Source organism: Rhodococcus sp. OK302 (assembly GCF_002245895.1).
In the GTDB taxonomy this organism is placed as follows: domain Bacteria; phylum Actinomycetota; class Actinomycetes; order Mycobacteriales; family Mycobacteriaceae; genus Rhodococcus_F.
The window spans coordinates 3,767,183-3,882,525 of the sequence record NZ_NPJZ01000001.1 but is presented as its reverse complement, the minus strand read 5'-3'; the positions used below and the strand labels follow the sequence as shown (position 1 = coordinate 3,882,525).

The 115,343-nt window shown below is 61.8% G+C and carries 114 protein-coding genes and 2 pseudogenes (2 of these 116 running past the window's edge); 33 read left to right on the top strand and 83 right to left on the bottom strand.

From position 1 onward, the window contains the following. The 4 genes from BDB13_RS17835 to BDB13_RS17820 form a co-directional block, all read right to left on the bottom strand. Positions 1 to 93, bottom strand: the 5' end (the start) of a protein-coding gene (locus BDB13_RS17835) for a hypothetical protein (protein WP_094272808.1). It extends 618 nt beyond the left edge of the window; 93 of the gene's 711 nt are visible here — the first part of the coding sequence; the start codon lies at positions 91 to 93; its stop codon lies beyond the left edge, outside the window. Beyond that, positions 90 to 1,142, bottom strand: a complete 1,053-nt coding sequence (locus tag BDB13_RS17830; RefSeq protein WP_094272807.1) for a hypothetical protein — start codon at positions 1,140 to 1,142, stop codon at positions 90 to 92. Before BDB13_RS17830 ends, BDB13_RS17835 begins: the two co-directional genes overlap by 4 nt. 105 nt (positions 1,143 to 1,247) lie before the next feature. Beyond that, complete coding sequence (locus BDB13_RS17825) at positions 1,248 to 1,799, bottom strand: hypothetical protein (protein ID WP_094272806.1); 552 nt, start codon at positions 1,797 to 1,799, stop codon at positions 1,248 to 1,250. A 190-nt stretch (positions 1,800 to 1,989) separates the two neighbouring features. Next, positions 1,990 to 2,871 carry a hypothetical protein gene (locus BDB13_RS17820; RefSeq protein WP_094272805.1) on the bottom strand — a complete coding sequence of 294 codons (882 nt, stop codon included), beginning with the start codon at positions 2,869 to 2,871 and terminating at the stop codon, positions 1,990 to 1,992. 384 nt (positions 2,872 to 3,255) lie between these two features. On the opposite strand from BDB13_RS17820, the gene BDB13_RS17815 reads away from it, so the two are divergent. From BDB13_RS17815 to BDB13_RS17805, 3 genes are all read left to right on the top strand, one after another. Then, a complete protein-coding gene (locus tag BDB13_RS17815; protein WP_094272804.1) occupies positions 3,256 to 3,558 on the top strand; it encodes a hypothetical protein in 303 nt (100 codons plus the stop codon). Positions 3,559 to 3,680: 122 nt separating this feature from the next. Continuing rightward, positions 3,681 to 4,001, top strand: a complete 321-nt coding sequence (locus BDB13_RS17810; RefSeq protein WP_094272803.1) for a TfoX/Sxy family protein — start codon at positions 3,681 to 3,683, stop codon at positions 3,999 to 4,001. Positions 4,002 to 4,235: 234 nt separating this feature from the next. Next, on the top strand, positions 4,236 to 4,655 hold the full coding sequence (locus BDB13_RS17805) for a hypothetical protein (RefSeq protein ID WP_254922858.1): 420 nt from the start codon (positions 4,236 to 4,238) through the stop codon (positions 4,653 to 4,655). Positions 4,656 to 4,659: 4 nt separating this feature from the next. Here BDB13_RS17805 and BDB13_RS17800 read toward each other — a convergent pair whose 3' ends face one another. Continuing rightward, a complete protein-coding gene (locus tag BDB13_RS17800) occupies positions 4,660 to 5,133 on the bottom strand; it encodes an ArsI/CadI family heavy metal resistance metalloenzyme (protein ID WP_094274996.1) in 474 nt (157 codons plus the stop codon). A 93-nt stretch (positions 5,134 to 5,226) separates the two neighbouring features. On the opposite strand from BDB13_RS17800, the gene BDB13_RS17795 reads away from it, so the two are divergent. The 3 genes from BDB13_RS17795 (at position 5,227) to BDB13_RS17785 (ending at position 7,889) form a co-directional block, all read left to right on the top strand. Continuing rightward, a complete protein-coding gene (locus BDB13_RS17795) occupies positions 5,227 to 5,586 on the top strand; it encodes an Rv2640c family ArsR-like transcriptional regulator (protein WP_094272801.1) in 360 nt (119 codons plus the stop codon). A gap of 139 nt (positions 5,587 to 5,725) precedes the next feature. After that, positions 5,726 to 7,228 (top strand): MFS transporter, encoded by a 1,503-nt coding sequence (locus tag BDB13_RS17790; protein WP_217902133.1) that lies wholly within the window; start codon positions 5,726 to 5,728, stop codon positions 7,226 to 7,228. Position 7,229: 1 nt separating this feature from the next. Beyond that, a complete protein-coding gene (locus tag BDB13_RS17785) occupies positions 7,230 to 7,889 on the top strand; it encodes a TetR/AcrR family transcriptional regulator (RefSeq protein ID WP_094272800.1) in 660 nt (219 codons plus the stop codon). A gap of 117 nt (positions 7,890 to 8,006) precedes the next feature. On the opposite strand, the gene BDB13_RS32135 is transcribed toward BDB13_RS17785, so the two are convergent. The 5 genes from BDB13_RS32135 to secG form a co-directional block, all read right to left on the bottom strand. Continuing rightward, entirely contained in the window at positions 8,007 to 8,174 is a 168-nt protein-coding gene (locus tag BDB13_RS32135; protein WP_169634475.1) for a hypothetical protein, read from the bottom strand. 242 nt (positions 8,175 to 8,416) lie between these two features. Next, positions 8,417 to 8,560 carry a hypothetical protein gene (locus BDB13_RS32130; RefSeq protein ID WP_169634476.1) on the bottom strand — a complete coding sequence of 48 codons (144 nt, stop codon included), beginning with the start codon at positions 8,558 to 8,560 and terminating at the stop codon, positions 8,417 to 8,419. 349 nt (positions 8,561 to 8,909) lie between these two features. Next, a complete protein-coding gene (locus BDB13_RS17780) occupies positions 8,910 to 10,223 on the bottom strand; it encodes a PucR family transcriptional regulator (RefSeq protein WP_094272799.1) in 1,314 nt (437 codons plus the stop codon). A gap of 331 nt (positions 10,224 to 10,554) precedes the next feature. Beyond that, complete coding sequence (gene ppc, locus BDB13_RS17775) at positions 10,555 to 13,344, bottom strand: phosphoenolpyruvate carboxylase (RefSeq protein ID WP_094272798.1); 2,790 nt, start codon at positions 13,342 to 13,344, stop codon at positions 10,555 to 10,557. Positions 13,345 to 13,421: 77 nt separating this feature from the next. After that, the gene (secG, locus tag BDB13_RS17770; RefSeq protein ID WP_094272797.1) at positions 13,422 to 13,655 is read right to left on the bottom strand and encodes a preprotein translocase subunit SecG; all 234 of its coding nucleotides are present in this window, start codon (positions 13,653 to 13,655) and stop codon (positions 13,422 to 13,424) included. A 223-nt stretch (positions 13,656 to 13,878) separates the two neighbouring features. Here secG and BDB13_RS17765 point away from each other — a divergent pair, with 223 nt between their 5' ends. After that, positions 13,879 to 14,670 carry a tyrosine-protein phosphatase gene (locus BDB13_RS17765; RefSeq protein WP_094272796.1) on the top strand — a complete coding sequence of 264 codons (792 nt, stop codon included), beginning with the start codon at positions 13,879 to 13,881 and terminating at the stop codon, positions 14,668 to 14,670. 109 nt (positions 14,671 to 14,779) lie between these two features. Here BDB13_RS17765 and tpiA read toward each other — a convergent pair whose 3' ends face one another. The 16 genes from tpiA to fmt all read right to left on the bottom strand — a co-directional run bounded on the left by tpiA (position 14,780) and on the right by fmt (position 30,703). Beyond that, complete coding sequence (gene tpiA / locus BDB13_RS17760) at positions 14,780 to 15,568, bottom strand: triose-phosphate isomerase (protein ID WP_094272795.1); 789 nt, start codon at positions 15,566 to 15,568, stop codon at positions 14,780 to 14,782. Between the two features lie 6 nt (positions 15,569 to 15,574). Next, complete coding sequence (locus BDB13_RS17755; protein WP_094272794.1) at positions 15,575 to 16,786, bottom strand: phosphoglycerate kinase; 1,212 nt, start codon at positions 16,784 to 16,786, stop codon at positions 15,575 to 15,577. A gap of 17 nt (positions 16,787 to 16,803) precedes the next feature. Beyond that, positions 16,804 to 17,823 carry a type I glyceraldehyde-3-phosphate dehydrogenase gene (gene gap, locus BDB13_RS17750; RefSeq protein WP_094272793.1) on the bottom strand — a complete coding sequence of 340 codons (1,020 nt, stop codon included), beginning with the start codon at positions 17,821 to 17,823 and terminating at the stop codon, positions 16,804 to 16,806. A gap of 169 nt (positions 17,824 to 17,992) precedes the next feature. Further along, the gene (whiA, locus tag BDB13_RS17745) at positions 17,993 to 18,976 is read right to left on the bottom strand and encodes a DNA-binding protein WhiA (RefSeq protein WP_094272792.1); all 984 of its coding nucleotides are present in this window, start codon (positions 18,974 to 18,976) and stop codon (positions 17,993 to 17,995) included. Next, on the bottom strand, positions 18,967 to 20,022 hold the full coding sequence (locus tag BDB13_RS17740) for a gluconeogenesis factor YvcK family protein (protein WP_094272791.1): 1,056 nt from the start codon (positions 20,020 to 20,022) through the stop codon (positions 18,967 to 18,969). Before BDB13_RS17740 ends, whiA begins: the two co-directional genes overlap by 10 nt. Beyond that, positions 20,019 to 20,918, bottom strand: a complete 900-nt coding sequence (gene rapZ, locus BDB13_RS17735; protein ID WP_176459606.1) for an RNase adapter RapZ — start codon at positions 20,916 to 20,918, stop codon at positions 20,019 to 20,021. The genes BDB13_RS17740 and rapZ overlap by 4 nt, the downstream gene beginning before the upstream one ends. Next, complete coding sequence (gene uvrC, locus BDB13_RS17730; RefSeq protein WP_254922857.1) at positions 20,915 to 23,077, bottom strand: excinuclease ABC subunit UvrC; 2,163 nt, start codon at positions 23,075 to 23,077, stop codon at positions 20,915 to 20,917. Before uvrC ends, rapZ begins: the two co-directional genes overlap by 4 nt. A gap of 76 nt (positions 23,078 to 23,153) precedes the next feature. Beyond that, complete coding sequence (locus BDB13_RS17725; protein WP_094274993.1) at positions 23,154 to 23,621, bottom strand: PH domain-containing protein; 468 nt, start codon at positions 23,619 to 23,621, stop codon at positions 23,154 to 23,156. Next, on the bottom strand, positions 23,618 to 24,115 hold the full coding sequence (ribH, locus tag BDB13_RS17720; protein WP_094272790.1) for a 6,7-dimethyl-8-ribityllumazine synthase: 498 nt from the start codon (positions 24,113 to 24,115) through the stop codon (positions 23,618 to 23,620). The genes BDB13_RS17725 and ribH overlap by 4 nt, the downstream gene beginning before the upstream one ends. Next, positions 24,112 to 25,374 (bottom strand): bifunctional 3,4-dihydroxy-2-butanone-4-phosphate synthase/GTP cyclohydrolase II, encoded by a 1,263-nt coding sequence (locus tag BDB13_RS17715; RefSeq protein ID WP_094272789.1) that lies wholly within the window; start codon positions 25,372 to 25,374, stop codon positions 24,112 to 24,114. The genes ribH and BDB13_RS17715 overlap by 4 nt, the downstream gene beginning before the upstream one ends. A 111-nt stretch (positions 25,375 to 25,485) precedes the next feature. Beyond that, on the bottom strand, positions 25,486 to 26,094 hold the full coding sequence (locus BDB13_RS17710) for a riboflavin synthase (protein WP_094272788.1): 609 nt from the start codon (positions 26,092 to 26,094) through the stop codon (positions 25,486 to 25,488). A gap of 6 nt (positions 26,095 to 26,100) precedes the next feature. Then, positions 26,101 to 27,153, bottom strand: coding sequence for a bifunctional diaminohydroxyphosphoribosylaminopyrimidine deaminase/5-amino-6-(5-phosphoribosylamino)uracil reductase RibD (gene ribD, locus BDB13_RS17705; RefSeq protein WP_094272787.1), 1,053 nt, complete (start codon positions 27,151 to 27,153; stop codon positions 26,101 to 26,103). Positions 27,154 to 27,158: 5 nt separating this feature from the next. Beyond that, entirely contained in the window at positions 27,159 to 27,842 is a 684-nt protein-coding gene (rpe, locus tag BDB13_RS17700) for a ribulose-phosphate 3-epimerase (protein WP_094274992.1), read from the bottom strand. A gap of 63 nt (positions 27,843 to 27,905) precedes the next feature. Beyond that, a complete protein-coding gene (locus BDB13_RS17695) occupies positions 27,906 to 28,253 on the bottom strand; it encodes an MmcQ/YjbR family DNA-binding protein (RefSeq protein ID WP_094274991.1) in 348 nt (115 codons plus the stop codon). A gap of 87 nt (positions 28,254 to 28,340) precedes the next feature. Further along, positions 28,341 to 29,783 (bottom strand): RsmB/NOP family class I SAM-dependent RNA methyltransferase, encoded by a 1,443-nt coding sequence (locus tag BDB13_RS17690; RefSeq protein WP_094272786.1) that lies wholly within the window; start codon positions 29,781 to 29,783, stop codon positions 28,341 to 28,343. Beyond that, positions 29,780 to 30,703: a methionyl-tRNA formyltransferase gene (gene fmt / locus BDB13_RS17685; protein WP_094272785.1), complete on the bottom strand. Its 924-nt coding sequence runs from the start codon at positions 30,701 to 30,703 to the stop codon at positions 29,780 to 29,782. The genes BDB13_RS17690 and fmt overlap by 4 nt, the downstream gene beginning before the upstream one ends. Positions 30,704 to 30,994: 291 nt before the next feature. Here fmt and BDB13_RS17680 point away from each other — a divergent pair, with 291 nt between their 5' ends. Beyond that, complete coding sequence (locus tag BDB13_RS17680) at positions 30,995 to 31,201, top strand: hypothetical protein (RefSeq protein WP_094272784.1); 207 nt, start codon at positions 30,995 to 30,997, stop codon at positions 31,199 to 31,201. Positions 31,202 to 31,231: 30 nt separating this feature from the next. Here BDB13_RS17680 and BDB13_RS17675 read toward each other — a convergent pair whose 3' ends face one another. From BDB13_RS17675 to BDB13_RS17655, 5 genes are all read right to left on the bottom strand, one after another. Beyond that, positions 31,232 to 32,191, bottom strand: coding sequence for an esterase/lipase family protein (locus BDB13_RS17675; protein WP_094272783.1), 960 nt, complete (start codon positions 32,189 to 32,191; stop codon positions 31,232 to 31,234). 64 nt (positions 32,192 to 32,255) lie between these two features. Further along, positions 32,256 to 33,704, bottom strand: a complete 1,449-nt coding sequence (locus BDB13_RS17670) for a DHA2 family efflux MFS transporter permease subunit (RefSeq protein WP_094272782.1) — start codon at positions 33,702 to 33,704, stop codon at positions 32,256 to 32,258. 219 nt (positions 33,705 to 33,923) lie between these two features. Continuing rightward, positions 33,924 to 34,457: a glutathione peroxidase gene (locus BDB13_RS17665; protein ID WP_094272781.1), complete on the bottom strand. Its 534-nt coding sequence runs from the start codon at positions 34,455 to 34,457 to the stop codon at positions 33,924 to 33,926. Positions 34,458 to 34,552: 95 nt separating this feature from the next. Then, on the bottom strand, positions 34,553 to 35,137 hold the full coding sequence (locus BDB13_RS17660; RefSeq protein ID WP_094272780.1) for a PadR family transcriptional regulator: 585 nt from the start codon (positions 35,135 to 35,137) through the stop codon (positions 34,553 to 34,555). A gap of 84 nt (positions 35,138 to 35,221) precedes the next feature. After that, positions 35,222 to 35,902 carry a TetR/AcrR family transcriptional regulator gene (locus tag BDB13_RS17655; protein WP_094272779.1) on the bottom strand — a complete coding sequence of 227 codons (681 nt, stop codon included), beginning with the start codon at positions 35,900 to 35,902 and terminating at the stop codon, positions 35,222 to 35,224. Between the two features lie 72 nt (positions 35,903 to 35,974). Here BDB13_RS17655 and BDB13_RS17650 point away from each other — a divergent pair, with 72 nt between their 5' ends. After that, positions 35,975 to 37,105, top strand: coding sequence for an FAD-dependent oxidoreductase (locus BDB13_RS17650; protein WP_094272778.1), 1,131 nt, complete (start codon positions 35,975 to 35,977; stop codon positions 37,103 to 37,105). A gap of 10 nt (positions 37,106 to 37,115) precedes the next feature. On the opposite strand, the gene BDB13_RS17645 is transcribed toward BDB13_RS17650, so the two are convergent. From BDB13_RS17645 to BDB13_RS17565, 18 genes are all read right to left on the bottom strand, one after another. Next, entirely contained in the window at positions 37,116 to 39,134 is a 2,019-nt protein-coding gene (locus BDB13_RS17645) for a primosomal protein N' (protein WP_094272777.1), read from the bottom strand. A 34-nt stretch (positions 39,135 to 39,168) separates the two neighbouring features. Then, positions 39,169 to 40,383 carry a methionine adenosyltransferase gene (gene metK, locus BDB13_RS17640; RefSeq protein WP_094272776.1) on the bottom strand — a complete coding sequence of 405 codons (1,215 nt, stop codon included), beginning with the start codon at positions 40,381 to 40,383 and terminating at the stop codon, positions 39,169 to 39,171. 170 nt (positions 40,384 to 40,553) lie between these two features. Continuing rightward, positions 40,554 to 41,849: a bifunctional phosphopantothenoylcysteine decarboxylase/phosphopantothenate--cysteine ligase CoaBC gene (gene coaBC / locus BDB13_RS17635; protein WP_094272775.1), complete on the bottom strand. Its 1,296-nt coding sequence runs from the start codon at positions 41,847 to 41,849 to the stop codon at positions 40,554 to 40,556. Next, positions 41,846 to 42,145: a DNA-directed RNA polymerase subunit omega gene (gene rpoZ, locus BDB13_RS17630; protein ID WP_033232151.1), complete on the bottom strand. Its 300-nt coding sequence runs from the start codon at positions 42,143 to 42,145 to the stop codon at positions 41,846 to 41,848. The genes coaBC and rpoZ overlap by 4 nt, the downstream gene beginning before the upstream one ends. A gap of 74 nt (positions 42,146 to 42,219) precedes the next feature. Beyond that, positions 42,220 to 42,816 (bottom strand): guanylate kinase, encoded by a 597-nt coding sequence (gmk, locus tag BDB13_RS17625; RefSeq protein ID WP_094274990.1) that lies wholly within the window; start codon positions 42,814 to 42,816, stop codon positions 42,220 to 42,222. A 60-nt stretch (positions 42,817 to 42,876) separates the two neighbouring features. Next, positions 42,877 to 43,197, bottom strand: coding sequence for an integration host factor, actinobacterial type (gene mihF / locus BDB13_RS17620; RefSeq protein ID WP_094272774.1), 321 nt, complete (start codon positions 43,195 to 43,197; stop codon positions 42,877 to 42,879). 369 nt (positions 43,198 to 43,566) lie between these two features. Next, positions 43,567 to 44,385, bottom strand: a complete 819-nt coding sequence (locus BDB13_RS32995) for a glycosyltransferase 87 family protein (RefSeq protein WP_254922856.1) — start codon at positions 44,383 to 44,385, stop codon at positions 43,567 to 43,569. 11 nt (positions 44,386 to 44,396) lie between these two features. Continuing rightward, the gene (locus tag BDB13_RS32990; protein ID WP_254922855.1) at positions 44,397 to 44,792 is read right to left on the bottom strand and encodes a glycosyltransferase 87 family protein; all 396 of its coding nucleotides are present in this window, start codon (positions 44,790 to 44,792) and stop codon (positions 44,397 to 44,399) included. A gap of 57 nt (positions 44,793 to 44,849) precedes the next feature. Next, positions 44,850 to 45,671: an orotidine-5'-phosphate decarboxylase gene (pyrF, locus tag BDB13_RS17610; RefSeq protein ID WP_094272773.1), complete on the bottom strand. Its 822-nt coding sequence runs from the start codon at positions 45,669 to 45,671 to the stop codon at positions 44,850 to 44,852. After that, positions 45,668 to 49,024, bottom strand: a complete 3,357-nt coding sequence (gene carB, locus BDB13_RS17605) for a carbamoyl-phosphate synthase large subunit (protein WP_094272772.1) — start codon at positions 49,022 to 49,024, stop codon at positions 45,668 to 45,670. The genes pyrF and carB overlap by 4 nt, the downstream gene beginning before the upstream one ends. Beyond that, the gene (carA, locus tag BDB13_RS17600; RefSeq protein WP_094272771.1) at positions 49,024 to 50,199 is read right to left on the bottom strand and encodes a glutamine-hydrolyzing carbamoyl-phosphate synthase small subunit; all 1,176 of its coding nucleotides are present in this window, start codon (positions 50,197 to 50,199) and stop codon (positions 49,024 to 49,026) included. Before carA ends, carB begins: the two co-directional genes overlap by 1 nt. Next, on the bottom strand, positions 50,196 to 50,747 hold the full coding sequence (locus tag BDB13_RS17595) for a PH-like domain-containing protein (RefSeq protein ID WP_094274989.1): 552 nt from the start codon (positions 50,745 to 50,747) through the stop codon (positions 50,196 to 50,198). The genes carA and BDB13_RS17595 overlap by 4 nt, the downstream gene beginning before the upstream one ends. Positions 50,748 to 50,758: 11 nt before the next feature. After that, positions 50,759 to 52,093 carry a dihydroorotase gene (locus tag BDB13_RS17590; protein WP_094272770.1) on the bottom strand — a complete coding sequence of 445 codons (1,335 nt, stop codon included), beginning with the start codon at positions 52,091 to 52,093 and terminating at the stop codon, positions 50,759 to 50,761. Then, positions 52,090 to 53,034 carry an aspartate carbamoyltransferase catalytic subunit gene (locus tag BDB13_RS17585; protein WP_094272769.1) on the bottom strand — a complete coding sequence of 315 codons (945 nt, stop codon included), beginning with the start codon at positions 53,032 to 53,034 and terminating at the stop codon, positions 52,090 to 52,092. The genes BDB13_RS17590 and BDB13_RS17585 overlap by 4 nt, the downstream gene beginning before the upstream one ends. Then, a complete protein-coding gene (gene pyrR / locus BDB13_RS17580) occupies positions 53,031 to 53,660 on the bottom strand; it encodes a bifunctional pyr operon transcriptional regulator/uracil phosphoribosyltransferase PyrR (protein ID WP_094272768.1) in 630 nt (209 codons plus the stop codon). Before pyrR ends, BDB13_RS17585 begins: the two co-directional genes overlap by 4 nt. Positions 53,661 to 53,823: 163 nt before the next feature. Next, positions 53,824 to 54,321 (bottom strand): transcription antitermination factor NusB, encoded by a 498-nt coding sequence (nusB, locus tag BDB13_RS17575; protein ID WP_094272767.1) that lies wholly within the window; start codon positions 54,319 to 54,321, stop codon positions 53,824 to 53,826. A 1-nt stretch (position 54,322) separates the two neighbouring features. Continuing rightward, the gene (gene efp, locus BDB13_RS17570) at positions 54,323 to 54,886 is read right to left on the bottom strand and encodes an elongation factor P (protein ID WP_094272766.1); all 564 of its coding nucleotides are present in this window, start codon (positions 54,884 to 54,886) and stop codon (positions 54,323 to 54,325) included. 36 nt (positions 54,887 to 54,922) lie between these two features. Continuing rightward, the gene (locus BDB13_RS17565; RefSeq protein WP_094272765.1) at positions 54,923 to 56,017 is read right to left on the bottom strand and encodes a M24 family metallopeptidase; all 1,095 of its coding nucleotides are present in this window, start codon (positions 56,015 to 56,017) and stop codon (positions 54,923 to 54,925) included. A gap of 111 nt (positions 56,018 to 56,128) precedes the next feature. On the opposite strand from BDB13_RS17565, the gene BDB13_RS17560 reads away from it, so the two are divergent. After that, positions 56,129 to 56,734: a B-4DMT family transporter gene (locus BDB13_RS17560; RefSeq protein WP_094272764.1), complete on the top strand. Its 606-nt coding sequence runs from the start codon at positions 56,129 to 56,131 to the stop codon at positions 56,732 to 56,734. Positions 56,735 to 56,797: 63 nt separating this feature from the next. Here BDB13_RS17560 and aroQ read toward each other — a convergent pair whose 3' ends face one another. From aroQ to BDB13_RS17525, 7 genes are all read right to left on the bottom strand, one after another. Then, positions 56,798 to 57,226: a type II 3-dehydroquinate dehydratase gene (aroQ, locus tag BDB13_RS17555; protein WP_094274988.1), complete on the bottom strand. Its 429-nt coding sequence runs from the start codon at positions 57,224 to 57,226 to the stop codon at positions 56,798 to 56,800. An 11-nt stretch (positions 57,227 to 57,237) separates the two neighbouring features. Continuing rightward, positions 57,238 to 58,347, bottom strand: coding sequence for a 3-dehydroquinate synthase (aroB, locus tag BDB13_RS17550; protein WP_094272763.1), 1,110 nt, complete (start codon positions 58,345 to 58,347; stop codon positions 57,238 to 57,240). 25 nt (positions 58,348 to 58,372) lie between these two features. Continuing rightward, positions 58,373 to 58,882 carry a shikimate kinase gene (locus BDB13_RS17545; RefSeq protein WP_094272762.1) on the bottom strand — a complete coding sequence of 170 codons (510 nt, stop codon included), beginning with the start codon at positions 58,880 to 58,882 and terminating at the stop codon, positions 58,373 to 58,375. Between the two features lie 34 nt (positions 58,883 to 58,916). Further along, positions 58,917 to 60,104 carry a chorismate synthase gene (aroC, locus tag BDB13_RS17540; protein ID WP_094272761.1) on the bottom strand — a complete coding sequence of 396 codons (1,188 nt, stop codon included), beginning with the start codon at positions 60,102 to 60,104 and terminating at the stop codon, positions 58,917 to 58,919. A gap of 366 nt (positions 60,105 to 60,470) precedes the next feature. Further along, complete coding sequence (locus BDB13_RS17535) at positions 60,471 to 60,986, bottom strand: hypothetical protein (protein ID WP_141210649.1); 516 nt, start codon at positions 60,984 to 60,986, stop codon at positions 60,471 to 60,473. Between the two features lie 127 nt (positions 60,987 to 61,113). After that, positions 61,114 to 61,752, bottom strand: a complete 639-nt coding sequence (locus BDB13_RS17530; protein ID WP_094272759.1) for a PadR family transcriptional regulator — start codon at positions 61,750 to 61,752, stop codon at positions 61,114 to 61,116. Between the two features lie 42 nt (positions 61,753 to 61,794). Further along, complete coding sequence (locus tag BDB13_RS17525; RefSeq protein ID WP_094272758.1) at positions 61,795 to 63,144, bottom strand: serine hydrolase domain-containing protein; 1,350 nt, start codon at positions 63,142 to 63,144, stop codon at positions 61,795 to 61,797. Positions 63,145 to 63,230: 86 nt separating this feature from the next. Here BDB13_RS17525 and BDB13_RS17520 point away from each other — a divergent pair, with 86 nt between their 5' ends. Then, on the top strand, positions 63,231 to 64,826 hold the full coding sequence (locus tag BDB13_RS17520) for a D-alanyl-D-alanine carboxypeptidase/D-alanyl-D-alanine-endopeptidase (RefSeq protein WP_094272757.1): 1,596 nt from the start codon (positions 63,231 to 63,233) through the stop codon (positions 64,824 to 64,826). A gap of 353 nt (positions 64,827 to 65,179) precedes the next feature. Here the strand turns inward: BDB13_RS17520 and BDB13_RS32985 are convergent, their stop codons facing one another. The 3 genes from BDB13_RS32985 to BDB13_RS32975 form a co-directional block, all read right to left on the bottom strand. Continuing rightward, complete coding sequence (locus tag BDB13_RS32985; RefSeq protein WP_254922854.1) at positions 65,180 to 65,308, bottom strand: hypothetical protein; 129 nt, start codon at positions 65,306 to 65,308, stop codon at positions 65,180 to 65,182. Positions 65,309 to 65,970: 662 nt separating this feature from the next. Continuing rightward, positions 65,971 to 66,552, bottom strand: coding sequence for a helix-turn-helix transcriptional regulator (locus BDB13_RS32980; protein WP_254922853.1), 582 nt, complete (start codon positions 66,550 to 66,552; stop codon positions 65,971 to 65,973). 5 nt (positions 66,553 to 66,557) lie between these two features. Beyond that, positions 66,558 to 66,941 (bottom strand): helix-turn-helix transcriptional regulator, encoded by a 384-nt coding sequence (locus BDB13_RS32975; protein WP_254922852.1) that lies wholly within the window; start codon positions 66,939 to 66,941, stop codon positions 66,558 to 66,560. 110 nt (positions 66,942 to 67,051) lie between these two features. Between BDB13_RS32975 and BDB13_RS17505 the strand changes: the two genes are divergently transcribed. Both BDB13_RS17505 and BDB13_RS17500 read left to right on the top strand, forming a co-directional pair. After that, complete coding sequence (locus BDB13_RS17505; RefSeq protein WP_254922851.1) at positions 67,052 to 67,993, top strand: alpha/beta fold hydrolase; 942 nt, start codon at positions 67,052 to 67,054, stop codon at positions 67,991 to 67,993. 110 nt (positions 67,994 to 68,103) lie between these two features. After that, positions 68,104 to 68,481: pseudogene (locus BDB13_RS17500) on the top strand (DUF3500 domain-containing protein); the annotation flags it as partial. A gap of 164 nt (positions 68,482 to 68,645) precedes the next feature. Here BDB13_RS17500 and BDB13_RS17495 read toward each other — a convergent pair. Continuing rightward, a complete protein-coding gene (locus BDB13_RS17495; RefSeq protein WP_094272755.1) occupies positions 68,646 to 69,071 on the bottom strand; it encodes an RlpA-like double-psi beta-barrel domain-containing protein in 426 nt (141 codons plus the stop codon). A gap of 384 nt (positions 69,072 to 69,455) precedes the next feature. Next, positions 69,456 to 70,352, bottom strand: a complete 897-nt coding sequence (gene cynR / locus BDB13_RS17490; RefSeq protein WP_094272754.1) for a transcriptional regulator CynR — start codon at positions 70,350 to 70,352, stop codon at positions 69,456 to 69,458. 106 nt (positions 70,353 to 70,458) lie between these two features. Between cynR and BDB13_RS17485 the strand changes: the two genes are divergently transcribed. Further along, entirely contained in the window at positions 70,459 to 71,118 is a 660-nt protein-coding gene (locus BDB13_RS17485) for a carbonic anhydrase (protein ID WP_094272753.1), read from the top strand. Between the two features lie 31 nt (positions 71,119 to 71,149). Further along, positions 71,150 to 71,620, top strand: a complete 471-nt coding sequence (gene cynS / locus BDB13_RS17480; protein ID WP_094272752.1) for a cyanase — start codon at positions 71,150 to 71,152, stop codon at positions 71,618 to 71,620. Between the two features lie 76 nt (positions 71,621 to 71,696). Here cynS and BDB13_RS17475 read toward each other — a convergent pair whose 3' ends face one another. Then, positions 71,697 to 72,590: a LysR family transcriptional regulator gene (locus tag BDB13_RS17475; RefSeq protein WP_094272751.1), complete on the bottom strand. Its 894-nt coding sequence runs from the start codon at positions 72,588 to 72,590 to the stop codon at positions 71,697 to 71,699. On the opposite strand from BDB13_RS17475, the gene mmsB reads away from it, so the two are divergent. From mmsB to BDB13_RS17460, 3 genes are all read left to right on the top strand, one after another. Continuing rightward, entirely contained in the window at positions 72,539 to 73,645 is a 1,107-nt protein-coding gene (mmsB, locus tag BDB13_RS17470) for a 3-hydroxyisobutyrate dehydrogenase (RefSeq protein ID WP_254922850.1), read from the top strand. The two genes, BDB13_RS17475 and mmsB, sit on opposite strands and share 52 nt — an antisense overlap. 89 nt (positions 73,646 to 73,734) lie before the next feature. Continuing rightward, positions 73,735 to 75,021 carry an MFS transporter gene (locus BDB13_RS17465; protein ID WP_094274987.1) on the top strand — a complete coding sequence of 429 codons (1,287 nt, stop codon included), beginning with the start codon at positions 73,735 to 73,737 and terminating at the stop codon, positions 75,019 to 75,021. A 49-nt stretch (positions 75,022 to 75,070) separates the two neighbouring features. Then, complete coding sequence (locus tag BDB13_RS17460; RefSeq protein ID WP_094272749.1) at positions 75,071 to 76,546, top strand: CoA-acylating methylmalonate-semialdehyde dehydrogenase; 1,476 nt, start codon at positions 75,071 to 75,073, stop codon at positions 76,544 to 76,546. A 148-nt stretch (positions 76,547 to 76,694) separates the two neighbouring features. On the opposite strand, the gene BDB13_RS17455 is transcribed toward BDB13_RS17460, so the two are convergent. Further along, positions 76,695 to 77,399, bottom strand: a complete 705-nt coding sequence (locus tag BDB13_RS17455) for a thermonuclease family protein (protein ID WP_094272748.1) — start codon at positions 77,397 to 77,399, stop codon at positions 76,695 to 76,697. Positions 77,400 to 78,626: 1,227 nt separating this feature from the next. Between BDB13_RS17455 and BDB13_RS17445 the strand changes: the two genes are divergently transcribed. Further along, positions 78,627 to 78,875 carry a hypothetical protein gene (locus BDB13_RS17445; protein ID WP_094274986.1) on the top strand — a complete coding sequence of 83 codons (249 nt, stop codon included), beginning with the start codon at positions 78,627 to 78,629 and terminating at the stop codon, positions 78,873 to 78,875. 83 nt (positions 78,876 to 78,958) lie between these two features. Here BDB13_RS17445 and BDB13_RS17440 read toward each other — a convergent pair whose 3' ends face one another. From BDB13_RS17440 to BDB13_RS17420, 5 genes are all read right to left on the bottom strand, one after another. Next, positions 78,959 to 79,165 (bottom strand): helix-turn-helix domain-containing protein, encoded by a 207-nt coding sequence (locus tag BDB13_RS17440; RefSeq protein WP_094272746.1) that lies wholly within the window; start codon positions 79,163 to 79,165, stop codon positions 78,959 to 78,961. An 8-nt stretch (positions 79,166 to 79,173) separates the two neighbouring features. Continuing rightward, a complete protein-coding gene (locus BDB13_RS17435) occupies positions 79,174 to 79,653 on the bottom strand; it encodes a DUF2975 domain-containing protein (RefSeq protein WP_094272745.1) in 480 nt (159 codons plus the stop codon). A gap of 238 nt (positions 79,654 to 79,891) precedes the next feature. Beyond that, positions 79,892 to 81,376, bottom strand: a complete 1,485-nt coding sequence (locus tag BDB13_RS17430; RefSeq protein ID WP_094272744.1) for an AMP-binding protein — start codon at positions 81,374 to 81,376, stop codon at positions 79,892 to 79,894. After that, positions 81,369 to 82,637: an MFS transporter gene (locus tag BDB13_RS17425; protein WP_254922849.1), complete on the bottom strand. Its 1,269-nt coding sequence runs from the start codon at positions 82,635 to 82,637 to the stop codon at positions 81,369 to 81,371. The genes BDB13_RS17430 and BDB13_RS17425 overlap by 8 nt, the downstream gene beginning before the upstream one ends. Positions 82,638 to 82,953: 316 nt before the next feature. After that, entirely contained in the window at positions 82,954 to 84,237 is a 1,284-nt protein-coding gene (locus BDB13_RS17420) for a PucR family transcriptional regulator (RefSeq protein WP_176459605.1), read from the bottom strand. A 159-nt stretch (positions 84,238 to 84,396) separates the two neighbouring features. On the opposite strand from BDB13_RS17420, the gene BDB13_RS17415 reads away from it, so the two are divergent. Then, entirely contained in the window at positions 84,397 to 85,053 is a 657-nt protein-coding gene (locus tag BDB13_RS17415) for a TetR/AcrR family transcriptional regulator (RefSeq protein ID WP_206041962.1), read from the top strand. Then, on the top strand, positions 85,050 to 86,558 hold the full coding sequence (locus BDB13_RS17410; protein ID WP_094272741.1) for a carboxylesterase/lipase family protein: 1,509 nt from the start codon (positions 85,050 to 85,052) through the stop codon (positions 86,556 to 86,558). The genes BDB13_RS17415 and BDB13_RS17410 overlap by 4 nt, the downstream gene beginning before the upstream one ends. Before the next feature lie 106 nt (positions 86,559 to 86,664). Here the strand turns inward: BDB13_RS17410 and BDB13_RS17405 are convergent, their stop codons facing one another. Continuing rightward, on the bottom strand, positions 86,665 to 87,525 hold the full coding sequence (locus BDB13_RS17405; protein WP_094272740.1) for an alpha/beta hydrolase family protein: 861 nt from the start codon (positions 87,523 to 87,525) through the stop codon (positions 86,665 to 86,667). Between the two features lie 214 nt (positions 87,526 to 87,739). Here BDB13_RS17405 and BDB13_RS17400 point away from each other — a divergent pair, with 214 nt between their 5' ends. The 6 genes from BDB13_RS17400 (at position 87,740) to BDB13_RS17370 (ending at position 92,386) form a co-directional block, all read left to right on the top strand. Further along, entirely contained in the window at positions 87,740 to 88,972 is a 1,233-nt protein-coding gene (locus BDB13_RS17400) for a PucR family transcriptional regulator (protein ID WP_094274984.1), read from the top strand. Between the two features lie 456 nt (positions 88,973 to 89,428). Next, positions 89,429 to 89,929, top strand: coding sequence for a GreA/GreB family elongation factor (locus BDB13_RS17390; protein ID WP_094272738.1), 501 nt, complete (start codon positions 89,429 to 89,431; stop codon positions 89,927 to 89,929). Positions 89,930 to 89,988: 59 nt separating this feature from the next. Beyond that, on the top strand, positions 89,989 to 90,285 hold the full coding sequence (locus BDB13_RS32970; RefSeq protein WP_094272737.1) for a hypothetical protein: 297 nt from the start codon (positions 89,989 to 89,991) through the stop codon (positions 90,283 to 90,285). A 122-nt stretch (positions 90,286 to 90,407) separates the two neighbouring features. Then, a complete protein-coding gene (locus BDB13_RS17380) occupies positions 90,408 to 90,917 on the top strand; it encodes a glucose-6-phosphate dehydrogenase (protein ID WP_141210648.1) in 510 nt (169 codons plus the stop codon). A 122-nt stretch (positions 90,918 to 91,039) separates the two neighbouring features. Continuing rightward, entirely contained in the window at positions 91,040 to 92,068 is a 1,029-nt protein-coding gene (locus BDB13_RS17375; protein ID WP_094272735.1) for an LLM class flavin-dependent oxidoreductase, read from the top strand. Between the two features lie 111 nt (positions 92,069 to 92,179). Continuing rightward, complete coding sequence (locus BDB13_RS17370) at positions 92,180 to 92,386, top strand: hypothetical protein (RefSeq protein WP_141210647.1); 207 nt, start codon at positions 92,180 to 92,182, stop codon at positions 92,384 to 92,386. 102 nt (positions 92,387 to 92,488) lie between these two features. Here the strand turns inward: BDB13_RS17370 and BDB13_RS17365 are convergent, their stop codons facing one another. The 8 genes from BDB13_RS17365 to BDB13_RS17330 all read right to left on the bottom strand — a co-directional run bounded on the left by BDB13_RS17365 (position 92,489) and on the right by BDB13_RS17330 (position 102,441). Then, positions 92,489 to 94,141: an FAD-dependent monooxygenase gene (locus BDB13_RS17365; RefSeq protein ID WP_094272733.1), complete on the bottom strand. Its 1,653-nt coding sequence runs from the start codon at positions 94,139 to 94,141 to the stop codon at positions 92,489 to 92,491. Positions 94,142 to 94,634: 493 nt separating this feature from the next. Further along, complete coding sequence (locus BDB13_RS17360; protein ID WP_254922848.1) at positions 94,635 to 94,892, bottom strand: hypothetical protein; 258 nt, start codon at positions 94,890 to 94,892, stop codon at positions 94,635 to 94,637. A gap of 132 nt (positions 94,893 to 95,024) precedes the next feature. Beyond that, on the bottom strand, positions 95,025 to 95,633 hold the full coding sequence (locus BDB13_RS17355) for a prepilin peptidase (protein ID WP_254922847.1): 609 nt from the start codon (positions 95,631 to 95,633) through the stop codon (positions 95,025 to 95,027). Positions 95,634 to 95,701: 68 nt separating this feature from the next. After that, complete coding sequence (locus BDB13_RS17350) at positions 95,702 to 96,520, bottom strand: shikimate dehydrogenase (protein WP_094272732.1); 819 nt, start codon at positions 96,518 to 96,520, stop codon at positions 95,702 to 95,704. Further along, entirely contained in the window at positions 96,510 to 97,823 is a 1,314-nt protein-coding gene (locus BDB13_RS17345; protein WP_094272731.1) for an endolytic transglycosylase MltG, read from the bottom strand. The genes BDB13_RS17350 and BDB13_RS17345 overlap by 11 nt, the downstream gene beginning before the upstream one ends. Next, positions 97,820 to 98,353, bottom strand: a complete 534-nt coding sequence (gene ruvX, locus BDB13_RS17340; RefSeq protein ID WP_094272730.1) for a Holliday junction resolvase RuvX — start codon at positions 98,351 to 98,353, stop codon at positions 97,820 to 97,822. The genes BDB13_RS17345 and ruvX overlap by 4 nt, the downstream gene beginning before the upstream one ends. A 2-nt stretch (positions 98,354 to 98,355) precedes the next feature. Further along, positions 98,356 to 101,028, bottom strand: coding sequence for an alanine--tRNA ligase (alaS, locus tag BDB13_RS17335; RefSeq protein ID WP_094272729.1), 2,673 nt, complete (start codon positions 101,026 to 101,028; stop codon positions 98,356 to 98,358). Between the two features lie 69 nt (positions 101,029 to 101,097). Further along, positions 101,098 to 102,441, bottom strand: a complete 1,344-nt coding sequence (locus BDB13_RS17330) for a replication-associated recombination protein A (RefSeq protein WP_441347239.1) — start codon at positions 102,439 to 102,441, stop codon at positions 101,098 to 101,100. 130 nt (positions 102,442 to 102,571) lie between these two features. Between BDB13_RS17330 and BDB13_RS17325 the strand changes: the two genes are divergently transcribed. Then, positions 102,572 to 102,952 carry a nuclear transport factor 2 family protein gene (locus BDB13_RS17325; protein ID WP_094272727.1) on the top strand — a complete coding sequence of 127 codons (381 nt, stop codon included), beginning with the start codon at positions 102,572 to 102,574 and terminating at the stop codon, positions 102,950 to 102,952. Positions 102,953 to 103,032: 80 nt separating this feature from the next. Here the strand turns inward: BDB13_RS17325 and BDB13_RS17320 are convergent, their stop codons facing one another. From BDB13_RS17320 to aspS, 3 genes are all read right to left on the bottom strand, one after another. Beyond that, positions 103,033 to 104,208, bottom strand: a complete 1,176-nt coding sequence (locus BDB13_RS17320; RefSeq protein WP_094272726.1) for a kinase — start codon at positions 104,206 to 104,208, stop codon at positions 103,033 to 103,035. 65 nt (positions 104,209 to 104,273) lie between these two features. Then, complete coding sequence (locus BDB13_RS17315) at positions 104,274 to 105,227, bottom strand: DUF389 domain-containing protein (RefSeq protein WP_094272725.1); 954 nt, start codon at positions 105,225 to 105,227, stop codon at positions 104,274 to 104,276. A gap of 18 nt (positions 105,228 to 105,245) precedes the next feature. Further along, positions 105,246 to 107,054, bottom strand: a complete 1,809-nt coding sequence (aspS, locus tag BDB13_RS17310; protein ID WP_094272724.1) for an aspartate--tRNA ligase — start codon at positions 107,052 to 107,054, stop codon at positions 105,246 to 105,248. A 163-nt stretch (positions 107,055 to 107,217) separates the two neighbouring features. Here aspS and ypfJ point away from each other — a divergent pair, with 163 nt between their 5' ends. The 3 genes from ypfJ (at position 107,218) to BDB13_RS17295 (ending at position 109,554) form a co-directional block, all read left to right on the top strand. Beyond that, positions 107,218 to 108,150, top strand: coding sequence for a KPN_02809 family neutral zinc metallopeptidase (ypfJ, locus tag BDB13_RS17305; RefSeq protein WP_094272723.1), 933 nt, complete (start codon positions 107,218 to 107,220; stop codon positions 108,148 to 108,150). 72 nt (positions 108,151 to 108,222) lie between these two features. After that, positions 108,223 to 108,834: a winged helix-turn-helix domain-containing protein gene (locus BDB13_RS17300; RefSeq protein WP_094272722.1), complete on the top strand. Its 612-nt coding sequence runs from the start codon at positions 108,223 to 108,225 to the stop codon at positions 108,832 to 108,834. 3 nt (positions 108,835 to 108,837) lie between these two features. Next, positions 108,838 to 109,554, top strand: a complete 717-nt coding sequence (locus tag BDB13_RS17295; protein WP_094272721.1) for an ATPase — start codon at positions 108,838 to 108,840, stop codon at positions 109,552 to 109,554. Between the two features lie 207 nt (positions 109,555 to 109,761). On the opposite strand, the pseudogene BDB13_RS17290 reads toward BDB13_RS17295, so the two are convergent. Then, positions 109,762 to 111,161 (bottom strand): annotated as a pseudogene (locus tag BDB13_RS17290) (DUF2252 domain-containing protein). 31 nt (positions 111,162 to 111,192) lie between these two features. Next, entirely contained in the window at positions 111,193 to 111,612 is a 420-nt protein-coding gene (locus BDB13_RS17285; RefSeq protein ID WP_094272720.1) for a DUF1622 domain-containing protein, read from the bottom strand. A 149-nt stretch (positions 111,613 to 111,761) separates the two neighbouring features. Between BDB13_RS17285 and BDB13_RS17280 the strand changes: the two genes are divergently transcribed. Beyond that, positions 111,762 to 113,081, top strand: coding sequence for a hypothetical protein (locus BDB13_RS17280; protein ID WP_094272719.1), 1,320 nt, complete (start codon positions 111,762 to 111,764; stop codon positions 113,079 to 113,081). A gap of 143 nt (positions 113,082 to 113,224) precedes the next feature. On the opposite strand, the gene BDB13_RS17275 is transcribed toward BDB13_RS17280, so the two are convergent. Next, entirely contained in the window at positions 113,225 to 114,655 is a 1,431-nt protein-coding gene (locus BDB13_RS17275) for a beta-propeller fold lactonase family protein (RefSeq protein ID WP_176459603.1), read from the bottom strand. A gap of 339 nt (positions 114,656 to 114,994) precedes the next feature. Here BDB13_RS17275 and BDB13_RS17270 point away from each other — a divergent pair, with 339 nt between their 5' ends. Continuing rightward, on the top strand, positions 114,995 to 115,343 hold the start of the coding sequence (locus BDB13_RS17270; RefSeq protein WP_094272717.1) for a hypothetical protein. Its footprint extends 689 nt past the window's final position; 349 of the gene's 1,038 nt are visible here — the first part of the coding sequence; the start codon lies at positions 114,995 to 114,997; its stop codon lies off the right edge, out of view.

Below are 115,343 nucleotides of genomic sequence, written 5' to 3'. Positions count from 1 at the left end.
CACCGCTGGTGCACTGGCAAGTACCAGTGCCCCAGCGGCGGCGAGGCCGGCCAAAAATGAAACGGAACGGCGTGCGGAGTGGGAATGCTTCACGGCAGCTCCGCCCCAGGCGAACTGTCGCTGTGGTCAGACTGGTTTCCGGCCGCCGCGCGGCGGCGACGGATCAAGAGGTATGCGGCGGCGAGGATCACTGCAAGTACAACGAGGACGCTGCCGATAATTGCGCCCCACGACATCGAGCTGGATTCGCTGACGGAATCACCAATCCCCTTGTCCGGGAACGTAATTTTTACTGATGAATCATGCTTGTTGAAGCCGCTCTCGAGTTTCACAACTCCCTGCCAAGGCCCGGCAGGGAGCGAGGCACTGTTCGGCAAAGCAAAGACAACCTCGCCGCCGTCACCGGGCACGATTGTTGTCGTCTTCGCGCTCACAGTGTTTGCCGTGAGCCCACCCGGCCCGTCAGTGAGGTCCAGCGTGCCGGACACATCGATTGCCCGCCCACCGGTGTTTTCGACGTTCGCAACCACCGTTGCGTTGCCGTCGGCATCACGCTGTGGGGTGAGACTGGCGATCGCAAAATCTGATGGCGGGCCGTTCCCTTCACCGACAGACAGGTAAACCCGGACTCCGACTCGGGAGACAACCTGGACTTGATCACCAGTTGCGGACGCCGGCTGGGTAGACGCCCAAATCACGCCGAACTGTTCCACCTCCGGAGCGTCGGCGGGCACAGCGATGGTGACCGTGACGTCTTCGGACTGACCGTCATCGAGTTGCAGTTCCGACTTGTCGAGGGCAATCCAGGAGGTCAACGCCGTATCCACGCCGCGATTCTCCGGAGTGAAAGCACTGTCGACGATCTTGGCAGACCCGGCGTACACGTCCAGGGTGGTCGGCGCCCCGGTGTTGTTGGTGACACGAACTTGATGCGTGATCGTCTTGCCAGGAGGCACATTGTCGGTGATGTAGATATTCGCGCGCGGGTCGTCTTTGAGACTGGTAGCCACGTCGAGAAGGGAAATCGTGACCGAGCCCGATGACGTACCGCTACCGTCGCCCTGACCTGGGTCAGCAAGCGCCACGGCGGGAGCGCCGACGATCAGCACGGCGGCGGCTATCAGAGCGAGTAGTGCACGCATACATCACCTTCCATAGCTGTTCGGGGCGCCACGATCGGCGCCCCGAACAGTTGATTCTGACCGTCGCTGACTATTACTGCGACGGCAAGTAAGACAGTCCTGAAACTAGACCGCGGACAGCGTCAGCGTGGCCTTGTACTGCCCCAGCGCGACGGACGTCGGAATTTCGACGGACAGAGCATCTACATTCGGCACCGTCGCCGCTTCCAACCAAGCTCCCGGAATACGGTTCGAGCGCGTGATGACAACCGTGGGGGTGTTCTTGAGCTGAGTACTCACGACGGGAGCAGATCCTCCGCCGATCAGCCCGAGCACGCTGTTCGGCGTATAGGTCGCGTTGGTGGCCGGGATCTTCATGGCTGGATTCGACACATTGGCGAAGTCTTCAAGTGCGAGAGAAGCGTTCCAACCAGTCGCGCCACCGCGGGAGTCTCCGATACCGAACAGGGTCAGGCTACCCTTCGCCGTGGTACCGAGCGATTGAAGCGCGAGGGTGCTCACCGGTCCGCCGATGGTCACCGAGAGGCCGCCACCTGCTGCCGCTGTCACGGTGAAGTCGACAACCTGGGTGTCAGTAGCAGCATTCGCGACGGCGCCCGGGATCAGCAAGCCGGCGGTGGCGGCAATGGCCGCCGCGGCGATGAGAGTCTTACGCATGTTTCCTCTTCTCTTAGGCGATTCCGGAGAACTCCGGAGGCCTGATGTGGAGCGCTCGGGTCGCCATGATCTTCATCTTCGCGCCCCTACGGCCGACCCGAGCGGCCATGTGCGGGCAACTAGTACTTACTAATTTTCACAACGAAACGAATCGCGCGACGTCGTGGGAAAGCCCGGCGTCAAGTCGGAGTTACGAACCAAATCCCAGCGACCCCAGCGACCCGGATCCGAGCGATCCGAGCGATCCTGTCGCCGGCGAGGCCGCATTCGGGAATGTGATGGGCTTTTTGAGCTCATGGGTGAAATACCCATTCTTCAAGCGGGTATCTGCCGTCCACGGACCGTTGGGCAGCGTTGCACTGTTCGGGATCACGAACACCACAGTTCCGCGCGCCCCCGCGGCGAGGGTGGTCGGCTGAGCCGGCACCGCGTCAAGCCATTGGCCGCCCGGTCCGCCGGTCAGATGCAGCGTGCCGGTCATGTCTACGGAATGGTTACCGGTATTGGTCACCGAAGCGACCACCTCGGCAGTGCCATCCGACTGACGCTGCGGAATGAGGTCGGTGACCAGGAAATCTGCCGCCGGTCCGTTTGTGCCTCCCACCGTCACGTCCATGCGCACGCCCACCCGAGAATTGCCGATTGCCGCCCAGATCGACCCGTACAAAGTTGCAGACGGAGCTGTGGACGGAACCTTGATGGTGACCGTCACGTCCTTCGCGGCGCCGTTCCCCAGGGAGACAGTGGGCTTGTCAACGCTGGTCCAGGTGGAGAGCGCGTTTGTCTCTCCCGCGTTTTCCACGTTGAACTTTCCGTTGTCCATAGTGGCGGGACCGGCGTACACGGAAATATCCTGGGCTGCACCGGTGTTGTTAGTAACCCGCACCTGCCGGGTGACCGTATCTCCCGGGTTGGGCGTCGCAACGATATACGGCTGTCCGGGCGCATCGATCAAACCGATGCTAAACGTGTTCGCAATGCCGGCAGTTGGCTGCACCGGCAGCGCAACGGCCACAGCGGGCGCACCAACAGCGAGTAGAGCAGCAGTGACCAGCGTGAGCAGGGTCCGCATGTAGGGCCTTTCAAGAGTTCCGACAATTGCCAGATTGAGGCCCAATGACCTTTTTGCCCGACGCTGCTAGACAATAACTGCATTTTGGACATCCGTCCATCTTTTGGTGCAACTCGCTTGAAATGCCTGCAAATCGCCAACATCGGTCGTCCTGATTCGACCCGCCTGCGCAGACTTCGAGCCATTTCATCGCCACTCCCCCGAGCCTGGCTACCACTGTCGCGATTCTCGAGCGCCAACTACGCCCCGGCGCCTGTCCGCCTGTTCTCTTGGCCGTAGCGACGCGAGTTTCGGTGGCATTGCCACTGACTTCACCTTGTCGCGAGTCGCGGTCGAGCGCACGATCTTTCTCAAAGTTGCTGCATCCCTGACGGTTACACCACAATGCACGACACAGTGGCGATAGTCGTCGCATCGGAGGCGAATACTGGCGACGGCACCGTCACCCACACTGCCGAAGTCCCTCATCGAGCGAATCTCGAGACATCGCAGCTACCGAACGGTCACTCGGTGGCGGTAACCGGTGGATTTGTTCTAGGCTCCGCTGCCCGGATTCCGGCGTCCGGACCGAACCGCCTACGCGAGGTCGCCGAGAATTCGCAGGATGTCACCGACGCTGGACGCGCCGCAGGATCCGAGAATCATTGCTACGCAAGCAGATCATTGCCGAGAATTGGCCGGAAATAGTGAAAATTTGCAGAGAATTGCATGAAATCAATAGTTGCCCGAAGCCGTTCCTTCATCCCCCGGTCTAGCCTGGGCTGAGCACGATGAGGTTATGCGCTACATCACAACCCAGGAGCAGCCCCATGGCATACGACAAAGCTCTCGCAGAACGCATCCGCGACGCTCTCGAGCACGAGACCGGCGTCAGTGAGGTCAAGATGTTCGGTGGCCTGAGTTTCATGGTCGACGGACAGTTGGCGGTCAGCGCAAATTCACACGGAAACCTCATGGTCCGATGCGAACCGGACCGCGTCGACGAACTGCTGACGCACAAAGGTGCACAGTGGGCCGAAATGCGGGGTAAGCCGATGAGCAAAGGTTGGCTGGAAGTTGATCGAACCGGCACAAGTTCCGGTATCGAGTTCGAAGGTTGGATCCAAGAAGCACTGAATTTCGCTCGCTGACACCATCCACTCGACAAAACAATAATCGCGGGTTCCGAGTACGTGAATGTCGATGCAGCTCAGCGGATATTGCCAATACGATCACAACGAGCTGGGTTGACTTTAAACTCCGAAATACGCTCGAGAGAAGCTCGACCGCGGCGTAAGAAATGGATGGTCCACCGAGTGACGTACTCACCGAATCGACCGTATGAGCAGTATGCCGTCAGAATTCCGCGGGAATCCCCTTCGACCATGCCCAGCAATTTTCGGCCGAATCTGATCGTTTCGATTTGGGCATGCACGGGCATCATTTTCGGAAGCGTCGGGCCGTGGATGACGAACCACACGTCGAACCGGACCGGTATTGACGAATGTGGCTCGATCACCCTCGTGCTCGGCATCTGTGCGGGAATTGCTCTGCTCACGCACCTTTTCCGCGGCATCACTCCTGAAGTGAAGAATCACTGGGTAGGTCCCTTGGCTGGGGTTGCGGTATTGATCGTCACCGGGGCCAACGCCGCGACCATCCTTCAACGGGGAATCGACATTGCCGGGATCGCCGTCCTCACGTCAATTGGATGGGGCTTGTGGCTGGTAGGCGCCTCGGCGATCGTTCTCTGCATTTCGGCATCGACGGTTGCGCAACTCATCCGAGCGCAGGCAACCAACTAGCAGATCAGCAGCAGGCCGAGCCTGTGGGAGCATGTGCATCATCTTCGGTGGTGACGCAGCACGCGGTACCTGAAGCAACGATGTCGAGATGTGCTGGACTGGAACCGAAGGTCTCGGAGTCAGCCAGGACCGTGTAAACCTCCCATTTTTCCCCTGCCGGTCCTGTGACCCACACCTTGTCCTGCGTCGCGAAGCAGCAGGTCGTGCCAATTTCCTCGTCGGTGAACAGGCCTTCATCCGTCAGCCGGGCGATCTCGCTGTGCACAGTTTCGCTGGATTCCACCTCGACGCCGAGATGGTTAATGGTCCCGCCCGTTCCGGGGTTCTCGAGGAGGACGAGTTTGAGCGGCGGCTCGGCGATCGCGAAGTTCGCGTAGCCCGGCTTCAGTTTCGTAGGCTGGGTGTTGAAGAGCTTCGAGTAGAACGTGACGGCCTGATCAAGGTCGTCGACATTGAGGGCAAGTTGTACGCGGGACATGAAAACCTCCACCTGTGTGACATATGTCGAATTACCTCACAATCATGCGCCACCTCTTTGACGTATGTCAAGAAGGTGGCGCATGATGGACGCATGCCCAAGGCCCTGCCCGTCATCGACACCACCGCGCCGATCTGCTGCTCCCCCGTCGCGGCCGGCCCGATCTCCGATGACGCCGCACTACAGGTGGCCGTGCGACTCAAGGCGCTCGCAGACCCGATACGCATCAAGCTGATGTCAATATTGCTGACACACTCCGACGGCGAGGTGTGCACCTGCGACCTCGCCGAGAGTGTCGGCCTGAGCGAATCGACAGTCAGTCACCATTTGGGTCAGCTGAAAAAGGCCGGCATGGTCTTCGCCGAGCGACGGGGAATGAACGTCTACTACCGAGCGCGTCCCGACGCCCTGGAAGCACTCCGCCTCGTTCTGGATCCCAACTGCTGCAACTGATTCGGAACATTAACTGCGAACCTACTTTCGGCACCTTTCTGCATTCACATCGCGCCTCCTCAATCCTCGATTCACACGGATGCACGCGACAACTGCCACAAGTACCGGAATGAAGATTCCGCTTAACGTGCTAATCTCCGTGAAGCGGAATCTCAATTCCGCTTCTAGGGGAAGGACCAGTGCACTGAACGAGTCGCCGCCACAAAAGTATGCAGCCGTTCCCTACCAGCTGATCTATCTGGTACTCGCGCTTGCGATTACGGCCTATTCGTTGTTGCAGTCACTGGTCGCACCGGTGCTGCCACTGCTACAGCAAGACCTACACACCGATCGAAATACCGTGACCTGGATCCTGACGGCGTACCTCCTCGCCGCAGCCGTCGCCACCCCCATCCTCGGTCGCATCGGTGACATGATCGGCAAGAAAAAGGTGCTGACCGCAGTACTGATCATCGCCTGTATCGGTTCCATTCTGGGAGCATTGGCATCATCGATCACCCTCATGATCGTGGCCCGAGCAATTCAAGGAATCGCAGGCGGCGTCATCCCCTTGGCGTTCGGAATCATTCGCGACGAACTCCCACGAGACAAAGTCACCGGAGCGGTGGGCGTCATTTCTGCGTTGATCGGCGTCGGAGGCGGCCTGGGCCTGGTTCTGGGCGGCCCGATCGTCGATACACTCAACGCGCACTGGCTGTTCTGGATTCCCGCTATCACCATCGGTGTCGCCGCAATCGCGACACACCTGATCATTCCCGAGTCTCCCGTACGAACTCCCGGACGCGTGAGTTGGATTGCAGCCGTTCTGCTTTCGTCCTGGTTAATTGCATTGCTCGTCGCAATCAGTGAGGCTCCCAAGTGGGGTTGGGCGTCGAGTCCAGTTCTCGGCCTGCTCGTGCTGGCCGCAATTCTGGCCGTGCTCTGGATGAAGAATGAATTACGCAGTGCCAGTCCGTTGATCGACATGGCAATGATGCGGATCCCCGCCGTGTGGACGACCAACCTGGCGGCCTTGCTGATCGGCATCGCAATGTATTCGATATTCGCATTCGTACCGGCCTTCCTCCAAGGAACACCCGAAGCCGGCTACGGGTTCAATTCATCGATCACCGAATCCGGCTTGATCGTGTTGCCACTGTCCATGGCATTCCTTCTCGCAGGAATCGGTTCCGGTCCCCTCTCGCATCGTGTCGGAGCGAAGGCAGTACTGGTCGCCGGTTCTGGAGCTGCAACTGTGTCGCTGTTGATCCTGGCGTTCGCACACTCGGAGATTTGGCAGGTTGTGCTGTCGATGCTGCTGATGGGCACCGGTTTCGGCCTCGCCTTCTCCTCGATGTCAGGCATCATCGTGCATGCAGTTCCCTCACATCAGACGGGGTCGGCCAGCGGCACTAACGCCAACATTCGCACAATCGGTGGAGCGATAGGTTCAGCAATGATGGCCAGCGTCGTAACCGCGCACCTACTACCGGACGGACTTCCCGCTGAATCCGGTTACACCACAGGGTTTGCCGTCCTGGCCGTCGCCAGCGCACTCGGCGGCGCCGCGGCACTACTCATTCCGAACAAGCACACGCCCATCGTGATTCCGAACGACGCGCAACTCGCGCACGCGACGAGCACCGCTACTATTTCGAACTGACATGGCGACACAGAAGACTCCGAGCGACAAACCGCTCCGCAGCGATAAACCGCTCCGCAGGGACGCGGCAGAAAACCGTCGACGAATCCTGGACGCCGCGGCTCAGGTGTTCTTCGCATCCGGCCTCGACGCAGCTGTTGAAGAAGTTGCCCGCGTTGCCGGGGTCGGCGTCGGCACGTTGTATCGACGGTTCCCCAGCAAGCAGGCTCTGATCGATGAATTGGTCGGCGAGATGAGGCTGGTTTTGGCTGCTGCGGCTCGCGAGGCGACAGGTCGCGAGGACGGGTCGGGCCTCGAAGCTCTGGTGCTCGAGACCGGCAAACTCCATTCAGTGCAGTGGGCGTGCCTGCCCCAGTTATGGGATCACTCGAATGCAGAACCGGATGCCCTCGAAGAGTTTCGCACCCGCACCGCCGAGCTTCTCGCTAGCGCCCAGCAGTGTGGCCGCATCCGAAGCGATGTAACTCCCACCGACATCAGCATGTTGTTCTGGGCATTGCGAGGGATCAGTGAAACATCGCATTCCGTTGCACCCGAAGCCTGGCGGCGTCACCTGGAGATCGTGTTCGCCGGAATGCGGCCGGTGGTCGAAGGTCCCTTCGCGACACCATTGCAGGTGAAGGCTCTCTCTGCCTCACAGGTACGCAAGATCAACCGGTAGGCGTCAGCTGATGTGATCCTGAAGGATTTCGCTCGGTGAGCGAACAATAGCCTTCAGAATCACGAAAGGGCCTGCGCCCGGTGCAATACCGGATTCAGGCCCTTTTCGAATGTGTTCCTAGACAGCGCTGCCCAGGCTCGCTGAGTCGAAGCTGCCGAGCCCGGTGCTACCGAGACCGCTGCTGCCGACGCCGCCCATAGCGAGTGCGTTACTGCTGCCCGCACTGAAGAGCTGGACAATTATGTTGATGACAACGGGGTCGCCGGTGAGCGGAATTGTGGGCACAGGGTGACCTGCTTTCTGTTTCGCGATTAATGTGGAACGGCGGTAATTGTCAAGATCCGCCGAGACTGCTGAATTGAACACTTCCGGCGCTGCCGAATGACACGACTGAGCCGTTGCCAAAGCCGAGCGCCCGGGAAAGAGAGCCAAAGTCGATGGCCAGGCTTCCCTGGAGGTATGGAGTGCCGTTGTTCACGTTGATTCCTGTCTGCGCCGCGGCGTTGTGATACGAGCGGGTGAAGCGATCAGGGTGCGGGCGGTGTGGTGGTGCCGCCACCGCCGAAGAGATCCGAATTATCGGTGTACAGGAAGCTGCTGCCCGCGTTGAACACCTGCAAGACAGTGTTCATAACGACGGCCAATGCGCCTGTGGTTGGTGAGGAAATCATAAGTTTGCTCCTGGTCTCAGCGGGGGCCGTGGTACGGCCACCCCCCAAGTTGGGGGGCTGGAGCGGGGTCCCGTGCGAAGAATTCTGCACAGGACCCCGCGAGCAGTACTTAAGCTACGCCGCCACCGTCTACCGAGGCGGTGTTGCTGCTGCCAGCATTAAATACCTGAAAGATGGTGTTGAGGAAGGCGCCGAGGAGTGCGTTTGACTGGCCGTTGTTCATGTAGATCCCCTTTATTGTTACCGGTTTGCGCGGTGATTCGCACCACACTTTTATAGCCCGTTTCCGGGCGGGAAAGTGGGGCAGAAGCACCAAAAGTGGATAGTTACTAGTGAGTTATGTGAGGTTTCACAATTTCGCTGGACGAATGTCCATATCGGTGCTGGCAAACGACAGCGAGATCATTGCAGCCCGCAGTTTGAGCAGCTCAGAGGGCAGAGTCGGGTCCAATCCGGTCAGGTGGGCGATGCGCTTGATGCGGTTGTCAACGGTGTTTGTGTGCAGTCCCAGCGCGGACGCAGTGCGCTGCCTGTGCTGATCGTTCGCCAGGTGCACCGAAAGTGTCTGCAGCAGCTCCGGGTTGCTGTCGAGCGGCTTGAGTAGGTTGATCAGGCTGTCACGGCCTGGTCCGTTCCGAGTCAGCTGATACTCCAGCGCAAGGTCCTCCATCCGGTACGGACGGGCCGGAAGCCTCAGGCGCCGGACGAGGTGCGCCAACTCGCGGGTGGTGACCTCGGCGGCTGCGATGTCCTCTAGAGCCGCGTTCTCGCCGATAGCCGTGATCTCCACCCCGATCTCGTCCTTCGCCTGACGGATCACCGCACACACCGATCCCCAATTGGGCGTTCCCTCGATGAGCACCAGACCACGTTGCGGCGCGGGAGCCTCCAGCAGAGTCGCCCCGAAGTGGGCGGCGATCTTGGCTTGTACCGCCGCCAGACCGCGGTAGGCCTGTAGTCGGTGGTGCGCGCCGTCCTTGGCCCCCGGCCGAGGCCGCGGCAAACTCACAAGAAGCCGCAGTACGAGATAGCTGGGTGTGAGCTCGATACCCATCTGCAACGCGAGCTGAGTTGGATCATTTCCTTCCAGCATCGCCTTGACGAGAGCGCCCGCCGAGTACTCCTCGAGCTCCACACCGGTGGGCATCGCAGCCAGGTAGCTAACCGACACGAACGAGTGAAGGCGCTGCGCGAGTGCGAACAGGAGTTGATTGAGCTCCTTGAGATTCGCGGAATCCTCGGCCTCCGCCCGGCTGAGGATGAGGTTGCGGAAAGCGGTAACGCCCTCGTCCGTCAGGGCGAGAATGGCACTGAGCGGGACCCCTTTGCGTGCCTGCCGGACGGTAAGAGTGTGAATGCTGTCCAGGTCGTCGTCGGTCGGTAGTTTCTTGTGGTCCATGAGCCGGATCGCCAGTTGTAGACCCTGCGCGGTCACCGCTACCAGGTCCTCCTGCACGGATTCCATGTGGAAGGACTTGAACTTCGGATTCTCGCGGGAGAAGTGATTTACAAGTTGGGCCGCCAGCGGGGCGAAGTCGCGAACAGCTGTGGAGGCGGGTTTACCCCCCAGCATGAGCGGCCCCGGGGTGTTCGGCAGCGCAGAGGTGTTCAGCAGCGCAGGGGTGTTCAGCAGCGCAGGGGTGTTCAGCAGAGCAGGGGACATTGCGGGCGGGCCTCCTCTAGACAGGTACGTCGCGTGGCTCGGTGGCCAGCGGCTCGGCGCGTTACGGAGTGCGGAACCCGCTGCGATGAACGAATTTGTTGACCCATTCGCCGCTAACGTCCGCCGTGCCCGATTGCGCCAGGCGTTGTGATGTCTACCACATGAACGAATGTCCAACTGTGAAATGGACCAATGAGTAATCGAACGAACTATCCCGCCGGATCCAGGTGGAGTAGCGGTGAAATTACCCGGTGGATCGACAAAGCTGTCCGTCGTATCGGAGTCCCTCTGCGCCGGCAATCGTTGGCGGGATGAACACCCGACCGCCCACCTACCCGCTGTTTCGCAGCGCCGTCGCCAAACCGTTCATCGTCAACTGAATACCGCGCCGGACCTGGTCACCCTCATCACCAGATCGGTAGCGTCTGATCAACTCCACCTGCAGGTGATTGAGCGGTTCCAGATACGGGAAGCGGTTGTGAACCGAACGTTCGAGACCAGAATTGTCGGCAAACAGGTCGTCGTACCCAGTAATCGACTTGTACATACGAATGGTGCGCTCGTGCTCCTCGGTGATCATTCCGAAAACCCGTTCACGCAGTTCGACGTCGGGAACCAACTCGGCGTATCGAGCAGCTAGTCCCAGATCGGATTTCGACATCACCATCGCCATGTTGGACAGCACAGTGCGGAAGAACGGCCACTGCTCGTACAAACGAGTGAGCGTCGCCAGGCGATTCGGATCGCCGTCGATCCATCGTTCGAAAGCCGCACCCGTGCCGTACCAGCCGGGGAGCATGACGCGTGACTGGCTCCAGGACAGCACCCACGGAATCGCACGCAGGTCGGAGATCGCCTTGGTCTGCTTACGTGAAGCCGGCCGGCTTCCGATATTGAGGGCGCCGATTTCGGCGACCGGCGTCGACGCCTCGAAGTACTGAACAAATCCCGGTGTGTCGTGGACTAATTCGCTGTACGCGGTACGAGCCAAGGCCGCCAGTTCGTCGAGGACCGCATAGGCGGCGTCCGCGTCGCTGCCGAGTCCTTCGACATCAAGCAGGGTTGATTCGAGAGTGGCAGCGATCAGCGTTTCGAGGTTGCGATGCGCCAATCGAGGTTCCGCGTACTTGGCTGCAATCACCTCGCCCTGCTCGGTAATGCGCAGCGAACCGGCAACAGCCCCGGGAGGCTGAGCGAGAATCGCCTCGTAGCTTGGTCCACCGCCGCGGCCGACGGTTCCACCGCGGCCGTGGAAGAGGCGCAACCGGATTCCACTCTTCCGGGCGGCCTCGACCAAATCGAGTTCAGCGCGGTACAACGCCCAATTGGCAGCGAGATATCCGCCGTCCTTGTTCGAGTCGGAATATCCGAGCATCACTTCCTGACTCTCACCCCGTGACGTGACGATGGCTCGGTAGATGGGAATATCGAGCGTGGCCAACAAAGTCGCGGCGCCGCCTTGCAAGTCCTCGATCGTCTCGAACAGCGGAACGATGCCGATGGGACAGGACGGGGCGCCTCCGACGCCGGGGTCGAGCACGCCCACCTCTTTGAGCAGGACCGCAGCCTCGAGCATGTCGCTGACGGAGGTGCACATGCTGATGATGTAGTTGGGAACCGCGCCGGCTCCCAGAACTCTCACCGCGTTGGCGCCGGCAGCCATGATCGCCAATTCCTTGGTGGTCAGTTCAGAGAACTCCGCGTCCGGAGAAGTGAGCGGTCGTCTCGTGGTGAGCTCGGTGGACAGAAGTTCCACACGCTCCGGTTCAGAGAGCGACGTGTAGTCCGGATGAACCCCCGACCACGCGAGCAGTTCCGCTACGACACTTTCGTGAACGTCGGAGTTCTGACGCATATCCAATCCGGAGAGGTGAAACCCGAACACCTCCACGGCTTCTCGTAGACGTTCGAGTCGATCATCGGCGATGGTCGCATCACCGTTGCGGCGCAGCGACGTATCGATGATCGAAAGGTCGCGTTGCAGTTGCGCAGGTTCGGTGTACGCGTCGAGTCCGTCGTCGGACCCATGGTCCGGCAACTCCCCCAGCACGGAAATGCCGGTGGCGCTGAGCCGTCCCCGGATACCACGAATTGCACGGCGGTAGGGCTCATCAGCGCGGAAGGCAGAATCGTCACCCGACTTCGAGGCAAGGAGATCCAGTTCCGGTGTCACCGAAACCAACCGAGCCGACATCGACAGTTCACGTTCGAGATGCTCGAGTTCAGCCAGGTGGTGCTCGATCGCGGTGGCCGCAGCCCGAGTGGTAGCGCGGTGAACAATCTCGCCCGTCACATACGGATTACCGTCGCGGTCGCCGCCGATCCAGGAACCGGGACGCAGTATCGGTTCACGCAACAGATCTGCGTCGGGCCAGCGACCTCGAAGTGCTTTGCGCACTTCGGCATTGATCTTGGGAATGACCTCGAACAGTGCCGCGTCGTAGTAGCGCAAGCCCACTTCGATTTCATCCTGAATACGCAGGCGTGAGAGGCGAATCAGCGCGGTTTGCCACAGTGTGAGGATCTGGCGACGCAAATCCAGATCAACGTCCGCGGTTTCGTCGACGCTCAGGGCAGTGCGTTCACGAAACCGCATCAGCTCCGTAATGCGGGACTGGGTCTCGAACACCGTCCGGCGCCTGGTCTCCGTCGGATGAGCAGTGATGACTGGCGACACCAGCGCCCCTCGCAAGGCGTTCTCGACGGTCGCCGAATCGATATCTGCACCGTCGAGCTTTGTGTAGGTGGCGGCAAGAGTGCTGTCACGCGGAGGTTCACCGGCGTTGATATGAATAGCGCGGCGACGCTCACGGTGGATGTCCTCGGCGAGATTGGCGAGCAACGCGAAGTGGCTGAACGCTCGAATGACCGGGATTGCATCATCGGTGCTGATTCCTGCGAACAGCGATACCAATTCTGCGCGGTCAATTTCGCTACGACGAACCCGGAACGATTCCACCCGGGCACGCTCGACAAGATCGAAGACGGCATCACCGGCTTGTTCCCGAACAATTTTCCCCAGAATTCCCCCGAGAAGCCGAATGTCCTCGCGCAGTGGCTCAGTGGCTTCACGTGGTGTTTCACGCGGATGGTCTGGGCGCTGGGCGGAAAATTCGGTCATTGTTCAATTATCGGCCGAAACACAGAACCCCGCTCGATGGCGGGGTTCTGCGGCAAAAACGTGATGCGGAAAAGAGATCAGGCGAACTTGATCTCCAGGCCGATTCCGATGATCGAAATGAGCCAGATCAGGGCGGTGAAGACCGTCAACCGATCAAGGTTCTTCTCGACAACAGTCGATCCGGACAGGCTGGATTGGACACCGCCACCGAACAGGCTCGACAAACCGCCACCCTTAGCGCGATGCAGCAGCACCAGCAGAATAAGGAGCAAGCTGGTGACGACCAGCAGGATATCCAAGAACAGTTTCATGTCTGTCTACGTCCACCAATCCAATAGGGACAACTACAACCGATAACACCATACAGGCGCACGCAGCTAACCCGACCACATACCCGTCTCGGGCATGTTTCCACACTGTGAGCGCACCCACGTCACGTTCGAAAATCTCGTTCGGTGGTACCGAACACATCGCGAAGCTTATCGCCCGCTAGTTTCGAGTTGACGCGATATTACCTCCGAAAGGCTTGTTTTGATGCTCCCCAACACCACCACCCCGACGGCAACCGCGAGCGGCAACAGCACCCCTCGCCTCGAATCCATCCACAACTTCCGTGACGTCGCCGGACATGGGTATTCGACAGAGACCGGAAGCACCATGCGGCGTGGCGTTTTCTACCGGGCCAACGTCATCACACCGACGCCGGCGGACCTGGCTGTCGTCGAGTCACTGGGATTGACCGCAATCTACGACGTACGCTCCGAAGCGGAGGTCACCGAAACCCCGGATACCGTGCCGTCCGCCGCAACCTACACCAATATTCCGATCCTGCCGGGAACAATTCAAGACTCCGCGATGTCCATCCGAACCATCGATGCCGCACAGGATTTCATGCGGCTCCTTAATCGAAGTTTCATCACAGACAACGTCACCCGGGCAGGGTTCGGACAGTTATTGACCGCTCTCGCAACAACTCCGGGGCCTCAGCTCTTCCATTGCACGGCCGGGAAGGATCGCACCGGATGGGCGTCGGCACTGCTGCAAACGCTCGCCGGTGTGCCGCGCGAAACCATCTTCGACGACTACCTCCTGACCAACACCTACTCCGGCGCTTATGTCGAGGCAACGGCAGAACGCATCGCAAAGACAGCCGTGATGGGACGGGCAGATGTGGTTCGCGTCATGCTCACTGTCGACGAGAGCTACCTGGGCGCCGCATTCGAGCAGGTCGAAGCGGATTACTCGTCGATCGAGAATTACCTGCACTCCGGACTGGGGCTCACCGCCGACACCATCGAAGCCCTCGAGGCCAAGCTCATCGGCTGAGCATACAAAGACCGAGCATACAAACGACTGTGGGCGCGTAACCGAAATGGTTACGCGCCCACAGTCTTTGACAATCAGCTAGCTAGAGAATTCTCAGCTAGGCAGTGTCTCAGCTAGGCAGTGGCCCACCGGCTGCAATTGCAGACAGCGTGGCAAACTCGTCCGCCTTGAGCGAAGCACCGCCGACAAGAGCGCCGTCGACGTCGGCTTGGCCGACAATCTCTCCGACGTTCTTGGAGCTGACGCTACCGCCGTACAAGACGCGGACGCCGGCAGCGACCTCGGCGTCGGCAAGCTCGACGAGCGTTGCACGAACAGCCGCGCACACTTCCTGAGCGTCCGCAGCCGAAGCGACACGACCCGTGCCGATGGCCCAGACAGGCTCGTACGCGATGACGATCTTGGAGATCTCCTCCGCGCTCAAACCTGCCAAAGAACCCTTGAGCTGTTCCACGTTGTAAGCGACGTGATCGCCGGCTTCGCGGATCTCGAGGCCTTCACCGATGCACACGATCGGCGTGATGCCGTTCTTGAGCGCAGCCTTTGCCTTGGCGAGGACCAACTCGTTGGTCTCACCATGCAGGGTGCGGCGCTCCGAGTGCCCGACGACGACGTAAGTGCATCCGAGCTTGGCCAGCATGGAACCGCTGATCTCGCCGGTGAATGCGCCGCTGTCCTGCGCCGAGACATCCTGTGCTCCGTAGGTGAGCAGAAGCTTGTCACCGTCGACCAGCGTCTGGATGCTACGGATGTCGGTGAACGGCGGGATAACCGTCACGTCGACCTTGTCGAAATACTTTGCAGGCAAGGCAAAAGCGATCTTCTGCACCAGGGCGATAGCCTCGAGGTGATTCAGATTCATCTTCCAGTTGCCGGCGATCAACGGCTTACGTGCCATGTCGGATCAGCCTTCCAGTACTGCGATGCCGGGAAGCTCTTTGCCCTCGAGGTATTCGAGGGAAGCGCCGCCGCCGGTGGAAATGTGCGAGAAGCCTTCGTCCGGGATGCCGAGCTGACGAACGGCCGCAGCTGAATCGCCGCCGCCGACAACACTGAACGCACCCTTGCTGGTTGCTTCCACGATGGCCTCGGCGACACCACGGGTGCCGGCCTCGAACTTCGGGAACTCGAACACGCCCATCGGACCGTTCCAGAACACCGTCTTGGCTCCGGTCAGGATCGCCGCGAAGCGCTTGACCGACTCGGGTCCGATATCGAGGCCCATCCAACCGTCGGGAATCTCGTTGAACGGCACGACCTTCGACTCGGCATCAGCCGAGAAGGAGTCTGCGACAACAACATCCTGAGGGATGTGGATGACGTCCGCGTACCGGTCCAGGAGATCCTTGCAGGTGTCGATCATGGATTCTTCGCACAGCGAATTGCCCACGGACAGACCCTGAGCCGCGAGGAACGTGTAGAACATTCCGCCGCCGATCACCAGAGTGTCGACCTTGGGCGCGAGCGCCTCGATGACAGCGAGCTTGTCCGAAACCTTGGATCCGCCCAGAACGACCGCGTACGGACGCTCCGCTTCCTGAGTGAGCTTGGCCAGTACCTCGACCTCGGCACCCACCAGGTAGCCCGCGTAGTGCGGAAGCAGCTTCGCGACGTCGAAGACCGAAGCCTGCTTGCGGTGAACAACACCGAAGCCGTCGGACACGAATGCGCCGTCGTCGCCGACCAACTCGACCAAAGCCTTGGCGAGCTTGACTCGCTCGGCCTCGTCCTTGCTGGTCTCACGCGGATCGAAACGAATGTTCTCGAGCATCAGAACGTCACCGTCGGTGAGTCCCTCCGAACGAGCCAAAGCGTCCTGTCCCACAACGTCACCGGCAAGCTGCACGTTGCGACCGAGGATCTCGGCCAGCTTGGCGGCGACGGGTGCGAGCGAGAACTTGGGATCGGGCTGACCGTCGGGACGTCCGAGGTGCGCGGTCACGATGACCTTCGCGCCGGCCTCGGCAAGTGCCCGCAGGGTGGGAGCGGATGCAACGATGCGACCCGGATCCGTGATTTCTCCGCCATCCAACGGGACATTGAGGTCGGAACGCACCAGTACGGTGCGCCCCTCGACCCCAGCGTCCAGCAGATCCTTCAGCGTCTGAACTGCCACTGTTATCGAAACTCCGCTCAGAGTGACTTGGCGACGAGGCCGATGAGGTCGGCCAGACGGTTGGAGTAGCCCCACTCGTTGTCGTACCAGGAAACGATCTTGACCTGGTCGTCGATGACCTTCGTCAGACCCGAGTCGAAGATCGACGAATGCGGGTCGGTGACGATGTCCGAGGAGACGATCGGAGCATCCGTGTACTTGAGGATGCCCTTGAGGGGACCCTCGGCTGCAGCCTTCATCGCGGCGTTGATCTCGTCGGCGGTAGCCGGCTTGCGCAGCTGTGCGGTGAGGTCGGTGACCGAACCCGTAGGGATCGGCACGCGCAGTGCGTAGCCGTCGAGCTTGCCCAGGAGCTGCGGGAGAACCAGGCCGATTGCCTTGGCTGCACCGGTGCCGGTGGGGACGATGTTCAGGGCAGCTGCGCGGGCGCGACGGAGGTCGCTGTGCGGAGCATCCTGGAGGTTCTGATCCTGCGTGTACGCGTGGATCGTGGTCATCAGACCCTTGACGATGCCGAACTCGTCATCGAGAACCTTGGCGATGGGGCCGAGGCAGTTGGTGGTGCACGACGCGTTGGAGATGATGTTCTGGCTGCCGTCGTACTTGTCGTCGTTGACGCCCATCACGATGGTGATGTCTTCACCCTTGGCCGGAGCCGAGATGATGACCTTCTTCGCGCCGGCTTCGAGGTGTCCCTTGGCCTTGGCAGCGTCGGTGAAGATGCCGGTGGACTCGACGACGACGTCGACGCCCAGCTCGCCCCAGGGAAGCTCGTTCAAGGGGCCGCGGTGCGCGAGTGCCTTGATGCGCTGATCGCCGACGACAATGGTGTCGTCGCCGTCGAGCGAAACGTCGTACGGCAAACGGCCGAGGATCGAGTCGTACTTGAGCAGGTGAGCGAGAGTCGCGTTGTCGGTGAGGTCATTGACCGCGACGATCTCGATATCAGTGGTGCCCAGCGCCTTCTGTGCATCCACCGCCCTGAAGAAGTTACGTCCGATACGGCCGAAACCGTTAACGCCAACCCGGACAGTCACAATTCGCTCCTTAGAGGATGATTCTGGTGTGCAACTTGACCCACGCATGATCCGAGCTCGTGTGTGCACGACACGGACGTGGGGTTCATCGGTCGATGTGTCTCTTACCCTAATGCGCGCGCCTCGAGCGCGCGCAGCCCACCCTGAAGAGGGGCAGGTGACGGGCTGGTCAGCCCTCTTCGAGCAAGTCCGAATTGACCGCGGATTCGGTATCGGGGATACCCGTCTCCTTGGCTTTTCTGTCGGCCATCGACAGCAACCTGCGGATCCGTCCGGCGACGGCATCCTTCGTCATCGGCGGGTCTGCCAGCTGACCCAACTCTTCGAGTGAAGCCTGCCGATGTTCGACGCGCAGAGCGCCCGCAGCGGCCAGATGATCGGGAACATCCGCACCGAGGATTTCCAGGGCCCGCTCGACGCGCGCGGCAGCAGCTACTGCAGCTCGGGCGGAGCGTCGCAGATTTGCGTCGTCGAAGTTCGCAAGGCGATTAGCTGTGGCACGCACCTCGCGGCGCATCCGACGCTCTTCCCACACGAGTCGGGTGTCCTGAGCGCCCATTCGCGTGAGGAGGTCGCCGATAGCCTCGCCGTCACGGATGACGACGCGATCGGTTCCGCGCACTTCGCGGGCCTTCGCGGAGATTCCGAGGCGACGAGCTGCACCGACCAGGGCAAGTGCGGCTTCGGGGCCGGGGCAACTGACCTCGAGCGCCGACGAACGGCCGGGTTCGGTCAGGGAACCGTGAGCGAGGAACGCACCGCGCCACGCTGCTTCGGCGTCGCCGACACTTCCGCCCACCACCTGGGCGGGCAGTCCGCGTACGGGCCGTCCCCGCAGATCGAGGAGTCCTGTCTGACGTGCGAGCGCCTCTCCTTCCTTGGCGACGCGCACGATGTAGCGGGCAGACTTCCGCAGGCCGCCGGCGCTGAGTACGTGAACTTCAGCGCTGTAGGTGAACAAGTCGAAAATCTCACGGCGAAGCCGACGCGCAGTGGAACCCAGATCGACCTCCGCCTCCACGACGACCCGCCCACCGACAATGTGGAGCCCACCGGCAAATCGGAGCAGTGCGGAGACCTCAGCCTTGCGGCAGCTGACCTGAGTCACCACTAACCGGCTCAGTTCGTCCTTGACCTCCGCTGTCATTGCCACGAAGTGTTCTCCCTCTGTTCTGCTGCTGAATGGTCTGTGGACTCCCCGTTCAGGGAGTCGAGTGTGCCTGCGCGCCCGGCCAGTTCGGCCAGGACCTCCGCGAGCCGCACCGGATCGTGTACGTGCGCTGCCCCGGCTGCGGGGTCTGCGACTTCGGCGTAAACGACCTCGGCGTGGAATTGATTGGCTGCGCGAGCCAAATGTTCACGCTCGCGGCCCGCCGGAACCGATGCAGAATCGACAACTACGTAGTCGACCCGGAAATCGGGCACATGCTGGGAGAGTACGTGCAGGTGACGCTCTGCGGAGAATCCGGCAGTCTCCCCCGGTTCCGGCGCGAGGTTGAGAACGAGCACTTTCCGCGCTGAGGTAGTCGCGAGAGCTTCCACCAGTTCGGGGACAAGCACGTGCGGAATGACACTCGAGAACCACGAACCCGGACCCAGCACCACCAGGTCAGCTTTCCCGATCGCGGCGACAGCGTCGGGGCTGGCAGGCGGACTCGCCGGCAACAGGCGCACGCGTCGCACTTTGCCCGGAGTGGTCGCGACGGCCACCTGACCACGAATACACCGGCTGACGCGTGGATCCTCTTCCAAACCTTGGACGTCGGCTTCGATCTCGAGCGCGATCGGCGACATCGGAAGTACGCGCCCGCGCACACGCAACAGCCTCGCCATCTCGTCGAGAGCGAGGACAGGATCCCCGAGCACCTCGGTCAGACCAGCGAGGATCAAATTGCCCACCGAGTGACCGGCAAGCGCGCCGACACCGCCGAAGCGGTGCTGAATGGTACGAGTCCAGTCTCTGACCTCGGGTTCGTCGGCAGCCAACGCTGCGAGCGCCATCCGGAGATCACCCGGCGGAATCACACCCAACTCGGCCCGTAATCGGCCCGAGGATCCGCCGTCGTCGGCGACGGTGACCACGGCCGTCACATCGGACGTAAGCCTCCGGACAGCTTGAAGCGTCGCAAACAATCCATGCCCGCCGCCGAGGGCGACGACCGCAGGCTGCCGAGGATTCTGCTGTGTCGATTCGGTCATTCGCGGCCCAGATCTCGGTGCACGATGCTGACCGCGAGGTCGTCTTCACGCCCCAACTTGCGGGCAAGAGCTTCGGTCATAGCCACACTTCGGTGCTTTCCACCGGTGCAACCCACAGCAATTGTCATGTAGCGCTTTCCTTCTCGACGATATCCGGCAATCGTCAGCTCGAGGAGATGCAAGTAGGTATCGAGGTAGTCCTCGGCGCCGTCCTGTGAGAGGACGTAGTCGCGGACGTCGGCATCTTGGCCCGTGTGATCACGAAGTTCCGGAATCCAATGCGGATTCGGCAGAAAACGAACGTCGCACACCAGATTCACATCGACCGGTAAGCCGTATTTGAACCCGAACGACTCAACCGTGACCTGCATGGTTCGATTGCCGGCGTTACCGAAAGCCGTCTCGATCTTCTGCCGCAACTGATGTGCTTTGAGCGATGACGTATCGATCACCAGATCAGCAGCAGCCTTGACCACTGCCAACTGCCGACGCTCCGCAGCAATGCCCTCGGACAGGGTGCCGTCGCTGCTCTCGTTCTGCAGTGGATGACTACGACGGACGTGCTCGAACCTCCGGATCAAGACGTCGTCCGACGCCTCCAGATACAGGACGCGAGTGTGAATCGGTTCGGCTTCCAACTGGGTGAGAACCGAGCCCAGATCTCCGGTGAAAAGTCGGCTACGCACGTCGAGTACGACCGCGAGGCGATCAACCGGCGGATCGGACGTGAGACTCAGTCCGACCATCCGCGAAATCAATTCCGGCGGCAGGTTGTCCGCGACATACCAGCCGAGATCCTCGAGTACCTTGGCCGCCGTACTGAGCCCGGCGCCCGAAAGCCCGGTCACCAGAAGAACGTCCATGGTCCGACTGTCGTTTGCGCTGTCTGTGATCACTCGGCACTCTGCCCCGTCGTCGGCCTGGATGATTCGCTCGACGCAGAATCCGGTACGTGCCGGACCGACTGATCCGACATTACGAACTCTACGGCCTGTTTATCATCCCCTACCGAGCCGGACTGTGCGACGGCTTCCAAGTCTGCCGGTGTGGAATCTGAGCCCAATGCGTCGAGGACCGCGCGTGCCGTGGTCGCGCCGATGCCCGGGACCTCCATGATCTGCTCGACGGTGGCCGTCTTCAGATTCGCGACTGATCCGAAGTGTGTCACCAAGGCCGTACGCCGCGTCTCCCCCAGCCCTTTCACAGCGTCGAGCACCGACGCCGTCATCCGCCGTGAACGCTTGCTCCGGTGGAAGGTGATGGCAAAGCGGTGCGCTTCGTCGCGGATCCGCTGCAGCAGATACAGCGATTCACTGGTGCGCGGCAAGATCACCGGATCTTCCTCGCCCGGTACCCAGACTTCTTCGAGACGTTTTGCCAGTCCGACAACTGCGACGTCCGTGACGCCGAGTTCCTCGAGGACCGCCGAAGCTGCATTCACCTGAGGTGAGCCGCCGTCAACGACAAAAAGGTTGGGTGGATAGGCGAATCGCCGTGGCCGGCCGGTTTGTGGGTCGAGTGCCGCTTCGGGCGCAAGATCGCCGCCGTCAGCGTCCATACCGGCGGCGGAGTTCGCCAAAATCCCCAGGTCCCGGTTGTGCCGCAGGAAGCGTCGACGCGTGATCTCGGCGATGCTGGCGACGTCGTCGGAATGACCGTCGCCGGCAGCTTCACGAATCGCGTAGTGCCGGTAGTCGGATTTGCGCGGCAGGCCGTCTTCGAAGACGACGAGCGAGGCGACCACATCAGTTCCCTGCACGTGGCTGATGTCGACACACTCGATTCGCAGGGGCGCAGAATCCAGATCGAGGGCTTCCTGGATTCCCTGCAACGCTGCCGAACGGGACGTGAAGTCGCCCGCACGCTTGAGTTTATGTTGCGCCAGAGCCTCTTTCGCGTTGCGCTGCACGGTCTCGGCAAGATCCTTCTTGTCGCCGCGCTGCGGAACCCGCAATTGCACTTGCGAACCTCGCAGCCCGCTGAGCCACGCCTGAAGCTCGGCGGCGTTGGGTGGAAGAACCGGGACGAGTACCTCTTTGGGTACCGCACTGAGCCGGATATCGGGATCAGAACCGGGTTCGAGTGCAGCCTGCTCGCCGTAGAACTGGGTCAGGAACTGCTCCACCAGGATCGGGAGGTCGGACTCGGCATCGAGCGCCGCCCAGTCGATAGCGTCGCCGGCCTTCTCCACGACCCAGCCGCGTTGACCACGCACACGTCCGCCACGCACATGGAATACCTGAACCGCAGCCTCGAGGTCGTCGGTCGCAAACGCGACCAGGTCGGCGTCGGTTCCGTCGCCGAGCACCACAGCCTGCTTCTCGAGTGCCTTACGCAAAGCCCCGATATCGTCACGCAAGCGTGCTGCAGTCTCGAAATCGAGTTCCTCGGATGCCTGCTGCATCTTCTTCTCGAGGTCTCGGACCAACTTGTCGGTGCGGCCGGCCAGAAAATCGCAGAAGTCCTCGACGATCTGACGGTGTTCCTCGGGACTGACCCGTCCGACGCACGGCGCCGAGCATTTGTCGATGTATCCGAGCAAGCAGGGACGGCCGATCTGGTTGTGACGCTTGAACACTCCAGTGGAACACGTCCGGGCCGGAAAGACGCGCAGCAGCAGGTCCAGTGTTTCCCGGATCGCCCAGGCGTGTGAATACGGGCCGAAATACCGAACACCTTTGCGCCGCGGACCCCGGTAGACGAACAACCGCGGGAACTCTTCATTGAGAGTGACGGCCAGAACCGGATACGTTTTGTCGTCCCGATAACGGACGTTGAACCGCGGATCGAATTCCTTGATCCAGTTGTATTCGAGTTGCAGCGCTTCGACTTCGGTACTGACAACCGTCCACTCGACGCTGCCGGCGGTGGTCACCATCTGCCGGGTCCGAGGATGAAGTGTGGTGACGTCCGCGAAGTACGAGTTCAGACGCGAGCGAAGACTCTTGGCCTTGCCCACATAGATGACCCGACCATGCGGATCACGAAATTTGTACACTCCAGGAGCCGCCGGAATAGTTCCGGTAGCGGGGCGGTAAGTCGAAGGATCCGGCACAGTTCCACGTTAGCCGTCGCCACCGACCGATTCGGAAACCACACTGATGTGTGCCCCGAATCGGCCGTGTCGTACGTCAGTTGTTCCTGTTCGCAGCGGGCGCGTAGCGCTCAGCGATGTCGCGAAACTTCACCACTGCGTCGACGGCGCGCTCACCGTCGTTGGACTGAATCGCCATCACCGGCATGTACTCGTCGTCGGGCAATTCGACGCGAGCCCACGCTGCGCCGTCGGGGAAGGACAATCCTTCGAACAGATCCCAGTCGATAATCTTCTCGCCCAGAATGTTGCGCACCGCGACGCCCCGCTTGCCTACTCGCACACGCGGTCTGGTGAGCAACAACACTCCGCCGGCCAGCGCGCATCCGATGGTGGCCATCGCGATCTGATCGGCGGCACGGAAGTACACGCCGGTCTCTCCATGGTGCAACGACAATGCGAGGCCGACGTGAACGATGACCAGGAGAACTGCGACTCCGATCGCGTACCGCGCCGACTTGTGCGACTTTGCGACAAGTTCCCAGTTGTCGTCAGGTGTACTCATCGAAACGAATCCTCGGTCCATGGCTGTCGTAGATGGCGCAGTGTGACTGCTGTGTCGAGAGCGGCGGCGCAAGCCTGCGCACCCTTGTCTTCGACACTACCGGGCAAACCGGACCTATCAAGGGCTTGCTGTTCGGTATCGGTGGTCAGAACTCCGTTGCCGACGGGAGTGCTCTCGTCGAGCGATACTCGCGTCAAACCGGCGGTAACGGCGTCACAGACGTATTCGAAGTGCGGTGTGCCGCCGCGAATAACAACACCCAACGCAACAACGGCGTCGTGCGTCCGCGCCAAAGCCTGTGCGACGACGGGCAATTCGATGGCGCCGGCAACACGAACCAGAGTCACGTCCTTGATCTGAGCCTCGGCCGCCACCCGCTGAGCACCAGCGATCAAAGCCTCGGAGATGGTCGGATGCCACTGGCCGGCGACAATTGCCAGCTTGAGGTCCTTTGCCTCCGAGATGGCGAGCGTCGGCTGTCCTTCGCCGCTCACACCGCACCGTCCTTCTGGCTCGCCTCGTACTCGTCGAGACCGATCAGATCGTGGCCCATCCGGTCACGCTTTGTACGCAAGTACGTGAGGTTCTCCGCATTTGCACGCAACGGCATCGGCACACGGTCCGTGATCTGAAGTCCGTAGCCGTCCAGGCCGACGCGCTTGGCCGGGTTGTTGGTGAGCAGACGCATCGAAGAAATGCCCAGGTCGACGAGGATCTGCGCGCCGATACCGTAGTCACGAGAGTCGGCCGGTAGACCGAGTTCGAGGTTGGCGTCGACGGTGTCGGATCCGGCGTCCTGCAACTGGTACGCCTGCAGCTTGTGCATCAGACCGATCCCGCGGCCCTCGTGGCCACGCATGTACAGAACGACGCCGCGGCCTTCCTGCGCCACCATGTCCAGAGCAGCGTCGAGCTGAGGACCGCAATCGCAGCGCAGTGAACCGAAGACGTCGCCGGTCAGGCACTCGGAGTGCACGCGGACCAGTACATCGCTGCCGTCGCCGTCGGGGCCCGCGAGATCGCCGCGCACCAACGCAACGTGCTCGACCTCGTCGTAAATGCTGGTGTACCCGACAGCGGTGAATTCACCGTGACGCGTAGGAATGCGAGCCTGGGCAATCCGGACGACGTGCTTCTCGTGCTTACGACGCCAGGCAATGAGGTCGGCAATCGAGATGAGCGCCAGGTTGTGCTCGTCGGCGAAAACTCGCAGCTCGTCTGTCTGAGCCATCGCGCCTTCGTCCTTCTGGCTGACGATTTCGCAGATGACGCCGGCGGGGCGGAGGTTGGCCATGCGGGCCAGGTCGACAGCAGCTTCGGTGTGCCCGGGGCGACGGAGAACTCCGCCTTCCTTGGCGCGAAGCGGAACGACGTGTCCGGGACGAGTGAAATCGTTGGCACCGGACTCCGGATCAGCCAGAAGACGCATGGTCGCTGCGCGATCGGACGCCGAGATGCCGGTACCGATGCCTTCGCGAGCGTCGACGGTCACCGTGTAGGCGGTGCCGTGCTTGTCCTGGTTGGTGGCGTACATCGGGGGCAGGCCCAGACGGTCGCAATCCTCGCCGTCCAGCGGAACACACAGGTAACCGGACGTGTAGCGAACCATGAACGCCACCAGTTCCGGGGTGGCTTTCTCGGCGGCGAAGATGAGGTCGCCCTCGTTCTCGCGATCCTCGTCGTCCACAACGACAACAGCTTTACCTGCAGCGATATCAGCTACTGCGCGCTCGATACTGTCGAACCTTGTCACGTGCTCGCACTCCAAAGTCTTGACTTTTCACATCATCGAATACAACGAGTGCACCCGAGCGGGTGCACCACAACCCTACGACCAATCGGACGGGTCCGATCAGGGGAGGTCCTATCGACCGGCAGCATGCAGCCGTTCGACGTACTTCGCGATCACGTCGACCTCGAGGTTGACCGGCGTACCGACCGTCGCGGCGCCGAGCGTCGTCAACTCCAAGGTGGTGGGGATCAGCGAGATCTCGAAGTACTCGAAACCACGGTCGCCACCCAACGCCGAGACGGTGAGCGAAACACCGTCAACCGTGATGGAACCCTTCTCCACCACATAACGCGAAATGGAGTCGGGCAGCGAGATCCGCACGATCTCCCAGTTCTCGGAAGGCGAACGCGAAATGACGTGACCCGTACCGTCGACATGGCCCTGCACGAGGTGCCCGCCGAGACGACTGTTCAAGGCTGCCGCGCGTTCGAGGTTGACGCGACTACCGACACCCAGCTTCGACAGACTCGAGCGGTTCAACGTCTCTTGCATCACGTCGGCAGTGAAGGAACCGTCCGCCAGGACGTCCACAACGGTCAGGCACACACCGTTGACTGCGATCGAATCACCGTGACCCGCATCGGAAGTCACCAATGGTCCACGCACCGTGAAGCGTGCGGAATCCACCAAGTCTTCCTTTGCGACAACTTCGCCGAGCTCTTCCACAATTCCAGTGAACACGCTTTTCTACTCCTCGTTCCCCGGAGCAGAACTCTCCGGAACCAGACTCAACAAAATATCGGGACCGATCGTTACCGCGGACTCCAAACGGAACCGGCGCGCGTCGGCAATGGTGTGCACCCCGGCGTCGACCAGTGCCGAAGCTCCGGCGCCCAGCAGGATCGGTGCGATGTACGCCTCGATGACGTCGACATAGCCGGCCGCGAGGAAAGCGCCGGCCAGGCGCGGGCCACCTTCGAGCAATACGTCCGTGTACTCGCCGAGCGCTTCGACAACCTCGTCGATGTTGTCGGTGTTGAGCACCAGAGTGGGCGCCGTATCGTCGAGAACGGCTGCTGTCGAAGGGATTTCACGTTTACCCACAACAACTCGCACCGGCTGGTGGGCAGCCAACTCTCCGTTCGGTTGACGCGCCGTCAACCACGGATCGTCCGCAAAAACTGTGCCGGTGCCGACGATAATGGCATCGATCTGGGCGCGCTGCGCATGCACCCGGGCGCGTGCCGCCGGACCGGTGATCCACTGGCTGGTCCCGTCCTGCGCCGCGCTGCGACCGTCGAGACTGGCCGCGTACTTCCAGGTGATGTGCGGACGCCCGGTGCGCTGTTTGTGCAGCCACGCCCGCAGCGGGCCGGCTTCGACCTCGGCCTCACGCAATCCTGACGTGACGGAGATTCCCGCTCGCATCAGCGTCGCAGCACCGCCGGACGCTTCAGGATTGGGATCGCCGACGGCATAGACCACGGCTGAGATACCGGCGTCGATCAACGCCTGCGAGCAGGGCCCGGTCCGCCCCTGATGGTTGCAAGGTTCGAGGGTGACAACGGCGGTACCACCGCGCGCGGCAGTACCGGCTTCCGTCAAGGCCACGATTTCGGCATGCGGACCGCCGGGCGGCTGCGTCATTCCGACGCCCGCAATAGTCCCGTCCGCCGCCAGAATCACAGCACCTACCGGCGGATTGGGGCTGGTGAATCCGCGCGCGGAATCAGCTGCGGCCAGCGCGATCTGCATCGCGGCGTCGAGGTCAGCACTCGATGCCGGAGCGCTTTTTGCCATATTCGTCAGACCGACAGGGTCAGATGGTGCGACGCCAACGCTGCCTGTGCGCGGAGCTTGCGCACAGCCTCACCCGGATCGCTGGCGCCGTACACAGCGGAACCGGCGACGAAGCAGTCGATGCCCGCTTCGGCTGCCTGCTCAATGGTCGACGCGTTGATGCCACCGTCGATCTCGACGAGCAACTTGAGCTCACCGGAATCGACGAGCTTGCGGATTGTCCGCGCCTTGTCGAGTACCTGCGGCATGAAGGACTGTCCGCCGAAACCGGGCTCGACGCTCATGATCAGGAGTGTGTCGAAGTCCTTGAGGATTTCGAGGTACGGGTCGATCGGGGTGCCGGGCTTGATGCTCAATCCGGCCTTGGCGCCGGCGGCGCGGATATCGCGAGCGACCGAACGCGGATCGTCGGTAGCTTCGGCGTGGAACGTGACGTTGTACGCGCCGGCCTCGGCGTACGGCGGCGCCCAGCGCTCCGGGTTGTCGATCATGAGGTGGCAGTCGAGCGGAATATCCGTCGCCTTGAGCAGGCTCTCGACGACGGGGAGACCCAGCGTCAGGTTCGGAACAAAGTGCGCGTCCATCACGTCGACGTGAAGCCAGTCGGAGCCGGCAACAGCGGCCGCTTCATCGGCTAGGCGAGCAAAATCTGCGGACAGAATGGACGGTGCGATCATCGGGGAAGCCACGTGCCCGAGTTTAGCGGTGATGCCGCGCCCACTGTGCATGCACGTCGGCGGCGGAGACGACTGTCAGTGATTGACTGCTGTGCGAAGCTTGCGGACCTTGCTCGGAGCCTTGATTCGCCACGCGTCCTCGAGCATTTCCGCCAGCTGAACCTCGTCGATCAGTTCGAGATGAACCAGGATCGAACCGTGGCCGTGATAGTGGTCGGTAGTGAAAAACGGCGCTTGACCACTGGCCAGTAACGCCTCTTTTTCGTCCAGACCACACATCACAACCAATGCGCCTTCGGCTTCGGCGCGCAGGCGAACAAAAGTCTTGCCTGCCACCTTGAGTGCCGGGGTGTTGTACGCGGTCGATTCCTCCACACAAGGAAGCTTCGACCCCAGTACAGCAACCTGTTCCCACGTAACCATGGAGAGAACCATACGACTCTTGTGCCGGGAAGCAAACCGTTGTGCGCCTTTATCACCCGCGGGCGGTTGATAAAGGCGCACAACGAGCTAGGCCAGCGGCTTGCGCAACGCCGCCATGAACATCGCGTCCGTACCGTGGCGGTGCGGCCACAGCTGAACAGAATTGTTGTCGCCGACGTTCGGAACTCCGGGAACCAGTTCCTTGGTGTCGAGTTCGACAACGCCGTGGCGTCGTACGGCATCAGCGACCACTGCGAGGGTCTCCGTCAGGTGCGGCGAGCAGGTGGAGTACAGCACCACGCCACCGGGACGAACCAATTCGATTGCCGCTGCGAGCAATTCGCGCTGCAGCTTCGCCAGCGGAGCCACGTCCGACGGCTGACGACGCCACCGCGATTCCGGGCGACGACGCAGTGCGCCCAGTCCGGTGCAGGGTGCGTCGACGAGGATGCGGTCGTATCCGGGCTCGAGTCCCGATTCACGGCCGTCGGCAACGTGCACGTCGACGGGAAGCTCGCGCGTGGTCTTGCGGATCAGCTCAGCGCGGTGCGGAACGGGCTCAACGGCGTCGAGGCGTCCGCCTTCGATACCGGCAAGGGCACCGAGGAGTGCCGCCTTGCCGCCGGGGCCGGCACAGAGGTCGAGCCAGCGGCCGGCGTCGTCACCTTCGAGCGGGGCGAGCGTGAGAGCGCGGGCGACCAACTGACTGCCTTCGTCCTGCACGCCGGCCAGTCCCTGACGGACTGCGTCGAGCTGTCCGGGGTCGCCCCCGTCGAGGTGGACGGCGTACGGCGAATAGGCGCCGATCTCGCCGCCGGTGACCAGTGCGAGTTCTTCGGCCGAGATCTCACCGGGACGCGCAACGAGGTGCACAGCCGGACGAGCGTCGTCCGCGATCAGTACGTCTTCGAGCTCGCCGGCGGCCGCGCCGAGCGAATCAGCGAAGACCTGCGCGATCCACATCGGGTGCGCGTGCTCGAAGGCGAGGTGCCCGATCGGGTCCTTCGGCGCCAGCAGTTCCACCCACTCGTCCTGCGTACGCTCGGACACGCGGCGCAGAACAGCATTGACGAATCCTGCTCGGCCCTGGCCTGATTCGGCCCGCGCGAGATCAACGGACGTCGCTACAGCGGCATGCGGGGCGACGCGGGTACGCAGCAATTGGTACGAGCCCAGACGAAGCACATCGAGGAGGTTGCCGTCGATTTCCTCGACGGGCCGCCCGGACGCATGCACGATCACGGCGTCGAGAAGGCCCTGAGCGCGGGCTGCGCCATAGGCCAATTCCGTGGCCAGGGCAGCGTCGCGCGAGTCCAGCTTGCGGTCACGCAAGAGGCCTGGCAGAACGAGGTTGGCGTAGGCGTCGCGCTCGCGAACTGCGCGCAGGACGTCGAGTGCTGCCAAACGCGGCTTGTCGAGACCAGCCGTCGGATCGGGCCGCTCCACCTGCTTGGGCTTGTTGTTCCGGGACCCGTTGCGCTTGCCGCCCGGGCCTTGCGTCTGCCGTGCTGGTCGTCGTGATTCGGTCATGCTGCCTTTACCTCCGCGTCGAGTCGGGCACCGCGTGCCCAGTCCCCTGCCGACATCAATTTCTTGCCCGGGGGCTGTATCTGCCCGAGTCGTACCGCAGTCGTCGCGGTACCGATGTAAAGACCATCCTTGCGCACTGCGATCTCGCCGACGTCCAACACCTCGTCCGTTACCGTGACGGGTCCGACTTTGACCCGGAGGTCGCCGATCATCGTCCAGGCACCGGGAGCCGGCGTGACAGCCCGAATGTGGCGGTCCACCGTCAGGGCGGGAAAGTTCCAGCGCACGCGAGCCGCGTCGACAGTTACCTTCGGAGCGTAGGAAACGCCGTCGACGGATTGCGGAACCGCGTTGATCTCACCGGCTTCGATAGCGTCCAGCACGGATTCGAGCAGGCCAGCTCCGCCTGCGGCCAGACGCCCGAGCAGATCGCCCGCAGTGTCGGTGTCGCGGATACGTTCCGTCATCACTCCGTAGACCGGGCCGGTATCCATACCGGCTTCGAGGCGAAACGCGCTCGCGCCGGTCACTTCGTCGCCGGCACTGATCGCTGCCTGCACCGGCGCGGCGCCGCGCCAGGCGGGAAGCAGTGAGAAGTGCAGGTTGACCCAGCCGAATTTCGGTATGTCGAGAATGCTCTGTGGCAGCAGGTTTCCGTACGCCACGACAGGTGCGCAATCCGGTTCGAAACTCTTGAGTTCAGCCGCAAATTCGGGGTCGGACGCCTTTGCCGGCGTCAAGACGGGGATTCCGTATTCGTCGGCAAGCAGTCCGATGGGCGAACGGGTGACCTTACGGCCACGACCGGCGACGGCGTCGGGACGCGTCACTACGGCAACAACCTCATGGTTGGCCGACTCGATGAGTCGACGCAGTGAGGGAACGGCAGGTTCCGGGGTTCCGGCGAAGACGACGCGCATGTCAGCCCTCCCGATTCTCAGGGCTGGTCAGACTGTGATCAGCCCGCTGGCCTATCGAACGTGGTGGACTGCAACTCACGAAAGCGCTCCCGAATGTTTGTGTGGATGGAACTGTCAGTCTAAGGAGTGCTGCCGCCGGTTTGTACCGCGCGGCACATCGAACACAATTCTCAGCAAGTTCTTTGGTGAGAACGCTGCAGATTCACCCTTAGACGGTATTGACTGTCCCTGTCGCCACCACTTGGCGTCGAGAAGCAAGAAGCACATGCACCGACCACACGGAGGTACTTCATGGCAGGCATCGACAGCAAGTTCGACAAGGCATATGCAGGCAAGTCCGTCGAAGATTTGGCCGATGCGCCAGTGGCAGCCTTGAACGGCGTAAGTGATTCGGATGCAGAGCATTTGAAGGCTGCATTCAATATCAAGACGGTCCGCGATCTGGGTACCAACAAGTTTTTCCTGTGGGCGCAGGCTGCGGCCAAACTCGCTGAGTAGTCGAGATTGACCGCAGTGGTCGAGCCGACCTCAGGAGTTCGAGTCGATGACCACCTGCAGAATATCCGCGCCGAGCGGTACGGCCGTGCATGATGCGTGCCGCTCGGCAGTCGGATCGAGTGACGTACGAATGATGTCGATCACGTACGGGTCGTAGGGCATCCGGAAGTGACCGGTCAGGTTCTGGGGGCACACGTCCTGGAGGACGATGTTCTCCGCTCCGGGACCCCGCAAGGCGATGTTGCTGGACGGCTGAATCATCTCGTCGACCCGCGAACCGATGGTGGTGTAATGCACCCCCGGCACCGTGTCACCGCCGTCGTTGAGGCTGCGCAGCAGATCGGATCCCTCCATCTGTTCACTGACAGCGACGGAAAAGGTGTCCCGGACAAACTCGTCGGCGCCAGGGATCGCACGAATGATCGGTACGAGTCCGAACATCACGCCCCCATACGAGGGCGACGCCAGCCCGACCCACTGGTCGACGAACTGTGATCCACCGAGCTTGTTGATGTAGTACCGAGTCACGGTTGCGCCTTGCGAATACCCGACGACGTCGACGCGATCAGCCCCGGTCGCTGATCGCACCTGATCAACGAATGCACTGAATTCACCGGCGCTGGAGACGATATCGCCGACGCCGTAGGTATCTTTTTCAGAATCTTTGCCGTAGTTGAGCGCGAAGACGCAGTACCCGTCAGCCGCGAGTGCCGGTGCAACGGCCGCCCAATCGGTGTAGGCCTGCGTATCGGTTCCGTGCGCGAGAAGTACCGGCCGCGGATGCGCAGCACTGGGCTTGCAGTCGAAATTGTTGGACCCCGCCGGGGCCAAATCCGGATGTCCCTCGGCATATCCGGTGGCCGCGTGACGGGTAGTCTGCGGTGGCCCGACCACCGTCGGAGTGACGGCACCCGCGACACTGGGCACTGCCACCGCAAGTGCGGCCGCCATCGAAAACACCAGTCCCGCGGACCTGGTCACAACCGTCATAACTCGATACTCCCACCTTGATAACCACTGTGTAGAAACAGATCATAAGGTGCGAACCGACCGGTTACCCTACTATTGCCGGTTTCTTGATAAATACCGAACCTGCCACCGCAAGTAGGGAAATGACGCCACCCCACAAGAATGCGGTGTGGATGCCGGACTGCTGCGCTGCAATATCGGAAGCACCGTCGGCAAGTTGTGAAGCAGCTGTGTTCGACATGATCGTGACGAACAGCGCTGTGCCGGCTGCCCCGGCCAGTTGCTGCCCGGTATTGAAGATCGCGCTGCCGTGCGAATACAACTCGGACGGAACCGACCCCAGCGACGACGTCATCAACGGCGTCATGACCAAGGCGAGACCTGCCATCAGCATCGAATGGATGCCGACAACCACCGGAAGGGCGGTCTCCGTATCGAGGAGCGTCATCAGCCACAATGCGCCACTGACCACAACCACACCGGGGATGACCAACGGGCGCGGACCGACACGGTCGAATACGCGTCCCACGAACGGCGCCAGAACTCCCATGAGCAGACCACCGGGAAGTAGCAACAAACCAGTCTTCAAGGTGTCGAGGCCACGCACATTCTGGAGGTACAAGGGCAACAGGATCAGCGCACCGAACAGTGCCATCATGCTGATCGCCAACATGGCGAGTCCGATGCTGAACGTGGGAGTGAGGAAGGGCCGCAAGTCGAGCAGTGCGCGTCCACTCTCCTGCCGAGAGAGCTGACGCAGAACGAACACGACCAGAGCGACGACGCCGACCACCAGCGGTATCCACACCGGCACACCCGATCCTTCGGCAGAGTGTCCGATGCTGCCGAGTCCGTAGACGATGCCACCGAATGCAAAGACGGACAAGATAACTGACAGGCCGTCGAACGGAGCCGCGCCGGTTGTCGTGAGGTTCTTGACCAACACCGAGCCGATGGCAAACGCGACGAGTCCGATCGGCAATACGATCCAGAACATCCAGCGCCAGTCCAGTGAGCGCAGAATCACACCGGAAAGGGTAGGGCCGACAGCCGGAGCGACGGCAATCACGATGGAGATGACGCCCATCATGGCGCCGCGTTTGTGTACGGGGACAACACGCAGGACTGTGGTCATGAGCAGTGGCAGCATGATGGCGGTACCGCCGGCCTGGACAACACGACCCACCAGAAGCAGTTCGAATCCGGGTGCGATTGCCGCCAGGAACGTGCCGACGCTGAAGAGCGTCATGGCTGCCGCAAAAACTTGCCGGAGTGTGAATCTCTGGAACAGGTAGCCCGTCGTGGGGATGACGACCGCCATGGTCAGCAGAAACCCGGTGGTCAGCCACTGCGCGGTGCTGGCAGTGATGTCGAGATCCACCATCAGACGCGGCAGCGCCACGCCCATGATCGTCTCGTTGAGGATCATGACGAATGCGGCGACCACCAACACGCCGATCAACAATTTGCTGCCGCGGTCAAGATCGTCCGCGTGAACCGCGTCCGATTGAGCTTCTGTCTCTTCAATATGCATGCGCTGCTACGAACTCTCTGAATTTAGTCGACAAACAAATCTATTGATTCAACAATATCGACCATTTCGAGAGTCACCGTCAAACTAATTTCGACGCCGGAACCCGGAGCGGCCCGGGCCGCGACAGACTGATCGCCGCCGCCCGGACATTCGCCTGAGACCTCCATTCCCGGGAACTCCGCGCAGTTGCTCCCGGGAATGGATATCTGTCTCAACTATTTACAGCAGCTCCGAAATCTCCGCGCCGATCTGCTCCGGTGTCACGGTCGACTCGAAGCGGCGGACAACCGCTCCGTCCTGATCTACGAGAAACTTGGTGAAGTTCCACTTCACCTCGTCGGTACCGATCGCTTCGGGGCGAGTCTTGCTGACATGGTCGAAGAGGAATCCGATTTCGGGTCCGAACTCACCCGGCGCTTCGCTGCGGAGGTGCGTGTACAGCGGGTCTGCGTTGTCGCCGTTGACCTCGAGCTTGGCGTGAACGGGGAACGTGACGTTGTAGGTGGTGCTGCAGAATTCCTGGATCTCCGCGTCCTGACCGGGTTCCTGATCACCGAACTGGTTGCACGGGAATCCGATTACTCGGAGACCGCGGTCCTTGTTCTCGCGGTACAAGGCGTCGAGGCCTTCGTACTGCGGTGTGAATCCACACTTGCTCGCCACGTTGACGATCAACAGTAGGTTGCCTTTGTACTGGCTCAGATCCTCGGTGGATCCGTCGGCAGCCTTGACGGCGAAGTTGTGGACAGTCATAAATTCTCCCGGTTATCGAAGTGATTATCTTGCTACCCAAGCTAGTTCATACTTCGCCGGCACTCGTGGTTGGACGCACAAAGTGTCGGGCGCACTCAACTTCCCGCGTCTGTCGATCCATCCTCGGCAAGTACGCGATACAAAGACTTACGAGCTTCGATCAGAACATCGGCGGCGGCCTTGACCTGTGCCGGCGTTCCCACGGCGGCAACTTGACCGGCAGCACCCATGAGTTGTCCGATCAGCTCACGCAAATCCTGTTCCGGCGCACCGACGCTGTCGCGAACGTCGTCCCACGGCGAACCCAGATCGGCTTTGTGTTCCGCGACGTAGGCAACACCGTCTGCGGTGAGCCGGGCGGTTTTTCGGCCGGCGACCTTGTCGATGATGACGAGGCCTTCGTCTTCGAGTTGCGACAGGGCGGGGTAAATCGAGCCGGGACTCGGCTTCCACACGCCGCCACTGCGCTCGACGATCTGCTGGATCAGCTCATACCCGTGCATCGGTTCTTCAGCGATGAGAAGGAGGACTGCCGCCCGGACGTCACCACGTCGACCCCGACCACCGCGGCCACGTCCTCGACCCAGATGCGCACCCGGCCCGAAACCCGGCCCACCAGCTCCGAAATGGCCCCGACCACGTCCGTGTCCGCGCTCGCCGTCTGGAAAATGTCTATCCATGTCCGACCTCCATCACTATCGTTGATAGTTCGACGATATATCGCCATCCGAGGCGGTGCAATTCTCTCTACAGAGCACCATGACCTATCGAACGGTCGCAATTCCCGCCAGGATGAGGTCGATCCCCGCGAGAAATTGTTCGCGGTCGTCATGCTCGCGCAACTGGGTCGCCGCACTACTCAGGAACGGATACTCCGCCGCGTCGAGTTGTTCCCATCGCGCGGCGACGGTTCCGAGGAAGGCCGTTCGATCCGTCTCGCGCGCAAGAAGTCTGGCTCCCGCGGCATACTGCCCGGCGAGGCCGAGGACGTAGTTCACGAGCGCGGACGCGCAATCGAACCGCGCATCTTCCGGAACGCCGAGCGCTTGAAGTTGCCCGCCGACGCTTTCGAATATCTGCAGCACCGCCCACTGCCAGGGCTCACGTGAGAGTTGAGTGCCCACCCAAGGGTGTGCATCGATCGCGTCGAACAGTCCGAGGGAAATTGCTCGAATCGCTTCCCGGGGCGCCAGCCCCTCGATCGTCTCGATCACAACGCGAGCAATGACATCGTTGGTCGTCGCGGCTAGCAGTTCGTTCTTGTTGGCGACGTGCCAATAGATCGCCCCACTCCCCGTTGAGAGGTGGGCCGAGAGAGCCCTGAATGTGAGCGCCTTCTCCCCCTCGGCGTCAAGGATCTCAATCGCAGCTTCGACGATTCGTTCCTTCGAGAGTGCGTCCGTACGCCGTTCGCTCCGCTGTGACTCGGTGTCCATGCGCTCCATCTTGACAGATCTGGAACGCCGTTCCAAGATGGTCAATGGAACACCGTTCCAATCGTCTCGAAAGGAAACTCTATGACAACACCAGTCACGATCATCGGCGGCGGCCTCGGCGGCCTCACCCTCGCACGCGTCCTCCACGTCCACGGCATCCCCGCGACAATCTACGAGGCGGAGCCCTCTGCGGAAGCCCGCACCCAGGGCGGCCAACTCGATATCCACGAGCACAACGGACAACTGGCACTCGAAGCTGCCGATCTCACCGACGAATTCCGCGCGATCATTCACGAGGACGGCGCGGCTTCGCGCATACTCGACCAGCACGGCACGATGCTGCTCGACGAACCCGACGACGGCACGGGCGCGCGACCCGAGGTGCTCCGTGGAGACCTACGTCGGATCCTGCTCGACTCATTGCCCGACGAGACGATCCAGTGGGGACACAAAGTCACGGGCGCCAGTCCCCTCGGCGACGGACGACACGAGCTGACCTTCGCCGACGGATCGACCGTATCGACCAGCATTCTTGTCGGTGCCGACGGCGCGTGGTCGAAGATCCGCCCGCTGCTCTCCGGCGCCAAGCCCGACTACGTCGGCACCGTATTCATCGAGACCTATCTGCACGACGCGGATGAGCGGCACGCCGCGACGGCCAAAGCTGTCGGCGACGGTGCAATGTACGCACTCACTCCCGGAAAAGGCATCACCGCGCACCGCGAAGCAGGCGGCATCGTTCACACCTACGTCCAACTGAACCGCTCCGCCGAGTGGATCGCCGGAATCAACTTCACCGACGCCGCCGCGGCACGTACTCGAATTGCGGCCGAGTTCGACGGGTGGGCACCAGAACTCATCGCGCTTATCGCCGATGCCGACACCCCACCGGTTCCCCGCGCGATCTACGCGCTTCCGGACAACCATCGCTGGGATCGAATTCCCGGCGTGACACTCCTCGGTGATGCGGCGCACCTGATGGCGCCGTCCGGCGAGGGCGCGAACTTGGCGATGTTCGACGGCGCTGAACTGGGGAAAGCGATTGCCGCACATCCCAACGACATCGAGGTGGCACTCGCCGCCTATGAACAGGCGTTGTTCCCGCGCAGCGCGTCGGAAGCCGAAGACGCACACGTCATCCTGGATCTCTGCCTCGGTGACCGAGCACCATTCTCACTCGTCGACTTCTTCACCGGCGCCCTCGACGAGTGAGCTCTGGCAATCAACCGATTCGACGCGGATCGATCTGTATCCGCACCGGACCCGAGGACTTCCGCGCACTCCGAGCTGCACGTGCGTGAGCGAGCGCATCAGCCAACGCACGCCCGTCCTTACGCGGTACCCGAATCAGCATCCGCTCCGGCGCCACTCCGGCTTCATCTTCGCCCGAGTACGGAAGCCGCTCCCCCGCCGGCAATTCCACCGGACCGAGAAGTACAGCGCTGCTCGGCAATTCCGCCGACGCCACCAACTCCGCAATCGCTGCGCTGCCACCGTCAATGGCCGCCAGGTGTACAGCCGGCGGAAACCCGACCTCTTCACGTTCGTCGAACTGATTGCGGGCGTGACCGATCGGATCCCAGCGCACCAACGCCTGAACCGTCGGGATTCCCGAATCCGCGACCACCACCACTTCGCCGCCTTCGGACAGCGGAATCACCAAGGCCGCGGCCGACATCCACCGCCTCAGCGTCTCTTCTTCGGCTCGCAGATCAGCGCGGCCGAGCAACGCCCAGCCGTCGAGCAACAGAGCCGCGCCATAACCTCCAGTCATCACCGGTTCTGCGCCGACGGTCGAAACCACCAAAGCGGGACCTTGGGGAACTTCCTTGACCACATCGCCGCCACCGGACAACACAACCTTCACTCCGGGGAACGCCCGGCCGAGTTCCTCGGCGGTACGACCTGCGCCAACGACAACCGCCCGCAACGCCTTCGCACCACAGGCATGACACCGGTACGCCGCATCGGCGACGCCGCACCACCGGCACTCGGGAATTCCGGCACCGTCCGGACCGGCAGCGGACGGTAATGCCAAGGGCCCGTTGCATCGTCGGCAGCGCGCCGGTGCCCGACATTTCCCGCATGCAAGCGTCGGCACGTAACCGCGACGCGGCACCTGAACCAACACGCCGTGGCCTTCGCGCAATGCGCGTCGTGCCGCGGCAAAAGCAATGGCCGGCAAGCGTGCCGCCCGGGCACCGGGATCGCGGGCCAAGGCCTGATCGCTATCTGCCAACGCGGTGATCTTGGGCGAGCAATGCCGGACGACGTCGCGGGCTGCCACCAAATCATGAGCCCAACCGGAATCGACGAGCGCCTGGGATTCCGCGGTCCGTGAAAAACCGCCGATCACCACGGCACATCCAGCGACATGGCCTCGCAAAACTGCGGATTCGCGGGCATGCGGATAGGGCGAGCGCGGCTCCGCCAAGTTGTCGTCGCCGTCGTCCCACACCACTACGAGTCCAGTGTCGGGCGTCGGCGCAAAAACGGAACTTCGAGTGCCGACCACGATGCGCGCACTTCCGCGGAGCGCCGCCAACCACCGTCGATAGCGCATGGCCGGGCCCAAGCCTGCTGACAGTCCCACTACCGCTTCAGCGCCGGACACGGCCTCACAGGCCGCAAGCACCCGATCGATATCGCGCTGATCGGGGACAACGATGACAGCGCTCTTCCCTACGGCTGCAACAGATCCCGCGAGTTCGGCGAGACGCATCGGCCAGTCTTCGCCAGGTAATGCCTGCCACACCGCACGCGGAGCGCGAAATTCACGGACGGCGGTGACAAACGCTTCGCCGTGTTGATAGAGGTGCCAGCCTCGTTCGTCCAGGGTGGGCGCCGCGATGTCACCGCACGGCTCCCAGGGCTCAGCTTCAACTTTTGCATGGCGAGGGGGCACGGCCAATCGCAGGACATCGGCACGCGTCCCGGCATAACGCTCGGCGACACGATCGACCAACTGCGCTATCTCGGCGGTGAGTACGCGCTCGGCGGAGATGACACGCTCGAGCCAGCCGAACTTGCCCTGATGGTCGCTGGTCGCCTCACGGGAAACAATGAAGCCGTCGACCAGACGACCAGCAAAGCGGATGCGCACCCGTACACCGGGTTGCGCATCCGCTTCGAGTTCACGGGGAACGAGATAGTCGAACTCCCGATCGAGGTGAGCGAGGGGAAGCATCGGTAGAACCCGGGCAACCGGATCAACCTCTGCCGCTACTCTTTCCGCGCCCACCCCGCTATGTCCACCCCGCTATATCACTGAGCAATCAGAGACCGGCTGCGCTACGCAGCTTGTCTGCACGATCCGTGCTCTCCCACGGGAGATCGATATCGGTGCGACCGAAGTGGCCGTACGCAGCGGTCTTCGCGTAGATCGGACGCAGCAGATCGAGATCGCGAATGATCGCTCCCGGACGCAGGTCGAAGACCTCGGTGATGGCCTGCTGAATGCGAGCCGGATCGGTCTTCTCGGTGCCGAACGTCTCGACGAACAGACCAACCGGAGCGGCCTTGCCGATAGCGTAGGCGACCTGAACTTCGATGCGGTCGGCGAGGCCGGCAGCAACTGCGTTCTTGGCAACCCAGCGCATGGCGTAGGCGGCACTTCGATCCACCTTGGACGGGTCCTTGCCGGAGAATGCGCCGCCGCCGTGGCGAGCCATTCCGCCGTAGGTGTCGACGATGATCTTGCGGCCGGTCAGACCGGCGTCACCCATCGGTCCACCGAGGACGAACTTGCCGGTCGGGTTGACCAGCAGGCGCACGTCGGTGGTGTCCAGGTTCGCGAGGTTCACGTCGGCGAGAACCGAGTTGAGTACCTTCTCGCGAAGATCTGGGGTCAGCAGATTGTCGAGATCGATGTCGGCAGCGTGCTGCGTCGAGATGACGACGGTGTCGAGGCGAACCGGCTTGTCACCGTCGTATTCGATGGTGACCTGGGTCTTGCCGTCGGGACGCAGGTACGGCAGGATGCCGGTCTTGCGAACCTCGGTGAGGCGACGGGCCAATCGATGCGCCATCGCGATGGGGAGCGGCATCAGTTCCGGAGTATCGGTGGTGGCGTAACCGAACATCAGGCCCTGATCGCCGGCGCCCTGACGATCGATCTCGTCGTCGAGCGTTCCGTCGACACGAGCCTCGTGCGAATGGTCAACGCCCTGAGCGATTTCCGGGGACTGCGCACCGATCGCGACGTTGACACCGCAGGAGTTGCCGTCGAATCCCTTGGCCGAGCTGTCGTAACCGATCTCGAGGACCGTATCGCGGACAATCTTGGGAATGTCGGCGTAGGCGGTGGTCGTGACCTCGCCGGCGACGTGCACCTGGCCGGTGGTGACCAGAGTTTCCACGGCGACGCGAGCACGCGGATCCTGCGTCAGGATCGCGTCGAGAATGGAGTCGCTGATCGCGTCACAGATCTTGTCCGGGTGCCCCTCGGTCACGGACTCGCTGGTGAATAGCCGACTGCCGGACTTGCTCACAGATCTCCCTCTCGACGCCTGAGTTCTTTTGACTACAGCTTATGGAAATATTCGGACCACCGTCGGTGGCCGTTTTGCCGTACTTATGTATAACTGCGCCGACCATAGTCGCCGCACAATCAACGCAACACCCTTATGCTCACCCGAATTGGGTGTGATAGGTCTCACGCTTAAGGGAACAACGTCACCAATGCGTCCAGAACTCGGCTGGCCATCAAAGCCTTGGAACCATGTTCGAGGGCTGATTCGGATCCATCCGAACCCAGAAGCCAACCATCGTTGTGGTCGACCTCGAAAGCCTTGCCCTCACCCACCGCGTTGACCACGAGGAGATCGCAGCCCTTGCGAGCAAGCTTGGAACGGGCGTAATCCAGGACATCGCCATGAGCGTCACCGGTCTCCGCAGCAAATCCGACGATGACGGTGTGCTCATCGAGATCACCGGCGCGACGAGATTCGACGAGTCCGGCCAGGATATCCACGTTTCGAGTCAGGCTGATCGAGTCGGGCTCGTTAGCGCCCTTCTTGATTTTGCTGCCTTCGACCGTGGTGGGCCGGAAATCGGCGACCGCCGCAGCCATGATGATGCCGTCATGCCCCGGGGCATGCTTCTCGACGGCCAATCGAAGATCTTCGGCAGTCTTGACGTGAACCACATCGACTGCTGCGGGATCCGCGAGATCCGACGTGTATCCCGCAATCAGAGTGACCTTCGCTCCGCGCTGAGCAGCCAGACGCGCGAGGGCATATCCCTGCTTGCCGGAACTGCGGTTGCCGAGGAAACGAACGGGATCGAGGGGCTCACGGGTACCACCGGCAGTGACGAGCACCCGACGACCTTCGAGATCACGAGGCAATGCGTCGACGCGCTCGAGGAGCAACGACGCAAGTCCGACGATCTCTTCGGGTTCGGGCAGACGGCCGGCACCGGTGTCTTTTCCGGTCAAGCGTCCGGACGCCGGTTCGATGACGTGAACTCCGCGCGAACGGAGCGTCGCCACATTGGACACCGTTGCGGGGTGTTCCCACATTTCGGTGTGCATCGCCGGAGCGAAGACAACGGGGCAACGAGCCGTCAGCAGAGTGGCGGTCAGCAAGTCGTCGGCACGGCCCATGACGGCACGCGCCATCAAATCGGCTGTTGCCGGCGCGATGACCACAAGATCCGCCTCTTGACCGAGACGGACATGCGGCACCTGCGGCACATCGGCAAAAACGCCGGTATGCACCGGATTGCCGGAGAGCGCCTCGAAAGTGGCTCGTCCGACAAATTCCAGTGCTGACTCGGTGGGAATCACGCGGACGTGATGACCACTCTCGGTGAAGCTACGGATGATCGCGCATGTTTTGTACGCCGCGATGCCACCACCGACACCGACAACGATGCGCTTACGCGCCGAACCGGGGGTTTCCGCTGCTCCCCCGGTGCCCGAAACAGATTCGGGAGCGGCCGACGACGTGCTCACTCGCCTTCGGTGTGCTCGAGCAGATCAGCGTGGATTTCGCGCAGCGCGATGGACAGCGGCTTTTCCTGCAGACCCGGCTCGACGAGGGGGCCGACGTATTCGAGGATGCCGTCACCGAGCTGGTTGTAGTAATCGTTGATCTGGCGAGCACGCTTGGCCGAGTAGATGACCAGGGCGTACTTCGAGGAGGTGCGTTCGAGCAACTCGTCGATCGGCGGGTTGGTGATGCCGAGCGGAGTGTCGTAGGCAGGCAGAGCGCCCTGGCTTGCGGCGGACGCGGCTGAAGTGCTGCTCACTCTTGTGTCTCCTGAATTAGATCGTGCAATGAAGGCCTACATGAATCGACTGTATGCATCGAAATGGATGAAAATCAGTTCCCGACCAACAAGGATACCAACTCATCGCAAGCACGGCTTACATCTTCGTTCACGATGACCGTGTCGAACTCGTCCTGGGCTGCCAATTCCACTCGCGCGGTCTCGAGCCGCCTCGCGACAACGTCTTCGGTTTCGGTGCCACGGCCGGTCAGCCGCTGGACGAGAACGTCCCAACTCGGCGGAGCCATGAACACCAGGAGTGCTTCGGGTTTTGCCTTGCGAACCGCACGGGCTCCGGCCAGATCGACCTCGACCAACACGGGCCGTCCTGCTTCGAGAGCTTCTTCGACGGGTGCCGCTGGGGTGCCTGATCGCTGTAGTCCGCCGTGAATGTCAGCCCATTCGAGGAGTTCACCGGAATCGATCATCCGTTGAAACTCGTCTCGAGTGGTGAAGCGGTAGTCCTTACCGTCCACCTCGCCGGGGCGAGGATCGCGGGTCGTTGCCGACACGCTGAACATCAGCTCGGGCAACCGAGTTCTGAGTTCGCGGACCACGCTCGACTTGCCGACAGCCGAGGGGCCGGCTAGTACAACCAGCCGACCCCTCCGCACTGCAGTCTTGCTCTCTGACACAGCCTCAGCACTCATAAGAAACTGTTTTTGCAGCACTCATCATTACTGTTGCGCCAGTTTTCATCACGGTTCGACTCAGACCTCGAAGTCGAACTTGGTGAGGAGAGCCCGACGCTGACGATCACCGAGGCCGCGGATGCGACGGGTCGGAGCGATCTCCAGCTCGGTCATGATTTCCTGAGCCTTGACCTTGCCCACCTTCGGCAGAGCCTCGAGCAGAGCCGAAACCTTCATCTTGCCCAAGATTTCGTTGTCTTCGGCATCCTTGAGGACCTCTTTGAGGTCGGTGCCGCCGCGCTTCAAGCGCTCCTTGAGCTCAGCCCTGGCCTTGCGGGCAGCTGCTGCCTTCATTAAAGCAGCAGCGCGCTGCTCATCCGTCAACTGGGGAAGGGCCACGGTTCCTCCGTCTCATCGTGTGCAAATTTGTCTATTCCGCTGGATAACCAGCAGCGATAGCGACCGTACTCACGCCTGGCGCGAATTGCTAACCCGCCCCCCGCGGTCCGGTGCAGATCACGGTGGGTTATGCGTGTTGAATCAAGTCCGAGAATCGACGCCTTCGACGGCGCGATCGCGGCCGAAACAAAACGGCACTTACGTAGGTACGATTGCGAAAGCTACTGTAGCACAACAGATTTCAAGTTCGAGACAGTGCACCGCTCCGAACTACTTGGAACCTCGATCATCAGTTCGACAAACGTGCTTGTCGACACAGTCAAAGTTTTCGGTGCAATTCGGCGCGTATGCGCGTGTCGCGGCCGATTTTCAGGCCGGAAGCGAAGATTTCGGGTCGTCGACGCCGGATTCTGCATCGGCTTTTTGTGTCGAACCCGGTACGGCCAGGGCCACAACGACTACCAGTACCGCCCAAAGCAAAGAATTCTCCAACACAAATCCCAGAATCGGGATGTTCAGATCGGCGCCCACGCGTGGCAATCGGAAAAGCACTACGACGGCGGTGAGCGCTGCCGCCACCGCAGACCACGCGGGAATCCCCCGTCGTCCGACCACTGGTGTCAGCAGCACACCCACGGCCGGCACCAACCACACGAAGTGGTGGGTCCACGCGATAGGAGTGACCACCGCAGCAAGCAGTGCAACGACGGTGAAGGCTGCCAGATCCCCCCGTAAGCGCGCAGCGCGCCGGGTAGCGAGAATCCCCAGTACGGCCAACACTGCGCAGGCAGCCAGCCATACAGGCCCCACCAGGGCATCCGGGAGTTCACGCAACGCCATTCCGCGAAGAGATTGGTTCCCGAAGACCGCCGGGTCCCCCACCGCGACCTTGCCCGACAGTGAAGCGATGTCGCCGAAGTAGTCGATGGTCTGGCGCGGCAGTACCGCGAAGCCCAACAAGGTTGCGCCGGCAAAACCGGCCAGTCCGCCGCCGAGCGCCTTCCACTTTCCGGTAATCAGGTAGTAACCGAGATACACGATCGGCACGAGCTTGATGGCACCGGCAATGCCGACCAGGACGCCTTCAGGCAACCACTTGGGCCGCGCGAGTACGTCGATCAGACACAGCATCGTCAAAAACAACCCGACCTGCCCGTATCCGAGATGATCCGAAATCGGGGACGCCACCGTCCACAGGATCAGGAACCCTGCGTACACCGCGAGGGGCGCTTACGGGTGAGCGGAACGCCGCGATAACTCAACACGATGATGACAGCCAGCATCAGGAGGCTGACAAAAGTCCACTCCCATTGCACGAACCCCCACGTTCCGATCGCAATCGGAACTGCAACGAGCGCTGCGAACGGTGGGTAGGTGAACGGAAGCCGGGCATTGAACGTGGAGTCGTACAGACTCGAACCGTCCAGAACTGCCTGCCCGGCCGTCCGATACACCGCGAGATCGTCGCCGTGTACTCCGGTCACTGCTTGAAATACCGTGGCCAGCACGGCGCACAGCACAACAAGCATCGCGACCATCCACCAACGACGCTCAGCCCACCAACGACGCTTCGACGCCCCACCCGATCCGTTCACCGCCGGACGGTACCACCGGGGTGTGACAGCGTTCGAAACGTCGTTATCACTCACGGATCAGTTCGCCAATGCTGCTTCGATCTCGTCCCGATCACGCATGGCCGCCTCACGCAGAGCCGTCACCGACGGGCCGTGCTTGAGGATGCCACGCGAAGAGTTGGGCAGAAGCAGTTCCGTGGAACCGGCGAATATCTCCGCCAGGTCCGCGGCCGTCGCGCCCTGTGCGCCCAGTCCGGGAGCCAGGATCGGACCACTGAAGTTGCTCAGGTCCAGTCCGTGATCGCGGGTGGCACCCACCACCAGTCCGACGGTGTCGTGGCCGTCGGCATTTGCGGCGATTGCGTCGTCAACTATCGACTGGGCAACGGACACACCGTCGGCCGAAGACTGCTGCAGTCCCCCGCCCTCGGGGTTGGAGGTGCGTGCGAGGACGAAGATTCCGCGCGCATTCTCGCGAGCCAGCTCCAAGGCCGGAGCCAAGGCTCCGAAACCGAGGTAAGGCGACACCGTCACCGAATCCGAGGTCAACGGCGATTCTCCGAGCCAGGCCTGCGCGTACGCATCCATGGTGGAACCGATGTCGCCGCGCTTGGCATCCGCGACAACCAGTGTTCCGGCGTCGCGCAGCACCGAGATGGTGCGCTCGAGGACCGCAAAACCTTCGCTGCCGTACGCCTCGAAGAACGCGACCTGAGGCTTCACGATGGCAACTTCGCCGGTGAATGCCTCGACGCAGATCTCGGCAAAAGTTTCGAGACCCTCAGCCGAGCGGGGCAGGCCCCACGCGTCGAGTAGCGCCGGGTGTGGGTCGATGCCCACACACAGCCGCCCCCGGTGCGCGATTGCGGACCGGAGACGGTGACCCCAGCTGTGTGTCACGACTGGGTGGACGGTTGACGCAGACCGGCGTGCAGTTCCTGCAAGGAATGAACGCCGATGTCGCCGCGGATTGCGGCTTCGATGCCCTGAACGGCAGCCGAAGCACCCTGCACAGTGGTGATGCACGGGATGTTCGACGCGACTGCGGCGCTGCGGATCTCGTAGCCGTCGACGCGCGGGCCGGAGTTGCCGTACGGCGTGTTGATCACCATGGCGACCTCGCCGCTCTTGATCTGATCGACGATGGTGACAGCACCCTCAGGAACCTCTTCACCGGACTGCTTGTACACGTTCTTGCACTCGATACCGTTGCGACGCAATACATCTGCGGTGCCTTCGGTTGCAAGGATCGTGAAGCCGAGGTCGGCGAGACGCTTGACCGGGAAGATCAGCGAACGCTTGTCCTTGTTGGCGACCGAGACGAACACGGCGCCTTCGGTGGGCAGCGAACCGTAAGCAGCGGTCTGCGACTTGGCAAATGCGGTGCCGAAGTCGAAGTCGATACCCATGACCTCGCCGGTGGACTTCATTTCCGGGCTCAGCAGGGTGTCGACGCCGGTTCCGTCGGCGCGACGGAACCGGTTGAACGGGAGAACTGCTTCCTTGACCGCGATGGGTGCACCGGCGGGAGTGTTTCCGCCGTCGCCCACGGCAGGCAGGATGCCGCTGGCACGCAGGTCCGCAATGGACTCACCGAGCATGACGCGAGCACAGGCCTTGGCCAACTGAACGGCCGTCGCCTTGGAGACGAACGGGACGGTGCGGCTGGCACGCGGGTTCGCTTCGAGGACGTAGAGAATGTCGTCCTTGAGTGCGTACTGCACGTTGAGCAGGCCCTTGACGCCGATTCCCTTGGCAAGTGCCTCGGTGGAGCGTCGGACGTTCTCGAGGTCTGCGCGGCCCAGGGTGATGGGAGGCAGTGCGCACGCGGAGTCACCGGAGTGAATTCCGGCTTCCTCGATGTGCTCCATGACGCCGCCCAGGTACACCTCGGTGCCGTCGCACAATGCGTCGACGTCGATCTCGACTGCGTCTTCGAGGAAACGGTCGACCAGCACGGGGCGGTCGTCCGAGATCTCGGTGGCGCGCGAGATGTAGTTGGCGAGGGAAGGCTCGTCGTAGACGATCTCCATGCCGCGTCCACCGAGCACGTACGACGGACGAACGAGGACCGGGTAGCCGATTCCGGCAGCGATCTCACGGGCGCCGTCGAACGTGGTGGCAGTACCGAACTTGGGTGCCGGCAGACCGGCTTCGTTCAGCACGCGACCGAATTCGCCACGGTCCTCGGCCAAATCGATTGCGGCCGGGCTGGTTCCGACGATCGGAACGCCGGCAGCTTCGAGACGCTTGGCCAGGCCGAGCGGGGTCTGGCCACCGAGCTGGACGATGACGCCGGCAACGGTGCCGGACTGAGCTTCTGCGCGGTAGACCTCGAACACGTCCTCGAACGTGAGCGGCTCGAAGTACAGGCGGTCAGCGGTGTCGTAGTCGGTGGAGACGGTCTCGGGGTTGCAGTTGACCATGACGGTCTCGTAGCCGGCCTCGGACAGCGTCTGCGCTGCGTGGACACAGGAGTAGTCGAACTCGATGCCCTGGCCGATGCGGTTGGGACCCGATCCGAGGATCAGGACCTTGGGACGCTCGGTCTGCGGCGCAACCTCGGACTCGGCGTTGGGATCCAGCTCGTACGTCGAGTAGTGGTACGGCGTCTTGGCTTCGAACTCTGCGGCGCAAGTGTCGACGGTCTTGTAGACCGGGTGCACACCGAGCTCGTCGCGGAGAGCGCGAACTGCATCTTCACCGGCGTGAGTGTCGCCGCCCAATTCGGGGCGCAGAGCAGCGATCTGGCGATCGGAGAGGCCGTGGTACTTGGCCTGACGCAGCGCAGCCTCGTCGAACGACTCGGTAGCGCGGATCTTGTTGCCGAGCTCGTGGATCTGCAGGAACTGGTCGAGGAACCACGGATCGATCTTGGTGGCGTCGAAAAGCTGCTCGACGGTGGCGCCCATCGCGAAAGCCTTCTCGATGCCGTACATGCGGCCGTCCTGCGGAACGCTCAGGTCGGCGAGCAGAGCTTCGAGGCTCTCAGCCTCTACCTCGAGGCCGGTCCAGTAGCCCGCACGCTTGGTCTCGAGCGACCGCATGACCTTGCCGAAGGCCTCGGTGAAGTTGCGGCCGATGCTCATGGCCTCGCCCACCGACTTCATCGTGGTGGTCAGGGTGCCGTCGGCGCCGGGGAACTTCTCGAAAGCGAACCGCGGAGCCTTGACGACGACGTAGTCGAGCGTCGGCTCGAAGCAGGCCGGGGTCTCGCCGGTGATGTCGTTGATAATTTCGTCGAGCGTGTACCCGATGGCCAGCTTGGCGGCCATCTTCGCGATCGGGTAACCGGTCGCCTTCGACGCCAGAGCCGACGAGCGGGACACGCGCGGGTTCATCTCGATGACAACCAGGCGGCCGTCGGCGGGGTCCATCGCGAACTGGATGTTGCAGCCGCCGGTGTCGACGCCCACCTCACGCAGGATGTCGATGGAGAGGTCGCGCATGTCCTGGTACTCGCGGTCGGTCAGGGTCATCGCGGGTGCGACGGTGACCGAGTCGCCGGTGTGGACACCGACCGGGTCGACGTTCTCGATGGAGCAGACGATCACGACGTTGTCGCGACTGTCACGCATGAGCTCGAGCTCGTATTCCTTCCAACCGAGGATGGATTCCTCGATGAGGACGTTGGCCGTCGGCGACGCAGCGAGACCGCCACCGGCAATCCGGTTGAGGTCGTCGACGTTGTACGCCATGCCGGAGCCGAGGCCACCCATGGTGAAGGACGGGCGAACTACGACCGGGTAGCCCAGTTCGGCAACCGTGGCGTGTACTTCGTCCATCGTGTAGCAAACAGCAGACTTCGCGGATTCGCCGCCGACCTTGGCAACGATGTCCTTGAACTTCTGGCGATCCTCGCCGCGCTGGATGGCGTCGAAATCGGCGCCGATCAGCTCGACGTCGTACTTTTCGAGGATGCCCTGCTCATGCAGTGCCACTGCGGCATTGAGAGCGGTCTGGCCACCGAGCGTCGCGAGGACGGCATCGATCTTGTGGCCCTGCAAGGCTTCCTTGGCGATGACCTTCTCGAGGAACTCGGCCGTGATCGGCTCGACGTAGGTAGCGTCGGCGAACTCGGGGTCCGTCATGATCGTCGCCGGGTTGGAGTTGACCAGGCTGACGCGCAGGCCTTCCTCTTGCAGGACGCGGCAGGCTTGGGTGCCCGAGTAGTCGAACTCGCAGGCCTGACCGATGACGATCGGACCGGAGCCGATTACCAGGATGTGCTTGAGATCTGTACGGCGTGGCATTAGTTCTTGACTCCGGTTTCTTTCCGTGCGGAGAGCAGGCTGGTGAAGCGGTCGAAGAGGTACGCGGCGTCGTGCGGGCCGGCGGCAGCTTCGGGGTGGTACTGAACCGAGAAGGCTGAATCGTCGAGCAGGCGAACGCCTTCGACGGCTCCGTCGTTGGCGCAGGTGTGGCTGACCACGGCCCGGCCGAACGGTGTGTCGAATTCTTGGCCGGCTTCACCTTCGAGCGCGAAGCCGTGGTTCTGAGCGGTGATCGCGATGCGACCCGTCTGATGCTCGATGACCGGGACGTTGATGCCGCGGTGGCCGAACTTCATCTTGTACGTGCTCATCCCGAGCGCACGGCCCAGGATCTGGTTGCCGAAGCAGATACCGAACAGCGGCAAGCCCTGTCCGATGACCTCTTTGGTGAGGTGAACAGCACCGTCGGCGGTGGCCGGGTCACCCGGACCGTTGGAGAGGAACACTCCGTCGGCCTTGAGGTCGAGGATCTGCTCGAGCGTCGCGTTGGACGGCAAGACGTGAACGCGGATACCGCGCTCGGCGAACATGCGCGGGGTGTTGGTCTTGATGCCGAGGTCGATGGCGGCGACGGTGTACAGAGCCTCACCGCCCTTGGGCTCGACGATGTAGCCGCTGGTGGTGCTGACCTCACTGGCGAGATCGGCACCGAGCATGGTCGGCTGATCCTTGACCCGCTCGACCAGAACCTCGTCGGCTGCAAGTGCGTCACCGGAGAAGATTCCGGCCTTCATGGAACCGCGGGTGCGCAGGTGGCGGACCAGCGCGCGGGTGTCGATGCCGGCGATGCCGACAATCGACTGCTCTTCGAGCTTGGCCTGCAGCGAACCCGTCGCGCGCCAGCTCGAGGTGACCCGCGATGGGTCGCGGACTACGTAGCCGGCAACCCAGATCTTGGCTCCGGCGGAATCACCGGTGGGTCCGACGGACTCGTCGTCTTCGTCGTTCCAGCCGGTGTTGCCGATCTGGGGAGCGGTGGAGACCACGATCTGGCGGTGGTAGCTGGGATCGGTGAGCGTTTCCTGGTAGCCGGTCATGCCGGTGCTGAACACCGCTTCGCCCAGGGTCTGGCCAACCGCGCCGAAGGTGGTTCCGCGGAACACCCGTCCGTCTTCGAGGACCAGTACTGCGGGGCTGTTGTCAAAGCCGCTCATGCGTTCTTTCCGTTCTGCTCGATCTCGCCAGAGCTTGCGTCTTCGTTGTTGTTCGTCTTGTTCGAGACATCTAAGGGCTTGACCCAGTCGGGGTAGACCAACTTGTCGTCGCCGCGCACACCCGTGTCGATCTCGGTGCCGCTCGGCAACTCCCAGCGGATGACCAGGACGCCGTCCTTGCTCATGACCTTGCCGGCGAGACCGTTCTCGGTGCGGATCGCGCGGATCGACTTCTGGGGAATCCAGATGGCCGACGCACCGGTGCGCTCCAGCAAGATTCCGCCGGAGTAACGGCTGATCTCGCAGGTGGACCGGAACCCGAGGTCGCCGACGGCGATGCGGTCCTGCCAACTGGGCGCGATGGTGCTGCCGACGTACAGGCCCGTGGTGGGCAGGACGAGCAATTCACCCAAAGTTGCCGGTACCGTGGGCAACTCGCCGATCGAGTCTTTCTGACGTCGGGCACGGCCGCGCCACCCGATGAACATGAGGCCGATCATGGCGACCCAGAAGATCACCAGTCCTACGACCCACAGAACTCTTTCCATCTCCATGACGCCTACTCCTCGTTCCGCAGCCGTGCATTTCCGTCATGTGCGGTAATGCGCCCACGTAACAGTGTGGTCGTGACCCGAGCGGGCAATGTCATCGACTCGTACGGAGTGTTATTCGCGACACTCGCCAGGTCCGGGCCGTGCACTGTCCACTCGGCCGAAGGATCGACCAGCGTCAGGTTGGCCGGCTCCCCCACCGCGATGGGACGGCCCTGATCGTCGAGTCCGACGATCGATGCGGGACGCTCACTCATGACGCGGGCAACGCCGCGCCAATCGAGCAGGCCCGGCTGAACCATCGTTTGCACGATGATCGAGAGTGCGGTTTCGAGGCCGAGCATGCCCGGGCGGGCAGCGGCGAACTCGCAGCACTTGTCCTGCTCGGCATGCGGAGCGTGGTCGGTGGCGACGCAGTCGATGATGCCCTCGGCCAGACCCTTACGCAGGGCAGCGACATCGCTGGCCTCACGCAACGGCGGATTGACCTTGTTGATGGCGTCGTACGTCTCGAGACGCGAATCGTCGAGCAGCAGGTGGTGCGGCGTGACCTCGGCAGTGATCGAGATGCCCTGACTGCGGGCCCACTTCACGAGTTCGACGGTTCCCGCTGTGGATGCGTGGCAGATGTGAACCCGAGCGCCGGCGTCACGAGCAAGAAGCGCGTCACGGGCGACAATGGATTCTTCAGCCGCGCGAGGCCAGCCGGCCAGGCCCAACCGAGCAGCGGTCGGGCCCTCGTGCGCTACTGCGCCGACGGTCAACCGAGGCTCTTCGGCGTGCTGAGCGATCAGAACACCGAGTGAGCTGGAGTATTCGAGCGCGCGACGCATGATCAACGGATCGTCGACGCAGTGGCCGTCGTCGGAGAACATCTTGACCTTGCCGATACCGGCGGCCATGGTCGCCATTTCGGCGAGTTGCTTGCCCTTCAAACCGACCGTGACAGCGCCGACGGGGTGAACGTCGACGAGGCCGACTTCCTGTCCGCGTCGCCAGACGTGATCGGTGATGACTACCGAATCGGCAACCGGACTGGTGTTGGCCATCGCGAAGACGGCGGTGTAACCGCCGAGAGCGGCTGCAGCGGAACCGGTTTCGATGGTTTCGGTGTCTTCACGGCCAGGCTCTCGCAAGTGCGTGTGCAGGTCGACGAAGCCGGGAAGAAGAATCTGCCCGCTGCCGTCGATCACCTCGGATGCAGTGGCCGGATCCAGGTTTGCGCCGATCTCGAGGATGGTGCCGTTGCCGACCAGTACGTCGACGGCATCCCCTTCTCCGTAGATCAAAACATCCTTGAGCAGGACACTCACGGGTGATTCTCCGTTCTGATTCGTGGTCACAGCGCACCGTCCTCGGAACCGACCAGAAGCCGGAACAAGACAGCCATGCGCATATGAACGCCGTTGGTAACCTGTTGCAGTACAGCAGCTTTGGACGAATCTGCGACAGCGGAAGCAATTTCCATACCGCGCAGCATGGGGCCGGGGTGCAGGACCACCGCGTGATCGGCCAGCATTCCCAGTCGCTTCTCGGACAGGCCGTAGTTGATCGAGTACTCACGCTGCGACGGGAAGAATCCACCGTTCATGCGCTCGGCCTGAACACGCAGCATCAGCACGGCGTCGAGGCCGGGCAGTTCGGCGTCCAGCGAATGCGAGACCGTGACCGGCCACGTGTGTACACCGACCGGCAGCAGTGTCGGCGGCGCAACCAGGACAACCTCGGCGCCGAGCATCGAGAGCAGGAGCGCGTTGGAGCGGGCGACGCGGCTGTGCAGGATGTCGCCGACAATCGCGATGCGCTTGCCCTCGATATCGCCGAGACGCTGACGCAAGGTCAACGCGTCGAGCAAAGCCTGCGTCGGGTGTTCGTGCGTTCCGTCGCCGGCATTGATGATCGCCGGGCCGCCGTCTTCGGCCTCGCCGGTCCACTTCGCGATCTGATGAGCTGCGCCGGACGCGGGGTGACGCACGATGAGGGCGTCGGCGCCCGCGGCGCGCAGCGTCATAGCCGTATCGCGCAGCGATTCACCCTTGGACACCGAAGAGCTGGACGCGCTGACGTTGATGACGTCGGCGCTCATCCACTTACCGGCCACCTCGAAGGAGACGCGGGTGCGGGTGGAGTTCTCGAAGAACACCGTCATGATCGTGCGGCCACGCAGCGTCGGAAGCTTACGAACTTCACGTCCGAGAAGTGCCTGCTCGAAGCGCTCGGCTTCGTCGAGAAGTTCTAGCGCGGATTCACGATTGAGGTCCGCGATGGAGAGGAGGTGCTTCACGCGCTCTTACCTCCGGAAATGATGACTGCATCCCGGCCGTCGTGCTCCTGGAGCAAAACCTTGACGTCCTCGGACCTCGCGGTCGGGACGTTCTTGCCGACGTAATCGGCACGCAACGGGAGTTCACGGTGACCGCGGTCAACCAGAACAGCGAGCTGCACAGCGCGGGGACGACCCAGATCGCGCAGCGCATCGAGAGCGGAGCGGACGGTACGTCCCGAGAAGAGGACGTCGTCGACCAGAACGACCAGAGCGTTGTCCACTCCACCGTCGGGAACGGATGTCCGCTCGAGTGGGCGATGAGGCTTGGTGCGGAGGTCGTCGCGGTACAGCGTGATGTCGAGAGATCCGATGGGAGTGCGCACACCGGAAAATTCTTCGATCTTGTCGCGAAGACGTGTCGCGAGAATGGTGCCGCGAGTCGGGATGCCGATCAGGACGACGCGAGGCGCAGTTCCCTCGGGTCCGTCGAGTGCGGTTTTCTCGATAATTTCGTGAGCGATACGCGCGACGGTCCGGCCCACATCTTGGGCGGACAACAATTCACGGACTTCTGCATCACGAGCTTCTGCAGCGCTATCTGGACCTGCAAGATCGGATGGGCGAGACCCTTCGGGCACGCTCATACAGCGACCTCCTTCTCCGCCTCACTGGACGGATCGTTAAAGGATGTCTGACGGTCCCCACCCTATCAGCCGACAGACCTGATCCCGCCGTGCGAACGCGTCCTCAGACGGGTTGTGTTCAGACACACAACTTTGCTCGCACGGCGGGTGGTGGAACTGAAAACTACTCGGTTTCCGAATCAGTTTCCTGAGCGCGCTGGGACGTCGCGGCAGCAGCCGAACGAACCTGCGGCGCCACGAGAACGACCTGGCCGAGGATGCCGTTGACAAACCCCGGTGAATCGTCCGTGGACAGCTGCTTCGCCAATTCGACGGCCTCGTCGACGGCCACAACCGGCGGAACGTCCGTCGCATGGAAAAGCTCCCACACGGCGATACGCAGGATCGCGCGGTCCACTGCCGGCAGACGCTGGAGCGTCCACTCCTGCAGGTGCGAGGAGATGACCTGATCGATTCGATCCAGGTTTTCTGCAACACCGGACACCAAGGTGACCGTGTACTGAGCAACCGGAGCCACCGAATCGTCCTTGACTGACAGGTCGGAACGCTCAGATGTCAGTGCAACCGGATCGAGGTCACGTGCTTCGGCTTCGAAGAGGAAGTCGACGGCACGCTTCCGCGCCTTGTGCCGCGCACCGAGTTTCTTATGTGTGCCGGACACTTTAGGAATTCACACGCCCGAGGTAGTTGCCGTCACGCGAATCGACCTTGAGCTTGTCACCGGTGTTGATGAACAGCGGAACGCTGATCTCGGCGCCGGTCTCGAGGGTCGCCGGCTTGGTGCCGCCGGTGGAACGATCGCCCTGCAGGCCCGGATCGGTGTGCTGAACAACAAGCTCGACCGTGACCGGGAGCTCGACGAAGAGGGGAACCTCTTCGTGGGTCGCAACCTGGACGAGCATGTTCTCGAGGAGGAAACGCGACTGGTCGCCGACGACTGCTTCGCTGACCGGAACCTGGTCGAAGGTGTCGCCGTCCATGAAGATGTAATCGCTACCGTCGTGGTAGAGGTAGGTCATGCTACGACGGTCGACCGTGGCGGTCTCGACCTTCACACCGGCGTTGAAGGTCTTGTCCACTACCTTGCCCGAGAGAACATTCTTGAGCTTGGTGCGAACGAAAGCGGGGCCCTTGCCAGGCTTGACGTGCTGGAACTCGATGATCGTCCACAGCTGGCCTTCGATCTGCAGAACCAGACCATTCTTGAAATCACTGGTGGAAGCCACTTGCTTCGCGTCTCCTAGAGGGGGTCGGGAACCGTCTTAGACGACGGTAAGGTCTTTTGCGGTCAGTGTGAGCAGCTCTGGCCCCTGCTCACGAACAACGAGCGTGTCCTCGATCCGTACGCCTCCGCGCCCGGAGAAATACACGCCCGGCTCGACGGTCACCGCCGCGCCGGAAAGAAGTGTACCGGTGCCGAGCTTGCCGATTCCCGGTGCTTCATGGATTTCCAGCCCCACGCCGTGTCCGAGGCCGTGCAGAAACAACTCGCCGTACCCGGCATCGTCGATCACTGCGCGCGCTGCGGCGTCTACCGCTGCACATTCTGCGCCGGGGATCAGTGCCGCGCGGCCGGCTGCCTGAGACTGTGCGACGAGCTCGTACACGTCCCGTTGCCAATCGGAAACAGTCTCCAAAACGTATGTTCGTGTCATGTCCGAGTGGTAGCCACCGATCTGTGCACCGAAGTCCAGTTTCACGAAGTCTCCCGACGCCAACACTGCTCCGGTCGGCCGGTGATGCGGAATCGCCGAGTTTGCGCCGGCCGCCACGATGGTCTCGAAGGAGATGCCGTCGGCGCCGTTGTCGAACATGAGGTTTTCCAGTTCCCGGCCCACTTCGCGTTCGGTTCGCCCCGGTCGCAGTCCGCCGCGAGCGATCAACTGCGCCAACGCATCATCGGCAGCGGTACACGCGGCGCGAAGCAAGTCGATCTCGTGTTCGTCCTTGACCATCCGCAACTTTTCGACGAGTCCGCTCACCGGTTCAAACCGGGTGGACGGGGCGGCCTCCGTCCAGGATCGGTGTTCCGCGAATGTTGCAATGTGAGCCTCGAAGGCCAACACTTCGCCTGAGAACGTCGAAATCAGATGGTTGGCACTCGAACGGTTTATTTCGGCCCGAAGATCCGGCACCTGCTCCGCCACCTGAGTGACATAGCGGCCGTCGGTGCAGATGACCGTCGCCTTCTCGTCAACTGCCGAATCCGCGGCGCTCACCAGCAGTGCGGCATTGGAACCGGTGAATCCCGTCAGGTATCGGATGTTGATGAGATCTGTGACGAGAATCGCGTCGAGTTCCCGCGCGATCAAGAGTTCGCGAAGCGCTTGACGACGGGACCGGTGATCAGCTGACATGACTCGAACCTACCGTTCGCGGCGGCGGGTTCCCCACCCCGCAACACGCGGTAACAGCAATAGTTGTGGGTTAGACCACATAATGGAATCTGTTCTAGTTAGGCTGTAGGTATGAACGCGTGGTTGGTACGTGGCCTCGGCATGGCCCTGATACATGTTGTCTTTCGTGCATTGCTCGGTGCGGCTATCTCGCAGTGGCCACTTCAGGGGTCCACCCTGCGATGGCTGTCGCTGCTGATCGTCATCGTCGCGGCGGCAATTTGGGGCGGAATCGACGGCATTCGTGATCGCCGTCAGTTCCCGGAAGCCGAGGACGGCGCAGACCTCACGATGCTGTGGCTCAAGGCAGCACTGGTCGGTGGATTTGTCGCCGGTGCCGCAAGTTGGGTCCTCAGCCTCGTCCCGGCCCTCGAACTGACCCAGCAGGGCTTGTTCTTCGAAATCACGTCCGGCGCGGCCTTCACCATCCTGCTCATCTTCGTGCCCGCGATGATCGCCGTCACGCTCGGCCGATTCATCACCAGCCGCGAACAGCGCAAGAACGGCACCGCCCCCCAGACGCCGTCACATGAGCGTCACCACGAGCAGGTTCCGGTGAGCGAGGGTTACGACTCCCCTACCGGCCAGCATGCTTACAGCGGCGGCGCGGCAATGTCCGTCGAAGAGTCCGATGCCGACACGACGGTCTTTCCTCCCATCGATTTGGGCAAGCAGTAACTTTCAGAACCACCAAAGGAGGCCCCGGAGAATTCTCCGGGGCCTCCTTTGTGCATCTGTGTCTTAGCCTCGTTCGGCGAGGAACCTGATCGCCAGGGGGTATCCGGCGACACCCATTCCGACGATGACACCTGTCGCTATCGGGCTGAGGAACGAATGATGCCGAAATTCTTCGCGTGCATGGACGTTCGAGATATGAACCTCAACCAGGCCAGCGGTGATTTCCGCACACGCATCACGGAGCACTACCGACGTGTGAGTCAGTCCGCCGGCATTGAGAATCACCGGTTCACCCGCATCTGCCGCGTCGTGAATCCAGCCGATCAACTCGCCTTCGTGATTGCTCTGACGAACAACTACCTCGACGCCCAATTCCTTGCCGGCCGCGACACACAGTTCGACAAGATCGTCGTGCGTCGTCGAGCCGTAGACCTCGGGCTGACGCTTACCGAGACGGCCGAGGTTGGGTCCGTTGATCACGTTGATTCTCATCGGCGAGATTGTCACAGTCGAACCGTACCGCCGGACGACCGCGGAGGACGGGCAATTGCCGAGTACGCCGCGACCAGCAGCGACGGATCAGGGCCTTCGAGGCGGCCGGGCTTGCCCAAACCGTCGAGAACAACAAACCTGAGCAGTCCGGCGCGGTTCTTCTTGTCGGTCTGCATTCCGGCGAGCAACTGTGAGAAGGCATCGTCGTCGTACGACGTCGGGAGCCCCACCAATTCGAGGATCGACTTGTGACGGTCAGCCGTCGCATCGTCGAGGCGACCGGCCAGGCGACCAAGCTCGGCAGCGAACACCAGGCCTACCGCTACGGCGGCGCCGTGACGCCACTTGTACTGCTCACGACGCTCGATCGCGTGCGCCAGCGTGTGTCCGTAGTTGAGGATTTCGCGCAGATCCGACTCGCGAAGGTCCGCGGCCACAACCTTTGCCTTCACCTCGACGGCACGCCGAATCAGTTCGGGCAGAACAGTTCCCGCCGGATCCAGCGCAGCCTTGGGGTCGGCCTCGATCAAGTCCAGGATGACCGGATCCTGAATGAAGCCGGTCTTGATGACCTCGGCCAAACCGGCAACGATCTCGTTGTGCGGCACCGTCTCCAGCGTCGCGAGGTCGATGAACACAGCGCTCGGCTCGTGGAACGAGCCGACCAGGTTCTTACCGGCTTCGGTGTTGATGCCCGTCTTGCCGCCCACCGCTGCGTCGACCATTGCCAGCAGTGTCGTCGGGACGTGAACAACCTTCACGCCGCGCATCCAGGTTGCCGCAACAAAACCGGTGAGGTCTGTTGCCGCTCCCCCGCCCAGGCTCATGATCGCGTCGCTGCGCGTCAGGCCGATGCGGCCCAGCACGTCCCAGCAGAAGCCGGCCACAGCCAGATCCTTGCCGTCCTCGGCGTCCGGGATCTCGATGCGATGGGCGTCAATCCCCTTCTCCGTCAACGCGTCACAGACAGCCTTTGCCGTCTCCGCGAGAGGCGGCTGATGGAAGATCGCGACGGTCCGCGTGCCTTCGAACTCGGCCACGATATCGCCGAGCAGACCGCGCCCGATCACGACCGAGTAAGGATGTGCGGTCTTCACCTCTACAACTACGGGTTCGGTCACTGCTCCACTGCTCCGCTCCGATTGATCATTTGTCTTCAAGTTTGGATACCAGCTGCGCGACGACGCGCGACGGACTCCGACTGTCGGTCCGAATCCGAATCGTGGCGGCGCGCCGGTACAACGGTCGACGGCGTCGCATCAATTCTTGATACTTCACCTTCGGATCTCCACCCGCCAGCAGCGGACGATGATTATTGGCACCGGTCCGGCGCAGACCTTCGGCGACACTGATCTCGAGATAGATGACCGTGTGGCCCTTCAGCAGATCCCGGGTGCGCTCCGAGAGAATCGCACCACCGCCGAGGGAGACAATGCCGTCCGTACCGGACAGTGCGTCGCGGACAACGTCTTCTTCAATCTCACGAAAACGCGGTTCACCGTCAACAGCGAAGATATCGGGAATCGTCCGACCCGTAGTCCGCTCGATCTCGGCATCGGTGTCGATCAATGCCAGACCCAGCGCCTGAGCGACCCGACGGCCGATGGTCGACTTACCGGCGCCAGGTGGCCCGATGAGTACAGCCTTCGGCTTCATGTCGGACCTCTCAGGACCGTCTGTCTCGGACCTCTCAGCGAGGAGGTCGGGCTGCGATGCCGTCGGCGTAACTACGGAAGTTGGCTGTGGTTTCTGCAATGGAATCACCGCCGAACTTCTCGAGTGCCACCTGAGCGACGACGAGCGCAACCATGGATTCCGCAACCACACCGGCAGCCGGAACCGCACACACGTCACTGCGCTGGTGGATGGCAACTGCCTCTTCACCCGTTTCCATGTCGATAGTTGCCAATGCACGCGGAACCGTCGAGATCGGCTTCATTGCCGCGCGAACCCGCAGAGCCTCACCGTTGGTCATGCCGCCTTCGATGCCGCCGGCGCGGTTGGTGGAACGAACAATGCCGTCCGGGCCGGGGCGAATCTCGTCGTGAGCTTCGCTGCCGCGTCGACGTGCCGTCTCGAAGCCGTCACCGACCTCGACACCCTTGATGGCCTGAATTCCCATGAGCGCAGCGGCAAGTCGAGCGTCGAGACGCTCGGCGCCACTAACGAATGTTCCCAGGCCGACGGGCAGTCCGTGGATGACAACCTCGACAACACCACCCAGAGTGTCGCCGTCCTTCTTTGCAGCTTCGATCTCGGCGATCATCGACTCTTCGGCAGCCTTGTCGAAGGCGCGAACCGGGCTCGCGTCAATCGCGTCCAGATCCTTACCCTCCGGCACCGGGCCGACGTAGGGATCGGAAGCACCGATAGAGATGACGTGGGAGACAACCTCGACGCCGAAGACCTGACGGAGGAAGGAACGAGCAACAGTTCCCGCAGCAACACGAGCTGCGGTCTCACGAGCACTCGCACGCTCGAGGATCGGGCGGGCGTCGTTGAAGCCGTACTTGAGCATGCCGCTGTAATCGGCGTGGCCGGGACGCGGGCGCGTCAACGGGGCATTGCGGGCCTGATCGGCAAGCAGATCCGGATCCACCGGATCGGCAGACATGATGGTTTCCCACTTCGGCCACTCGGTGTTGCCGATTTCAATGGCGACGGGGCCGCCCAGCGTAAAGCCGTGGCGGACACCACCAATGATGGTGACCTTGTCGGCCTCGAACTTCATCCGCGCGCCACGGCCATAGCCGAGTCGACGACGAGCAAGTTCAGACGAGATGGCCTCAGAGGTCACTTCGACCCCCGCAACCATGCCCTCGAGCATCGCGACGAGGGCGGGACCATGGGATTCTCCAGCAGTTATCCAACGCAGCACGACGCCTATCTTTCCACGTCCCAAGCAATGGTTGTGACAGTGGTCCTTGGACCGCTGTCCGATTGCGAGGCGTCACATCAACCGAGTAGTGGTGGCGCACTCAAACAAGGCGTGAAGTCGCTCTGCCCACGCCCGGATCGTGTCGGCCTGATCTGTGAACCGATCAGGCCGACAGCGACCTCGCAAGCAAGTTTGAGCCCGAGGTTCATCCCCGCATTCGCGGGGAAAACACTTTTGAACAGCCCAAAGGCTACCGCAACCGCCGAATTATCGATGGGGTGTCTTGGGCATCGATAGTTCCCCTGGAGCAATGCCCGACCACCTGACTGCCGAGAGCAGACCCGACCCTGTCAATCGCAGCCACGCTCAGGGAATGGCGCCAGGCGGGAGCGGTGAAACGAACGGGAAGTCGGGCGGGGCGCCGTGAACCTCGGCTGCCGGAATGACGTTGTACACAGCCGCAAGCAACTCACTCGGCGTGAACACGCCGTCGCGCCACGGGCCGGTGGGTCTCAATGCAACTTGGTGGGTCGGCAAATGAAACAGTCGCACAGCCGTCTCATCGTCGGCTGTCCACGCCATATCTCCCATAGACCGAAACCATCGAGACTCGTCTAGTCGCGACGATACCGACCACACCACCGGACCGATCAGCTCGTCTAGATCGTGCCCACCGAGTACCGCTGCAGCCTCCCACCGCTCCCGATGCGACTCACTGAACGAGAGCCCAAACAGTCCTGGTGAAATACGGCCCACCCGTTCATCTCGAGGGAGCTGACGAACCGCTGCAATCTCCGCATCCGTCGGTGCATGCCCCAGAATTACCTCGCCCTCCATCGTCAGATACCTGTAGTTCGACAAAACGAGCACCAGATATGTCATGGAGCCAGCCGTCGCACACGAGATCCGTATACAGGCCTCACGTGCGTTGGAATCGCGAACACGGTTTTCACAATTGAAGTAGTCGAACGCCCGTGGGCCCAGCTCCCTGTGATCTTCGGCGGGGAAGTTAGCTACTTTCGTTGTCTATCGACTGGGCGAGGATGGAGAGGGTGCGCTTTCGATGTGTTGTTGCGGGTTGCACTGTGTCGGGCCAGTCCGCTGTTTCTTCCAACGCCCAGTCGGCCCATTCTGCGATGTGGTCGAAGTGGCCGATCATGAAGCGGTTGGCCAGTGCCATCAGGTGATTTTGCTGGGGAAGTGTGCCAGCGCCGGGGGCCGAAATCCGTTGCGCGTGCGAGTCGAACAGACTTCGGGATTGGGTTGCCTGTTCTCGAATGGTCGCCAGGTTGGACCGCAGGTCCTCGATCGTGCCTTGGTTGGCGAAGATCACGCGGATCATGCCTTCGAACTGCAATGCGGGGGGTGTGGTCTGGGTGGCGAGCCAGTCGCTCAGCGCTGTTCGGCCTTCGTCGGTGATGGAGTAGACGGTGCGGGATCGCTGAGTACCTTTCGTGACTGTGGTCGCGGTGACCAGGCCGCGTTCAACCAGTAGTTTTGGGGCGTTGTAACGCTGTCGGTCGGCGCTGGGCCATATCTCGGCGACCCCGCGTCCGACCTGTTCGGCGATCTCGTATGCGGACCAATCCTTGGATGTCAGCAATCCCAGGATCATGTACGAGGTGGGGGTGAGATCACGCTGAGCCACATGGCTCCTTTCGCTCCGCGGGTAAGTCCAAGCCTACAAGTGCTACTTCCCTTCGCCGTTTGCGTCCTCGGTGTCGGAGATGTCGTCGGATGTGGCCTTAGCGGGTTTGCCGTAGATGAAGGGGACGAGCGCTGAAGCGACGGCAGATGCCGGTGCGAACCCATCAGCTGTAGGTGCAAGATTTCCCCACACCACCATGGTCACATCGTTGACCGGGTCGTACCCCATGAACGAGTTGTAACCGGGTAGTTCGCCGATATGGCCGAACATCGGACCCATTTGAGCGATGCCGTATCCGTATCCTGCGGATCCTTCGCCGCCTGTGGGTTGCACACTGTTCAACCGCAACTCTTGTGTGGCCGGGCTCAGGAGCGACCCGGTTCCGAGAGCTTTGACCCATGTCGCCATATCGTTTGCGGTCGAGATTCCCTGACCTGCGGACCATGTCCACGACGGATTGTGCATCGTGGTGTTGGTCGGTTTTTCGGTGCCTGCGGCGATCGCGTCGAGGCGAGATTGCGGGAGAGCCTCTTTGCCCTCGCCGAGCGTTTCGACGTTGCCACTGTAGGTGTATCCGTCTGCATATGGTGTCGGGATGCTGGTATCGGTGTTGGCAGGAAACGAGGTCCCGGTCAGTGCGAGTGGACGGAAGAATCGGTCCGCGAAGATCTGTTGAATCGGCTTGCCGTCGAGCTGCTCGGCGATCAAGCCGAGGAGAACGGTGTTCGTGTTGGAGTAGTGGTAGCCGGTGTCGGGAGCAAAGTACGGCGGTTGGCTCAGTCCCATGGCCAGTAGCTCCTCGGGTGTCCACACTCGCTCCGGTTGCTCGTCGAGCGCCCGGTTAAGCTCGAGGGTCTCGGTGTAGTTGTACAGACCGCTACGCATATCGAGTAGGTCGCCGATGGTGATGTTGTCGCCGTTGGGGACATCGGGGCGGTACTTGCTGACCGGATCGGTCACCGCCAGCTTGCCCTCGTCGATCAACTGCAGGACGGCCGTGCCGGTCCAGGTCTTGGTGTTCGATCCCACGCGAACTTTCGTGTCCAGCGTGGGGGGCTCGTTCACGCCTTCTCGTACCGAGCCCCATGTGTTGACGTACTTCTGCGTCGGCGTCGTGATCATGACCACCATCGCGATCTCGCGGAACCCCTCCGCTTTTTCGGAGACGACGGCGTCCATTCCCTGAGTGTCGAAAGACAACACGGCGTTGTCCGCGGATCCGGGAGAATTCGGCTCGGACGAGTTCGAACCGGGTGCCGCAGACGCGGTGGTGGGCGCGGAGTCGGATGCGGAAGAACAGGCTGACAGCAGTAACGCCGTAGCGAGGCCGGCCACCGCCACTTTGCGAACTTTGACGTCGTGACGTGACGTCGACTTTCCAGCAGAGTTCATACGAGTACGTTATGCCGTACTGCACTCTACATGCTGCACTTTGCAGTAAATTGAGACAAAACCGTCATGAATCCTCAGGAGCGTCCATGCCGTACACCACATCAGTTCGTGCCGTCGCTGCGTTGGTCAGTGTCGCCGCACTCCTCACCGCATGTTCTGCCAATCAGGCGTCGAACTCAGATGTCGCATCGGCTCCGACGCAGCAGATTCCGCCGGAGGCAACCCGCATCATGACCACCGATCCATACGCCATGGCCCAGTGGTCCTATCTCGTAGTCGACCCCGTCACAGACGAGGTGATCTACAGCAATAACGCCGAGACCTCGATGTTTCTAGCTTCACAGACCAAACATTTCACCGTCGGCACTACCTACGACACCCTCGGGGTGGACCACACCGTCACTACCCCCGTGTACGCCACCGCCGAACCCGTCGAGGGAACTCTTACCGGTGATCTCGTTCTCGTCGGCTCTGGTGACCTCGCACTCGGCGGGCGCAATGCCGCACAAGGCCGATTCGACTTCGCCACCGACGGCATCGATCACGTCTACGCCGACGCTCTACCCGGTGCAGTTCTCGCGCCCGGAGATCCGCTGGCGGGCCTGAACGACCTAGCGCGACAAGTAGCCGCCGCCGGCATCACGCGCGTAAACGGTGACGTTCTCGTCGACCCTCGTCTGTGGGACACCTACTCGACAGTCGAAGGTCTTGTCCCGTCGATCTTCGTCAACGACAACCTGGTCGATATTCAGGCGAGGCCGGGTGCGGTAGGTGAGCCCGCCACCATCGACATGCTTCCCGGCAACGGCCTGTTCCGCATTGATGCTCAGGTCACCACCGGCAAAGAGGGAAGCGACTCGACGCTCAGTGCAGCGGCCGATCCGTCCGATCCCACCTTGATCAACGTGACCGGGTCGGTACCGGCAGGAAAGACATCGCTGACCGTCTTTCGCATCACCGACGCGCCGACGTGGGCGCGTCAGCTGTTCGTAGAAGCACTGCGACGCAACGGAATCGAGGTCGCACCAACATCTCGTACGAACAACGCAGCTGCCCTGCCTGCCGATCGTACATATTCAGGCAGTCGACAAGTTGCGAGCCTGCAATCGGCACCACTTTCGGAATCGGGAGGGATGATCCTTGCGACCAGTTACAACACCGGCGCCAACACGTTCCTGTGCCTGCTGGCGGTAGCGGCAGGATCGCCGTCGTGCAGTGACGGCTTACCTACTGTCCGGGCACTCACCGAGAAAGCGGGCATTGCAGCATCCGATCTTGTGGTCATGGACGGTCAGGGCAGCGACCCGTCACAAGCCACACCCACGGCAGTCGTCGACTGGCTCGACTGGGTGGACCAGCAACCCTGGGCGCACACGTTCTGGGCAGGTCAACCCGTACTCGGGGAGCGAGGTTCACTCTCCGGCGTCGGAACCGACAGTCCCGCGAAGGGGAAGGTCATAGGTAAGACGGGAACATCCGCCGCCGTCGAACCCGACACCGGCAGGTTGATAGTCAACCTTCAAGCACTGTCGGGTTACATGATCAACACCGACGGTCGTCGACTTCTGTTCGTCGTCGCCGTCAGCGATGCCGTATTTCCGGATCTGCCACGCGGAGTTTTCCAAGTCGGGGGTGATGTCGGCGATGTCGCCGCTGCGTTCCAACAGGCACCGACAAGCTGACACTGTTCAAGACAAACGAACCTAGCAAAGAGCGGTCAAATGTACTGCGCAACAACCACGTTCGCGAAGTAACACCCATGCGGCGATAGCGACGCTCGTGCCGTTGGCCGAATCGGTGCCACCCCACCGTCCTCGTGGCTGTCACCACCGCCCAGGTCTACAAACCAACGTGGTTTGGGCGCATGACGCGTGAAGCCCCAAAGCTAATGAGAATCAGGCCGCCACACTGCTGCCAATCTGAGGGGTTTCCTACAGATCGGGACCGTCGAGGATTCTTCGGTCTTAGCGGTGTGGCGACCTGGTGCTCGTCGCGATTTCAAAGGTTAGTTGAGGTGTCAGACATTTTGCGTCTGTTAGGCGCTGAGCGCTTCGAGTGATCCGATGCGGTGATTGGACACGATGAAGTGTTGTTCGTATTTGCGCAGGTACATGTCGTCTGGGTATCGACTAGCGTTTCCGCCGGCTGCGTCGGGCAGTTTCATTACGTCGACGGCCTAGTTGCATACGCGAAGAAGATCGGTGATGGCGTCTAGTTCTGTGGCTGTGTTCGCGGGTACACGGACTTTGAACCACCTGGATTTCGGATCGTCGACCGAACTCGAGGCTTCTCCGGCGATGTCGACCCACGCGCGGCCGTGATCCCGTTATCCTCGGCGAACACTGCCCATAGGAGGTGAACAGCAATGGACCTGGCCTGGTGGGGACCGCTCTACCCGCTTGCTATCTGGCTCTATTCGTTTGGCCTGATCTGATTCGGCTCGACAGCGGGCCAGCGGTCGAAGTGGCGGCGCATGATCTGGGAAGTGATCCCGTGCGATCTCGGCGGACACTGCCCCTGATTGGAGGTGAAGTTGAATGTCTGCAGGAGATTGGGGGGCTTCCTCGACGGCCTCTGGGTACGGGCAACGTGGTCGGCTGGTGGTGTTGCGCCAGGAGCACAACCACACGCCGCGGGCTGAGCGGGTGTTGTGCATCAGCCATGTGCGCCACTGCGTCCGAGTCTCGGCGTGGATGATCGGGTAGTCGAACTTCCACGTTGGTGGGTGGACGGAAACCGGTGGCGGCAACTTTGAAGCGGTCATTTATCCTCCAAGCTCAGAACGAAACGGGCACGTTTCTCGACAGATCGATCGCCAACTATTCGTCATGATGGCGCGACACTGAGGTGACTGGCGAGCTGCCTGACGGTGTTGGCGAGCTCGGCTGGTTCGATCACCGCCACTGGAGCGGTGAGCGCAATCCGAGCAACCGTCATGGCGAGCCTGCCAAGATCCTCACTGCGGATCTGGACCAGACAGCGGTCTGCTTCCACCTCGATTGGTGTGTGGTCAATCCATCGGAGCACACCTTCGAGTTCGGCGAACGCAGCGTGGATGGTGAGTTTCGCATCGAGGTGACGGGGTGTCGGGCCGAGTGAGCTCGCGACGAAGCTCGCCGCATCACCGCCCGGAATCTCGCGGGGCGTGAAATGACTGCCCGCCAGCCAGGGCTCCCGGAGACGGTCCAGTCGAAATGTTCGCCAGTCACAACGATGTTGGTCCCAGGCTACGAGATACCAACGACGTCCTGCAGTGACAAGTTGGTGCGGCTCGACGAGCCGTCGGCTGCTCCCGCCATCACCTCGCCGGTAGTCGAAACGCACGTCCTCATGGTCGCGACATGCCGCCGCGAGCACACTGAGCGCTTCGGGGTCCACGGTGTCATCGTCGACGGCCGCACGCCGCATCGAAGTCACGCTCGAGTGCAGCACCGACACACGACGGCGTAGCCGATGCGGTAGAAGCGATTCGATTTTGTCAGCGCGCGCAGCGACGTCTCTTCGATTCCATCGATGGCTGCCTCAGCGGCGTAGCGCAGTCCGACGGCTACCGCGACGGCCTCGTCATCGCCGAGGATCAGGGGCGGCACGTGTGCCCCCGTTGCAAGTCGGTAGCCCCCATACTTTCCCGACGTGGAATCGACCGGATAGCCCAGGTCGCGTAGTCGATCGACGTCACGGCGCACCGTTCGCTCTGTGACCTCGAGTCGTGCGGCTAGTTCGGCACAGTTCCAGAAACGATGTGTCTGAAGGAGCGACAGCAGTTGCAGTGCTCGACCTGTGGGATCGTTCCGCATTTCTTCAGTCTGCCAACGATCTAGGACATTATGTGTCCGCAATGCTCCCTATCGTCGGCGCAACCGGTCAATCCGTACACAAGATCGGTAATCAACCCCAAGGAGTGTTTGTGAATCCATCCGATTTTCCCCAGCCGGTCCGAATCCCCGTCAACGGCGTGGAACTCGAAGTCTTTGAAGCAGGTCGACACAATGCCGGAAACCCCATCGTGCTGTGTCACGGATGGCCAGAGCATGCCTATTCTTGGCGCTATCAGGTGCCCGCCCTTGTCGCTGCGGGCTACCACGTCATCGTCCCGAACCAGCGGGGTTACGGAAACTCATCCCGACCGACCGAAGTAGCTTCCTACGATATTGAGCACTTGTCGGGTGATCTCATCGCACTACTCGATCACTACGGATACGAAGATGCCACCTTTGTCGGTCACGATTGGGGCGCCTTTGTCGTGTGGGGACTGACGCTGTTGCACCCACACCGAGTAAACAAAGTGATTGCTCTGAGCCTGCCCTACCAGGAGCGCGGCGAGAAACCCTGGATCGAATTCATGGAAGAGGCGCTTGGCGGCGACTACTATTTTGTCCACTTCAATCGGCAACCAGGCGTCGCAGACGCTGTACTCGAAGAGAACTCAGTCCAGTTCCTGCGCAACATGTTCCGAACGAACGAGCCCCTCCGAGAACCTGAGCCAGGAATGGCGTTCATGAATCTCGCGAGAGCGGAAACCCCACTCGGTGAGCCTCTGATGAGCGAGCGCGAACTGACCGTTTTCGTCTCTGCTTTCGAAACATCAGGGTTCACGAGCAGCATCAACTGGTACAGAAACCTTGACCGCAACTGGCACCTGCTGGCCGACGTAAACCCGATCATTCACCAGCCCACACTCATGATCTACGGCGACCGTGACGCAATCCCAAGGGCTGACAACCTGACAAAGCTCGTGCCCAACGTGGAAGTGGCCAACCTTGACTGCGGTCATTGGATCCAGCAAGAAAGGCCCATTGAAACTAACCAAACGATCGTGAACTGGTTGGAACGGCAGGATGCCACATAGTTTCAACTGAGCTATCAGCGGAATCCTGGCCGACGAACCGCGCACCCTGCATCCGGCCCGAAGTAGTCCAGCTGGACGCGGTCGAGGAATCGACCTTCCAGGACAGGCACCGGTCGTTGCTGCTCGACGTGATCGCGAACTGGGTTGGCCTCGCAGACGAGGAGACTACCGCGAATGCGCTCACGAAGATCGAGGCGAGTCTCGACGAAACTTACGTGAACTGGTCCGGTGCAACCGAATACGACATGACGCAGGGCGATGGAATCTACTTCCAGATCTCCGGACCGGATGTATACGTCGAGTTTGCCGCCCAACAGGGATCTGCAGGCGCAGATGTCGAAGGCGTGACGACCTCGGGCTGGGGGCACGTTCACACCATCTACCGTGACCCGGGGAACGACTACGCAGGAAGCGTCACCCAGCAGGAAGCTACGGGTATGGGCGGTGGCGCGGGTGCGCCGGGTGGCACTCCGCCGAACGGCAGCTAGGTCCCAGAGTCAGAAATGAGAGCCTCGAAAATGAGCCTCTCATCCGGGCCACCCGGCACTCCTGATCATCGCCTCGACCAATGACTCGATGACAATCGGCGCAACCGAGCTGCTCGAGTTCAAAACATGTCGCTACTCAGTTGGTGCCCGACTCACTGACGAGATCAGTCGATGAAGTGCCATGTGATAGGAATTCTTCCGTCCGACAGATTACCCAACTTCTTAAACGCGGCTGGTGAAAAATCAAGATCACCAGCAGCGCAGCCTGGACAGGTATCAACGATGGTGACAGTTACGGATCTCATCCCGCTCATAGCCATAATTCGTTTTCCGCACAACGCTCGGGTCCAGATACTTGCGGATATCGCAACCACGTAGTCGGTATTTGCGGACATACCACCGCAACTACCGAGTCCGGCATTAAAGTACGTTGCATCGCCGCTGTACGTTTTCGTATCGACCGGTGTATCGCCTGTACTACCTGCGCTACCTGTGGAGGCATCCGCAAGTATTTCTAACAATGTGGGCTGCGCACCCGCGATAGACGTTCCGGCCAATACACCAGCGGACGCCGCCACCGCGACGGCCATAGATACCACGATTCGTCGCACGGAATATCGAGACAAAACAACCTCCTGTTTTCAATCTAGAAATAGGACATTTCCGACGTTTGGGCGAGAGTACCGGCTGGCCGGTACTACCCTCGAGTAGGCTCGCCGACATTCCAAATGGGTTCGGGGCGAAGGACGTTGGTCCCGAGCGTCCATTCGCACTCACGTCAACGACATGCAGCGCGCCGGCTTCTACGGCAGGGCGCGGCGCTTCCTCGCCCCATGGACGAGCCTCGGCACGAGCAAAGCGATCCTGCCGAACGCTTCCCAGTGACATCACCGAATCAAGCTGCAGCTCTTCGGGACTCGGAAATTAGGCGGGCACCGTGTCGACATCATTGAAATGAGCTTCGGAAGTGATCCTCACCCGGGCCACCCGTCCCGATCGTCCCAGGTCGAGGCCATCTCGGCGAAGGCCCGACCGGCCGTAGTGCGATAGGCGCCCTTCCGGCGAAGGAGAGCCACGGTGCGCGGTGGCAGCGCCGGCGACAACGGAATCGAGAACAGTCCCTGCTGTTCGAGGGCGATCGCGGCGGGCAACACAGTCGCGAGCCTGCCGCGGCGCACTATCTCCACGATCGCGCCGATCGAGCTGACCTCGACGGCCGTCCGGGGTGTGATGCCCTGATCTTTGAAGTACCGATCGATGTGAAGCCTCGTCGCGAAATCGCTGCTGAGCAACACCAGCGCCTGATCGTCGAGTTCCTTCGCAGCCAGGGGCTTCCTCCGCCCGGCACGCGGATGCTCCTCACCGACAACGAGACTCAGAGTTTCGACAAACAGTGACTCACTTTCGATCTCGTCCGAGCGTACATCCGCAAATGCGATGCCGATCTCGAGCCCATCGCGCGCCAGCTCAGCCTCGATTCGGTCCTGGGTCATCTCCTGAACGGTCACAGCAATGCCGGGGTGTCGCGTCGTGAAACGGTCCACCAGTGGACCCACCAGGTAGGCGGCGAAGGTCGGCGTCGTCGCCAGTCGCAGCGAGCCGCGGCTGAGGTCTTGGACGTCGTGGATCGCGCGCTCGGCGGCTTCGAGATCCCGCAGGGCTCGGCGCGCGTAGTGAAGGAAGGCCTCGCCGGCGTCGGTGGTCCGCACTACGCGCCCCGACCGGTCCAGCAGCTGCACACGCAGGGCAGTTTCGAGCTGCTTGATCTGCTGGGACAGGGTCGGCTGCGACACGTGCAGCGCCTCGGCCGCCCGGGTGAAGTTCTGGTGTTCGGCTACCGCGAGCAGATATCGGATGTGGCGTAGCTCCATGCGCACAACTATAGGCACTGTCTATCAAGTTGATGAAGAACAAGTCTTGGACACTATGGCCGGACGAGGACATCCTTGAGTCATCACCCAATGCAAGGGGGGCACCGTGCACAGCATCATCGACGGCTTTCTGACATTCCAGAAGGAGGCGTTCCCTCAGCGCTCCGGACTCTTCAAGGAGCTCGCGACAGCTCAGAATCCACAAGCGCTGTTCGTCAGCTGCTCGGACAGTCGGGTGGTCCCGGGACTGGTGACCCAACGCGAACCTGGCGATTTGTTCGTCATCCGGAACGCCGGAAACATCGTCCCGTCGTACGGCCCTGAACCCGGCGGCGTCTCGGCCACCGTCGAGTACGCAGTCGCGGTGCTCGGCGTCACCGACATCGTGATCCTCGGCCACTCCGACTGCGGCGCAATGACCGCGATCTCCAGCGGTAAGTCCCTCGACGAACTGCCCGCCGTTGCGAACTGGCTCCAGCACGCGAATTCCGCGAAGGTCGTCAATGCAGCCCGTACGCACCGCTCGGCGGCCGCGAAGCTGAACTCGCTGGTCCACGAGAACGTCATCGCCCAGTTGACCAACCTCGCAACACATCCCTCGGTCGCTCTCGCGCTCGAACAGGGCCGACTGAACCTGCACGGCTGGGTATACGACATCGAAACCGGCTCGATCGAAGCCCTCGACGGCGGCACACGCCGGTTCGTGTCACTCGTCGAACAGCCCCAGACCTGCGCCGCGGCAACCATGCCCGGCGTCCCCGCCTGATCACCCACCCCGAAAGTAGAAGGAAATCATCATGATTCAGTCACAGTTCACCACGGGACCCCGCGAAGAACTGGCTGCAACCGTCGTCGACGCCAAAGCCCGAAAAGACCTGTCCTGGCAGGACCTGACCGATGGCACCGGGCTGAGTGTGGCCTTCGTGACCGCGGCCCTCCTCGGCCAGCATGCGCTGCCCGCTGACGCCGCAAAGACCGTCGCAGCCAAGCTTGATCTGGACGAGGACGCCGTACGTCTGCTGCAGAGCATCCCGCTGCGCGGTTCCATCCCCGGCGGCGTGCCGACCGATCCGACCATCTACCGCTTCTACGAGATGCTGCAGGTCTACGGCGCCACTCTCAAGGCCTTGGTGCATGAGCAGTTCGGCGACGGCATCATCAGCGCTATCAACTTCAAGCTCGACATCAAGAAGGTTGCCGACCCGGACGGCGGCGAGCGCGCAGTGATCACCCTCGACGGCAAGTACCTGCCGACCAAGCCGTTCTGACTGCTGGGTGGCGGCGGCCTCGCGCCAGAGGCCGCCGCCAACCTTCATCTGTGAACGCCACCGACGTTGACCATTTCTAGTGCGGCATGAGCTCATCCTGACGCTCGGCCACCATCTCCCGGATAGCCTGCATGACAGTCGCGGCGGCAGGCCTACGTAACCGGCGTGGGCCCAGGCACGCCGTGAATTCCAGCGTGATCACCACTTCGGACGGAAGTACCCGGCGCAGGGAGGACTCGCGCTCGGCGACGAACGAGGGCAACAAACCGATCCCGGCACCCGCGACCGTGGCCACAGTCTGTACCTGCACGTTGGTCGACCCGAAGGTGACTTGGCGATGCCCCGTGAGTCTCGTCAGCACGTCGAGATCCTCCACCCGAAGCAGTCCTTCGATGTAGTAGACCAGCGAATGGCCGGCGAGTTCGGCCAGCGTCTGAGGTACTCCCCGTTCGGCCAGATAGTCATCGGAGGCATAGAGACCTAACCGGTAGTCGGTCAGCTTTTCTGCGCCGGGTCTTCCCACGACGGGTTCACCGACCCCGATTTCGATATCAGCACCAATGCCATAGGCGCCCAACCTGGTCTGCGTAATGATCTCCACCATCAGATCCGGGTTGGTCCGATGCAGTTCTGCCAGGAGCGGCGCCACAAATGCGGTACCGAAGGCGTCGGTGGTGGATATCCGCACCAGCCCGGACAGTTCGCGCTCCCGCGGCGTTGTACTCGCCAGATCGCGCACTTCGGTCAGTGCGGATTCGATCTGCTCACACGACTTGAGCAGGCTGTGCCCCAAGTCGGTGAGTGTGCAACCGCTGACTCCCCGAACCAACAATGGTGCCCGTATTTCGGCTTCCAGCACAGACATTCGACGCGACACCGTTGCGTGATTGAGCCCCAGCGCCGACGCCGCTCCCACGAGTGAACCGCAGCGAGCGATCTCCAGCAGAACCACTAGGTCATCCGCGCGCATCACATTCTCCTCACGTATCCCCTAGCTGTGCAATTTTGCACAGCACGTGTACCAAATCGGGCCTTTTCCGAAGATATAACGTAGCTCACACTTCTAGACAGAAGCCGTGGTGGTTAACCCTCTGCGGCACTCGACAGGAGGGCAACACTGTGAAGATCTGTTGGATCGGCCTCGGCAACATGGGACTGCCGATGGCTACACACCTGCACACCGCGGGGCACGACGTGGTCGGGTTCGACCTCTCGCCCGACGCACGGGATGCGGCCACCGCAGCAGGACTCCGCAGCGCAAACTCGGCAGCGGAAGCCGCCGAGAACGCCGACGTGGTTGTCACGATGTTGCCTAACGGCGAACATGTGAAGGCCGCACTCTTCGAGGCCGAAGCCTTGGATGCCTCCGCCGTCGACGCTTTGGTTCTGGATTGCTCGACTATCAGCGCCGAGCAGGCCCGCGAGATCGCAGATGCTGTCACCGCAACCGGCCGACGCTTCCTCGATGCGCCGGTGTCCGGCGGCACAGCCGGCGCCCAGAACGGAACGCTCACTTTCATGGTCGGCGGCGAGTCCGCAGACCTCGAGGCTGCGCGACCACTGCTCGAAGCGATGGGCGCCAGGATCTTTCACGCCGGCGCTGTCGGAGCCGGTCAGAGCGCCAAGATGGTGAACAACATGATGCTTGCCATGAACATGCAAAGTACCTGTGAGGCAGCAGTTCTCGCGCAGCGCCTGGGGATCACTCCGCAGACGGTCATCGATATCGCCGGGGTGTCCACCGGCGACAGTTGGGCTCTGCGCAACTACTACCCCGTCGCCGGACCCGTCGACGCAGCACCGTCCAACCGCAACTTCACCGGCGGATTCTCCGTCGCGTTGATGCGTAAGGACCTCGGCCTCGCCTTGGATGCAGCCGCCGCCCACGGCGTCGACACGGTCGCTACGGCCGAGGTCGCGCGTCGACTCGACAACCTGGTGGCCGATGGCCGTGGGTCACTCGACTTCTCATCACTGATCCATTTGATCGACGGCACAGCCTCTTCCGCGGGAAGTACCCGGTGACGGCCTCACAGGTACGGCCGACCGAGCCGGACGCAACAAAAAACGACTCCGGGACACCTCGCGGGTTCCACCGGATCGTCGCAGCGTCCATGGCCGGAACCGTCGCCGAATGGTACGAATTCTTCCTCTATGGCATGGCTGCCGCGCTTGTCTTCGGCCACGTCTTCTTCAAAGCCACCGGCAACCCGCTCGACGGTGTCATCGCAGCGATGCTCACCTACGCAATCGGATTCGTTGCCCGCCCCATCGGCGGGATCATCTTCGGACACTACGGCGACAAGTTCGGCCGCAAGAAGCTTCTGCAAGTTTCGCTGTTGATGATCGGCGTCTCGACATTCCTGATCGGCGCGATCCCGAGCTTCGACCAGATCGGCTACCTGGCTCCGGTCATTTTGGTCCTGTTGCGTTTCGCGCAGGGTATCGCCATCGGCGGCGAATGGGGCGGCGCAGTTCTGCTGGTCGCCGAGCAGAGTCCGGCCAACCGTCGCGGCTTCTGGTCCAGCTTCCCGCAGGCCGGTGCGCCGCTGGGCAACATCGTTGCGACGCTGGTGCTGCTGTTCCTCTCCTTCGTGCTGCCTGAGGACGACTTCTTGTCCTGGGGTTGGCGACTCGCGTTCTTCTTCTCTGCCTTCATCGTGTTGATCGGCTGGTTCATCCGCACCAAGGTCGAGGACTCCCCGATCTTCCAGGAATCCACCCAGGAACAGCCGAAAGCCGAAAACACCTGGCAGGCAGTCCGCCGCGTGTTCCGAGCTCGGCCACGCGAGGTGCTGACGGCAATGGGCGCCCGGGTGATCGAGAACATCCTGTACTACATGGTGGTCACGTTCTCACTGACGTACCTGAGTGTGCATCTGAAGGTCGATACCTCCACGATCCTGAGCCTGATGTTGATCTCCCACATCGTGCACGCCGGCATGATCCTGTTCTTCGGCTGGATGTCGGACAAGGTCGGCCGACGTCCGGTGTACCTGGTCGGCGCCATTCTCGCCTCGGGCTACTGCTTCATTGCCTTCCCGCTGATGGATACCAAGTCCGACGCACTTATCTTGTGCGCCATCACGATCGGCCTGATCATCCACGCGATCATGTATGCCCCGCAGCCCGCGATGATGGCCGAGATGTTTCCCACCCACATGCGCTACATCGGTGTTTCGATGGGTGCGCAGGTCACCGCAATCTTCGCCGGCTCACTTGCCCCTGTCATCGCCACCCTGCTGCTGCGCACGTACGGCAGTTGGGTCCCGATCGCTATCTACGTCGGCGTAGCGGGTCTGATCTCGATCGTTGCGGTGCTGTTCATGCGGGAAACCAAAGGCTCCTCGCTCTCCACGCTGGACGACGAACACCGCGAACGCTTCGGCACCTCCCTCTGATACTTCCCGTCACGTCTTGAATTCATTTGAACCGAAAGGTATTTCAGTCATGCGTACCATCCCCCACTGGATCAACGGCGCCCCGGTTTTGGGCAGCGACCTCATTGACGTGACCAACCCGGCCACCGATCAGCCGATCGCCACCGTCCCGATGGCCGACACGGACACCGTTGCCGCCGCGATCACCGCCGCCTCAGACGCCTTCGACGGCTGGTCCGAGACCGCGCTTTCCCGCCGCGCCCAGGTTCTCTTTCGCTTCCGTGATCTGTTGCAGGAGAACCGGTCCGAGCTGGCGGCACTGATCACCGAAGAACATGGCAAGACCCTCGACGACGCCGCCGGTGAGATCTCCCGCGCTGCAGACTCGATCGAACTCGCTTGTGGCGGACCGGCACTCGTCCGCGGTGGAACGTCACTTCAGACCGGACCCAACATCGACACGAAGTCGGTACTGCACCCCCTCGGTGTCTGCGTGGGCATCACCCCGTTCAACTTCCCCGCCATGATGGGCATGATGATGGTCTCCGTCGCCCTGGCCTCGGGAAACACCTTCATCTGGAAGCCGAGCGAGCAGGATCCGGGCGTCTGCATCCGCATTGCCGAACTCTTCAAGGAAGCCGGTCTGCCCGACGGCGTCCTCAACGTTGTCCACGGCCGCCAGGACACCGTCGAGCATCTCATCGACGACCCGCAGACCGAGGCCGTTGCGTTTGTCGGCTCGAGCAAGGTCGCGCAGATCGTCTACTCCCGCGCTGCAGCTGCAGGCAAGCGGGTGCAGGCCTTCGGTGGCGCCAAAAACCACATGATCGTCATGCCCGACGCTGACCTCGACGTCGTCGCGGACCAGCTGACCTCCGCATGCTTCGGAGCGGCCGGCCAGCGCTGCATGGCAATCTCCGTCGCGGTTGTCGTCGGTGAAACCACCGAACCCTTGCTGGCGAAGCTGACTACGCGGGCCGAGCAAGTTCGACTCGGCGCTGGCGGCGACGACGGCACCGAGGTCGGCCCGGTCATCAACCGACAGTCCCAGGAGCGCATCCAGGCCGCGGTGAAGGAAGCGATCGCCGGTGGCGCCCGCGCCGTGGTAGACCGCAGTTCCGAGGTGGTGCCGGGTTACGAGAGCGGCTACTTCATCGGACCCACTGTGCTCACTGACGTCGAGGTTTCCTCAGCCGCCTACCAGGAAGAACTGTTCGGCCCCATCCTCGTGGTGATGCGCGTCGATTCCCTGAACGACGGCCTCGAACTGATCAAGAACCACCGCTACGGAAACGGAGCGTCGATCTTCACCCGAGACGGCGCCGCTGCCAACGAATTCGAGCGCCGCGCCTCGGCCGGCATGATCGGCGTCAACGTCGCAATTCCCGTCCCCGTCGCGGCGTATGCAGTGCAGGGCTGGAAGGATTCCGCCTACGGCGACACCGGATTGAACAACGCGTCGTGGAGCTTCTACACACGGCCGAAGTACGTCACCTCCCGCTGGGACAGCGTCGCGGGCACGGACTTCGGTTTCCGCCCAAACTGATAGATCGATATAGACGAGGCCGGGTCCATCGAATTTCGATGGACCCGGCCTTCGTCGTCAACTCGCGATCCCCTGAAAGCGCGCTAGCGCGCTCGCGACAAAGCTGAACTTGCAGTGGTTACTTCAACATATCTCCGAGCGCGATCTACTACCTCGGACGAACTTCACACGCCTTACCGTCGCTGTCACGATCAAGTTCAGGGCGATAGCCCGGATTGCCGCGATACAGTGGCGCCGCACCAGCGTCCCACGCAGCTGTGCAGTTCTTGAAGTACGCCCCGGTATTACCTGGTGCCGGTGCCGGTGCCGGTGCCGGTGCAGCTAGCGGGTGCGAGCCAGTATTCCCGGCGCACATTCCACCCCAGAGGCCCGCTCCGCCGTCTCGGGCCTGCCTTTCAGCTTCTGAAATCTCCATCGCTCGACTCCCCGGACGGTTGTCGTAAACATACGACTTCGCGGCACCAACCCGAACTGCTTCGACGCTGTAGTTGAATCCATCGGGCCGAACGACATACGCGAGCGTTCGGCCATACCGGTCGAATGCATCTTGAGTTGGGTCGCCGATAACCGACACCAACTGGCCCTGGAGAGTGGCACGTGCGAAGTTCGTCGCCTCCGGTCCCCAGCAACCCACGCTGAAACCAGGCTGCTTCGTCTCGGGTGTGTCAATGCCGAGGATACGGACGGTCACGTCACCGCGAAGAGCATCGAGTACGCGAACTGTGTCTCCGTCGACTACGTCGATCACAACCCCCGTGGGCATCACCGGTGCGGGGTCAGCGGCTGCGATCGCGGGCGCAGCAACCATGAGCAGTGGGGCCGCGATCACAGCTGCAGTGCGTAAAAGTCTCATGGTTGATTACTAGTACATGAATCCGGCTTTTTCAGGCAATTCGGGAAAGAAGCAACCTAGACAGGGGCGAGTAACAACCACTCCACAGCGACTAACCGATTCGCCACGTGAGACAAATCATCGACGTAATCGTGACCGTCCGAACCTGTTGCTTGCCAACAGAATCCGCTCCAGATGGGACGAATGCTCTTGATTCCCAGTCACATTTAGCTATTCAACAGATCCTGCAAGGCCGACTCCTTCCGCGACTGAGGCACCGTAGCTCGCCGACGAAATGAGCGCGGAGGTACGTCCCGGCACAAAATGCGCGGAGCATCTGACCGGTTGATGATCCGCGCAAGCCGACGGTCACGTGAGATCGTCTCGGATGACATTCGTCAAAACGCCCATCCCAAGGAATTGTGCGCAGCAATTCGCCACTCCGGATCGCGATATGCCGCTAGTTTTCCGGACTCACCGGTCGATCCAGAGAAGTTCCAAGGAGAGTGGAAACACCTCTACTCGCTGCGGCACTCATCGGGCGTCGGATTGCACTTCAATCTGGAGTGCCGTCAAAAGTCTTTCCAACGCACGCTCGAATTCCGTCGTCGCCGAAGCACTGTCGAGGCAATCGGCGAGTGCCGCTAGTGCCGGATACCGCTCCGCCGGCACGTCCGAGAATTTCAACGACCAGAATCGGTCCGGCTCCGAGACCGACACCGGGCCGCGTCCAGGTTCGCATGCCCGAGCGCAAATCCGTACATCGCGATGTACACAGCGACAGACTGCTCTCCCGACCACCCCTCCCCTGCAGTACTTGAAGTGTGGACTCAGCGCGCGCCAATCCGTAGGGCGTCGGGCGCAACGGCGATAGCAACCTAATCCACTCCGGATTCTCCAGAGCGATCTTTCGGAGGTTGGGGGCATATTGGCGTGAGCCTTCAACCCACCCCACTCCAGCCGGTATCGGTGGGATCGTCGTCAGAAGTTGATCGACCACGTCGCGCAGCAAGTCATCCTTGGAGGGAAAGTCCGTGAAAGTCCAAACGACTGCGTCAGAGTTGACGTCAGATACATCGGGTCCAACCTCCACCAGAACACGCTCGTCGACCTACACCCACTCGCCCTTGCCGAACGCGCGCGGACAACCAGCGACAGGTGACCGGAATCGGGAAGCCGTTGCTGTCACGAGGGTTCTCCGTCGATCTCACCTCCCGGACTGTGCAGATCTCTGCCAGAATCAGGTGCATGCCCAATTCTGGTGCTCAACCTGCTGATGTCATAACGGTCGGTTCTCGGGTCACTGTCATCCCGACCTCCGGATCACGGTCCGGTGATACCAAACCTCGGATTGGTGTCGTTGTCGCGGACTTCGCCGAGTCCGTCATCGACAACTCTGACCTGGGCCGTGATTGGGCGCCGGTGCAGCGGTGGGCGATCGCCCTCGACGACGGCCGCTTGGTCTTCGCCGCCGAGGGTGGCCTCAAACTCGCTTGAATCTCTCGGTGATATGCGGGGACGTGCGGCGTCTGCGCGGTTCGGGTGCCCGAGTCGGTCGGTCTCGATGTCGATGTCGGAGTTCAGTCCTTCTTGTATTCCAAGATGTCACCCGGCTGACACTCCAGTGCTTCGCAGACCGCTTCCAACGTCGAAAATCGGATCGCCCTTGCCTTACCGTTTTTCAAAACGGAAATGTTAGCCATCGTGATTCCGACTTTGTCAGCCAGCTCGGTAACGCTCATCTTCCGCTTCGCCAGCATGACGTCGATGTTGATAATGATTGCCATAGGTCTCGTCACACCGTCAAATCGTTCTCGGATTTCAGGTCCACGGCGCTTTGCAAAATCCGTTCGAACATGGCCGCTCCGGTGGCAATCACAATGGCAACGAAGGCGATAAGCACTCCGATGACGACTCCGCCGGCTCTATCGTCCGATTTGTTAACCACGAAGATATAGATTTCGAATCCCACGGCGAACCCGATAACGGCGATTGCACAGCGCTTGATGGTTCGCACAGCCTTCACCGTCGCTGATGAGAAGATCGTGTTCTTTCCCGCATATCCGATGACCTTTATTGCCTGATAGAGCGCCACAAAGATGGGGATGGACGCGATGTACGCACAAATCAAGAAGGGATCGTTGAAGTAGATCTCGAAGAGCGTTGAGTGCGCGTTTCTGCCCTCGAGGTGAGGTTCCCACAGCAGGAGAGCAAGCGCGCCAAGCCCTACGAAGGCAGCGACGACCTGAAGAAATGCTGCTGCGCCTCTGTTCATGCAGCCACCGTATGGTTTGCACATATCGTTTGTCAATATATATTTATCGTTAGACTCGAACTCTGGCGGGAATTGGGCTACCTGCTGACCGCCCGATCACGTGTCAACATCTTGTCCGGCTACCGGCGTGCCGGCGCTTCCCCGAAGTCAGTCCCGGTCACCTGCCGGACTCGCAATTCCGGCAGGTGACCGGGCTGGTCATAGTCATCCAATCCGTTGTCCCGAAAGAGCTTTCGAACTAAGAGACATTTCCGGCCGCGGACATAACCTGCTGACGTACTCTGCTTCGCTGCGTCTTGCCGGCTTCGTCTCGTAATTGGTAGTCGACGCGCTCGATGGATCGCGGAAACTTGTAGGGCACAACACGTTCGCGCAGATGTGCCAGGAGCTCGTCGTCACTGACGTCGGCGGAAACATTCAGAACTGCATGGATCGTCTGTCCGTAGTCCGTCGAGGGCAAGCCCACTACACACGCTGCTGTCACAGCGGGGTGTTCTTCCAATGCACTCTCCACTTCGGCCGGGTAGACATTAGATCCACCGACCACGATCATGTCGATTTTTCGGTCGGCCAGATACAGATAACCCTCCTCATCCAGTCTGCCGAGGTCCCCTACCGTCTCCCAACCATCATCGCTTTGTTGAGCTGTCGATCCGATGTAGCGGTAAGGGCCTGCCTCGTTCTCGCTACGACGCATCCACAACTCACCAACCTTTCCGGGCCCGACGGCATTGCCAGCTTCGTCCCGTACTTCGATCTCACCGACAACAGGGCGTCCCACGGTTCCGGGCCGCGCGAGCCACCCGTGACCATCGCCGATGACCAAAGAATGCGCTTCGGTCGCTGCAAACAACTCGAGCATCACATCCGGTCCGAAGTAGTCCAGGCAGAATTCGCGCAGTGCTTGCGGGCACTGCGCAGCCACAGTCATCACCGTTCGCAACGACGTGAGGTCTGTGGCTGCTCGCACGGCTTCGGGTAGGGCGGCGATTCGGCTCAACATTGTGGGGACCGAATACATCCATTCGACGCGGTACCGCGCGACAGCTTCGAGCGCAGCCTCGGCGTCGAATCGTTCCATAACGATCACGTGGCAGCCTGTGAGAAGAGCTGCAGCGGTGCTGAACAACGGCCCGTTGTGGGAGAGCGGACCGGTGGACAACAAGACACTGTTCGGGAGTATCCGAATCAGCGCACCGAATCGGGCGAGAGCTTCGGTGGTCGCTTCTTCTGTAGACACGATGAGCTTTGGACGTCCTGTGCTCCCGCCGGAGGTGGGGGCCTTCAGGGAGGGGGCAATGGCATCCGGCAACGGAGAGTCGGACAGCTCGTCGGAGGGCACGTAGTCGGCGGGAACGGACAGGCGGCCGGCTTTCGCCGGAATTCCCACGACAAGTGTGGGATCCGCAAGTTCGATGATGGCGTCCAGTTCGCGCGGCGGCAGCCGGTGCGAGATCGGTTGCGGGGTTGCACCGATCTTCCAGACTGCGAGCGTCGATTCCAGAAATCCGACACCGTTCGGTAGAGCGATCGTGACGAACGAGCCTGGGCGTGCCCCCAAGTCCAGATATGCCCTGGCGAGCCGGTTGGTACGCGCTTCGAGCTCGGCGCGGGTGAGCACTGTGCCGCCGACGGTAATGGCAGGACGGTTTGGCGCCTCCGCTGCAAGTCGTGCCAGAGCAGCCCCGATCGGTGTGCGACCGTCCTTACCGTATTCAAGCATTTTTACGACGCTCCAAATGACGGCCGATCGGGAAAGTGACAACGACGCCGATGACAGCAGCAAGTAGGCACATGCCGGCCGGCGCTATCGAACTCGACAGTTGTTCGACCAACCAGAACGCGATCAACGGAGTGGTCGCGCCAGCAGTGATAGCGCCCAGGTTCCAACCCAAAGCTGAACCGGTATAGCGATTTTCGGTCTTGAACAGCATCGGCACGCTCGCCAGCACCGGAGCCCCCGCAGCGATCGCAGCAGACATCAACGCGACATAGGCAATGAGAACCAGCCAGAGATTTCCTGTCGACATGGCGGCGAAGGCCGGCACCGCAATGATCGCAAAAACGATCATGAAGCCTCGTGTCACCCTCATCAATCCGACACGATCGGCAAGCCGACCAGCGAACAACGCCGCACCACCGGCAGACAACATGGCCGCCACGGCAATCCAGTACACAGAAGTCTTCGGCAACTCGAGAACCCGAATCAGATGCACGCTGAGATAACCCAGCCCAATGTAGGACGTGCCGTTGACAGCGATGCTCGCCACCGTCGTCAACACCAAGCCCCGCGAATCGTCGACCAACAGACTCTTCAGGGATCCCTTTGCATCCTTTTCCGACAGAGTCTCCTCCGACCGCGTGCGCAACCACAGGCAGAACAGGCACAACGGCAAGGTCAGCAGAAACGGAACCCGCCAGCCCCACGACGCGAACTGATCACTCGTCAACCCGAGAGAGACCAAACCGACAACCGCACCAGCGGCGGCGAAACCGACGGTGATACCAAGGGCGCTGGCCGCACCGTATTTCCCACGCTTGCCGGCATCCGTGGACTCGGCGATGAACGTCATCGACCCGCCGAGTTCACCACCGGCAGACAACCCTTGGACTGCGCGTAGCGCGACCAACAACAGCGTGGCCCACACCCCGATACTCTCGTACGTCGGCAACAATCCGATTCCCGTACTGGCCAGCCCCATCGCCAACAGGGTTGCCAACAATGCCTGCTTACGTCCGAACCGATCACCGATCCGACCGAAGATCAAACCACCGAACGGGCGAAGCAAAAATCCGGTCGCGAACAGCAGCAACGCCGACATCAAAGCCGCCGTCGGATCCGCAGCAGGGAAGAACAACGGTGCAATCGTCACCGCCAAGAAGCCGTAGAGCGAGTAATCGTAGTACTCGATCACCGTACCCACGCCACCCGCCCAAGCCGCGCGTCGAGCGCGCGTCCCACTTGGCAGCGAGGACGGCCTCACGGGGGCCTCCTTCGTCTCTGTCCCATTGGACACGACGGGAGACTGATTTGCAGTCATCGGGATTCTCCAGATCTAGTCAGAATGGCCCGGTTTGTTGCTATCACCGAGACCGAGGTCACATCGACCGAGGCCGACACTGTCAGCGCACAGTTCCGACGGTCAAGCCACCCCAACCATTCGCCGAATGTTTTGTGGCCAGCAACAATTGAACGACGACCGTCCGCGCCGACGTCCGTTGGCGAGGCGCGCAACACTCACGCGTCCATCGGCACGAATCCGGGCACAACGAGGCTCCCGTGCGACGCGAAGATCAGTTCTACTTCTCCACCGGAGAGCGGGTGAACGGCAACTTCGCGACCGCTCGACTGCCGTTCAATCGCCTCGCCTCCGACGCAAGGTACAGGTCGACGACATCGAGTGGAGACTTCAAATCTCGTTGCAGCAGATTCATCAGTTTGTTGAGTCGATACCGGACAGTGTTGGGATGACAGTGCAAGGCAACGGCGACTGCCTCAGTCGATCCGGCGCAGTCGAACCACGCCCGCAGCGTGCCGATGAGAACGTCCTGCTCCACCGTCGTCATGTGCCGCAAAGCTCCGAAAACATGCTGCTGCAGTCCGTTTGCGAGGTCGGGAGAACTGATGATCAGCGCGGCCACTTGCGCGGCGTCGAAATCGGTCACGACCTGCTGTCCCGCGCGCCCGGCATTACGGGCCAAACGTGCCTGAGTGACTGCCGCCGGGATTGTGCTCAGACCCGTGAAAGGCCGGCTGATACCGACCCGTCCGAGTTCGAGGCGAGCGATGTTCCGGATCAGACGGTGCCTATCGGCGCTGCCATTGAGAGCGATCAACGCGAGATCTGAACGAGATTCCGATTTCCAGACCGACTGGATTACAAGATCGGCCAAGTCGACCCGCGCAGTTTCCGAGGCATCCGAACCGCACAAGATCGGATCGGTCGCGAGGACGATGAACGTGCCGGTCGAAGGCATTCGAAGCTGGCCCGCTACCTCTACCAGCGTCTGATCCGAACCTGAGTCGCCACTGAACAGCATATTCAACAACGATTGGCGTCTGCGATGGTTTCGCTGAAGCTGTTCACTGGCAACAGCCTGATAGGCCGCAGCGAGGTCGTGTGCATACATATCGAACGCCGCCCACAGCACCGAGGCAGACCCAAGGAGTGCACGGCTTGCCGGCGCCGGCCCGAACTCGCCGGAGTCCCGACGGTCCGAATCCTCGCATCCAGAGACAAGTTCCTCCCAGATATGCATAACACCGAGACGGTATGCAGACAGAACGGTTTCAAGTGGGAGCTCTTGCTCTGCCCTGCGGCGGCCGGTGGTGTGCGGAACCGCGAAGGCCAGCACACGGTTCAACCGAACACTGTCGATCAGACCGGCGATGTTGTCACTCACCGCAGCCGCCAGCTGGCCCAGAGGCATCACCACCTCGTAGGCGGACTCTTGATCGCACAGCTTCGTTGCGATTCGAAATGCTATTTCGTCTATTCGCGCGGTCATGCCGAGGCATACTTCGACCAGCCGAGGGTCTACTCCTTCCCGGCGCTCGGCGTCCCGCGGTTTCGTAGAAGTCACAGCGGCACCCCCATCAGTGTGGTCGCCAGATTTTCCACTAGATTTCCCTACCAATCGATCGGTTGTCATCGAGAATTGCCTAACTATCGAGCTTTTTGGCATACACTGTCAACCGATCGATCGGTAGGCAACTGATCTGAGGTAACGGAGGGGTCTGACGTGGATGTGTCGGTATGGAAACCGCAGCGAGTAGGCGCGGGGCCCGCGGAACTACCCAATGGCGTGGCGCCTGCCGGAACGCGGGGGAAGATACTTCGAGCCGCACTGGCACTCTTCGCCGAATCCGGATACAGCGCGGTATCCATCCGTAGGATCGCCGGCGAGGTCGGGATCACCTCGGCGAGCCTGTATGCGCATTACCGATCCAAGGAACAGATCCTGGCCGAGTTAGTGCTGATCGGACACCGCGAGCTGCATGCACGGCTGACGAACGCGCTGGCGGCCGCCGAGCCTGCAGCGGTGGCGCAGCTGTCAGCGTTGGTTCGCGAGCATGTGCTGCTGCACACGGATTTTCCCCTGCTGGCCGTGGTGACGAACTCGGAGCTGCACGCGCTACCTGAGGAATTGGTCGCGCCAGCGTTGGAATTGCGGTCGTCCTGCAGCAGACTGCTGATCGATTCGCTCGAACTCGGCGTCCGCGCCGGCGTTTTCCGAATCGAGAACGTCCAATTGGGCGCAATAGCCATCGGCGGGATGGCCATGCAGGTGGCGCAGTGGTTCGGACCGGATGCGCCGTTTGCGCCGGACGAGGTGGCCGACAACTATGTTCGCTACGCCCTGCGCATCGTCGGAGCAGACGAAGGAGCAGTCCGATGACACGCGCCGCGCAGAGTGTGGTCGTCACCACCACCGACGGAGCAGTACGCGGCCGGACGGACGAGGCGACGGGCGTGGTCTCTTTCAAGGGCATTCCGTATGCAGCTGCACCGGTCGGTGCGCGTAGGTTCGCTCCACCCCAGCCCTGTCCCCCGTGGGACGGAGTACGAGACACGACCGAGTACGGACCCACCGCACCGGCCTCCCCGTATGTACCTCCCTATGATGCGCTGATTTCCGAAGTGTTCATCCCGGGCGAGGACTACCTGAACCTCAATGTGTGGACCCCGAACCCGAACGGCGCAGCGCCGGTGATGGTGTGGATCCACGGTGGTGCGTTCACCAACGGCTCCGGTTCGACCACCGCCTACGACGGCACCGCATTCGCCCGCGACGGTGTCGTCCTGGTGACAATCAACTACCGGCTCGGCATCGACGGGTTCGGACATCTACGCGGGCAGACCACAAATCTCGGCCTGCGCGACCAAATCGCGGCGTTGCGCTGGGTTCGCGACAATATCTCCGCCTTCGGCGGCGACCCCACGACGGTAACGGTATTCGGCGAATCCGCAGGCGCGATGAGCATCGGAGCGCTACTCGCCTCCCCACCAGCCGAAGGCTTGTTCCAGCGCGCAATCCTGCAGAGCGGCGCGGCCCACCACACGATACGGCCCGAGACCGCCGAGCGGATCTCGGCAGAACTAGCTTCCCTGCTGGAGATTTCGCCAACCCCGGAAGCCCTCGCCGCCGTGCCCACGGACCGGATACTGGCCGCCCAGCAGCAGTTGCGGGCAGCGGTGTCAGCCGACCCGAATCCGCAACGGTGGGGTGAGGTGACACGCAACCTCATGCCGTTCGAGCCCGTGGTGGACGGCGACGTGCTGCCGGTCGCGCCGCCCGAAGCGATCGCGTCCGGCGCCAGCGGCAACGTCGATGTGCTGATCGGATGCAACACAGAGGAATTCCGCTACTTCCTGGTTCCGGTCGGCGCGATCGACGCGGTCACAGCCGGGCTGTTGCACGGCGCGGTCGCCGCGTACGGACTCGACCCCGATGACGCGCTACCGGTTTACCGAGAAGCCCATCCGAATGGCGGTCCCGGGGACCTGCTCGCGGCCGTCGGCACCGACTGGTTCTACCGCATGCCCGCTATCCGGTTGGCCGAGGCGCATTCCGATAACGGCCGGGGACGCACCTACGCCTACGAATTTGCTTGGCAACCACCGACGTTCGACGGCCGACTGGGCGCGTGCCATACCGCCGAGATCCCGTTCGTCTTCGACAACCTCGGCCTCGGGGGGTTCGAGAACGTGGTGGGAGCACGCCCGCCGCAGGATTTGGCCGACACAATGCATGCTGCGTGGATTGCATTCGCGACCCACGGGGATCCCGGCTGGGTGCCGTACACCGTTCGAGACCGAGCGACCATGTGCTTCGGCACCGTCTCCGCCGTGCAGACGGATCCGCATGCACCACAACGGAAACTGTGGAACGGCATCCGGTGACCACCGCTGTTCGATGTGCTCGTTGCCCCGCCGAAGACCATGCCTTCGACGGGGCGACCCCCACTACGCGCAGCGCACACAGTGCCTCGAGCGCGGGACTTGGCCGTCAGCCCGGGATCTGCAGGGCCAGATCGTTGCGGTCGAAGTCCGAGAATTGCTGGGTGTCAGTGCAGTATCCGCAACTCGCGCCGAAGAACTCGGTGCGGGCGTTCGGATCGTCGAGTAGCCAGTACCGCAGCCACGCCGTGCTCGGTCCGCGCATATCGCCGCCGGTGATCGATGTGCCGAAGTGCGTGGCGCCGCGCACTTCCAGATACTCGGCGGGCACGTGGGCGGCGTCCTGGTACATCGCCCGCACTACCGCCGGCCAGACGATTGCGTCGGCCTCACCAGCGAGATAGAGGACGGGTTCGTCGATGAGGTCGACATCGTTGAGAGGGCCTGGCTGGATCGCGACGGCGGTGTCGACGCGATCGTCGATCGCGGCGTTGATCGCTGCAGACCCACCCTGCGAGTGCCCCACCGCACCAATGTGTTCCAAGTCGACCTTGCCGAAGAAGACGCTCGATGGGTTGGCTGCCTTGCCCGCGATGAGGTCAATTCCCGACCGCATCGTGACGGCGAAGTTGCTCGCCGGAGTATTGGCGGCGACCACGATGAATCCGTGGCTGGCGTAGTGGCGCAACAACGAGGTGTACGCACCGGGGAGCACGCCGGTCCCATTCCCCCAGATAACAACGGGGTGCTTCTCGCCGCGTGCGCCGAGCTCATGCGGGTAGTACAGAGTATGTACCAGCCCGATCGAGACGTTCGGCGTGTACGGCCCTGCACCCGCCCAGTCGTGCCCGACACTCGGGATCCCGGGCGTCTCGGCGGACGCCGTTCCGGCCGGGCCGGTAAGCCCGAGTGTCGCGCACAGCGCAACAGTCGCTGCAGCGTTCGCGAACAGTTTGAGAGATTTCCGCATGAAGGTCTACCTTTCGAAGTGGATCGGCGTGGTCAGTCAACGCGACTGGACCACATACGAATTGAGTCCCCATCCACCCGACGGGCAGCGAGGTCGATGAAATCCGCGGCTCCATACGGTCGAATTTTTCGATCCCGAAGTGACGCGTATTACATACTTGCCGGAAGGTGACAGGCCGCCGTTGTTCGAGCGAACCGACTATCGGAGAAGTGTTGTGTCTGTAGACAAAATCATCGTCCTCGGCGGACGACCGGTCGCCGATCAGCTCGCCCAGCGCACCCATACGATCGTGGCGGAGACGGTCGAGTTGATATGGCGGCAGGTGCCGTTCTACCGGTTGCTGCCGGCAGAAGCGGTACGCAGCGACGTTGCGGCGATCATCCTGTGCAACTTCGAGGCGCTCATCACGAGCCTGCGGTCGTCGCAGGCGACAGGCGACGGGCGATTGATGCGGATCCGTGATTCGGCGCGGCGACGGGCGGAAGAACTGGTACCCCTGGCGGAGGTGCTTCACGCCTATCACCTCACTGTGGAGTACTGGTGGACCTTGATTGGTGACCTCGCCGGACCCGAGGACACCACTGACCTGTCGCGGGCCGGGGCGCTGTTACACAAGCACCTGCGGGCAGCCACCACTGCGGTATTGGCGGGTTACGGCTCCGATCCGGCGGCTCACGGCGAGAACGACCCCGCACGGCGAGAGTTGTTCCTGGAGTTGACGACCGGATCGAACGCTGCGGGTACGGCGGAGCGGTTCGGTGTCAATCTTCCGCGCCTGTACTGGGTGCTATCGCTCCACGTCGAACCACACCCCGACGAGCAATCGGCCGTTATCGACGCCGTGGTAGCAGAGCGCCGGAAGGTACGGCGATTGCAGCGCGAGCTGGACAACGTCGGCCGCGACCACGCGTTGAGCATGCTCACCAGCAGTGGCGGCGGGGTCCTGATCCCGATTCTCGAGCCCGACCCGGGAGTGGACGATTGGCACGACAGTCCTCAGTACGCGCAACTGAGCCGGAACATGCGGGACATGGAACGGACGATCGGCTCCGAGGTCCTGACGGCAGTGTCGGTGGCCGCGCCACAGGAAGTGTCACAGACGTACAAGCAGACCCAGGAGGTCCTCGACGTCGCCCGCCGCTGCGGACTCGGCAACGGCACCGTGCGACTCCGGGACCTCGCGCTCGAATATCACCTGACCCGGCCGAGCGCAGCGACGCCGTTGCTCGCAGACCTTCTGTCGCCGTTGGAATCCCACCCGGTCCTGCTCGAGACCCTGGAGTCATACCTCGATGCAGGCTGCGACAGGTCCGCCGCGGCTGCTGCGTTACACGTGCACCCGAACACGGTGGTCTACAGGCTGCGGAAAGTCGCCACACTCACTGGCTTGGACGTCGGCACAGCACTGGACCTGGTGCGGCTCGTTGCAGCGGTGGCGGCGAGGTGAGTGATCACGGAGCTCGCGGCGAGACCAGATCACCGTGCAGCCGTATGTCAGTTGTCGCTACGACATCGATTCGGCGGCGGACACTTCACGCAGTGCGCCAATATCGAATGCTGCGATGTGTGCAATCAACGGTAGGTCCATGAGGACATCGAGAATGTCGCCGAGGCGGCGTAGTGAGCACCATCGGTACCGCCCAGACAATCTTTCGAATTGACGATTGCGAACGCGGCCCACGCGGCGTTGCATGAGATGGTGAGGCAAAACCCAGGTTTCGATCCTACGGCCGGGCCCAGTGGCCCCGGCTACTTCGAAACGAGCGCAATCACTTCTCGTGGATTCACTACAGGCCTTCGAAGACTTCAAAGGCGGCATCCTCGGCGGCGAGCGCGAGAATTCGTCGATGCCCCACATACGGGACCAGAGTCCGATCCGCGCCAACTGCACAGGAGCCTGACGATGACTGAGAATTCCGATTCCGGAGCGCTGTCGGAGCAGTCGCGGGCGCGCCTGGCCACAGAATTGGCTGATCTGAGGAAACAGCGAGATCGAATGGCCTCAGAAATCACCAACGACCATGACACCGTCGGGGATCAAGGCGACGCAGCCGATGATCTGGAACGCGCCGACGACGTGGCACTGATCGATGATCGGATCGACCAACTCGAGGCCCTGCTCGGGGGCTGGGCCACACCCAGCACACCCGGCGCCTTTCCCGACGGCGCGGAGGTGACCGTGCAGTTTCCCGACGACGGGATCAGAAAGTTGCGCGTCGTTGTGATCACCGAAGAGACGCGGCGCGGTGGGGACGATGTCACTCTCACCGCCGACAGCCCATTGGGTATCGCTCTCGCCGGCCATCAACCAGGCGACACCGTGAACTACATGACGCCGCAGGGATCGCGGCAGGTTCAACTGCTGGCAGTGAACCTGCCGGCCGGACCCGACGCCTCCCCCTGAAACGACCCCGATCCCATTGGGCGGCATCAACAATCCGACAACGAACGAAGGAGCGTCCGATGACAACAGAGCATCACCAACACACCGAACACGAACACATTCATGGAGAAGGGTGCGGCCACGTTGCCGTTCCTCATGGTGACCACGTCGACTACGTGCATGACGGGCACCTTCACCGCGCCCACGGCGACCATGTCGACGAATGTGAGACGGGCGAGCACCACGTGCACGAGGGTCACGACCACATCCATGGTGAAGGGTGCGGCCACGTCGCCATCCCGCACGGCGATCACACGGACTACGTCCACGATGGTCATCGACACGCTGCACACGGTGAGCACTACGACGAGCATTGATTGCCCCAGGCTCACGCCCGCAACAAACGAGGCGGAACCCTGTGCGGAATACCGGAACCGGTGCCCGTTCGACGGTGATCAGTGCCCACATTGAGCGTAAGTTGTCAGTGGGAGGAGCAGCGATGAGCGAGCGGTTGTTCAACTACTTCGACGAGGTCCTGCAACGTCATTTCGATCTCGGGACCGAGTCCTATCCGCGGGTGCGTCGGGCAGACGTCGACAGATTGCTTTCCGACGACACCCGACGACGCGTGGGAGAGGCCCGGATCGCGGCGGTGGAATGGGCCAACACCGAGAAGATCAACGGCAACGCTGTGATCACATCGGATCGCTTGATCATCACACCGCATGGACTGCTGTACACCGCGGGGTTTACGGGGTCGAGCACTCGCCACACTCTGTACTACCTCGCTGCGCCGCCGACATTGTTCGAGTCGATCGTCGAACTGACCGATGCGACGCTCCTGCCGCCGGAGTCGACGGCGGTGGCGGTGGACGACCGATTCGGCCACGAACTCACGTTTCCCTGGCCGCTCGACGCGACCCTTCGCCGGATGCTCGATGACCACCAGGTTCTGTGCCTGGACTTGTTCGACGAGGGCCACTCCACCCAATCCGCTAGCGCCGAATAAGCGGCAGTCGTAGAACTCGCAGTCTCCGCCGCTCTGCTTCGGCCAGACCTCCGCTTCGAGGTGGTTGAATCGACACCCCGGGGCTGGGTGCACCCGTCCCGCCCGAATCGAGAGGCCAACTCATGCATCTGGGCATCGACAGCTTCGTCTCGTCCGTGACCGACCCGACTGATAACCGTGTGATCGGTCCGGCTGAGCGGATGGCGCACCTGCTCGAAGAGATCACCCTCGCCGATCAAGTCGGGCTCTATTCGTTCGGCATCGGCGAGCACCACCGCAGCGAGTACTACGACTCGGCACCGCAGATCATCCTGGCCGCAGCGGCCGCTCGGACGGAACGAATTCGGCTCGGCAGTGCGGTCAAGGTGCTCAGCGCGGACGACCCGGTGCGGGTCTTCCAGCAGTTCGCCACCCTGGACCTGATCTCGAAGGGACGGATCGACCTGGTTGTGGGCCGCGGCTCCTTCACCGAGGCGTTCCCACTGTTCGGCCTGGACCTCGCCGACTACGACTCACTTTTCAACGAAAAGCTCGAACTGCTTCTGCAGATCCGCGACAACGTCGAAGTCAGCTGGTCAGGTCAACACCGGCCGCCGTTGGTCCGCCAAAGCGTCTACCCGCGGCCCGTGCAGGACCGCTTGCCGATCTGGGTCGGCGTTGGTGGGACCCCGGAATCTTTCGCCCGCGCCGGGCACCTGGGTTTGCCCCTGATGATCGCGATCATCGGTGGTGAGCCGCGCCAGTTTGCCCCGCTCGTCGACCTCTACCGGCGAATGGGGGCCCAGGCCGGCCACGCCCCGGAGGTGCTGCAGGTGGGACTGCACGTGTTCGGCTTTGTCGCTGAGACCACCCAGGCTGCGGCGGACACCATCTATCCCGGTTGGAACGAGATGTTCACCAACGTCTCCCGGGAGCGCGGGTTCCCACGGCCGACTCGCCAGCAGTTCGACGCCACCGCTGGGCCGGACGGCGCCTTCTTTATGGGCGACCCGCAGACGGTGGCCGACAAGATCCTGCGCGTGGGCGAACAGTTGGGCGGTGTGGACCGCCTGTCACTGCAGATGACGAACCCTCGGCTGGCCCATAGCGACCTGCTCCGCGGGATCGAGCTACTCGGCACCGAGGTCGCGCCGCTGGTGGCGACAGCCTAGCTACGCCCGGACTGGATCGAACGCCGAATAGGCGGCTGGGCCGGTAACACTCACGACCCAAAGGCGATAAACCAGACGGTCCGTCTACTTCAACGCGAAATGAGTGTGCTCATGGGTTCAATCGAGGCATTATCGGCGATCACGGGATTGACCGTGGACGGATTGACCGCGGTCGCCAAGACGTACGCCCAATTCGGTGCCGAATTCGTCAGATTATCTACGTCTTCGCCGTTGGGGTCGGTGGAAGGCTTCGGATTTCTCGCTATGGGGAGTATCGGAATGACCCTGCTCGGGTCCATGGTCTACGCCCTCGGGTAGCGATTTTCCCCGCGCTGTACCGCAGCCCGACATCTTTGACTGATGTCGGGCTGCGGCCATGTGTGCATTCTGATTCATCCGTGGGAGGGCGCACTCCGGGGTTCATACGGCCGTAGTCTGCCTCGCCTCAACGCCGCTGACGATGTCGAGGACGTCCTCGACGGAAGCTGGAAGGACATCGCCTCGCCAGGCCACGTGCTGGTCGGGACGAATGAGCGCGAGTTCGGCTCCGTAGAGTTCGCGAAGCCCGTCGTATTCGGGGACGAGGATTTCGAGCGGGATGCCACGTTCCTTCGCTGCCACCTCGAACACCGAGGTGTCGATGGTTGCGGGATCCCCGGTGACAAGCAGCGTGTAGCCGACGCCGAACCTGTCGTACAGAGAGACCTCTTCGGTGAGCCAGACGTGTGGTGCCCGACATCCCGGCGACGCGCTGGGAACGTAGTCGCCCTGGCTCGGGGGCGGCGGCGTCGTGCCGTCCGGCACCACGATGGGTGAGCCCTGGTAGTGCGTGCCCAGTTGCGCACCGAAGCTCTTGAACTCCTTGATCTTGACTGCGGCGATGATCGCGCCGATGCGCGCCCGGAGTTCGGCGCCCTCGGGGGTACTGTCCGAAATACCATCCAGCGTAAACGATTCCGCGTTTCGACCGGTGTTACCGATGCATGCCTCCTGAATCCAGGAGATCACGGCCGCGCGCTCGTGACCGTACGACTGCAACAGCGCCGGCCCGCCCCACCCGTTCAGGACTGCAGCGAGCTTCCAGCCGAGGTCGGCCGCGTCCCCAATGCCGAGGTTCATGCCGAAACCACCCATCGGGGAGATCAGGTGTGCCGCATCGCCGGCAAAGAAGATTCGTCCGCGGTGAAATTCCGGACTCAGGAGCGAATGAACGCGCACGCGGCCACCACTGAGCGGCTCGACGTCGAACTCGAAGCCCACATTGCGGAACAGTGCTGCTCGAGCCTGGTCCCAGTTGTCCGGATCGATGTTGTCGGCTACCGGAAAGAGGCCAAACATGTAGTGGTCGTCGCTGTCCTGCGCAATCAGCATCATGTTGTCGCGAAACTCGTTGATGAACAAGAAGAACGACGACCGACCGACATCCATCCGCTCTTTGAGTCCTGGCGCATGGATGTACCAGATGCTGGCCTGGACGAGATTCGCCGTGCCCTCCATTCGGATCCCGACCTGGTGACGAATGGGGCTGCGACTGCCGTCTGCCGCGATGAGGTACTCGGCGTCGACCGTGTGTTCGCCATCGGCGTCTTCGTAGGCGACGCGCACGGACCGCCCGTCCTGTTCAACCGCCATCACAGTCGAGCTGAATCTGATGTCGATGAGGGGATGTTCGGTGGCTGCCTGCTGAACTGTCGCTTCAATACCCGGGTTTGGGGCGTACTGCGCACGATCGGATGCGAACGGGTGACGCTCGGAGTAAGCGAAGACGTTCGTCAGATCGGTGACGACGTGACCGTTCAGCGCGGTCACATAGGTGGCGCTTCGCACGAAGTCGTCTCCGACGGGGTCGTTGGCTCGCAACTTGTCCGCGATACCCCAGCGACGGAAGTGCTCCATCGATCGCAAGTTGGTGATGTTGGTGCGTGCGTAGTTGTATTCACCACGCTCACGCTGCTCGAGCACGAGCGTGCGGACGCCGTGACGCGCTAGTTCGAGAGCGACGCTGATTCCGACGGGGCCGCCGCCCGCGATGACAACCGGGTGAATTGCTCTGGCATTGATGCTGTCCGACATGGATGGCCTTTCGCTGGTGTCGGCAGGTCGGGTAATCCGAAGATGAGGTGACCTGCCCCGGGCGTGGACACATACCCGCTCTCGGCAGTCGCATGATGTGCTCGAAGGCAGTGAGCAAGCTCTTCGACCTGTACCCGAAATCCACCCTTTCGAAGCGCATCCGGGGTGAATGCCCTGTTTCTGGGTGCGCGGCCTCGCTCAATACCGATGCACGACATTGCGGAACTGATCAGGTGGGAACCCTTTACCCGCGAGAGGGAAATGGCAAACATTTCGCAGATTTCGCCCTCTTCTGACACCTTCGGATTTACTGTGAATGGCGCGGGGACTGTGGTGGGGGGCAGGCTCGGCGCGGATAGCGGGTCCCCGCGTTGTGTGCTCAATGCGGACGGCAAAAGTCCCCCTCTCGAGGCGAGAGGGGGACTTTTCCGTTCGGGGCCAGGCGCCGGCTTTCGGAGTCCGCCGGCTCAGGGCCTGAAGCAGGGAGTCTCGATCATGCACCCAGTTCGGCGATCATCTGACTCAATGACGCAGCTGCCAAAGCCAGTTCGCCCTCATTCGGTGGGTCACCGCCGGATGGCAGCTTGTCGAAGAGCTGCTCCCTCGTAACCACCGAGATACCGTCGACTTGGAACCCTTCCTCATTGGGATCCAAAATTTCGATCCCACCGCCTACCGCCACGAGTTCCGCATGAGCACTACTGTTCAGGAGGTCGCGAAGATGTTCGACCGTCACATTCAGATTGATCATGCGCATCTCTTTCTCACGTCGACAGCTCCGAATCCGAGTACTCCACACGTACCCGCAGACTCTGACTCGAAAACCGAGCGCAGATCGACAACCTCCCCAAAAACGGAACAGGCCCGGCGTGCAGGCCAATCGTCATCCCTCTGCCATCACTCCGAAGGCCAAGGCCAGCAGCGCCGCCGCACACATCGACGGCCCATGCGGTAAGCGCGATCGCCGCGCCAACACACCGGCCACCACCAACGTGAACAGCGGAGCCAACAGCGCCGCAGACAACCACACCGGCGCGCCGGCCAACCCGGTGATTGCGCCTAGCGGAAGTGCAAGCTTCACATCCCCCGCACCCAGGGAAGTCGATGAAACGACATGCATGACGAGGTGCATCCCCGCGAGCATGACAGAACCAACCACCGCTGCCGACAGCGTTCCCGTAAACGCGGCGCCGGCCAGAACGACGAGATACGCGGGCAGAGTGAAACTGTTGGGCAGCCGGCGAACCGCGACGTCAACGGTCGAGACAGCTACGCACCACCACACCAGTACAAGGCCGGAAACAAGCTGCACCGCAGAAGAATTCGATACACCGACAAAGATCCAACCGGCCGCGACGCACAACTCCGGCACACCTCGTCGAACTGAAAAGCCTGCATAGAGGTTTCGGCGCAACCAACCGTCGGCAATATGGCGCGCACCGAAGCCAGCGACAAGACCGGCAACAACCAACATCCACATGGGAACGAGCATGCAGCGCAACGCCCGGCGCAGCAGAACTGGAAATCGTGTTGTGGACTACCCCAACACTGTGGATAAAGCTAAGCGATCGCCGCAGCCATCGCTTCTCGCGGTGCGGGCTTGCCGGTGAACTGCTCCACCTGGCCGAAGGCTTGATTGAGCAACATCGCAAGGCCACCGATCACGGTGCCGCCCGCCGCCTCGACGGCCGAAGCAAGGGGCGTCGGCCAAGGGTTGTAAATCGCGTCGAGAACAAACCGCGCCGTGCCAAGTTCCGCTGCAAAGGGCGCTGCCGCATCCGCTGGGACTGTGCTGACAAGAACCGCGGCCTCAGCACAGACAGAGCCGAGACGAGAGTCGTCGAAGGAAAGGAATTCCACATCCAATCCGACGGCCGTGCCACAGTCGATGGCGCCGGACGCACGGCCACGATCACGCGCGATCAGAGTTACGGATCGAACGCCCATGTCCGCCAAGGCAACCAACGCAGGCCGCGCGGTACCGCCGGCTCCGACAACAACTGCGGATGCTCCGGTGAGATCCCCGACGCCACCGGCGATCAAGGCACCACTGACGCCGTCGACGTCGGTGCAGTCAGCTCGCCAACCACCGTCGATGCGGACCAACGTGTTTGCCGAGCCGATGACAACAGCGCGGGCAGTGCGCTCCGACGCGTATTCGAGTGCCGCGATCTTGCCCGGCATGGTCACCGAAAGACCGACCCACTCGGGGCCCAATCCGTCGACAAGCGCCGGCAATTGCTCACCGGTGCACTCGATCCGCTCGTAGGTCCAGTCCCCTAGACCCAAAGCCTCGTACGCCGCAAGGTGCAGCAACGGCGACTTCGAATGCTCGATCGGACTACCGAGAACTGCAGCCTTGCGCGCACTACCGACCACTGTCGAGAATCCCGCTTTCCTGCGCTAGAACGATATTGGCGAGGTGTTCGTCGTAGCTCTTCGTGAAGAGAGTTTCGCCCTGCTTGTTGATGGTCACGAAGTACAGCCAGTCGCCGGGTGCCGGAGATTCGACGGCTTTGAGCGCGTCAATACTCGGCGACGCGATCGGTGTGGCCGGCAAGCCTGGCATGGCGTAGGTGTTCCACGGTGTGACCCGAGCACGATCGGCATCCGTGGTGGCAACCTCGGTGGTATCGAGCGAGTAGTTGACGGTGGAGTCGAACTGCAGTGGCTGATCGACGGCCAACCGGTTGACGATCACTCGCGCAACCTTCGACATGTCGTCGGTCAATGCTTCGCGCTCGACCAACGAGGCGGCAACCAGCAGTTGGTACGGAGAGAGTCCGACACCGGCACCGGCCTTCAGAATGCCTGTCCCCTCGTACATTTCGGCACTGCCTTGAACGAGAGTTCGCAGGATTTCCGTCGGCGTTGCTGTCGGATCGAAATCCCAACTGCTGGCAGCGATCAAACCTTCGAGTTGGCGATCCTTGTCCGGAACACCCTTCACCGATGTGATTGCCCAACTCGGCACACCCAATGAGGCGAGGTCGGAAGATGCTCCGGCAGTGTTCAATTCGTCAGCAGAGACACATTTTTGGGCAGTGGCACTGCCAACGCAACTGGCCTCTGAAATGAGGTTGTAGATGCCCTTCTTGAGGGCACCGGTCTGCGCGTCAGCGGTGTCGTGAAGCTGACGACCGGCCGCAACGACCACCAGTCCCACTCGGGAGGCCGGGGCAACCAACGAGTTGAGGGCGTCGGAGGCCTTGCTCTGCACGGGCACTTGATAGAAGCCCGGCTGAACCTGCTGAATTTCGGCGGAGTTCTTCACGGCGGCGTTGTAGAACGCTGCAGAACTGGCAACCACATTCTTCGCAGCCAGCGTCGCACCGATCTCCGACGCCGTCTCCCCTGAATTGATCTGAATCACCACCGGAGCACCACCGGGTCCGGCAAAATCTTCGGCCGCCTTGTTGCGGTCCATGTACCAGGTTGCGCCGTAGGCACCGACGCCCAGAATTGCGATCACCAGGAAAAGAAGTGCGAAGACGCCGACCTTCTTGCCACGCTTGGCGCGTTTGCTTTGCGCCTCACGTTGCTTGCGTGCCTGGGCCCGCGACATCTGCGGAGGGGCGATGGTCTGCGGTAGGGCACGCATGACCATGGTCTCGTCGTTGTCGAAATCGAATGAACGCTCAGGCCGCTGTTGTGCCTCGCCGTCATCCCACCGCCGGTTCACAGATCGTCCTCCGACACAGGCGCGTCCCCCGACGACTCCCCTGGTTTCACTGATCTACTCCGCTCGTCCAGCCAACCCTGCAGAATTTCCACTGCCGCAGCCTGATCGATCATCGGACGCTGACCGCGAGCTTTGACTCCGCTTTCGCGAAGGTTGCGCGCAGCCGTAACCGTCGTCAGTCGCTCGTCGGACAGTCTCACCGGGATCGGGTCGACGGCCCGCTGCAGTCGTTTGGCGAATGCAGTGGCGATGCCGGCGGCTTTACCTTGCTCGCCGCGCAGCGTCTGTGGCAGTCCGACGATAACCTCCACGGCCTCGTATTCGGACACGATGTCGATAATTCGCCGGATATCCGGCGCGTCGGGTCCACGTTCCTTGGCTCGGGGAACCGTTTCGACGGGTGTCGCCAGAATTCCGTCGGGGTCACTGGATGCGACCCCGATCCGAACACTGCCTACGTCGATCGCGATGCGTCGGCCGCGGCCCGGGTCGTCGAGACCGGGGCGATCGGGGCCCGCCAGCGCCACCACCGTTAGCTGCCGCCCGCCAGTTCTGAGACCCGGTCCCGGATGGCATCGAGCGCCGCCGTGATTCCGGTGGCGTCGGAACCCGACCCCTGAGCCATGTCGGGCTTTCCGCCGCCGCGGCCACCGATCTTGGGTCCGAACGAACCGACGAGGTCGCCGGCCTTCACGCCGAGTGCCTGAGCTGCCTTGCTGGATGCGACCACAAACGGAACCTTGCCGTCGACGTCGCCGAGCAACGCGACCACTGCAGGCTCGGAGCCCAGACGGCCCTTGATGTCAGTGACGAGCGCACGGAGGTCGTTGCCACCGACACCGGCCGGGGCGGGTTCAGCGATTACCAGCACGCTTCCGATGCGCTTTGCCTTCTCGACAAATTCTCCGGCCGAGGCGAGAACAGCCTTGGCCTTGGCCTGCTCGAGTTCCTTCTCGGCCGCCTTGAGACGCTCGACGAGTGCCTCGACGCGAGCCGGGACCTCTTCGGACGGAACCTTCAAGGACGAGGACAGGCCGGCGAGAAGCGCCCGCTCCTTGGCCAGGTAGCGGTACGAATCCAAACCGACGTACGCCTCGACGCGGCGAATGCCGGATCCGACGGACTGCTCACCGAGCAGTGTGACCTGACCGATCTGAGCGGAGCTGCCGACGTGAGTACCGCCGCACAGTTCCATCGAGAACGGGCCACCGATTTCTACGACGCGCACCTCGTCGCCGTAGTTTTCGCCGAAGAGAGCCATTGCGCCCATCGACTTGGCCTTGTCGAGGTCTGTCACAAACGTGTTGACTGCAAAGTTGGACGCAACTGCCTCGTTGGTGACTACTTCGATTTCCTGCTTCTGCGACTCGGTCAGAGCGCCCTGCCAGGAGAAGTCGAAGCGCAGGTAGCCGGGCTTGTTGAGCGAGCCGGCCTGCACGGCGTTGGGGCCGAGCACCTGACGCAGTGCCGCGTGCACCATATGGGTACCGGAGTGGCCCTGGGTTGCACCCTTACGCCATTCGGCGTCGACGTGAGCGAGGACGACGTCGCCCTCGGTGATCTCGCCCTTCTGGACCGTCACCTTGTGGATCCAGACCTTCTTGGCGACCTTCTGGACGTCGTTGACCTTGGCTTCGAGGCCAGGCGCCGTGAGCGATCCGATGTCGGCGATCTGTCCGCCGGACTCCGCGTAGAGCGGGCTGCGGTCGAGGATGACCTCGATGGACTGACCGGCAGTGGCCACGGGCACCCGAACGCCGTCGACGATCAGTGCGAGGACATGAGCCTCGGACACCAATTCGTTGAAACCGGTGAATTCGGTGGGGCCGCGATCGAGCAGTTCCTTGTAGACCGAGAGATCGGCGTGTGCGTGCTTGCGGGCACGAGCGTCGTCCTTGGCGCGCTTACGCTGCTCGGCCATGAGCGTGCGGAAGCCGTCCTCGTCGACGGAGAGACCGGCTTCGGACGCCATCTCGAGTGTCAGGTCGATCGGGAAACCGTAGGTGTCGTGCAGGGCAAATGCCTGGTCGCCGGCGATGACGGACTTGCCGGAAGCCTTGATGGTTTCGGCTGCACCCTCGAACAGCTTCGAACCCGAAGCCAGTGTCTTGAGGAATGCGGTCTCTTCGCCGACGGCAACGTTTTCGATGCGCTTGAAGTCGGTTTCGAGAACGGGGTACGACGGAGCCATCGTGTCGCGGACGACAACCATGAACTCACGCATCGTGGGCTGCTCGCTGCCGAGCAACTTGGCCGAACGCACGATACGACGCAGCAGACGGCGCAGGACGTAACCGCGTCCGTCGTTGCCCGGGTTGACGCCGTCGGCGATCAACATGGCAGCGGTGCGAGCGTGGTCGGCGATAACGCGGAAACGAACGTCGGAGGTGTGATCGGCACCGTAAACGCTGCCGGTCAGCTCAGCTGCCTTCTCGATGACGGGACGCAAAAGGTCTGTCTCGTAAACGTTTTCGACGCCCTGGAGCAGGAACGCAACGCGCTCGACGCCCATACCGGTGTCGATGTTCTGCTTCGGCAGCGGTCCGAGGATCGGGTAGTCGTCCTTGCTGATGCCCGCGCCGCGCTCGTTCTGCATGAACACGAGATTCCAGATCTCGATGTAGCGATCCTCGTCGGCTTCCGGACCTCCCTCGATGCCGTACTCGGCGCCGCGGTCGTAGAAGATTTCGGAGCACGGACCACAGGGGCCGGGGATGCCCATGGACCAGTAGTTGTCGGCCATTCCGCGACGCTGGATGCGCTCCTCGGGAAGTCCGACCTGGTCACGCCAGATCGCGAATGCTTCGTCGTCGTCGTGGAAAACGGTGGCCCACAGACGCGTCGGGTCGATGCCGTAGCCGCCGTCCTCAACCGAACCGGTGAGCAGTGCCCACGCGTGGGAGATGGCTTCCTTCTTGAAGTAATCACCGAAGGAGAAGTTGCCGGCCATCTGGAAGAACGTGTTGTGGCGGGTGGTGATGCCCACCTCTTCGATGTCCAGGGTGCGAACGCACTTCTGCACCGACGTGGCGCGGGTGTACGCCGGAGTCTGCTGGCCGAGGAAGTACGGCACGAAGGGAACCATGCCGGCGTTGACGAACAGAAGATTCGGATCGTCGAGAATCAGCGACGCACTGGGGACCTCGGTGTGGCCGGCCTTGACGAAGTGGTCGAGGAATCGCCTGCGGATCTCGTGGGTTTGCACTAACCGGTCCTTACCTTCATGAGCGTCGAACTGTCGCTGTCCAGCGTAACCTGCACCCCACTTGCAGCTTTAACCCCGCACGATTCGACGCAGTTTTCCCACCCGATCAGCGATCTCTCGCTCGTTTCCGTGGGCGGTGGGCCGGTAGTAGTCCACCCCGATCAACTCATCCGGCGGATATTGCTGCCTCAGAACACCGTCACGAGCCTCGTGGGGGTATTTGTAACCAACCGCATTGCCCAATTGCTCGGCGCCCTTGTAGTGGCCGTCACGCAGATGCGGCGGGACCAACCCTGACTTACCTGCAGCTACGTCGGCCATCGCAGCACCCAATGCCTCGATGACTGCCCCCGATTTCGGTGCCGTCGCCAAGTGGATAGTTGCCTGCGCCAGAGCCAGCCGAGCCTCCGGCATACCGATCAACTGCACGGCTTGAGCTGCGGCCATTGCCGTTTGCAGTGCCATCGGATCAGCCATACCGATGTCTTCACTCGCGTGCACCACCAACCGTCGGGCAATGAATCGCGGGTCTTCACCGGCCGTCAACATTCGCGCCAGGTAGTGCAATGCCGCGTCGACGTCGGAACCACGAATGCTCTTGATGAACGCGCTGATGACGTCGTAGTGCTGATCCCCGTCGCGGTCGTAGCGAACGGCGGCCTTGTCGACACTCGCCTCTACCGTGGCGAGATCAACCACGACGGGTCCGGATGCTGCACCAGCGGTGTCGATGGCTGCGCCGGCAGCCGCTTCGAGAGCTGTGAGGGCGCGCCTGGCGTCACCGGACGCCAGACGCACCAAGTGCTCCATTGCGTCGTCGGCGATGGTGATTGCGCCGCCGAAGCCGCGCTCGTCGGCGACTGCGCGCTCGAGAAGTTCTTGGATGTCCGCGGCGGTGAGCGCCTGCAACTGCAAAACCAGCGACCGGGAGAGCAGTGCCGACACCACGGAAAACGACGGGTTCTCGGTGGTAGCACCGACCAGCAGAACGATCCGGTTCTCGACTGCGGCCAGCAAAGCGTCCTGCTGCGTCTTGGAGAAACGATGGACCTCGTCGATGAACAGCACGGTCTGCTCACCATTGAGAAGGCGTCGGCGGGCAAGTTCGATGACGCCGCGCACTTCCTTGACTCCGGCGGACAACGCCGACAACGCCTCGAACCGTCGACCCGTCGCCCCCGAGATCAACGACGCCAAGGTGGTCTTGCCGGTACCCGGCGGCCCGTACAACAGCACTGACGCCGCACCGGAGCCCTCGACCATTCGACGCAGGGGTGCGCCGGGCCCGAGGAGATGTTGCTGTCCCACTACCTCACCGAGAGTGCGCGGACGCATTCGGACCGCCAGCGGAGCGCTCGACGACACCGACGCCAAAGCCCGCTCGGCAGCCGAGACAACGTCAGGCTCGTCCACTACCTCAGCCACTTCCGGAGTGGCCTCGAACAGACCGTTGTCATCCACCACGCTGTCCTCAGCTTGCCAATCGCTCACAAAACGACGCTACCGGAGGGCACCGACGTAATTGTTTCGATAGCGTGTGGCCATGAGCACCTCCGAGATCGCCACCGTCCTCGCGTGGCACGACGCACTCAACTCCCAAGACATCGACACACTCCTGCAGTTGTCGAGCGACGACATCGAGGTCGGCGGGCCGAATGGGGCCAGCCAGGGGTTGGCGGCGCTGCGTGATTGGGCGACCAACGCGGGCATCACCCTCGTTCCCGGCAGGATGTTTGTCCACCACGGAATTATCGTCGTGGAACAGACCGCGACGTGGGCCGCGGAACCCGACAAGTCCGCCACGCTCGCTTCCGCATTCCGGGTGGTCGAGGATCAGGTCACGTCGACGTTCCGCCATCCCGATCTGGTAACCGCACTGGGAGCCACCGATCTCTCCGAGGCCGACGAGGTCACCGACAACTGACAGCGAAAAAGAAAACCACCCGTGCGTCGGCGCGGGTGGTTTCTTCGTTCCTGATCGAAACAGCTCAGGTCTGGAGCAGGTCAGCCATGTGCGCGAAGCGCAGCGAACACCTCACGGGCGTGAGCCTCGACGTCCGTGTTGCCACTGAGTTGGGCGGAGCGGGCCAATCGCGCCCACCGGCCGACCAGCGCTTCGGTTCGGGGAACCGACAGGTAATGCTCGCGCACGGCCGCGATCCTCGAGTGATCATTGGGCAGGAACAGGAAGGTACTCAGCCACACCCAGATGAGCTGGGCCTCGACCAAACGTCGTCCCAGTTCAGCTTCGTCGGCCAGTGCCGGCCACATCCCCACAACTTCGGATCGCCATGCGTCGACCATCCTCGACGCTCGTTCTTCGGTCAGGTCGATATTGCACAGGCAACCCGGGAACGACACGAGCGCATAGGTGATGTCGAGGACGGCGTCGCGGTATCCGCCCCACTCGTAGTCGAGGAACCGGACGCCTTCGCCGTTGACGATGATGTTGTCCGGGCACAGGTCGGACGGGCTGAATGCCCGGAACCGTCCGCCGCTGAACAAGTTCTGAGCGTTCTGGACCTGTTCGACAACACTCGGAGCTACGTCGACGCCGAGGAATGTGGCCAGCATCGACGGCACATTGGCGACGACGCGACTGACTTGATCGGCAACTTCGTCGGAGCTGTGAGCGACCTCCGCGCGCCGAAGCAGCGCGGTGAAGTCTTCTTCACGACCGACGGTGGCGGCGTGCATGCGGCCCATGGCTTGAGCCATCGCCATCAACGTGTTGGTGACGGTGTCTTCGTCGGCGTCCTCGAGCAGGACACTGATCGCGGTGGCGTCACCGAGATCGCTGAGCACGAGGAGCCTGGCCGCCAAATCGTAGGCCAGTAGCTCGGCGCCGGGCCGCGCATCCTTCGCCAGTGCATTGGCGAATTGGTAGGACACTGCCTCCCGCAGGAATGCGGTGTCGGGATCGAATACCTGCGAAACTTCTGCGGGCGGTGTCACGCCGTTCTTCACCCCGAGGTAGGGATCACGGACTTGTTTGATCACGAGGGTGCGAGGTAGCGAGAACGGGTTCTCGGCAACTCTCACGCGGAGCACGATAGTGCGGCCACTTCCACCTAGATCTGTGGGATCTACGAGGGTGACGGGTGCCCCTGTACGGCGCGTCAGCAACTGCTCGGCAGCTGCCACGACTTCGGATACGGGGTCTGCCAGTAATACGGTCATCGCTTCATAACTTACCCGTTAGTGACGACAATCATGCGTCCCCGCCTCTGCACTTACGGTGAATTCTAGTCGTCGATCAGACTTGAAATGCCTTTCAGGGCGGCAGCAAACTCCTGGTCGGCACGGGTCCTGACCCACAGCACCAACGCGCAGGCGACAACAATTCCCAGCATGTTGACAGCAAGTTGGAGGGAAGACAGGCCAGCAATTCGCCACTCCCCGTTAGCTGCGGCAACTACAGCAAATCCGGCCGCCGGGACAGTCGTGACCGAGATGAAAACACCGACGAGTGCCGCGGACTTCTCCGACAGCAAGGCGAGCATCCCAGCGGCACCGGCCAGCAGTGCCACGACAAACGAGATGGGCCCCACCTTGTAGACAAAATCAACCTGATGCAAAGTCTCGAGGCTCTCGACGTCCATCCAGCCGAACATCTTCACCACGAACGTCGCCAACAGGGTCACGCCCATTGCAATCGGGAAAGCAACAACAAGCGCAAGAATCGAACGCCGACGCAGTTTCCGGTCACGCCTGACCAAGGCCACAGCAAGCGCTGCCAGCGGACCGAACTCCGGCCCGACCACCATCGCCCCGACGATGGTGATCGGCGAATCCGTCACCACGCCGATTGCCGCCAGCAGGCAAGCGATAGTCAGGAACGCGACAAACACCCGATTGAGAGTTGATTCCTCACGAGTATGAGAGAGGAGTTCCTCCCACACGATGGAATCTGCTGCGTCGCCGGGCGCATCATGCTCAGCCTTGCGTGCCGCCGCCGACAGCACGGTTTCCACCGGCACCATCGTCACGCCGCCCTCTTCGACGACATCAAGGGCTTTCAATGCGCGCAGGACCTCGTTGGCACACTCCCGCGCAACATCGGCCTGCACCATGTCGCCGCGTGGTTCGACCGCGGCACCACGGAAAACGACAATGTGCGTCGCGCCCGGTTCCGCCTCGAGCGCACCGAGAACTTCCTCGGTGCGCTCGGACGGGCAGATCACTCTCATATGCAGCATGGTGATCTGCAGTCAGCTCTACTTGCCGTCGGCAGTATCGCCGTCGGCCTTCTTTTCTTCAGCCTTCTTCTCGGGCTTCGCGTCGACGCCCGATTCCTTACGCTGCTGCGCGGTGATCGGAGTCGGTGCATCGGTGAGCGGGTCGACGCCGCCGCCGGACTTCGGGAACGCAATGACCTCACGGATGGAATCCATGCCGGCAAGGAGCGCGGTGATGCGGTCCCAACCGAAGGCGATGCCGCCGTGCGGCGGAGCGCCGAATGCGAAGGCGTCGAGCAGGAAGCCGAACTTGTCCTGCGCCTCTTCCTCGGAAATACCCATCACCTTGAACACTCGTTCCTGAATGTCCTTGCGGTGGATACGAATACTGCCGCCGCCGATTTCATTGCCGTTGCAGACGATGTCGTAGGCGTAGGCGAGCGCGTTGCCCGGATCGGTATCGAACGTGTCGAAGAACTCCGGCTTGGGCGAGGTGAACGCGTGGTGCACCGCGGTCCAGGCCGAGTAGCCGAGGGCAACGTCGCCCGAGGCCGTGGCGTCGGAGGTCGGCTCGAACATCGGAGCGTCGACGATCCAAACGAAGGCCCAGGCCTTGGGATCGATGAGATCCTTCTTGCGTGCGATCTCGCCGCGAGCAGCACCGAGGAGTGCGCGCATCGGTTTGGTTGCACCGGCTGCGAAGAAGACGCAGTCACCGGGCTGGGCGCCGACGTGAGCGGCGAGACCCTCACGCTCGGCGTCGGTGAGGTTCTTGGCGACGGGGCCACCGAGGGTGCCGTCTTCGCCGACCAATACGTACGCGAGGCCCTTGGCGCCGCGCTGCTTAGCCCATTCCTGCCACGCGTCGAGCTGCTTACGGGGCTGGCTCGCGCCACCCGGCATCACAACGGCGCCGACGTACTCGGCCTGGAACACGCGGAAAGTGGTGTCCTTGAAGAAGTCCATGCACTCGACGAGTTCGATGTCGAAACGCAGGTCCGGCTTGTCGGAGCCGTAACGACGCATTGCCTCGTTGTAGGTCATGCGGGCGATCGGCGTCTTGATCTCGTAGCCGACGAGCTTCCACAGTGCCGACAGAACTTCTTCGGCCAGCAGGATGATGTCATCCTGGTTGACGAAGGACATCTCGATATCGAGCTGAGTGAACTCCGGCTGACGATCAGCGCGGAAATCCTCGTCGCGGTAGCAGCGAGCAATCTGGTAGTACCGCTCAATGCCGCCGACCATGAGGAGCTGCTTGAACAGCTGCGGGCTCTGCGGGAGCGCGTAGAAGCTACCGGGCTGCAAACGTGCTGGCACCAGGAAGTCGCGAGCACCTTCAGGGGTGGAACGGGTGAGCGTCGGGGTTTCGACCTCGACGAACTCGTGATGCGCCAGCACACTACGTGCAGCGGCATTGACCTTGGAGCGCAAACGAATTGCGTGTCCAGGGCCTTCGCGACGCAGGTCCAGGTAGCGGTACTTCAGACGCGCTTCCTCACCAACCTGATCGTCGAGCTGGAACGGCAGAGGTGCACTCTCATTGAGGACCTCGAGCTCCGTGGCGTTGACTTCGATTGCACCGGTGGGGATTTCGAAGTTCTGGTTGCCCTCGGGGCGAACTTCGACCTTTCCGGTTACGCGAACGCAGTATTCCGCGCGCAGACGGTGAGCCTGCTCGGCCACCTCACCTGCCCGGAAAACTACCTGCGCAACTCCGGATGCATCACGAAGATCGATGAAGATCACTCCACCGTGATCACGACGCCTGGCTACCCAACCGGTGAGCGTAACTGTCTGCTCTGCCTGCTCGGGTCGCAATGAACCGGCGAGATGTGTGCGCAGCACGAGATTCCTTTCGAACAACTTCCAATAACCGACGACCGACTACTTTGGTCTGTAATCCTACGGAGCTAACAGCCCAGAGCGGAAACGCGGACCCGCATCGCATGCGAAGCTATCAGCAGAAGTGACAGTCAGCACTTGTTCTCGAGAACAGAAAGCGACACATATGACCTTCAACGAGGGGGCCCGCGGCGAAGCGGGGCGCGTTCAAGTTCAGGGCGGCGGGGGCGGTAGCCGCGGCAGCAAGATGGCTATCGGCGGTGGAGCCGGCGGCATCATCGTGCTGATCCTGGCCTTGCTGTTCGGCGGCGATCCCGGTTCACTCTTGGGCGGTTTGAGCAGTTCCACAGATACTGCCAGCTCGTCGGCGGGCCTCAACTCGGTCGACGATTGCACCGGCACTCAGGCCAACAACGACGTGAACTGCCGGGTGACGTTGACCGTCGGCAGCCTCGACGACGTCTGGGAACAGCAGCTGATCAAGCAGACCGGAACCAAATATGTGCGCCCGGAGGTGGTTCTGTTCAGCGGTTCGGTCAACACCGGGTGTGGCCAGGCGTCGAGTGACGTGGGTCCGTTCTACTGCCCCGCCGATCAGACCGCCTATTTTGATACGAGCTTCTTTCAGCTCCTGGTCGACCGTTTCGGATCCAGCGCCGGACCGTTGGCCCAGGAATACGTCGTGGCCCATGAGTTCGGCCATCACCTTCAGAATCAACTGGGCGATATCGGCCGGGCGCAGTCCGATCCGCAGGGCGAGCAGTCCGGTGCTGTTCGCACCGAACTGCAGGCCGATTGCTACGCCGGCGTCTGGGCTCACTACGCCGACACGATTCCGGACCAGGCGACCGGCCAGCCCTTCTTAGCGAAGTTGTCCCAGACAGATATCCGCGACGCATTGTCAGCCGCGTCATCGGTCGGTGACGACCGGATCCAGAAAGCATCCACTGGTCGGGTCAATCCCGAAGGCTGGACGCACGGATCGTCGGACCAACGCCAGAAATGGTTCCTGACCGGTTATCAGAGCGGTCAGGTCTCCTCGTGCGACACGTATTCGGCACGCGATCTGAACAATCCTCCAGGCCTGAAACTGAAGTAGCTCGACAAAAACCATCCCACCGACAATTTTATCTGTCTTGACAGAACTTATTGTCGGTGGGATGGTTTTGTCATGTTGGAAGTAGCAGTCATCGAACTGTCGGCCGCCGCGGAGGCATCCCTCGATCCCCTACGGCAGCGGATCCTGGCTGCACTGGTCACCCCGGCGTCGGCTGCCGCACTGGCACCGCTCGTCGGCTTGACCCGCCAAAAAGTCAACTATCACCTGCGAACCCTCGAAGAACACGGACTCGTCCACCTCGTCGAGGAACGCAAACGCGGCAACATGACCGAACGTGTCATGCAGGCAAGCGCCGCGTCGTACGTCATCTCCCCCGCGGCAATGTCCGCCCTCGCGCCGGATCCCAGTCGCTTTCCCGATCAGCTCTCAGCCCGCTGGCTGGTATCGCTGGCCGCGAGAATTGTTCGGGAGGTCGGCGAACTCATCTCCGGTGCCACCGCAGCCGGAAAGCCTTTGGCGTCGTACGCCATCGACAGTGAGATCACATTCGCAAACGCCGCCGACCGTGCGGCGTTTGCCGGAGAACTCGGCGAGGCCGTCAACAACCTTGTGGCCAAGTATCACGACGGTAACGCAGACCGTGGTCGTAAACACCGTCTGGTTGTCGCACTTCACCAGAGCCTCACAATCCCCCCGACCACATCATCCGAAACGGAGCAATAGCCGATGTCCAAGAAATTCGAGATTCGCCGCGAAGTTGTCGTACCCGGTACGCCGGAACAGATCTGGGCAGCCATTTCGGCCGAAACCGCCGGCTGGATGTTCCCGTCACCTCTCGAAGTTCCCGCCGACGGCAGCAAGCCCGACAGCCCCGTCATCGCCACCTGGGAACCGCCCACCCAACTCGACATTCATATGGCCGGCCCCGACGGCTGGTTCAACAACCTCGAGTACTTGATCGAAGCTCGCGACAACAGCACCGCCGTCGTCCGCTACGTCCACGCCGGAGTTTTTGCCGAAGATTGGGACAACCAGTACGACGGCGCCAGCAAGCACACCGATTTCTACCTGCACAGCCTCGGCCAGTATCTGCAGTACTTTGCCGGGCGACCGACCACCTACGTATCTGTCGAAGGCCCGGAGGCATCCGGAACCCCCGAAGCCATGACAGCGCTGCGCAACGCGCTCGGCATCGACGCCACGACCGCGATCGGTGACACCGTGACGTTCGACGTCCCCGGAATCGGCACTATCTCCGCTGTTGTCGACTACCTCAACGACTGGTTCATCGGGCTCCGCACCGACGATGCACTCCTGCGCTTCTACGGTCGAAATGCGTTCGGCGGCAACGTCGACGCCGCACATCACCTCTTCGCAGCCGATGCCGACGGCGAAGCAGCCGATGGCGCCTGGAAGATTTGGCTCGATTCCGTCTACGTGTGAACCGGTAACTGCCCACCAACCGCATGTGATAATCCAGATTGTCCGTCTACTTCAACACGAAATGAGTGTGCTCCATGGGTTCAATCGAGTCATTGCGAGACATCCTGAGCGGATTCAACGCGCTAGTCCATGCGTGGGCTTGGATGGGCTCCGAGTCCCTCAGTCAATCCGTGGCTTCGCGCTAGGGTTCGCCGTTCGAACCGCAGCCTAGATACCCTGCTCTGCTGACACCCGGCCTTCGTCGATCGCTGTCAGCAGAGCGGTGTGATCGCGAGCATTTCGCTTGGTGTACGCCGCCGCAAATTCTCCGATCGCGAAGTCGAATTCTGTTCCATCACCAAGATATTCGTTGATTGCAATGCGATCACCTGATCGAGCGTGAGCATAAGCCAACACTCGTGCACACAGTCGACCGTAGAGCTCCATACCTTGGGGTTTCATGCCATCGATGATTGCGGAACCCTTCCCGTCACGAAGTTGGCGGATGTAGAAATCGTTTTCAACCTCATCAGGGCCGGGGCCGCGTTCCCACCCCAGAAAAATGTCACTGCTGGCCTGCATCAACCGCTGACCGTTGACCACCCGCTCCCCTTCGTTCCGGAACGTCGGGCCGTCCACATAGCCGGCCAGAACTGATGGCAACGCCTGCTTGACCTGCAAAATCAGCGGATCATCGACGTCGACGCCGTTCAACAGAATCATCCACGCCCGCGTGCCGACGCTGCCGACACCGACCACCTTGCGCGCAATGTGCATCATCTCGAAACTTTGCAACAAAACCCGACGATCCCACTGAAGTGTGCTGCGGTAGGAACCGATTCGTTCGCGAAGCACCTCTTCGGCCGTCGTGAGATCCTGCCCCTGGAACAACTCTTCCATCGGAACGATCAATGGCGGATCACTGATGAACTGTCGACGACCGTCGACGACCTCGGTGAATTTCGATGCGGCCTGGACGCTGTCGCGTCGACGTGCTTTGTCGAGAGTCGACATCGCGCGATCGAGCATTCGTTTCTTGATCTGATTACTCAGTTCTTCGAGACCGTCCTCGGGTTCGATGTGCGAGTACCACACCGCCAAATTTCCCAAAGCGGCTTGCTTGGCCATCGTTTCCCGATATTCGGCGGCGCAACCACGCGTGATCTGTTTACGTTCCTTACTGGAATATCCGTTGTCTTTGCCGGCAATCGCCAAACTGGCAGCCAAACGTTTGACGTCCCATTCGAACGGGCCGGGATAAGTCTCGTCGAAATCGTTGATATCGAACGCCAACTTACGCTCCGGAGTGGCAAAAACTCCGAAATTGCTCAGATGCGCATCTCCACAGAGTTGGGTGTACATCCCGGAATGTGCACTACGCGAAAGATCGTCGCACATCACCAGGGCCGCACCGCGAAAGAACGAAAACGTGATGCCGACATCCGGCCGTACCGAATCGGCACCAACTCGGGTACTCGACATTCCGCTTGAGTTTGCAATAGCGAAATCGGGTCGCGATCACTCTCAGCGAGGTCGGCGAGCGTCGCCAGAGGCGTCGCTTGTCGGGCCTGACGACCCAGAGCCTTGCGCTCGTCGACCGTGAGATGTTCAGTGCGCACTGCGGTCATCTACCAGACCTTTCACTCGATATATGGGTCCCTATGAACTGGGAGTGTCAGGCATCGCTCGCCCACCCGATCCGCGCGCCGCGCGGACCAGCAGCTCAGGGCCTGTCACCAATGCCTTGCGCCACGGAAGTACCCCATCGATCTCAATCTGAATCGAGAGGCTCAGTACGGTACGGATCAGCACGATCATTCCCAGGACAGCAGCGTCCGTCAGTGACGGCGAGGACGTCACCGTCTTGACCAGATCTGCCGCGACAAGAATCTCGAGGCCCAACAGAATGACTGCGCCGAGCGTTTCGCGGAGAGTCTTGAATGCCGATCCCCCGTCGCGTGTCCGGAACCATGATCGGCCGGCAATGACAAAGGCGAACAAGAACCCGAAAACCATTGAGACAACGCCGAGTACTTCAAACCATTCGGTGACCAGCTCGAAGAACTTGATTTTGTCCATGTCGTTGATTCTCGAGGTATTTCGCTCAGAAGTCGAGCACACGCGCCGGTTCTTTCGTCTCTGTTTGTGTCGGTCGAACAGCCGATACCGACGCGGGCACTATGCACATACTCTGCATGTCACCGGGACCAGCGGAATGAGGATTTGGCGTGCGGCTTAATCGACGATCAATGTTTGCCGCTGTCATCGTGTGCTGCACCTTGACGCTGACGTCCTGTTCGTCGCAGGGGAATCCAGTCGCCTCAGTCGGCGAGGCTCCGTCGACAACCGAAGTATCCGACGGTTTGTCACAACCTTCGACACCGGAAGCACCGCAACCCGGTCCGACGCTGGTCGACCCGGCCGCATTTGCGTACAGCTCAGGCGGACTGAGCGGATACTTCTTCACCACCCCCAGCGGACTCTGGCGCTGTGCAATCCTGACTTTCAGTGCGCAACGTGGATCCGACGCACAGATGGCCGGGTGTCAGCCGAAAACGAGCATGGACATCAACGTCTCTGGTGCCCCTCGAGTACCGGATCACGGTTCCGGTAATCCTGTCGCTCCCAATGCAATTCTGGTCAACAAGACCGATGACGCACGGTTCGCAAGTTTAAGCCAGGCACTTTTCTGGCGCCTGGATAACGCAACACCAACCCTCGCTTACGGGGAAACATTGTCGACTGACGGTTTCTCCTGCAACGTGCAGGAAACTGGGGTGTCGTGCCGATCTGATAGCTCGAACCATGGATTCACGTTCTCTACCAACGGATTCGACTTCAACTACACCGAGGCACTGTCGTTGCCGAACGTGCCAGAACCTGCATCAGCGACCGCCGGTGGCCCGCAACCAACACTCGGCAGAGTCACTGCGACGTACCAAGAAGGCTACGGCGCGGTCCGGCCCGCGACCATCAGCAACGGCGGCGCGAGCTTGTCGGGTCAAGTATGGGACATCCTGTGGCAGAGCTGGGGCGGCGAACAAGTAGTCGGCACTGGTCAGTCTGCTAACGCAAAATTCGCTGACACCGGACCATCACCCATCGAGCAAGCGACGATCGTCGCCTTTGACCTCGGCGATTGTGAGGGGACCTGGATGTACCGCTCGTTCGTCTGGTTCTTTCCCAGCACTGGCGACACCTTCGAATCCGCCAAGCAGCACGCCATCAACCCCTGCCAAGATCAGGCCTACCCAGTGACAGATCCGGCTCCGGCAGCCACCAATGCTGGATCGTGCGGCACTGTCATTGCCGCGGACGGAATCCCGCGCGAGGTATTGATCAAGAGCGGAAAAATTACGTGCGCAGACGCAATGACGATGATGAACGCAACCTATTCCGTGCTGTACGACAAGCCGCTGGACGGGATGGAATACGGCTCTTGGAACTGCGGCATCGTTCCTGCGGGCGAGATCTTGGTTACCTGCAATTACCCGAATTCGAATGGGAGCGTCGCCATCTTTCGGTCCGACGACGATCCGTACCGGTAGCGTTGCGATCGTCGGCAAACCCGACTACCGGACGTCTGCCCCGCTGTCTCCGGGCATTTCGCTGCCAGCATGAACACCAATAGCCGCCCACCCCGTGTGTTTCCACAGGGACGAGCGGCCCTACTACGGTGCAACTTAACAGGTTACGATCCGAAGATCGCTCCGAGTACTCCGAGAGATCCGCTCGCCGGCGGTGTGTTGTCGGTGATCTCGACGGTCACATTCTCGAGGACGGCCGGGGTGCCGACACCGTTAGTGGCAGTCACTGTGAAGATGAATGTCCCTGCCTTCGTGGGGGTTCCGGACAGGATACCGGCCTCACTCAGTGTCAGACCGTCGGGCAATGTGCCGGTATAGGTCACTGTGGGAACAGGATTCCCGTCGACTGTGAAGGCGTGATCATAGGGCTCGTTGAGGACGCCATTGGGGAGCGTTCCGGTGAGGGTGGGTGCCCGGTCGATCGAGATCACCGACACCGTCATGCCGACGGAGTTGGTGACGTAGGCATAGTTCCCGTCGGGGCTGATCGCCACCCCGATCGGTGACGAGCCAACGGGGACGGTAACGGGGGTGGCAGTGAGATCAGCGGTGTCAATCACCGACACCGTGGTGCCGTCGGAGTTGGTGACGTAGGCATGACTGTCGTCGGGAGTGATCGCCACACCGTTCGGGTTCGAGCCGACAGTGACTTCAACGGGCATCTCAGTGAGATGGGCAGTGTCGATCACCGACACCGTATTGCCACCGCCGTTGGTGACGTACACGTGGTCGCCGTCAGAGGTGGTCGCCACACCGGCCGGAAACGAGCCGACCGCGATGGTAGTCGGGGAGACAGAGGGATTGGCGGTGTCGATCACCGACACCGTGCCGGCGATTTCAGCGTTAGAGACGTAAGCCTGACCGTCGCGGGTAATTGCCACTCCCCACGGCCGCGAGCCAACCGCAACGGTAGCGGGGGTAGCAGCGAGATCGGCAGTGTCGATCACCGACACCGTGCCGCTTCCACTATTGGTGACATACACGTGAGCGCCGTCCGGAGTGATCGCCAAGCCGCGCGGAAACGAGCCGACCGTTACGGTCTCGGGGGCGGCATCAAGATTAGCCGTGTCGATCACCGACACCGTATCGCCATGGCCGTTGGAGACGTACACGCGGGACCCGTCGGCGCTGATCGCCACCCCGAATGGAGCCGCGCCCACCGAGATTGTCTCGAGGGGTGCGGCGGGGTTCGCGGTGTCGATCACCGACACCGTCGTGCCGCCGAAGTTGGCGACGTACGCATGTTTCCCGTCGGGGGTGAACGCCACCCCGACTGGATTCGAACCGACCGTGATGTCCGTGACGACAGCGTCCACGCGTGCGGCACCCCCGGCGTCTCGGGCATTGGCGGCGGGTGCGCCGATTACGGTGCCGGGGTTGCTGTACGGGGTGATGCCAGCGATGCCGACGGGGTCCGCAGCTGCGACACCGACCGCACCGCCGATGGTCATCACGGCAGTAAGTGCGCCAACGCCCAATAATGCAGCGGACCGAGACCACTGTTTGGATGAATACGGCCGATCGAGAACAGTCACAAGATATACGCCCTTCCCTAGCTGTCCACACCCTCGATGGGGTGTGCAGCGGCCACAGGAAGGCAACCACCACAAAGGAACATAACGGATATTTGTCCTGATATGTCCACTTTGACAATATCCGGAACCCGACACCACCCAACAGACTTTCCCGCGCAACATGTGCCACCTGCCGATCACTTAGTCGGCGCACAGTTGAGCTACGGTGAGGAAATGACTACAACTCTTCTTCGAAAGAATGTCTCGGCCCGCTGATCTGTCAGCGGCGAGTGCACACACTGCACCCCCGCTGCCGCACCATCCCGGACTTCAATATCCGCCCAGGCCGGTGGAGGCGTCATGACCACCTGGATCGAAGTACTCATCGCCATGGTCGACGGACCACAACACCCTGTCTCCGGCGTCGTGAAGCCTTATCGCAACACCGACGAACCACTCCATCTGTATTACGGCAGTTACGGCGAAGAACCGATACTGCTGGTCCTTCCTCCCTGCGGAATCCGACTGTCGCGCTGGGGAAACCGATTCCGGATCGAGTCGCTCGATGGTGCGTTGATGCTCTGCGCCGACGGTACGACGGTGTGGGACTTCCGCGACAATCCGGATCGACCACGCCAAACCAAGCAAGAGAGGATGTACTTCTTCGGGCCTGGCCGTGCACTCGTGCTGGGCCGCCCAGCCGAACACT

Excerpts from the sequence above, each read along its gene's own strand:
- carB (WP_094272772.1), bottom strand. The coding sequence starts at position 49,024 with ATGCCACGCCGTACAGATCTCAAGCACATCCTGGTAATCGGCTCCGGT.
- BDB13_RS17795 (WP_094272801.1), top strand. The coding sequence starts at position 5,227 with ATGCCCAAGGCCCTGCCCGTCATCGACACCACCGCGCCGATCTGCTGC.
- BDB13_RS17525 (WP_094272758.1), bottom strand. The coding sequence starts at position 63,144 with ATGAACTCTGCTGGAAAGTCGACGTCACGTCACGACGTCAAAGTTCGC.
- ribD (WP_094272787.1), bottom strand. The coding sequence starts at position 27,153 with ATGGCAAAAAGCGCTCCGGCATCGAGTGCTGACCTCGACGCCGCGATG.
- BDB13_RS17655 (WP_094272779.1), bottom strand. The coding sequence starts at position 35,902 with ATGGAGCGCATGGACACCGAGTCACAGCGGAGCGAACGGCGTACGGAC.
- BDB13_RS17785 (WP_094272800.1), top strand. The coding sequence starts at position 7,230 with ATGGCGACACAGAAGACTCCGAGCGACAAACCGCTCCGCAGCGATAAA.
- BDB13_RS17440 (WP_094272746.1), bottom strand. The coding sequence starts at position 79,165 with ATGGCAATCATTATCAACATCGACGTCATGCTGGCGAAGCGGAAGATG.
- pyrR (WP_094272768.1), bottom strand. The coding sequence starts at position 53,660 with ATGAGCGTGCCCGAAGGGTCTCGCCCATCCGATCTTGCAGGTCCAGAT.
- BDB13_RS17695 (WP_094274991.1), bottom strand. The coding sequence starts at position 28,253 with ATGGTTACGTGGGAACAGGTTGCTGTACTGGGGTCGAAGCTTCCTTGT.
- BDB13_RS17520 (WP_094272757.1), top strand. The coding sequence starts at position 63,231 with ATGCCGTACACCACATCAGTTCGTGCCGTCGCTGCGTTGGTCAGTGTC.
- BDB13_RS17370 (WP_141210647.1), top strand. The coding sequence starts at position 92,180 with ATGGGTTCAATCGAGGCATTATCGGCGATCACGGGATTGACCGTGGAC.
- BDB13_RS17660 (WP_094272780.1), bottom strand. The coding sequence starts at position 35,137 with ATGGATAGACATTTTCCAGACGGCGAGCGCGGACACGGACGTGGTCGG.
- BDB13_RS17355 (WP_254922847.1), bottom strand. The coding sequence starts at position 95,633 with ATGCTCGTTCCCATGTGGATGTTGGTTGTTGCCGGTCTTGTCGCTGGC.
- BDB13_RS17375 (WP_094272735.1), top strand. The coding sequence starts at position 91,040 with ATGCATCTGGGCATCGACAGCTTCGTCTCGTCCGTGACCGACCCGACT.
- BDB13_RS17410 (WP_094272741.1), top strand. The coding sequence starts at position 85,050 with ATGACACGCGCCGCGCAGAGTGTGGTCGTCACCACCACCGACGGAGCA.
- BDB13_RS32985 (WP_254922854.1), bottom strand. The coding sequence starts at position 65,308 with ATGAAACTGCCCGACGCAGCCGGCGGAAACGCTAGTCGATACCCAGAC.
- BDB13_RS17805 (WP_254922858.1), top strand. The coding sequence starts at position 4,236 with ATGCCCAGCAATTTTCGGCCGAATCTGATCGTTTCGATTTGGGCATGC.
- ypfJ (WP_094272723.1), top strand. The coding sequence starts at position 107,218 with ATGACCTTCAACGAGGGGGCCCGCGGCGAAGCGGGGCGCGTTCAAGTT.
- gmk (WP_094274990.1), bottom strand. The coding sequence starts at position 42,816 with ATGAGTGCTGAGGCTGTGTCAGAGAGCAAGACTGCAGTGCGGAGGGGT.
- carA (WP_094272771.1), bottom strand. The coding sequence starts at position 50,199 with ATGAGCGGCTTTGACAACAGCCCCGCAGTACTGGTCCTCGAAGACGGA.
- BDB13_RS17680 (WP_094272784.1), top strand. The coding sequence starts at position 30,995 with ATGGCAGGCATCGACAGCAAGTTCGACAAGGCATATGCAGGCAAGTCC.
- BDB13_RS17360 (WP_254922848.1), bottom strand. The coding sequence starts at position 94,892 with ATGATCAATCTGAATGTGACGGTCGAACATCTTCGCGACCTCCTGAAC.
- BDB13_RS17810 (WP_094272803.1), top strand. The coding sequence starts at position 3,681 with ATGGCATACGACAAAGCTCTCGCAGAACGCATCCGCGACGCTCTCGAG.
- BDB13_RS17285 (WP_094272720.1), bottom strand. The coding sequence starts at position 111,612 with ATGGACAAAATCAAGTTCTTCGAGCTGGTCACCGAATGGTTTGAAGTA.
- fmt (WP_094272785.1), bottom strand. The coding sequence starts at position 30,703 with ATGCGCGTCGTCTTCGCCGGAACCCCGGAACCTGCCGTTCCCTCACTG.
- BDB13_RS17830 (WP_094272807.1), bottom strand. The coding sequence starts at position 1,142 with ATGCGTGCACTACTCGCTCTGATAGCCGCCGCCGTGCTGATCGTCGGC.
- BDB13_RS17820 (WP_094272805.1), bottom strand. The coding sequence starts at position 2,871 with ATGCGGACCCTGCTCACGCTGGTCACTGCTGCTCTACTCGCTGTTGGT.
- BDB13_RS17405 (WP_094272740.1), bottom strand. The coding sequence starts at position 87,525 with ATGCGGAAATCTCTCAAACTGTTCGCGAACGCTGCAGCGACTGTTGCG.
- aroQ (WP_094274988.1), bottom strand. The coding sequence starts at position 57,226 with ATGAGAATCAACGTGATCAACGGACCCAACCTCGGCCGTCTCGGTAAG.
- BDB13_RS32970 (WP_094272737.1), top strand. The coding sequence starts at position 89,989 with ATGACAACAGAGCATCACCAACACACCGAACACGAACACATTCATGGA.
- secG (WP_094272797.1), bottom strand. The coding sequence starts at position 13,655 with ATGAAACTGTTCTTGGATATCCTGCTGGTCGTCACCAGCTTGCTCCTT.
- BDB13_RS17430 (WP_094272744.1), bottom strand. The coding sequence starts at position 81,376 with ATGCTTGAATACGGTAAGGACGGTCGCACACCGATCGGGGCTGCTCTG.
- BDB13_RS17670 (WP_094272782.1), bottom strand. The coding sequence starts at position 33,704 with ATGCATATTGAAGAGACAGAAGCTCAATCGGACGCGGTTCACGCGGAC.
- BDB13_RS17455 (WP_094272748.1), bottom strand. The coding sequence starts at position 77,399 with ATGAGACTTTTACGCACTGCAGCTGTGATCGCGGCCCCACTGCTCATG.
- tpiA (WP_094272795.1), bottom strand. The coding sequence starts at position 15,568 with ATGGCACGTAAGCCGTTGATCGCCGGCAACTGGAAGATGAATCTGAAT.
- BDB13_RS17560 (WP_094272764.1), top strand. The coding sequence starts at position 56,129 with ATGAACGCGTGGTTGGTACGTGGCCTCGGCATGGCCCTGATACATGTT.
- cynR (WP_094272754.1), bottom strand. The coding sequence starts at position 70,352 with ATGGAGCTACGCCACATCCGATATCTGCTCGCGGTAGCCGAACACCAG.
- BDB13_RS17665 (WP_094272781.1), bottom strand. The coding sequence starts at position 34,457 with ATGACTGTCCACAACTTCGCCGTCAAGGCTGCCGACGGATCCACCGAG.
- BDB13_RS17545 (WP_094272762.1), bottom strand. The coding sequence starts at position 58,882 with ATGAAGCCGAAGGCTGTACTCATCGGGCCACCTGGCGCCGGTAAGTCG.
- cynS (WP_094272752.1), top strand. The coding sequence starts at position 71,150 with ATGATTCAGTCACAGTTCACCACGGGACCCCGCGAAGAACTGGCTGCA.
- BDB13_RS17325 (WP_094272727.1), top strand. The coding sequence starts at position 102,572 with ATGAGCACCTCCGAGATCGCCACCGTCCTCGCGTGGCACGACGCACTC.
- BDB13_RS17565 (WP_094272765.1), bottom strand. The coding sequence starts at position 56,017 with ATGTCAGCTGATCACCGGTCCCGTCGTCAAGCGCTTCGCGAACTCTTG.
- BDB13_RS17740 (WP_094272791.1), bottom strand. The coding sequence starts at position 20,022 with ATGACCGAATCGACACAGCAGAATCCTCGGCAGCCTGCGGTCGTCGCC.
- BDB13_RS17445 (WP_094274986.1), top strand. The coding sequence starts at position 78,627 with ATGCCCAATTCTGGTGCTCAACCTGCTGATGTCATAACGGTCGGTTCT.
- BDB13_RS17815 (WP_094272804.1), top strand. The coding sequence starts at position 3,256 with ATGCACGACACAGTGGCGATAGTCGTCGCATCGGAGGCGAATACTGGC.
- BDB13_RS17595 (WP_094274989.1), bottom strand. The coding sequence starts at position 50,747 with ATGGAAAGAGTTCTGTGGGTCGTAGGACTGGTGATCTTCTGGGTCGCC.
- BDB13_RS17650 (WP_094272778.1), top strand. The coding sequence starts at position 35,975 with ATGACAACACCAGTCACGATCATCGGCGGCGGCCTCGGCGGCCTCACC.
- BDB13_RS17460 (WP_094272749.1), top strand. The coding sequence starts at position 75,071 with ATGCGTACCATCCCCCACTGGATCAACGGCGCCCCGGTTTTGGGCAGC.
- BDB13_RS17800 (WP_094274996.1), bottom strand. The coding sequence starts at position 5,133 with ATGTCCCGCGTACAACTTGCCCTCAATGTCGACGACCTTGATCAGGCC.
- BDB13_RS17780 (WP_094272799.1), bottom strand. The coding sequence starts at position 10,223 with ATGTCCCCTGCTCTGCTGAACACCCCTGCGCTGCTGAACACCCCTGCG.
- BDB13_RS17495 (WP_094272755.1), bottom strand. The coding sequence starts at position 69,071 with ATGGCCGTCGCGGTGGCGGCGTCCGCTGGTGTATTGGCCGGAACGTCT.
- BDB13_RS17315 (WP_094272725.1), bottom strand. The coding sequence starts at position 105,227 with ATGCTGCATATGAGAGTGATCTGCCCGTCCGAGCGCACCGAGGAAGTT.
- BDB13_RS17475 (WP_094272751.1), bottom strand. The coding sequence starts at position 72,590 with ATGCGCGCGGATGACCTAGTGGTTCTGCTGGAGATCGCTCGCTGCGGT.
- ppc (WP_094272798.1), bottom strand. The coding sequence starts at position 13,344 with ATGACCGAATTTTCCGCCCAGCGCCCAGACCATCCGCGTGAAACACCA.
- BDB13_RS32130 (WP_169634476.1), bottom strand. The coding sequence starts at position 8,560 with ATGATTTCCTCACCAACCACAGGCGCATTGGCCGTCGTTATGAACACT.
- BDB13_RS17365 (WP_094272733.1), bottom strand. The coding sequence starts at position 94,141 with ATGTCGGACAGCATCAATGCCAGAGCAATTCACCCGGTTGTCATCGCG.
- BDB13_RS17390 (WP_094272738.1), top strand. The coding sequence starts at position 89,429 with ATGACTGAGAATTCCGATTCCGGAGCGCTGTCGGAGCAGTCGCGGGCG.
- BDB13_RS17295 (WP_094272721.1), top strand. The coding sequence starts at position 108,838 with ATGTCCAAGAAATTCGAGATTCGCCGCGAAGTTGTCGTACCCGGTACG.
- BDB13_RS32980 (WP_254922853.1), bottom strand. The coding sequence starts at position 66,552 with ATGCGGCGTGCGGCCGTCGACGATGACACCGTGGACCCCGAAGCGCTC.
- BDB13_RS17675 (WP_094272783.1), bottom strand. The coding sequence starts at position 32,191 with ATGACGGTTGTGACCAGGTCCGCGGGACTGGTGTTTTCGATGGCGGCC.
- BDB13_RS17320 (WP_094272726.1), bottom strand. The coding sequence starts at position 104,208 with ATGACCGTATTACTGGCAGACCCCGTATCCGAAGTCGTGGCAGCTGCC.
- BDB13_RS17300 (WP_094272722.1), top strand. The coding sequence starts at position 108,223 with ATGTTGGAAGTAGCAGTCATCGAACTGTCGGCCGCCGCGGAGGCATCC.
- BDB13_RS17725 (WP_094274993.1), bottom strand. The coding sequence starts at position 23,621 with ATGAGTACACCTGACGACAACTGGGAACTTGTCGCAAAGTCGCACAAG.
- BDB13_RS17825 (WP_094272806.1), bottom strand. The coding sequence starts at position 1,799 with ATGCGTAAGACTCTCATCGCCGCGGCGGCCATTGCCGCCACCGCCGGC.
- BDB13_RS17535 (WP_141210649.1), bottom strand. The coding sequence starts at position 60,986 with ATGACATATCTGGTGCTCGTTTTGTCGAACTACAGGTATCTGACGATG.
- BDB13_RS17435 (WP_094272745.1), bottom strand. The coding sequence starts at position 79,653 with ATGAACAGAGGCGCAGCAGCATTTCTTCAGGTCGTCGCTGCCTTCGTA.
- BDB13_RS32975 (WP_254922852.1), bottom strand. The coding sequence starts at position 66,941 with ATGCGGAACGATCCCACAGGTCGAGCACTGCAACTGCTGTCGCTCCTT.
- BDB13_RS17465 (WP_094274987.1), top strand. The coding sequence starts at position 73,735 with ATGGCCGGAACCGTCGCCGAATGGTACGAATTCTTCCTCTATGGCATG.
- BDB13_RS17690 (WP_094272786.1), bottom strand. The coding sequence starts at position 29,783 with ATGACCGAATCACGACGACCAGCACGGCAGACGCAAGGCCCGGGCGGC.
- BDB13_RS17765 (WP_094272796.1), top strand. The coding sequence starts at position 13,879 with ATGCTCCCCAACACCACCACCCCGACGGCAACCGCGAGCGGCAACAGC.
- BDB13_RS17380 (WP_141210648.1), top strand. The coding sequence starts at position 90,408 with ATGAGCGAGCGGTTGTTCAACTACTTCGACGAGGTCCTGCAACGTCAT.